The sequence below is a fragment of the Actinomadura oligospora ATCC 43269 genome (assembly GCF_000518265.1).
GTDB lineage: Bacteria > Actinomycetota > Actinomycetes > Streptosporangiales > Streptosporangiaceae > Spirillospora > Spirillospora oligospora.
The window spans coordinates 115344-228428 of sequence record NZ_KI912410.1 but is presented as its reverse complement, the minus strand read 5'-3'; the positions used below and the strand labels follow the sequence as shown (position 1 = coordinate 228428).

The 113085-nt window shown below is 72.0% G+C and carries 114 protein-coding genes (1 of these 114 cut by a window edge); 63 read left to right on the top strand and 51 right to left on the bottom strand.

What is annotated here, in order from left to right; all coding sequences use genetic code 11:
- The 3 genes from P696_RS0132750 to P696_RS0132740 form a co-directional block, all read left to right on the top strand.
- A partial coding sequence (locus P696_RS0132750) for a hypothetical protein (protein ID WP_211245911.1) occupies positions 1-325 on the top strand: 325 nt, incomplete at its 5' end.
- A 455-nt stretch (positions 326-780) separates the two neighbouring features.
- Positions 781-2085 (top strand): pentapeptide repeat-containing protein, encoded by a 1305-nt coding sequence (locus P696_RS49610; protein WP_051468445.1) that lies wholly within the window; start codon positions 781-783, stop codon positions 2083-2085.
- A gap of 357 nt (positions 2086-2442) precedes the next feature.
- Complete coding sequence (locus P696_RS0132740; protein WP_026415640.1) at positions 2443-2670, top strand: hypothetical protein; 228 nt, start codon at positions 2443-2445, stop codon at positions 2668-2670.
- A gap of 12 nt (positions 2671-2682) precedes the next feature.
- Here P696_RS0132740 and P696_RS0132735 read toward each other — a convergent pair whose 3' ends face one another.
- Both P696_RS0132735 and P696_RS0132730 read right to left on the bottom strand, forming a co-directional pair.
- On the bottom strand, positions 2683-3501 hold the full coding sequence (locus P696_RS0132735; RefSeq protein WP_034488211.1) for a protein phosphatase 2C domain-containing protein: 819 nt from the start codon (positions 3499-3501) through the stop codon (positions 2683-2685).
- Between the two features lie 2 nt (positions 3502-3503).
- A complete protein-coding gene (locus P696_RS0132730; protein WP_026415638.1) occupies positions 3504-4343 on the bottom strand; it encodes a hypothetical protein in 840 nt (279 codons plus the stop codon).
- A 342-nt stretch (positions 4344-4685) separates the two neighbouring features.
- Between P696_RS0132730 and P696_RS0132725 the strand changes: the two genes are divergently transcribed.
- The 11 genes from P696_RS0132725 (at position 4686) to P696_RS0132670 (ending at position 10079) form a co-directional block, all read left to right on the top strand.
- The gene (locus tag P696_RS0132725; RefSeq protein WP_026415637.1) at positions 4686-5180 is read left to right on the top strand and encodes a hypothetical protein; all 495 of its coding nucleotides are present in this window, start codon (positions 4686-4688) and stop codon (positions 5178-5180) included.
- A 101-nt stretch (positions 5181-5281) separates the two neighbouring features.
- The gene (locus P696_RS57100) at positions 5282-5560 is read left to right on the top strand and encodes a hypothetical protein (RefSeq protein WP_026415636.1); all 279 of its coding nucleotides are present in this window, start codon (positions 5282-5284) and stop codon (positions 5558-5560) included.
- On the top strand, positions 5560-5907 hold the full coding sequence (locus P696_RS57095; protein ID WP_051468444.1) for a WhiB family transcriptional regulator: 348 nt from the start codon (positions 5560-5562) through the stop codon (positions 5905-5907). Before P696_RS57100 ends, P696_RS57095 begins: the two co-directional genes overlap by 1 nt.
- Before the next feature lie 103 nt (positions 5908-6010).
- Positions 6011-6562 (top strand): hypothetical protein, encoded by a 552-nt coding sequence (locus P696_RS0132710; protein WP_026415635.1) that lies wholly within the window; start codon positions 6011-6013, stop codon positions 6560-6562.
- A complete protein-coding gene (locus tag P696_RS58905) occupies positions 6529-6660 on the top strand; it encodes a hypothetical protein (protein ID WP_281175014.1) in 132 nt (43 codons plus the stop codon). Before P696_RS0132710 ends, P696_RS58905 begins: the two co-directional genes overlap by 34 nt.
- The gene (locus tag P696_RS0132700; RefSeq protein WP_026415634.1) at positions 6657-6839 is read left to right on the top strand and encodes a hypothetical protein; all 183 of its coding nucleotides are present in this window, start codon (positions 6657-6659) and stop codon (positions 6837-6839) included. Before P696_RS58905 ends, P696_RS0132700 begins: the two co-directional genes overlap by 4 nt.
- 261 nt (positions 6840-7100) lie before the next feature.
- Positions 7101-7448: a hypothetical protein gene (locus P696_RS0132695; RefSeq protein WP_026415633.1), complete on the top strand. Its 348-nt coding sequence runs from the start codon at positions 7101-7103 to the stop codon at positions 7446-7448.
- Positions 7449-7553: 105 nt separating this feature from the next.
- A complete protein-coding gene (locus P696_RS0132690) occupies positions 7554-8399 on the top strand; it encodes a DUF4097 family beta strand repeat-containing protein (RefSeq protein WP_157430067.1) in 846 nt (281 codons plus the stop codon).
- Complete coding sequence (locus P696_RS0132685) at positions 8399-8629, top strand: hypothetical protein (protein ID WP_026415631.1); 231 nt, start codon at positions 8399-8401, stop codon at positions 8627-8629. Before P696_RS0132690 ends, P696_RS0132685 begins: the two co-directional genes overlap by 1 nt.
- A 144-nt stretch (positions 8630-8773) precedes the next feature.
- On the top strand, positions 8774-9373 hold the full coding sequence (locus tag P696_RS0132675) for a hypothetical protein (RefSeq protein ID WP_026415630.1): 600 nt from the start codon (positions 8774-8776) through the stop codon (positions 9371-9373).
- A 262-nt stretch (positions 9374-9635) separates the two neighbouring features.
- The gene (locus P696_RS0132670) at positions 9636-10079 is read left to right on the top strand and encodes a DUF488 domain-containing protein (protein ID WP_026415629.1); all 444 of its coding nucleotides are present in this window, start codon (positions 9636-9638) and stop codon (positions 10077-10079) included.
- Between the two features lie 39 nt (positions 10080-10118).
- Here the strand turns inward: P696_RS0132670 and P696_RS49600 are convergent, their stop codons facing one another.
- A complete protein-coding gene (locus tag P696_RS49600) occupies positions 10119-10979 on the bottom strand; it encodes a hypothetical protein (RefSeq protein WP_051468443.1) in 861 nt (286 codons plus the stop codon).
- Between the two features lie 210 nt (positions 10980-11189).
- Between P696_RS49600 and P696_RS53195 the strand changes: the two genes are divergently transcribed.
- From P696_RS53195 to P696_RS0132580, 16 genes are all read left to right on the top strand, one after another.
- The gene (locus P696_RS53195; protein ID WP_157430066.1) at positions 11190-12794 is read left to right on the top strand and encodes a hypothetical protein; all 1605 of its coding nucleotides are present in this window, start codon (positions 11190-11192) and stop codon (positions 12792-12794) included.
- A gap of 33 nt (positions 12795-12827) precedes the next feature.
- A complete protein-coding gene (locus P696_RS49590) occupies positions 12828-13181 on the top strand; it encodes a hypothetical protein (protein ID WP_157430065.1) in 354 nt (117 codons plus the stop codon).
- Positions 13182-13515: 334 nt separating this feature from the next.
- On the top strand, positions 13516-14085 hold the full coding sequence (locus P696_RS0132645) for a hypothetical protein (RefSeq protein WP_026415628.1): 570 nt from the start codon (positions 13516-13518) through the stop codon (positions 14083-14085).
- Between the two features lie 89 nt (positions 14086-14174).
- Complete coding sequence (locus P696_RS0132640; RefSeq protein WP_026415627.1) at positions 14175-14357, top strand: hypothetical protein; 183 nt, start codon at positions 14175-14177, stop codon at positions 14355-14357.
- Positions 14345-14656, top strand: coding sequence for a hypothetical protein (locus P696_RS0132635; RefSeq protein WP_157430064.1), 312 nt, complete (start codon positions 14345-14347; stop codon positions 14654-14656). The genes P696_RS0132640 and P696_RS0132635 overlap by 13 nt, the downstream gene beginning before the upstream one ends.
- Complete coding sequence (locus tag P696_RS55145; protein ID WP_084338570.1) at positions 14653-15741, top strand: hypothetical protein; 1089 nt, start codon at positions 14653-14655, stop codon at positions 15739-15741. Before P696_RS0132635 ends, P696_RS55145 begins: the two co-directional genes overlap by 4 nt.
- 42 nt (positions 15742-15783) lie before the next feature.
- Positions 15784-16140: a hypothetical protein gene (locus P696_RS0132625; protein ID WP_026415624.1), complete on the top strand. Its 357-nt coding sequence runs from the start codon at positions 15784-15786 to the stop codon at positions 16138-16140.
- 106 nt (positions 16141-16246) lie between these two features.
- Positions 16247-18529, top strand: coding sequence for a winged helix-turn-helix domain-containing protein (locus P696_RS0132620; RefSeq protein WP_026415623.1), 2283 nt, complete (start codon positions 16247-16249; stop codon positions 18527-18529).
- A gap of 257 nt (positions 18530-18786) precedes the next feature.
- Positions 18787-19119 carry a hypothetical protein gene (locus tag P696_RS53190; RefSeq protein ID WP_051468441.1) on the top strand — a complete coding sequence of 111 codons (333 nt, stop codon included), beginning with the start codon at positions 18787-18789 and terminating at the stop codon, positions 19117-19119.
- A gap of 53 nt (positions 19120-19172) precedes the next feature.
- Positions 19173-19688 carry a MazG-like family protein gene (locus tag P696_RS0132610; RefSeq protein ID WP_026415621.1) on the top strand — a complete coding sequence of 172 codons (516 nt, stop codon included), beginning with the start codon at positions 19173-19175 and terminating at the stop codon, positions 19686-19688.
- Positions 19689-19804: 116 nt separating this feature from the next.
- Positions 19805-20458 carry a hypothetical protein gene (locus P696_RS0132605; protein ID WP_026415620.1) on the top strand — a complete coding sequence of 218 codons (654 nt, stop codon included), beginning with the start codon at positions 19805-19807 and terminating at the stop codon, positions 20456-20458.
- Positions 20459-21470: 1012 nt separating this feature from the next.
- The gene (locus P696_RS49580; protein ID WP_034488203.1) at positions 21471-22367 is read left to right on the top strand and encodes a replication-relaxation family protein; all 897 of its coding nucleotides are present in this window, start codon (positions 21471-21473) and stop codon (positions 22365-22367) included.
- An 82-nt stretch (positions 22368-22449) separates the two neighbouring features.
- Positions 22450-24558, top strand: coding sequence for a DUF927 domain-containing protein (locus P696_RS58900; protein ID WP_026415619.1), 2109 nt, complete (start codon positions 22450-22452; stop codon positions 24556-24558).
- A gap of 412 nt (positions 24559-24970) precedes the next feature.
- Entirely contained in the window at positions 24971-26035 is a 1065-nt protein-coding gene (locus P696_RS49575) for a bifunctional DNA primase/polymerase (RefSeq protein ID WP_051468440.1), read from the top strand.
- Between the two features lie 103 nt (positions 26036-26138).
- Complete coding sequence (locus P696_RS0132585; RefSeq protein WP_084338564.1) at positions 26139-26393, top strand: helix-turn-helix domain-containing protein; 255 nt, start codon at positions 26139-26141, stop codon at positions 26391-26393.
- A gap of 1 nt (position 26394) precedes the next feature.
- On the top strand, positions 26395-27717 hold the full coding sequence (locus P696_RS0132580; protein WP_051468439.1) for a tyrosine-type recombinase/integrase: 1323 nt from the start codon (positions 26395-26397) through the stop codon (positions 27715-27717).
- A gap of 70 nt (positions 27718-27787) precedes the next feature.
- On the opposite strand, the gene P696_RS0132575 is transcribed toward P696_RS0132580, so the two are convergent.
- Complete coding sequence (locus P696_RS0132575) at positions 27788-28957, bottom strand: acyl-CoA dehydrogenase (protein WP_026415616.1); 1170 nt, start codon at positions 28955-28957, stop codon at positions 27788-27790.
- A 179-nt stretch (positions 28958-29136) separates the two neighbouring features.
- Between P696_RS0132575 and P696_RS0132570 the strand changes: the two genes are divergently transcribed.
- The 5 genes from P696_RS0132570 (at position 29137) to P696_RS0132550 (ending at position 33093) form a co-directional block, all read left to right on the top strand.
- Positions 29137-30411, top strand: coding sequence for a UDP-glucose dehydrogenase family protein (locus tag P696_RS0132570; protein ID WP_051468618.1), 1275 nt, complete (start codon positions 29137-29139; stop codon positions 30409-30411).
- A gap of 70 nt (positions 30412-30481) precedes the next feature.
- The gene (locus tag P696_RS0132565) at positions 30482-31126 is read left to right on the top strand and encodes a DUF2975 domain-containing protein (protein ID WP_026415614.1); all 645 of its coding nucleotides are present in this window, start codon (positions 30482-30484) and stop codon (positions 31124-31126) included.
- The gene (locus P696_RS0132560) at positions 31123-31350 is read left to right on the top strand and encodes a helix-turn-helix domain-containing protein (RefSeq protein WP_026415613.1); all 228 of its coding nucleotides are present in this window, start codon (positions 31123-31125) and stop codon (positions 31348-31350) included. The genes P696_RS0132565 and P696_RS0132560 overlap by 4 nt, the downstream gene beginning before the upstream one ends.
- A 94-nt stretch (positions 31351-31444) precedes the next feature.
- The gene (locus P696_RS0132555; protein WP_026415612.1) at positions 31445-31858 is read left to right on the top strand and encodes a CoA-binding protein; all 414 of its coding nucleotides are present in this window, start codon (positions 31445-31447) and stop codon (positions 31856-31858) included.
- Between the two features lie 95 nt (positions 31859-31953).
- Positions 31954-33093 (top strand): DUF1444 domain-containing protein, encoded by a 1140-nt coding sequence (locus P696_RS0132550; protein ID WP_026415611.1) that lies wholly within the window; start codon positions 31954-31956, stop codon positions 33091-33093.
- Between the two features lie 37 nt (positions 33094-33130).
- Here P696_RS0132550 and P696_RS49570 read toward each other — a convergent pair whose 3' ends face one another.
- Positions 33131-33487, bottom strand: coding sequence for a winged helix-turn-helix transcriptional regulator (locus P696_RS49570; protein WP_034488201.1), 357 nt, complete (start codon positions 33485-33487; stop codon positions 33131-33133).
- Between the two features lie 92 nt (positions 33488-33579).
- On the opposite strand from P696_RS49570, the gene P696_RS0132540 reads away from it, so the two are divergent.
- Positions 33580-34452, top strand: coding sequence for an NAD(P)-dependent oxidoreductase (locus P696_RS0132540; protein WP_026415610.1), 873 nt, complete (start codon positions 33580-33582; stop codon positions 34450-34452).
- A 39-nt stretch (positions 34453-34491) separates the two neighbouring features.
- On the opposite strand, the gene purE is transcribed toward P696_RS0132540, so the two are convergent.
- Complete coding sequence (gene purE, locus P696_RS0132535; protein WP_026415609.1) at positions 34492-34986, bottom strand: 5-(carboxyamino)imidazole ribonucleotide mutase; 495 nt, start codon at positions 34984-34986, stop codon at positions 34492-34494.
- The gene (locus P696_RS49565) at positions 34979-36187 is read right to left on the bottom strand and encodes a 5-(carboxyamino)imidazole ribonucleotide synthase (protein ID WP_281175012.1); all 1209 of its coding nucleotides are present in this window, start codon (positions 36185-36187) and stop codon (positions 34979-34981) included. Before P696_RS49565 ends, purE begins: the two co-directional genes overlap by 8 nt.
- A 297-nt stretch (positions 36188-36484) precedes the next feature.
- On the opposite strand from P696_RS49565, the gene P696_RS0132525 reads away from it, so the two are divergent.
- Positions 36485-37057: a GtrA family protein gene (locus P696_RS0132525; RefSeq protein ID WP_026415608.1), complete on the top strand. Its 573-nt coding sequence runs from the start codon at positions 36485-36487 to the stop codon at positions 37055-37057.
- A gap of 45 nt (positions 37058-37102) precedes the next feature.
- Here the strand turns inward: P696_RS0132525 and P696_RS0132520 are convergent, their stop codons facing one another.
- Together P696_RS0132520 and P696_RS0132515 are read right to left on the bottom strand one after the other, a co-directional pair.
- Positions 37103-38380: an ATP-binding protein gene (locus P696_RS0132520; protein ID WP_026415607.1), complete on the bottom strand. Its 1278-nt coding sequence runs from the start codon at positions 38378-38380 to the stop codon at positions 37103-37105.
- Positions 38381-39142: 762 nt separating this feature from the next.
- Positions 39143-39814 (bottom strand): response regulator transcription factor, encoded by a 672-nt coding sequence (locus P696_RS0132515; protein WP_019629095.1) that lies wholly within the window; start codon positions 39812-39814, stop codon positions 39143-39145.
- 123 nt (positions 39815-39937) lie between these two features.
- On the opposite strand from P696_RS0132515, the gene P696_RS56485 reads away from it, so the two are divergent.
- Positions 39938-40393, top strand: a complete 456-nt coding sequence (locus tag P696_RS56485; protein ID WP_157430063.1) for a hypothetical protein — start codon at positions 39938-39940, stop codon at positions 40391-40393.
- Here the strand turns inward: P696_RS56485 and treZ are convergent.
- Both treZ and treY read right to left on the bottom strand, forming a co-directional pair.
- Positions 40332-42089 (bottom strand): malto-oligosyltrehalose trehalohydrolase, encoded by a 1758-nt coding sequence (gene treZ / locus P696_RS0132510; RefSeq protein WP_026415606.1) that lies wholly within the window; start codon positions 42087-42089, stop codon positions 40332-40334. The genes P696_RS56485 and treZ overlap by 62 nt on opposite strands.
- Positions 42086-44377, bottom strand: a complete 2292-nt coding sequence (gene treY / locus P696_RS49560; RefSeq protein ID WP_051468437.1) for a malto-oligosyltrehalose synthase — start codon at positions 44375-44377, stop codon at positions 42086-42088. The genes treZ and treY overlap by 4 nt, the downstream gene beginning before the upstream one ends.
- A gap of 162 nt (positions 44378-44539) precedes the next feature.
- Between treY and P696_RS53740 the strand changes: the two genes are divergently transcribed.
- Positions 44540-45013 (top strand): (2Fe-2S)-binding protein, encoded by a 474-nt coding sequence (locus P696_RS53740; RefSeq protein WP_064744169.1) that lies wholly within the window; start codon positions 44540-44542, stop codon positions 45011-45013.
- Positions 45014-45052: 39 nt separating this feature from the next.
- Complete coding sequence (gene bfr, locus P696_RS0132495; protein ID WP_026415605.1) at positions 45053-45544, top strand: bacterioferritin; 492 nt, start codon at positions 45053-45055, stop codon at positions 45542-45544.
- A 72-nt stretch (positions 45545-45616) separates the two neighbouring features.
- Here bfr and P696_RS0132490 read toward each other — a convergent pair whose 3' ends face one another.
- A complete protein-coding gene (locus tag P696_RS0132490) occupies positions 45617-46540 on the bottom strand; it encodes an SDR family NAD(P)-dependent oxidoreductase (protein WP_245627901.1) in 924 nt (307 codons plus the stop codon).
- Between the two features lie 35 nt (positions 46541-46575).
- Between P696_RS0132490 and P696_RS53735 the strand changes: the two genes are divergently transcribed.
- The gene (locus P696_RS53735) at positions 46576-47664 is read left to right on the top strand and encodes a GNAT family N-acetyltransferase (protein ID WP_064744168.1); all 1089 of its coding nucleotides are present in this window, start codon (positions 46576-46578) and stop codon (positions 47662-47664) included.
- A 3-nt stretch (positions 47665-47667) separates the two neighbouring features.
- Here the strand turns inward: P696_RS53735 and P696_RS0132480 are convergent, their stop codons facing one another.
- Positions 47668-48516, bottom strand: a complete 849-nt coding sequence (locus tag P696_RS0132480; protein WP_034488193.1) for an NAD(P)H-binding protein — start codon at positions 48514-48516, stop codon at positions 47668-47670.
- 90 nt (positions 48517-48606) lie between these two features.
- On the opposite strand from P696_RS0132480, the gene P696_RS0132475 reads away from it, so the two are divergent.
- Complete coding sequence (locus P696_RS0132475; protein WP_026415602.1) at positions 48607-49194, top strand: TetR/AcrR family transcriptional regulator; 588 nt, start codon at positions 48607-48609, stop codon at positions 49192-49194.
- A gap of 111 nt (positions 49195-49305) precedes the next feature.
- On the opposite strand, the gene P696_RS0132470 is transcribed toward P696_RS0132475, so the two are convergent.
- The 3 genes from P696_RS0132470 to P696_RS0132460 form a co-directional block, all read right to left on the bottom strand.
- A complete protein-coding gene (locus P696_RS0132470; RefSeq protein WP_026415601.1) occupies positions 49306-50763 on the bottom strand; it encodes an oxygenase MpaB family protein in 1458 nt (485 codons plus the stop codon).
- The gene (uppS, locus tag P696_RS0132465; RefSeq protein WP_281175011.1) at positions 50760-51482 is read right to left on the bottom strand and encodes a polyprenyl diphosphate synthase; all 723 of its coding nucleotides are present in this window, start codon (positions 51480-51482) and stop codon (positions 50760-50762) included. Before uppS ends, P696_RS0132470 begins: the two co-directional genes overlap by 4 nt.
- 197 nt (positions 51483-51679) lie before the next feature.
- Entirely contained in the window at positions 51680-52354 is a 675-nt protein-coding gene (locus P696_RS0132460; protein WP_157430062.1) for a TetR/AcrR family transcriptional regulator, read from the bottom strand.
- Between the two features lie 126 nt (positions 52355-52480).
- Here P696_RS0132460 and P696_RS49545 point away from each other — a divergent pair, with 126 nt between their 5' ends.
- Together P696_RS49545 and P696_RS0132450 are read left to right on the top strand one after the other, a co-directional pair.
- Entirely contained in the window at positions 52481-53926 is a 1446-nt protein-coding gene (locus tag P696_RS49545) for an MFS transporter (RefSeq protein WP_051468435.1), read from the top strand.
- A 33-nt stretch (positions 53927-53959) separates the two neighbouring features.
- Positions 53960-54646: a maleylpyruvate isomerase family mycothiol-dependent enzyme gene (locus P696_RS0132450; protein WP_026415598.1), complete on the top strand. Its 687-nt coding sequence runs from the start codon at positions 53960-53962 to the stop codon at positions 54644-54646.
- 7 nt (positions 54647-54653) lie between these two features.
- Here P696_RS0132450 and P696_RS0132445 read toward each other — a convergent pair whose 3' ends face one another.
- The 5 genes from P696_RS0132445 to P696_RS57090 all read right to left on the bottom strand — a co-directional run bounded on the left by P696_RS0132445 (position 54654) and on the right by P696_RS57090 (position 57380).
- A complete protein-coding gene (locus P696_RS0132445; RefSeq protein ID WP_026415597.1) occupies positions 54654-55253 on the bottom strand; it encodes a hypothetical protein in 600 nt (199 codons plus the stop codon).
- Positions 55254-55359: 106 nt separating this feature from the next.
- Positions 55360-55962: an ATP-binding protein gene (locus tag P696_RS53185; protein ID WP_157430061.1), complete on the bottom strand. Its 603-nt coding sequence runs from the start codon at positions 55960-55962 to the stop codon at positions 55360-55362.
- A 230-nt stretch (positions 55963-56192) separates the two neighbouring features.
- Positions 56193-56336, bottom strand: a complete 144-nt coding sequence (locus P696_RS59450) for a DUF397 domain-containing protein (protein WP_084338552.1) — start codon at positions 56334-56336, stop codon at positions 56193-56195.
- A complete protein-coding gene (locus tag P696_RS49535; RefSeq protein ID WP_051468433.1) occupies positions 56281-56502 on the bottom strand; it encodes a DUF397 domain-containing protein in 222 nt (73 codons plus the stop codon). The genes P696_RS59450 and P696_RS49535 overlap by 56 nt, the downstream gene beginning before the upstream one ends.
- 14 nt (positions 56503-56516) lie before the next feature.
- On the bottom strand, positions 56517-57380 hold the full coding sequence (locus P696_RS57090; RefSeq protein WP_026415596.1) for a helix-turn-helix domain-containing protein: 864 nt from the start codon (positions 57378-57380) through the stop codon (positions 56517-56519).
- A gap of 211 nt (positions 57381-57591) precedes the next feature.
- On the opposite strand from P696_RS57090, the gene P696_RS57085 reads away from it, so the two are divergent.
- Positions 57592-58641, top strand: coding sequence for a hypothetical protein (locus P696_RS57085; protein ID WP_170026649.1), 1050 nt, complete (start codon positions 57592-57594; stop codon positions 58639-58641).
- Here the strand turns inward: P696_RS57085 and P696_RS0132420 are convergent.
- Both P696_RS0132420 and P696_RS0132415 read right to left on the bottom strand, forming a co-directional pair.
- On the bottom strand, positions 58638-59648 hold the full coding sequence (locus tag P696_RS0132420; protein ID WP_034488186.1) for an adenylate/guanylate cyclase domain-containing protein: 1011 nt from the start codon (positions 59646-59648) through the stop codon (positions 58638-58640). The genes P696_RS57085 and P696_RS0132420 overlap by 4 nt on opposite strands.
- Before the next feature lie 47 nt (positions 59649-59695).
- On the bottom strand, positions 59696-60553 hold the full coding sequence (locus tag P696_RS0132415; RefSeq protein WP_245627900.1) for a biotin--[acetyl-CoA-carboxylase] ligase: 858 nt from the start codon (positions 60551-60553) through the stop codon (positions 59696-59698).
- A 63-nt stretch (positions 60554-60616) separates the two neighbouring features.
- On the opposite strand from P696_RS0132415, the gene P696_RS0132410 reads away from it, so the two are divergent.
- Entirely contained in the window at positions 60617-61405 is a 789-nt protein-coding gene (locus tag P696_RS0132410; RefSeq protein ID WP_026415592.1) for an enoyl-CoA hydratase/isomerase family protein, read from the top strand.
- Between the two features lie 121 nt (positions 61406-61526).
- Here the strand turns inward: P696_RS0132410 and P696_RS0132405 are convergent, their stop codons facing one another.
- The 3 genes from P696_RS0132405 to P696_RS0132390 all read right to left on the bottom strand — a co-directional run bounded on the left by P696_RS0132405 (position 61527) and on the right by P696_RS0132390 (position 65299).
- Positions 61527-61964, bottom strand: a complete 438-nt coding sequence (locus P696_RS0132405) for a GNAT family N-acetyltransferase (RefSeq protein ID WP_026415591.1) — start codon at positions 61962-61964, stop codon at positions 61527-61529.
- Between the two features lie 12 nt (positions 61965-61976).
- The gene (locus P696_RS53180) at positions 61977-62600 is read right to left on the bottom strand and encodes a hypothetical protein (protein WP_157430059.1); all 624 of its coding nucleotides are present in this window, start codon (positions 62598-62600) and stop codon (positions 61977-61979) included.
- Positions 62601-62662: 62 nt separating this feature from the next.
- Complete coding sequence (locus tag P696_RS0132390; protein WP_026415590.1) at positions 62663-65299, bottom strand: phosphoenolpyruvate carboxylase; 2637 nt, start codon at positions 65297-65299, stop codon at positions 62663-62665.
- Between the two features lie 246 nt (positions 65300-65545).
- Between P696_RS0132390 and P696_RS0132385 the strand changes: the two genes are divergently transcribed.
- From P696_RS0132385 to P696_RS53175, 4 genes are all read left to right on the top strand, one after another.
- Positions 65546-67141, top strand: a complete 1596-nt coding sequence (locus tag P696_RS0132385) for an acyl-CoA carboxylase subunit beta (RefSeq protein WP_211245910.1) — start codon at positions 65546-65548, stop codon at positions 67139-67141.
- Positions 67142-67226: 85 nt separating this feature from the next.
- Positions 67227-67502, top strand: a complete 276-nt coding sequence (locus P696_RS0132380) for an acyl-CoA carboxylase subunit epsilon (protein WP_084338542.1) — start codon at positions 67227-67229, stop codon at positions 67500-67502.
- A gap of 177 nt (positions 67503-67679) precedes the next feature.
- Positions 67680-68756, top strand: coding sequence for an NYN domain-containing protein (locus P696_RS0132375; protein ID WP_026415587.1), 1077 nt, complete (start codon positions 67680-67682; stop codon positions 68754-68756).
- A 56-nt stretch (positions 68757-68812) separates the two neighbouring features.
- The gene (locus P696_RS53175) at positions 68813-70504 is read left to right on the top strand and encodes a hypothetical protein (protein ID WP_157430058.1); all 1692 of its coding nucleotides are present in this window, start codon (positions 68813-68815) and stop codon (positions 70502-70504) included.
- A 194-nt stretch (positions 70505-70698) separates the two neighbouring features.
- On the opposite strand, the gene P696_RS0132365 is transcribed toward P696_RS53175, so the two are convergent.
- From P696_RS0132365 to P696_RS49505, 4 genes are all read right to left on the bottom strand, one after another.
- On the bottom strand, positions 70699-71373 hold the full coding sequence (locus P696_RS0132365) for a response regulator (protein WP_026415585.1): 675 nt from the start codon (positions 71371-71373) through the stop codon (positions 70699-70701).
- Positions 71370-73190, bottom strand: coding sequence for a sensor histidine kinase (locus tag P696_RS58460; protein WP_245627952.1), 1821 nt, complete (start codon positions 73188-73190; stop codon positions 71370-71372). The genes P696_RS0132365 and P696_RS58460 overlap by 4 nt, the downstream gene beginning before the upstream one ends.
- A 22-nt stretch (positions 73191-73212) precedes the next feature.
- Positions 73213-73824 carry a hypothetical protein gene (locus P696_RS49510; RefSeq protein WP_051468430.1) on the bottom strand — a complete coding sequence of 204 codons (612 nt, stop codon included), beginning with the start codon at positions 73822-73824 and terminating at the stop codon, positions 73213-73215.
- Positions 73825-74222: 398 nt separating this feature from the next.
- A complete protein-coding gene (locus P696_RS49505) occupies positions 74223-77456 on the bottom strand; it encodes a hypothetical protein (protein ID WP_157430057.1) in 3234 nt (1077 codons plus the stop codon).
- Between the two features lie 147 nt (positions 77457-77603).
- On the opposite strand from P696_RS49505, the gene P696_RS0132345 reads away from it, so the two are divergent.
- Together P696_RS0132345 and P696_RS49500 are read left to right on the top strand one after the other, a co-directional pair.
- Entirely contained in the window at positions 77604-78200 is a 597-nt protein-coding gene (locus P696_RS0132345; protein WP_026415584.1) for a TetR/AcrR family transcriptional regulator, read from the top strand.
- Between the two features lie 111 nt (positions 78201-78311).
- Entirely contained in the window at positions 78312-79616 is a 1305-nt protein-coding gene (locus P696_RS49500; protein ID WP_342669046.1) for an MFS transporter, read from the top strand.
- 37 nt (positions 79617-79653) lie between these two features.
- Here the strand turns inward: P696_RS49500 and P696_RS0132335 are convergent, their stop codons facing one another.
- On the bottom strand, positions 79654-80850 hold the full coding sequence (locus P696_RS0132335) for an MFS transporter (protein ID WP_026415583.1): 1197 nt from the start codon (positions 80848-80850) through the stop codon (positions 79654-79656).
- 71 nt (positions 80851-80921) lie between these two features.
- On the opposite strand from P696_RS0132335, the gene P696_RS0132330 reads away from it, so the two are divergent.
- Positions 80922-81281, top strand: a complete 360-nt coding sequence (locus P696_RS0132330; RefSeq protein ID WP_034488173.1) for an ArsR/SmtB family transcription factor — start codon at positions 80922-80924, stop codon at positions 81279-81281.
- 31 nt (positions 81282-81312) lie between these two features.
- Here the strand turns inward: P696_RS0132330 and P696_RS56480 are convergent, their stop codons facing one another.
- The 11 genes from P696_RS56480 to P696_RS0132270 form a co-directional block, all read right to left on the bottom strand.
- Entirely contained in the window at positions 81313-81798 is a 486-nt protein-coding gene (locus tag P696_RS56480) for a hypothetical protein (protein WP_157430056.1), read from the bottom strand.
- 288 nt (positions 81799-82086) lie between these two features.
- Positions 82087-82521 carry a nuclear transport factor 2 family protein gene (locus P696_RS0132315; RefSeq protein ID WP_034488547.1) on the bottom strand — a complete coding sequence of 145 codons (435 nt, stop codon included), beginning with the start codon at positions 82519-82521 and terminating at the stop codon, positions 82087-82089.
- 864 nt (positions 82522-83385) lie between these two features.
- A complete protein-coding gene (locus tag P696_RS0132310; RefSeq protein ID WP_084338536.1) occupies positions 83386-83859 on the bottom strand; it encodes a TadE/TadG family type IV pilus assembly protein in 474 nt (157 codons plus the stop codon).
- Positions 83856-84296, bottom strand: coding sequence for a TadE/TadG family type IV pilus assembly protein (locus P696_RS0132305; RefSeq protein ID WP_026415577.1), 441 nt, complete (start codon positions 84294-84296; stop codon positions 83856-83858). The genes P696_RS0132310 and P696_RS0132305 overlap by 4 nt, the downstream gene beginning before the upstream one ends.
- Positions 84293-84832 carry a TadE/TadG family type IV pilus assembly protein gene (locus tag P696_RS0132300; RefSeq protein WP_245627899.1) on the bottom strand — a complete coding sequence of 180 codons (540 nt, stop codon included), beginning with the start codon at positions 84830-84832 and terminating at the stop codon, positions 84293-84295. The genes P696_RS0132305 and P696_RS0132300 overlap by 4 nt, the downstream gene beginning before the upstream one ends.
- A gap of 26 nt (positions 84833-84858) precedes the next feature.
- Positions 84859-85068 (bottom strand): hypothetical protein, encoded by a 210-nt coding sequence (locus P696_RS0132295; protein ID WP_026415575.1) that lies wholly within the window; start codon positions 85066-85068, stop codon positions 84859-84861.
- Positions 85069-85091: 23 nt separating this feature from the next.
- Entirely contained in the window at positions 85092-86006 is a 915-nt protein-coding gene (locus tag P696_RS0132290) for a type II secretion system F family protein (RefSeq protein WP_026415574.1), read from the bottom strand.
- Complete coding sequence (locus P696_RS0132285) at positions 86003-86953, bottom strand: type II secretion system F family protein (RefSeq protein ID WP_034488170.1); 951 nt, start codon at positions 86951-86953, stop codon at positions 86003-86005. Before P696_RS0132285 ends, P696_RS0132290 begins: the two co-directional genes overlap by 4 nt.
- A gap of 151 nt (positions 86954-87104) precedes the next feature.
- Positions 87105-88403 (bottom strand): TadA family conjugal transfer-associated ATPase, encoded by a 1299-nt coding sequence (locus tag P696_RS0132280; protein ID WP_026415572.1) that lies wholly within the window; start codon positions 88401-88403, stop codon positions 87105-87107.
- Entirely contained in the window at positions 88403-89281 is an 879-nt protein-coding gene (locus P696_RS0132275) for a hypothetical protein (RefSeq protein WP_026415571.1), read from the bottom strand. The genes P696_RS0132280 and P696_RS0132275 overlap by 1 nt, the downstream gene beginning before the upstream one ends.
- A gap of 2 nt (positions 89282-89283) precedes the next feature.
- Positions 89284-90198: a hypothetical protein gene (locus P696_RS0132270; RefSeq protein ID WP_026415570.1), complete on the bottom strand. Its 915-nt coding sequence runs from the start codon at positions 90196-90198 to the stop codon at positions 89284-89286.
- Positions 90199-90633: 435 nt separating this feature from the next.
- Here P696_RS0132270 and P696_RS0132265 point away from each other — a divergent pair, with 435 nt between their 5' ends.
- Both P696_RS0132265 and P696_RS0132260 read left to right on the top strand, forming a co-directional pair.
- Positions 90634-95139, top strand: a complete 4506-nt coding sequence (locus tag P696_RS0132265) for an FtsK/SpoIIIE domain-containing protein (RefSeq protein ID WP_026415569.1) — start codon at positions 90634-90636, stop codon at positions 95137-95139.
- A gap of 157 nt (positions 95140-95296) precedes the next feature.
- Entirely contained in the window at positions 95297-95647 is a 351-nt protein-coding gene (locus P696_RS0132260; RefSeq protein WP_026415568.1) for a YrdB family protein, read from the top strand.
- A gap of 61 nt (positions 95648-95708) precedes the next feature.
- Here the strand turns inward: P696_RS0132260 and P696_RS0132255 are convergent, their stop codons facing one another.
- Positions 95709-96998, bottom strand: coding sequence for an MFS transporter (locus P696_RS0132255; RefSeq protein ID WP_026415567.1), 1290 nt, complete (start codon positions 96996-96998; stop codon positions 95709-95711).
- Positions 96995-97624 (bottom strand): class I SAM-dependent methyltransferase, encoded by a 630-nt coding sequence (locus tag P696_RS0132250; protein WP_026415566.1) that lies wholly within the window; start codon positions 97622-97624, stop codon positions 96995-96997. The genes P696_RS0132255 and P696_RS0132250 overlap by 4 nt, the downstream gene beginning before the upstream one ends.
- A 202-nt stretch (positions 97625-97826) precedes the next feature.
- On the opposite strand from P696_RS0132250, the gene P696_RS0132245 reads away from it, so the two are divergent.
- The gene (locus P696_RS0132245) at positions 97827-98945 is read left to right on the top strand and encodes an NADAR family protein (protein WP_026415565.1); all 1119 of its coding nucleotides are present in this window, start codon (positions 97827-97829) and stop codon (positions 98943-98945) included.
- Here the strand turns inward: P696_RS0132245 and P696_RS0132240 are convergent.
- The 6 genes from P696_RS0132240 to P696_RS49485 all read right to left on the bottom strand — a co-directional run bounded on the left by P696_RS0132240 (position 98930) and on the right by P696_RS49485 (position 104623).
- Positions 98930-99859: a MerR family transcriptional regulator gene (locus tag P696_RS0132240; protein ID WP_026415564.1), complete on the bottom strand. Its 930-nt coding sequence runs from the start codon at positions 99857-99859 to the stop codon at positions 98930-98932. The genes P696_RS0132245 and P696_RS0132240 overlap by 16 nt on opposite strands.
- A gap of 44 nt (positions 99860-99903) precedes the next feature.
- Complete coding sequence (locus tag P696_RS0132235) at positions 99904-100095, bottom strand: PLDc N-terminal domain-containing protein (RefSeq protein ID WP_245627898.1); 192 nt, start codon at positions 100093-100095, stop codon at positions 99904-99906.
- Between the two features lie 623 nt (positions 100096-100718).
- Positions 100719-102869, bottom strand: a complete 2151-nt coding sequence (locus P696_RS53170; RefSeq protein ID WP_026415562.1) for a hypothetical protein — start codon at positions 102867-102869, stop codon at positions 100719-100721.
- Positions 102869-103108, bottom strand: a complete 240-nt coding sequence (locus tag P696_RS0132225; RefSeq protein WP_026415561.1) for a hypothetical protein — start codon at positions 103106-103108, stop codon at positions 102869-102871. The genes P696_RS53170 and P696_RS0132225 overlap by 1 nt, the downstream gene beginning before the upstream one ends.
- A gap of 176 nt (positions 103109-103284) precedes the next feature.
- The gene (locus P696_RS0132220) at positions 103285-103557 is read right to left on the bottom strand and encodes a WXG100 family type VII secretion target (RefSeq protein WP_026415560.1); all 273 of its coding nucleotides are present in this window, start codon (positions 103555-103557) and stop codon (positions 103285-103287) included.
- A gap of 295 nt (positions 103558-103852) precedes the next feature.
- Positions 103853-104623, bottom strand: a complete 771-nt coding sequence (locus tag P696_RS49485) for a hypothetical protein (protein ID WP_064744167.1) — start codon at positions 104621-104623, stop codon at positions 103853-103855.
- A gap of 202 nt (positions 104624-104825) precedes the next feature.
- Here P696_RS49485 and P696_RS0132210 point away from each other — a divergent pair, with 202 nt between their 5' ends.
- From P696_RS0132210 to P696_RS49480, 4 genes are all read left to right on the top strand, one after another.
- Complete coding sequence (locus tag P696_RS0132210; RefSeq protein ID WP_026415559.1) at positions 104826-105074, top strand: type B 50S ribosomal protein L31; 249 nt, start codon at positions 104826-104828, stop codon at positions 105072-105074.
- A 424-nt stretch (positions 105075-105498) separates the two neighbouring features.
- A complete protein-coding gene (locus P696_RS0132205) occupies positions 105499-107271 on the top strand; it encodes an acetyl/propionyl/methylcrotonyl-CoA carboxylase subunit alpha (protein ID WP_026415558.1) in 1773 nt (590 codons plus the stop codon).
- 361 nt (positions 107272-107632) lie between these two features.
- Entirely contained in the window at positions 107633-108901 is a 1269-nt protein-coding gene (locus P696_RS0132200; RefSeq protein ID WP_084338533.1) for a hypothetical protein, read from the top strand.
- Between the two features lie 142 nt (positions 108902-109043).
- On the top strand, positions 109044-109370 hold the full coding sequence (locus P696_RS49480) for a DUF5313 family protein (RefSeq protein ID WP_051468428.1): 327 nt from the start codon (positions 109044-109046) through the stop codon (positions 109368-109370).
- A gap of 324 nt (positions 109371-109694) precedes the next feature.
- Here P696_RS49480 and P696_RS0132185 read toward each other — a convergent pair whose 3' ends face one another.
- The gene (locus P696_RS0132185) at positions 109695-111080 is read right to left on the bottom strand and encodes an NAD(P)H-quinone dehydrogenase (protein WP_026415556.1); all 1386 of its coding nucleotides are present in this window, start codon (positions 111078-111080) and stop codon (positions 109695-109697) included.
- Between the two features lie 73 nt (positions 111081-111153).
- Between P696_RS0132185 and P696_RS0132180 the strand changes: the two genes are divergently transcribed.
- From P696_RS0132180 to P696_RS0132170, 3 genes are all read left to right on the top strand, one after another.
- Positions 111154-111606, top strand: coding sequence for a gamma-glutamylcyclotransferase family protein (locus tag P696_RS0132180; RefSeq protein ID WP_026415555.1), 453 nt, complete (start codon positions 111154-111156; stop codon positions 111604-111606).
- Positions 111607-111697: 91 nt separating this feature from the next.
- Positions 111698-112498, top strand: a complete 801-nt coding sequence (locus tag P696_RS0132175; RefSeq protein ID WP_026415554.1) for a purine-nucleoside phosphorylase — start codon at positions 111698-111700, stop codon at positions 112496-112498.
- Positions 112495-113085, top strand: partial view of a phospho-sugar mutase gene (locus P696_RS0132170; protein WP_157430055.1) — the start only. It continues 1041 nt past the right edge of the window; only the first 591 of its 1632 coding nucleotides appear in the window; its start codon is at positions 112495-112497; the stop codon falls past the right edge of the window. Before P696_RS0132175 ends, P696_RS0132170 begins: the two co-directional genes overlap by 4 nt.

Here is a 113085-nt window from a genome sequence, read left to right as displayed (position 1 = left end):
CAGCCTGCGGCAGGTGGGTGCAAAGGAGCAGGTTGCTGCGCTCGCTGAGCGGGCCGCCGCGAACATTCCCCTCACCCACGCGTCCGATGTGACCCGACTGATGGACAGCCTGCTGAGGACAGGGACGGGGCACATGGCCGGGCTGCTGAGCATGCTGCGGGAGGTAGGGGCAGATGAGCAGGCCACAGTACTCGCCGAACGGTTTCCAGCAGCGGGCCGGTTCGACCAGTTCCTGTGGGCTACTGACGGCAAGGAGCAGTTTCGGTTCGGGCGTGAACCCGATGGGCGTCCCGCACCCCCCTGGACTTGGGAACAGCTTGAGTAGTCGGCCTCCTTCCCCCCAAACCGCACCACCAAGCCACAAGCAGGAACCTGCCTTCGGCCCATTCATGGGGGCAGCGAGGAGAGAACGCCCCCTTGCCACCGCACGATCTTCACCTCATCCCGCTCACCCCAGAGGCGATCGGTAATGAACGGCACGCTATGTTCACTCTTCGCGCACCAATTAGCAGCGAAGGCCGTCCACGCGGAAAGGGCCGGCCTCTTCGCGTTTCCGGCCCTGGCTTGACACGCAGGCAGGCCCCAGATCGGGCTGGGCTTAGTGACTTGGGAACCAGTCTGAGCACCATGGTGCGTCTCAGAAGCGGTCACATCGAAGCGCCGCGCCCGTTCGTCGTGAGGCCGTTGAGTCGATCAGGAACGATCGAGTGCTCACTGGGCTCTAATGATCAGGCAGGCAGCCTGTCTTAATCGTGTGGCGTGCAACATGGAGGAGATGCGATGGGTGGACTGATGAAGCGCGAGACGGAGCCCATGCGGCAACCGAATCGGTTGGTGCCACTTTGGGGCGCGCTAGGCGCGACGTTCACCGCTGCGATCGCGGTGGCGTGCGTGACCCTCTGGGCAGGTTTGGACCTGTTGGAGGTGCACGGTGTCAAGCATGAGACGCAGGTGTCGTCCTCAGTGCTGTTCGACTTGGTGAAGTTGTCGTTTGCAGTGGTGGCAGGACTGGGGGGCCTGGTCGCGTTGGTTGTGGCCTACCGCAAGCAGCGCACCGAGGAGAACGCCGCGCTGCGCGAGGACACCAAGCTGCACAGCGACCGGTTCACCGCCGCCGTCGCCCAGCTCGGCGCCGCCTCACCCGCGGTGCAACTGGGCGGTGTGCACGCCTTGGCCGGCCTTGCTGACGACGCTCCGACTCACGCGCTGCGCCAGACCTGCATCGACGTGCTGTGCGCGTTCCTACGCATCCCGTACGACCCTGACCCCGGAAAGCACCCCACCCAGGGGCAGGACCCCATCAAGCATGCTGAGGCCCACAAGGCCTACCTGACCCTGCGTGAGGTGCGCCATACCGTCATCCGTACTATCGGCGACCACCTGCGCCGCGGCGCCGAAGTCTCCTGGAACGGCCACCACTTCGACTTCACTGGCGTCGTTTTCGATGGCGGTGACCTCCACGGCATCACCATCGACAACAGCGCTCTCACTTTCCGACATGCCAGATTTGCGAGCGGCGTTGTCAGCTTCCACGGAGGGCTCATGAGGAGAGGCGAAGTCAACTTCTATGGCGCGAAATTCGAGGACGGTGATGTCAGCTTCCAAGGCATGGAGTTCGAGGGCGGGGCGGTCAGCTTCCAAGAGGCAGTATTCAAGGGATGTGCGGTCAACTTCCAGGACGCACTGTTCGAAGGCGGCATAGTCAGTTTCCACAGCGCCATGTTCACGAAAGGCGCGCTCGGCTTTATGGGTGCGGCGTTCACGGGAGGCGAGGTCAATTTTCTGCAAGCGCTGTTCATGGGCGGCGTGGTCCACCTCGATGCCGCGAGATTCGAGGGCAGCAAGGTTAGATTCCAGCGTGCGAGGTTCGATGGCGCCAGAGTCAGCCTCCAGCACGCGAAATTCCTGAGCGGCGACGTCGACTTCCTGAACGTGACGTTCGCTGAGGGCGAGGTCGATTTCCAGAACGCGGAATTCTTGGGCAGCGCAGTCAGTTTCCAAGGCGCTTGCGGGTTTCGCCCGAATGGTTTGCCGACCGACCTCGCCGATCACCTGCCTACAGCGCCTTCACCTTCCATTATCTGACAGAATTTCTGCCATAGCCCGGCTTGTTTGCTGTGGGGCTGAAGACTCCGTGATTCGACCGAGACGATAAACGGATGGTGATCCGTCCACTCGGGTGGCCAGCCCTGTTATTCCAGACCATACTCCCTCAAAACCAGCACCAAGGAGTGTCTCGCAACTGGTGCGCGACAAACGGCTTGCAGGTTGCAAAGGGCCCTCTAAACTCCACGTGGACCATCGTGGGCCAGCCGCCTCGGCGGGGCCGTCATCTGGCCAGCACCCATCACTTGATCAACGAACGGGGGCGGACCTCGGTTCAAACTGGCCGCAACCGGTTCGCTAGGCGTCCTGCCTGGACCCTCGGGGCATCTCGTAGCCATGAACCGAGAGCTTGTAGACGTTGAGCTGTTTTGGAAGGGCAACCGGATCCGTCGGTTCAGCAGTGAAGTCGCCCCTGACGACCGGGGCGACCTGTACGAGCTATTCGTTGATGCGATCGGTCGCGATCCGCTCAGGCGCGGGCGCGACCAAGAGGACTACGAGATACGGATCCGGGTCCGCGGCAAGGCCCGAGTCCCGATCACCTACACGGGGAGAAGGGATTGACTCCGAGCATCGTCAAGCGTCATCTTCCAGACCGATCAGGAGCGCAGTGGCGTCGTCGTGACGCTTGGAACGTGGCCAGCGGGTTCGGTCTGGGTCGGCGTTCTCGATTTCGCGGACGCGTCGCAGCCAGGCGGCAGGGCCGCTCTGGGCGAGATTGTGGAAGCACTCGTCCCAGGTCACCGCCCCGAAGGGCTCCACGGGCCGGGCTCCACCATCGGAGAGCAGAAGGGCGTGCGTTAGGTCCGCCAGCGGCAAGCACCCCGTCATCGCATGGTCGGCAGCTTCTGGATCGCCAGCGGCGATCCAGAAGCCATCGGGGTGGTTGCGAAGACGCCGTTCCTCCGCCACCAGGGCGTTCCACAACGCTCGGTCTCGGCCATCGGCTTGCCGGAGAGCTGTCCGCTGCTTCACCGCGCTCTGCTTGAGGCGCTGGTCAGTGATGACCTCGATCTGCGAGTGCTTTCGGAGCGCGAGGAAGGAATCCCCCAGCACCAGCCAGTCCAGGTACTCGTCCCGTCGGCGAACTGCGACCACCGTCGATGACGGGGAGACCGGATGGCTCGGGTCGCAGGTGTCGGCATGCGCCAGCGCCGTTCGTTCTATCGCCCGCTTCAGCGCCTCTGCCAGCGAGATGTCGCCTGCCCGGGCTGCGTTGAGCAGCTGCTCCCCCAGCGTGCGAACGAACCATGGCAACCCATGTCGACATCCCGTTTCGGCTTCCGGTGGCACGCCAGCCCCGTCCAGCAGCACAACCATGTCCGAGGCCGCCAGGACGTAGTCCTCATTGGCGCGGCCCGGCTCCTTGGCTCGGCTGGCGAACGCGACGTCCACCCTCACTCGCCTCCGGGGTGACGAAGCGGCGCCGTCAGGGCTCGCGTTGCGAGGATCTCTTCGGCCTCAGGGTCGTACTCGGACGTGATCACCATCGAGAAGGGGGCCGTCCCAACCGCGTCATACAGCTCCGCCAGGTGATCCGTCAGGTAGCGGGACGCCCCGAGGGATCCGATCGCGTGAACGCCTGCGATGTAGAGGAACGTCCCCCGCGCGTCTGGCCGAGGAAGCCGCCCCAGGAAGGCGATGTCCTGGTGGCGTGGGTCGTCGGGGTCATCCGAAGGGGAGACGTGAGTTTCCCCGCTCCCCCGCTCGGTGATCGCCCATCGCTCATCGGGCAACTGGTGGAAGTCGAGCTGCGGGTCGCGCTGGAGGGCTTCAGCGGTGACGGGGGATGTCTTCGGACCGCAGATCACAACAAGATCGTCGCGGTTGAGGTCGATCTCGCCGGACAGAGGGATGTACTCGAGCTCGCCCGCGAGTCCGAGCGATGACGCCAGGCTCAGGACGGTCTGGCCGGTTGCGGCGTCGGCACGGGCCACGAGGCGCCGTCCGCCTGGCCGCTCCGGCACCGCCACGCTGAGACGCCCAATGCCGAGGAAGGCGCGCTCCGGGGCTGGCCCAGAATCCTTGAGCTGCGCGACGCGGGCACGGCTGACTCCCATCACCCGTGCGACATCGGCCATGGAACGGCCGTGATCGCGGAGCCATTGGATGCTCTCGCGCCGCATCCGAGCCGTCTCCTTCACAGCGTCCTGGAGCTCGTTCATCAGCTTCGCGGCCTCACGCACCCTGACCTCGTGGTCTTCGATCCGAGCAAGATCCCGAACCTCCTCGATCACGTGTCTCCCCCTCGCTGCTCTCGGCCGCCTGCCGCGGATCTCCTCACAGACTAGTGATAAGGGGGGCTTGACAACGCGAGGGACTCGATGCCACTGTCTTGCTAACCCCCCCTTAACACCAAGGGACAAGGGGAAACGCCCCTGGATGCTCAGGGACGACAACTGAAGACGCAGCCCTGTTGGGATGGCGATTCACGAGGCCCCCGCAGCGGTCACCGCGATTGATCAACTTTGAAAGTGCGGCGCTTGCGTCGTCTGGTCTGCACCAGGGCTCCTCTGCCTGGTGCGGAGCGGTGGACACGAGACCGCGCATCACACCCCGGTTTGATCACGGAGGTACTCGTGAAGCACAACGGCCGTTTCCCGATCGCCATCAGCTCCCTCCCCCTGAACCACGTGAACCTGCGCCGTCCCGAGAGCGAACGCGCCGACGGCGAGCGCACGGTGATCGTCTGCCCGGACTGCGGGACCTGGGTGTCCCTCAAGCGGCACATGGTGCTCCCGCACCGGATCAGCCGCTACACCGACAAGGAGATCCGCGACTTCGCGACCGGTCGCCGTCCGGTCCCGGCCGCGCGCTGGCACCGGCAGGAGCGATGCCCCGGATCCGCGCAGCGGGTGATAACCGACCTGGCCTATGAGACCTGGCGAGAGCAGCTGGCCGAGGGAATCGCCGACGCGTCCACCCGGCGCGGCGCCCGGACCATGGTCAAGCCGACCCCGGCGGTCCCGCCGTCCCTGACGCACATGGCCGCGGCGCGACGCGACCGCGAGCTCGCCGCCCGGGCCGCCCGCGCCGCCCTGATCGTGGCGTGCCCCCGGAGCGAAACCGTCTAGCCCCCTTCGCACTCCCTCCGCGAGCGCCCAGCCGAGCCCCGCCCCCGGGGCGCTGGGCGCTCGCTGCTTCTTCACCCCGACGTTCTTGATGGGAGATCCCCATGTTCGACCGCACCGTCTCGCGCCTGGTAGACCGCAACTTCGCTCACCAGCAGGTCCTGGACAAGCTCGCCGGACGCGAGCCCGCCCCGGCCGAGCCCGCCCGCGGTTCGTGCCGCCCGTCGCTGCCGACTTCGCCCTGCTGCGCCGCGCAGCTGTCCGGTGGGCCCGTGGTGCTGTGGTGCGTCCAGTGCGGGCACCAGATCCACGCCTCCCACCTCGACCGCGAGGTCACCGCGCCCCAGCAGACCCCGGCCGTCGTCGACGGGCGGTGGAAGTGATGAGGACCCGGACGTCCGCAGCCCCGGCCCACAGCGGCCACCTTCCCGAGCCGATCGGCTGGGAGCAGCGGCCCTGCATCGACACCGGGGACGAGCTGTGGTTCGGCCCGGGTGACGGTGCCGACCGCGAGTCCCTGAAGGAGTCGCGGCGGCGGGTCGAGCTGGCCAAGCGGACCTGCGCCGAGTGCCCTCTGGCGCTGCGCCGGTACTGCCTGGAGCAGGCGCTGCAGTTCCCGGCGGATGAGCAGTACGGCGTGTGCGGCGGCCTGGACTCCCACGAACGCCGCGCCCTCATCAACGCCGGTGTCCGGTCCATCTCCGAGATCGGACCGGCAGCGGCGGCCTGATCCCCACGTGCACCGCCGTCGCTGCCGAAGACCGCATCGCGGACCACCTCGAGCCCCGAATGCCATCCCCCTACCCCCGCCAGTGCGGGAGCAAGGAGTGCCCATGACGTCCCCCACCTACCTGCGTGACCTGGCCCCGGACGACTCCGGGGTGTTCTGGGTCAGCGAGGTCGACGACCGCGAACGTGCCAGCGACGGCAAGTCTCGGTACGGCGCCTACCTGCGGCAAAACCTGCACCTGTTCGATCCCTGGGACGAAAAGAGTGTCGGCAGTGACCCGGTGGAGTTCGTCACCGTGGCATGGCAGGTCGCCACGAGCCCGGTCATGGCGCCGCCCTACCTGCACTGCCGTTGGGACCGGCTCCTGTCGGCCAAGATCTGGCGGGCCGACACCGGTGCCGCCGTGGCGAACCTGGAGCTGGTCAGCTCCGCGCCGTCGGAGCTGGAGCGTTCGGGACTGGCGCGGAGCTGGAACTCCTGGAGCCATAGCCGGAGTTTGGGCGCCTACCTGGAGCCTTCGGAGCAGGTGATGGCCCAGCGGCCGACGCTGCTGCCGCGCGTGAACCTGCTGTGTCCGGTGCTCGCCGACCAGCTGCACCGGCCCTCTCCGGCCTGGCCGGGGTGCCTGCCGGGCAGCTGGACGAGGGACTGCTGACCCGCGAGGCCAAGCGCGCAGTCGCGACGCTGGCGTCCGCCCTGAACGGCTTCCTGGCGGACGTGGTGGATGCCTTCGAGGGCCGGGAGGCGCGATGAGCGCCCGGCTCGTAAGAATCCGCCTGTCCGGCGAACCTGCCGACCTGCAGCAGGTCATCGACACCCTCGCCGAGCACGTGGACGTCCACGAGGCGTCCGCGCCGTATCCCAACCGCCGCGACCCCGGTGTCCGCCGCTACCTGCTGGTGGAGGTCCCGCCTGCTCAGGCGGGCACGTGAGCGTCGCCGCTGCCCGATTGCCCAGATGACCGCAGGCCTGGCCGGTCCATCACCACCGGCCAGGCCCTGTCGATCTCTTCCAGAACCAACCTGGAGGACCAACATGTCCATCATCGCCCGCCTGCGCCGCATCCGCAGGCGGTCCTGCTCCGCATGCGCTGGCCGGACCCGGGTGTGGAACCCGCCGGTCGGCGCGATCTCCTGCCCGGTATGCCACCCCGGTGTCGCGCTCCCGGCCTGGGCGAACGGGGAGGAGCGACCGTGATCATCCCGCTACGTGACGCCCACGGCATCCCCGACGTGTCCCGGCTGGCCGACTGGACCGCCAGCTGCGACGCCTGCCCGGTCACCATCACGCTGGCCCACATCGGCCCCTGGTTCGTCAGCCGCGATGACGCGACGCTCTGCCCGTCCTGCTGGCACGCCGAGTCCGACCGGCTCATCCATCTGGCGCTGCGCCCTGGCGGCCCGCAGGGTGCCCTTGCCGACCTGCACTACCTGTCGGCCCGCGCCAAGCGCCTCGCCCGCCGCCTACTGACCCGCTTCCGGCACCACCTGGCCGACCGTCTCCCCGGCAAACACCCACGCCGCCTGCGGCCCGCCGCCTGACACCGCACTTTCCGGCCCGGCCATCAGGCCGGGCCACCACACCACTCATGCCAGACACAGGGCCTTTGCGCGCCCTGACAGCTCGCATGCTCCGAGAGGACGTCCATGGCCACCCGAACCCTTCCCGTCCGCACACTGACCGCACCGGGCGACGGCCCAGTGCTGCTGGGGATCTTCCTGCCCGACGGCGTCATCGAGACCCGCACCGAGCCCGGCCGCGAAGTCGCCGAGGTGACCCTCACCGCCACCAGCGCCGACCCGGCCCTGGCCGACGCGCTGGAGGCCGCCAAGCTGACCTGGAACGCCAATCGCCACGAACTGACCGTGGTTGTCCCCATCGTCTCCACCGGCGTCGCATCCCACGTCCACGTCGAAGGCACCTCGATGTTCGCCGCCGTCAACACCGGAACGACCAACGGCATCACCATCGACGGTGACAGCATCAGCGAGGTCACGAGCACCCTGCAGCTCACCGCCCGCCTGCCCGAGCGATCGGGCATCGTGGCCCGCACCCGCTCGGCCGACCTTGACGCCCACGGCACCTACAAAGGCATCAAATACGACTCCCTCTCGGGAGCGCTCACCGCGGGCAACGTCCAATGGCTGCTCGCCGAGACCATGTCCGGCGACATCAGCGCCGACATCACCGAACGCGTCCAGGCCCGGAGCACCTCCGGCGACGTCCGCATCGGCCGGACCCTCGACATCGTCGCCCGCAGCGTCTCCGGCGACCTCAGCATCGGCGACTACGCCGGGCCGACCGGCGCCCCCGCTGGTCTGAGCACCACCTCCGGCGACATCGCGCTGACCGCGACCGGGCCGGGCACGGTCACCGCCCGCTCGGCCACCGGGTCGATCGACATCTCCGCCGGGCCCCGCCTGGCCCCCGGCACCCTCACCGTCGACGCGACCAGCGACCGGGGCCGTGTCCGCACCCCCGGAGCCCACTAATGAAGACCGTCACGCTGCCCCTGATCGCGATGGCCTTCCTGGAAGACCAGCTGCGAAACAAGGAGCCGGAATTGCTCGTGCGCCTCGGCCTGATCGGCTGGATCATGCTCGCCGTATCCGCGCTGGTCAGCGACGGCCTGACGGCCCTTCCCTTCGCCGCTCTGGCATGCGCCGGAGTCGCCTTCACCCGGTACCTGCTGAACGGCATGCACAACGGGGGGCTGTGGTGACCAGCCCGTCCCCCGAACAGCAGATCGCGCAGCTGGCCGTCCGCACCCTGCAGCTGGCCGCCGTCCGGCCCTGACCATCCCCGGTTTCGCTCCGGCCCCAATCCGGGCCGGTAGCACCAGTTCTGCCCATCTTCAGGAGGTTCGATGACTCGCTCCGACCGCCACCCCACGTCCATCACCGACCAGGCCCCACCCGCCGCCGCGCCCGGCCGGGCCGCCATCTCCTCGCCGCCAGCTCAGACATCCCACGACCTCGGGCCGCTGGCGACCGCCTGGCGCGAGGCCCTGGACGTCGCCGAGCTGCAGGAGAACGAGCTCCGGATGCGCCGCGCCCGCCTCGGCATCGCCTCGGTGTTCTTCACCTCCGGCGCAGCGATCACGGTCACCGCCCTGGCCACCCTGCACCCGGTCCCGCACCTTCCGACCGTCACCATCTCCGCCGTCCCGGCCGCGATCGTCGCCGTCGCCGCGCTCGCGGGCTTGACCCGCCTGTTCCAGGACCTCGCAATCCGCTTCACCGCCTCCTACCAGGTAACTCAGAGCGGGTGGCGGTGGCAGGTGTCGCGGCGCTGGTACGCGCCGGGGTCCTACGCCCGCCTGCGTCAGGCACCACAGGAGTTCGTGGTCGTTCTGGGCTGGGCCCACGATCCCGCGTGCGCACAGCCGTGGGTGCTGATCCAGCAGGACGGCGAGAGCGCTCGCTGGGCGCCCCTGTCCTACATCCGGTCCGTCTCGGGCTGTTGACTCTGCTCATCGGTTGGTGACGTGGTCGTTGTCCGACGAGCACGTCACCAACCTCCGCTACTCGGCAGGTCATCCCGCACATTGTTGGCAACGCCAGCCCACTTCACGAGGGGCTGTGGGATGCAGATGGACTGCTGATCTCGCTGCGGCTTCACTGCCGCCAGTTGGGTAGGTCACAAACACAACGCCGACCGATGGCGGTTACGACGCAACCAGCGGGGCGCCGTTGGCTGCGGGGCCTGGTGGTGGAAAGGTAGCGGGCATGCTTGGAATCGATCAGTGCACCGGACTGACCGGGCTGGGCTATCAAGGCCACGTCCTGGACAGCTTCCTCGACCGCCTGGCCGCCGAGCACGTGACCACGGTCGTGGACGTGCGCCTGACACCGATATCCCGCAAGCGCGGCTTCTCCAAGCGGGCCTTTGCAGAAGCGCTGACCAGCTCCGGAATCGAGTACCTACACGCCCCAGCGCTGGGGAACCCCAAAACCAACCGAGCCGCTTTCGCTGGCGGCCCCGAGGAGCTGGCCGCCGGGCGTGACCGGTTTGCAGCGCTGTTGGAGGACCCGACAGCCCAGGACTGGCTGAATCAGATCGCCGTCTTGGCCGCCGAGCACAAGGTGGCGCTGGTGTGCTTCGAGGCCGACCAGCAACGCTGTCACCGGGATGTGGTCGCGGACGCGGTGCAGTCCAGGATGGTCCGCTGATAGCGGCTGCCACCCCTGGGTGATGGCAGCGCAGGCTGGTCAGCACGGAGGATAGAAGACCCCCAGAACCATGAAGGTCTGCCTGTGTTTCTGCTGGTTGCCGACATAGAAGATGGTGTCGCGGTCGGTTCCGCACATCATCTTCTCGAACTTGGTGCGCAGCTCGGCCTCGATTTCCGCGTCGCTGTGGCCGTCGCGACGTAGCCGCCACTGAAGTGCGACGAACTCCCAGTCGTAGATCCCTTGCTCGTGCCCGCGGCAATCGGGTGCTTGGCATCTGTAGCGGTACCAGCCTCTGAACGCAGGCGCCTTCAGGGCGGTACGCGGACCAGTTTCATCCAAGGTCTGCTGCTGCATGTAGGCGTCGATCTTGGCTTGCTCGTCGCGGTTCCAGCCCAGATGCGGCTTGATGACGACCTTGTCAACTTGCCGGGGGCGGATCGCTGCCAGTGACGCGACGGCGTCCTGCCTGCCGTCGCGGACGTCCTGGAGCACCTGGCACATCGACTTGTTCACCAGATCCACAACGAATCTTCGCCGCGCAGGCCACGCCTTCAGCCGCTCCTCGGTACGCACCGTGCCCAGGTCCGGGCGGAAGCTCTCTGGCCGAGGATCCTTGCTACTCGGGCGTGCTCTCAGCCGCACGACGTCGTACTTGCGGAACTGCTTGTCATCGGCCAGAGCCCGGAAGTTGATCGGGTATAGCCGCACCCAGCTCACCTGCGGCTCGTCGATGCGGATTCCGGCCACACACACCGTCTCCCCATAGGACTGCGACGGGTTCGGCGCCGCCTTAACGGTGATCAGCACCCGCATGTCGACCGGCAGCTGGCCAGGCGGCTTGCTAGGGACCGCCTCCGGGTCGAAGAACAGCGACTGCTGATCACCAGAGCCTGTCATCGCGCTCCTACCGGGTCCCCGGATCGCGCCTGCCCATCTGCACGCCTCGTGGATCGGGCCGGGGCTGCGATCTCCATCTATCCCGACATACCACCCAGCGTGTTCAGTCAAGTCCGCACGGCCACGTCCGGCCACAGCCGCTGACCAGCTCTCCTTCGCTCACCCCCGCGACTGCATGGACGTCCTCGTCCATCCACCGAGGAAGCCGCCATGAATCTTCCTACGTACATCTCCCAGAACCCTGAAACAGCCGCCGTGGGCGTCCTGGTCAGCGCGATCTGCGCAGTCCTCGCCCTCTGGTACCTGACCCGGCTCGCCCGCAAGGCGCTGAAGGGGCAGCGGCCCGAGGACGTCCTGACGATGGTCGCCGCGACGCTGGCCACCAGCCTGGCGGCCTCCGGCATGTGGGCGTTCTTCCGCGACGTCCTGCACCTGCCCGCCTGGGCGCGCGTCCTGCTGTTCTCCTTCGCCGAGGTCGCCACCATCGCCTCCGCACTGCGCGCCCGCCGCGCGGTCCGCGAGAACAAGGACCACTCGGCCGGCCTCGACGGCGCGGCGATGTGGGGGTTCACTGCCCTGTCGGCGCTGCTGTCCACCCTGGACGCCGACTCCTTCAAGGCCGCGATCTTCCGTCTGCTGGTGCCACTGGGCGCCGCATGGCTGTGGGAACGGGGCCTGGCCGCCGAGCGCCACCGCGCGACCGGCAAGTCCCGCAAGGTCCACTCCAAGTTCCACCTGGACCGGATCCTGATCCGGCTCGGCCTGGCCGAGCCGGTGGACCGCACGGCCGCCGACGTCGACGCGCACCGCCGCCTCACCCGCGTCGCGCGGGCCGCCAAGCACCTGCGCGCGCTGCGCGCGGCAGGCGACAAGGCCAAGCCCCGGCACCTGATCCGAGCCCAGAAGCGGCTGGACCGGGCGATGGAGGGCGCGGTCGAGCACGCCCGCCTGTCCACCGACCCCGACCGGCAGAACGCGCTGCTGGCGCACCTGGCCGCCCTGTACCACTCGGCCTCGCTCGCCGACCTCGCCCCGGCCGCGCCCTGGGAACTCTCCCAGGAACCGGCACGGGAGCCGCGCGCGCTGCCCGGCCCTCCGACGCCGCCGCGCACTGACGGCGAGCTGGTGGCGCTGGGCTACGACGCGGCCCGTGTGGAGGCGTTCCTCGCCGAGCGCGGCGTCCAGCTTGACCCCACCGACATCACCCGCCGCCTCCCCGCCGCGCCCCGCCTGGAGACCGCCGAGGCGTTCACGGCCACACCGGCACAGGTCCCGGACCTCCCCCAAGGCGAGACCGTTCATCAGGTCCCGGAGCCGCTGGCGGCTCCAGCCGGGACCGGGTCCCGCCCCGACACCGAATCAGGTCCCGCGTCCGCCGCGCCGAAAGCGGCTCCTGCGGAGCCGGACCCGATTCCCGGACCCGCCACGCTCACCAATGCCTCGTCGACCGGTGAGGTCGACGCGGACCGATCCGGCCCCGTCGAAGCCGCCGCCGGTGACCGCCCTTCACCGACTCCGCCCATCAACCCCGTGGAGCCGGTGGAGGGCCCGGCCGGAATGCGGCCTCGCCCAGGCGGGCGGCGCCGGACGTCCCCTTCTCGGCCCAAGGCGCGGCAGAAGGCCGAACCGAGCGACCAGGAGCTGCTGGTGCAGGCGCGCGCTGCGGATCAGGCGTATCTGGACGAGCACGGTCGACACATCCCCGCCGAGAAACTCGCCCGCGTCCTGCAGATCCGCAAGGCCCGCGCGACCCTCCTGACCAAGCAGATCCGCCGTCCCGCGCTGCACTCGGTCGCCGAGCCACCCGCCGGATGACCTGCCGACCCGCCCAGCCAAAGGAGCGCTCAGATGTCGCGCAATTCCCTCTCCACCTCCTCCAAGTCCACCACCTCCGACAACCCGCCCCGCCCTGCGGGCCGACTGGGCCGCGCCATGGGCCACCTCGGCCTGCCCGACGCGCTGATGCTGGCCGGTGCCGCCGGGGGCGGCCTGTGGCTGGCCGCCTCCAACCTGCTGAAGATGAGCGCCGGACCGGCGATCGTGCTGTCGCTCGCCGTCGGAGTCGGCGTGTTCAGCTGGGCGCTCGCACAGATCGACCGCCACCGGAGCCGCCCGCACGCGGCCCCGCCCCAACAGAACGGGTCCGAGGACTCCGCGCCGCAGGCTCCGGGCGGCCCGGTGCAGCAGGCCGGGGATGCCTGACCGGACCTGGTGCCCCTGGCGGGTCCGGCTGGTGCGCCGGACCGCTGTCGAACTGGCGGCATGTTCCGCCGTCGCGATGAGCGGTCCGGCGCTCCTGGCGCTCCGCCTCCCCAGGCCGCCGAGCGTGGCCGGGGTGGTGTCGACGACCCGGGCAGTCCTCCCCGACTGCCACCCGCCCGCTGCGCGGGACCTTCCTGGTTCCGGCTGGAGATCACCCGACCCGACTCAAGCGGGTCCACAGTCCAGGTCTCCCGGACCGCATTCACCCGGTGCCCGCTGCACGAGCCCTATCCGGCGTGCGCCCACCGCGCGCCCGCAACCGAGAGGTAGCCGCATGCCCTCCATCACCACGACCGCCTCCCGCCCGGAAGCGACCGCCGAGACCGAGATCTACGGCCGGGCCCTGAAGAGCCCGCGAGCCCAGGACGCCGCCGACCGGTACGTCGAGGCTGGTCTGATCGCCGAGTCCCTGATCGGGCAGTTCCACGGAGGACTCCCCGCCACCCGCCGCGCCCAGATCCTGTTCGACTTGGCCGTGCAGCGCGCCGTCCAGGCCGAGACCACCACCATCGCCTATGGCTACGAACGCACCACCGACCCCGACCCTCGTCCGCTGTCGTCCGCGCTGCGCGACGAGGCGGTGCTGATCTCGGCGCTGGCCGCCACCGAGCACGCGCTCGCGACCGGCCAGCCCCGGGTTCTGGCCGCCGTCCCGGCGCTGGACGCGCCGATCGCCGCCGTGCTGGACGAGCTCGCGACCGCCAGCGCCCCCGCGGACCGCTTCGACCTGATCGCCGAGCTGTACGAGCCGCTGGAGCCGCTGATCGGCGACCAGACCGCCCGCCAGATCTGCGAACTCGGCGACCGCTACGCCCTCACCACCGCCCAGGAGCGCACGGCCTGATCCACGCCAGCTCCTCCACCCCGTCCTCATTCATTCCGGCCCGGCCGCCCCGCGCGGCCGGGCCGCTCGCCTTCCCAAGGAGTTCTCCGATGACGCTGTTCCTCGTCCTGTGTGGCGTGATGGGCGTGCTGTTCTGGTTCCAGGCCACCTCACGCATCGTCATGCTCATGCTCGCCGCCTGGGGCCTGCTGGCCGCCAGCACCCCCATCGGCCGCGCGCTGCTGGGCCCGCTGCACTCGCTGTCCGGCGCGATGGACGGATGGCTGAAGTGACCACCCACATCAACAACACCCGCGCGAGCACGCCCGAGACCGGCGCGTTCCGCCAGGCCACCTCGTCCACCTGGCGGAACCGCCCCACCTGGGGAGCGTGGATGTTTCTCCTCGCAGCCCCGGGCGGTGCCCAGCTCGGCCTCGACGTGCCCTGGTGGACCGTCGCCGCCGTCCAATGGCCGCTGTACACCGTCCTGTGGGCGGTCGTAGTGGCCGTCGACCTGCGCCAGCGCCCGCCCCGCGGTCACCGCGTCCCGCCGGTGATGTCCGACCCGAACCAGCACGGAGGTGCGTCGTGATTGAGCTGCTGCTGCTGGGAGCGGGCGGGTTCGCGGGCGGCGTCCACGCCGTCCGCAAGAACCGGGCCCAAAGCGGCACCCGAGGCCAGCGCCCTCCGCGGACCGATTCGCTGCTGGTCAAGGCGTGGAACGCGTCCGGTGCGCCTGGCACTGAGGAGACGATGCTCGCCGACGCGCTCGCCGACCTGGGCGGACGGGTCGCTGGTGTCGGCGCGCGCGCCGGGTGGAAGAAGGGGAAGGCGGCCAAGCCGTGGGCCGAGGCGCGCTGGCAGCAGCGCGAGGCCAACGGAGGCACCGCGACGTTCTTCCGCCGCAAGCCCACCACCCGCTCTGGGGCCTCCGGGCCCACGCTGCAGGGCACGGTGCTGTTCCCCAACGGCGGCCCCGGACCTTCCGGCCCCTCTGGCCCGTCCGGGCCTTCCGGGCCTTCTGCGCCGTCGGGTCCGTCGGGGTCGTCGCCCAAGCCGCCCGGTAGTTCGGGTGGGAACCCGGCCGTGGGCGTGCCCGCTCCGGCCGGGCCGAACGGCGGCAGATCTGGCCCGGTCCCCCGGGCGGGTAACCCTGCGAGTAGTCCGGGCGGGGCCCGGCCGGTCCCAGCCACGCCAGGCAGAAGCCCCGCCGCAGGTCCTGCCGGGCCTCCGCCTGGTTCAGGTCCGGCGGGTGGCCCCGCTCCGGGCGGCGGAGCCAGTCGTCCGGCCACGCGACGCGAGGCGCAGCGGCTGGCCCCGACCGGGAACCGCCGCACCGGCCGCGCCCGGCGTCCCCAGCGGGCGCAGACCCGGATGCGGGTGCTGGGTCCTCTGCAGCTGGACGTCCCCGACACCGACGCCGAATTTCTCGACAGCGCCGCCGAGCTGATGCAGATCCTGCGTGGCATCGCCGTCGCTGTGGAGGACTGGACCGACCAGGTCGCGATCCGCAACCTCCCGACGATCGTCACCGGCCCGCTCTACATGGTCGCCGAGGAACTGGTGGACGCCGCGGCCCGCGCCGCGATGGCCACCGTGGCGTTCGAGGTCTGGTTCGCGGAGGCCCGCGACATCGCGGGCACCGGGATCGAGTTCACCGGCGACGACCCCGCCTGACCCTGCTTCTCACGCCCATTCGCCCTTTGGAAGGGAGCGCTGATGCCTCCGCGCCACCAACCACACCACCGGGGCTACCTGGTGGAGTTCGACGACCCCGACAGCGATGGCGAGTTCTTGGCCACCTGCCTGGGGATCGGGGACCTGATGGCCGTCGCCTCCGACCTGGTCGACGAGTGGATCGAGGGCCTGGCTGGCCGCGGCCTGCCCGCACCGATCCTCGCCCAGTTCGAACAGGCCGCCCACGATCTCGACCAAGCCGCCATCTTCGCCCGCCAGTCGGCGGTCAACTTCGCCGACCACTTCGAAGACGCCCGCACCGTCGCCGCCCGTGGCCTGCGCATCGTCGGCTCCAACGGACGTCCCAGACGCGGCCGGGGACCTCTCCCCCGCCGCTGACCCGCTCACCACTGACCCGCCCACCACGCCTCCAGGTGAATACGGCGCCGCCCCGCACGGCCGGGGCGGCGCCGTTCTGTCCGCCCTCTCGGGAAGGAGATCCCGCATGCCCGGTCGTCCGGCCCGACGCGGCCGATCCAACCAGTTCGCCTCGTTCGCCTACCTCTCCCGCACCGGCCAGTTCGGCCGGTTCGGCGCCCGCCACGGCCACCAGCGCGGCCGTGGCTCCCGATACGAGGAGTTCCCGATCCCCCAGCCCGTGGCGTCGATGATGGAGACCCGGCACGGGCCCCGCAGGCAGCCCAGTCGATCGGGCCTGGTCGCGCGCGCCGCGATGCGCGGCTACATCCGCTGGGTCGCCCAGTCTCCCGACACCCGCGGCCTCGGAACTGGCCTGGCCGCCCTGTATCCGGCTGGGCAGCTCAGCCACCAGTACCTGGCGCACGACACCTTCACGCTCGCTGCGTTCGCGCCCCCGGCCGCGCTGGCCGCCTGGGTGGCGACCTACAAGACCCACGGATCGCCGCGCTACTCCGGTGCGATCGCCGCCATCACCACCGCAGTCCCGACGTGGCTGGCCGTCGCCGCCCATACCGGCGTGACCAGCTTGCCGGTCCTGCTCTGGTACTCCCTTGCCGCCAGCGGCCTGTGGTCGGCCTACACCTGGTCCGACGTCCTCAAGCAGCGCCGCCGTACCGCCGAGGTCCAAGCCCGCTGGGAGACCATCGCCGGACTCGCCGGACTCGAAGGCTCCACGCTGCTGGCCACCAAGACCACCAAGGTGGGCGTCCGGTTCAAGGTCGATGTCGGCGTGGACGGCCCGTCCGGCGCCCGCCTGGAACGTGGAGACCTCGCTGTCCAGATCGCCCGCTGCTACGGCATCGGCGTCGACCAGGTCCAGGTCGACCAGGAGAAGAAGAACGCCCGCATCCTGTGGATCACCATCCGGATGCGTGACATGTGGACCGAGGAGGTGTCGCACCCGGCCGTGGCCGAGCTGGCCCCCGGCCAGGTCACCGCTGCCAAGGGCAGCCGCTCGATTCTGGACGGCCCGTTCGTCCTCGGCACCGACCCCGAGACCGGTGAAGACCTGGAGCTGGTCCTGTTCGACCAGGGCGGCGCCCGGCACGTCGAGATCGTCGCGTCCAACGGCGGCGGCAAGTCCAACGTGCTGAGCAACATCGTCCAGCAGGCCGCCGAATGCCATGACGTGCTGGTCGTCGCCATCGACTTGGGCAAGGGAGTCATCCCCTCCCTGTGGGGTGCCTACCTGCACGACAAGGCCGGTGTCGGCGAGGAAGCCACAGCAGTGGAGATCTTCGAGTGGATCGACGCGCTGCTGGACGAACGCGCGATCGCCTGCGCCGGTGGCACCCACAAGCCGTCCGCGACCGCCCCGATCGTGATCGTCGTCGTGGATGAGCAGGACACCGCCTCCGGCTACAACGCCGAGGTCGCCACCCAGATCAAGCCGGTCATCGCCGAGATCCACAAGCGTGGCCGGTCGGGCGGCATGGTCATGGTCACCGCCAAGCAGCGCAACGTCGCCCAGCACACCGGCGACAAGGAAGGATCCGCCAACGCTTACACCACCATCGTCGGCCGCGTCGCCAACACCAACGAGATGACCAAGGCCCTGCCCGACTGGGACAAGCGCGGCTGCCCCGACATGACCAGCTACGGCGACGGCTCCCCCGGCGTCGTCCTGCTGGCCCGCCAGGGCGGCTCCTGGCAAGCCGGACGCACCCGCGCCCTCCACGACCCCGACACCGTCAAAGCCCTCGCCGCCGCCTACGGCCCCGCCGACGCCACCCTCGAACCCCACATCGCCGCCAAACTGCCCGGCTACGCCGACCGCCACCCCGTCCCCGCCCACGCCACCGCAAACGCTGGCGGGTCAGGCGCACCCGCCGACACCATCCGTGCCGGTGCCGACTCGGCACCGGCCGACGTCCCCGTCCCCGGCGGGCCATCCGGCGAGCGTGCTCCGGCGGACGAGGACGGGTGGGGATTCGACACCACCAACCAGCAGGAGGTCGACCAGGCCGCACACGGCCTGGTGGAGAAGATCGACGACTACATCAGCTCCGCCGCCACAACACCGGACCAGCCCACCGGACTGGACGAGCTGTTCGCCGCCGAGCACGCCATCGACAACACCGCCGTTCCCGACGACGCGCGCAAGGCGATCCTGCAGTTCCTCGCCGACCGCGGCCCCGCCGGAGCCCGCCGCAGCGAGCTGGACGACCTGCTGCAGAGGCCCAACAAAACCACCGCCCGGTGGCTGGGCTCCCTCCGCAGGAACAACCTCATCGTGCTGGCCGGGCAGGGGCCTGCCGCCCGCTACTACCTCCCCGACCACGACCCCACCAAAGGTCACGGACAGTAACCATCGGCGGGTTGGAGTCGGCTCACGAATCGGCTCATCCGATCGGCTCACGAATCGGCTCACCGGCCCTCAACGCGCACGCGTGGTGGACGAGCCCCTTTCCCGGTGAGCCGATTGAGCCGATCGGGTGAGCCGATCCCGCCGCGCACACTCCGTAGCACCCGCCCGCACCCGCGAGCCCGCCCGGACGCCCCCACGCGCCCGCCGCGCGCCCCTCGCGCGCGCACCTCTATCACCCGGTCGAAAGCGAGTCCCTCATGGACATCTCCCGCGTGCCCCTGCAACTGGTCCGCCTCATCAACACCGCGCCGCCCAGCCCGGTCCCCACCACGCCGCCCGCCCTCCACCACGACGCGAACGGCGCGGGCGGCCTGCTGTTCCTGGCGCTGGTGTTCGGGCTCGTCCTGCTGGGCAGCTACCTGGTCTCGATCCGCCGCCACCCCTACCGAGCCTGCCGCGCCTGCCGCGGCACCGGGAAGAAGCGCAGCTCGCATTTCTCCAACGCCTTCCGCGCCTGCGACGCCTGCGGCGGCACGGCCCGCCAGCACCGCCCCGGCGCCACCCGCCCCTACCGCCGAAGCCGCCACTGACGTCCACACGGTGGGCGCCCGCCAGCGACACCGCCGAGCAGCAAGGGAGCAACATGCCGCACACCACGTCGTCCCGTCCCGACCCCGACCAGATGGCCCGGCTCGCCGAGGACATCACCGACCGGCTCCGCGAGCACTTCCCCCGGGAGGGCGAAGGCGTCCGCCAAGCGCTCGCGCTGGCCGAGGAGGCTGGCGAATTCCTGGCCGCCTACCGGCGCTGGAGCGGTCGGGCCCGGCGCACCGGAACCCTCAACGACGTCGCCGCCGAACTCGCCGACGTCCTCATCACCACGTACGTCACCGCGTGCGTCCTCGACATGCCCCTCGGGCGTGTCCCCGAGTTCCTGCCGGACGACAACCCCGACCTGCCCGTCATTGGGCTGTTCCGGCTCGCCGGATCGTTCCTCGACAGCTACGTCAACAACGACGGCAAGGGCGCCGAGGTCTACCTGACCTCCATCGCGATCGCCGCGCAGGACGCCGCAACCACCATCGGCATCGACCTGCGCGCGGCCGTCGACGCCAAAGTCCAGATCCTGTACACCCGCGGCTGGCGCGACCCGCGCTGACCACACCCGATCCGCATCCGCACGCCCGGACGGCCCCGTGCCGCCCGGGCTTCGCCGTCACTGGCAGAACACAGCGAACAAGACAACCCTGACAAGAACCCCAACCCAGGAGAAGCATGCCGACGACCACGCTGATGCCCGTGACCGTCACCCGACCGCCTGGCCCGTGCGCCGAACCGCAGCGACGGGCCGAGTTCGAGGAGGTGATCAAGACGATCGCCGGGATCGAACCCACGGTCCGGGAGTCCTCCCGCACCCAGTTCTCGCTGACCGTGGTGCTCACCGACGCGCGCACGGCCACCCTCGAGTTGGTCCTGGCCCGGCTGAAGGAAGCCTTCCCAGGCTGGCACGCCTGTGGGCACTGGCCCATCCGGACCGTGCTGGCGGTCACCCACGGCTACCCGGTCGAACTCGCCCCCTACCGCGACCTGCTGACCGCCATGACGCGGCAGCCGATCGACGTCGTCACCGGCGTCCGCGCGCAGCTAACGTGCCGCCCGGTGATCCTGGACCAGCACCCGCTCCTCACCGTGATCACCACGGCCCCCGCCTACTCAACGACCACCGGCGACTATCGCGAGGTCGACGAGTGGGCGTCGCGGGTAGAGCAACTGATCGGGCCGACACTGCCGGTCGCACCGCTGGCGCCGGGCCAGTGGGAGCAGCGCGGCCTCGTGGAGGAGGTCTTGGACCACGCACCGCCCACCAAGGTCTGGACCTTGGACCCCGACGACCTCCGACAGAACCCGCCCGAGTCCGAGTCCCAGTGACCGCCCCGCGCCTGGCTCGCTGAGAACCGCCCTGTAGTGCGATCCGCCGGGCCCTCAGATGTCAGGGGTCCCGGCTCCAGCTGCCAGCCCGGACGGCCTCGCGCCGTCCGGGCTTTTCTTCGCCCAGCCAGACCACACCCGTCACACGCGCCGCAGGTTCGCTGCCTCTGTGACTAGTCACAGACCCAAAACGCGCCCGCGCGTGGCCGCTTCACCACGGTCGACGAGCCCGACTTGGCACCGTCGTTGATCTTGTGCAACATTGGGTGCAGCGGCACAGGTGTGCCCAAGTAGCCCCGCCCGGCACATCGCCGACAGCGGGGCTTTGTCGTTCCTCGACACGCTCGGCAGCCCGCTCCCGCTCCCGCTCCCGCAGGGAGCGTTCCTCTCCTCGAGGAGCGCACTACAGCCCGCCGCGCTCCGCTCTACCCCCTACAGGAGCGCTCACTGGGTTGATTTCGGCGTCCGAGGCGGCATCTCAGGTTTCCGCAGGTCAAGAGGCTGCGGCAAGGGGTTGGCAAGGGTGCGTCAAGGGTCCCGCTCCCCACCGAGGCGAGATCTGCCGACGCGCTGAGGGCACAAGCGCGCGCTCCTGATCAGTGAGGAGCGCTCCTGCGACCGGCGAAGTATCGCTCCTTGGGTGGCCAGGAGCGCCCGGCGCGCACCGCCCGCTGATGTGATCCACTTCACTCCTCAACTCCCCGGTGTTCCTGTCACCTTCCGGGGTGCCCGTGGACCTGAACGGGATATGAGCAGAACACCCGGAGCCGGTCGGCTCCGCCTCGTCCACCCGTCCTCTCCTCCTCCCGAACCGCCGGACGGTGACGCCGTCGCCGGTGCCGGGGGCGATACCGCCCGCGGTACCGCTGCCGGTACCGGTCGCGGTGCCGCCCGCGTTTCCCGCGACCACGCTGTTTCCGCTGGTCAACCCGCGCGTGGCAAGGGTGGTGAGAGCGCTGAGTTCCTTCTCGATCCTGTGATCGGATCGATCAGTCGCGGGGGCGCGGGGGTGATGGCGACCCTGTACCAGTGCCGGATGGCCACCGCCGAGCAGCTCCGGCGGGTCATCAGCCCCAGCAGCACCTCCACCCGGTACGTCCGCGCCGAGCTCGGCAAGCTCGCCCGCGCCGGGCTGGTGGGCGCGGTCCGGCGGCGCGGCGCGCCCCGCACCAAGGTGTGGTTCCTGACCCGCGCCGGAGCGGTAGCGACCGAAGCGAGCCCGGAGATCCTCGCCAGGCCGTACCGGATGACGGCCGCGACCGCAGCCGGGCCACTGCAAGGCCACGCCCTGGCGGTCACCGAACTCCTGACGACCCTGGAGGCCCACGACCACGCCGCCTTGCTGGACTGCCAGGTGGAGGTCTCACACGGCCAGGGCAACGCCCAGGACCCGACCGGATCGTCCAGCCGATCGATGGTCATCACCGACGCCGTCATCCGTCTCCAGCCCAGCGCGGTCGATGGCGGGGTGCCACCGGTGCTGTTCGTCGAGCTGGACCGGGCGACTACCAGCGCGCACCGGCTGGCCGACAAGCTCCACGCCTACGACCGGTACCGGCGGCACCGCCACGCGGCGTCCCGCGCCAGCAGCCCGTCGAGCTGGCGGACCCGCTACCCCACCAGCGAACGCTGGTTCCCCCCGGTGCTGGTGGTCATCACCGGGCCTCCCCAGCGTGCGGCCCGCCGCATGGACCTGGTCTGGAACCAGCTGAAGCAGACCTATGGCAACGGCCTGAGCAGCGGAGAGGTCGCGGTGGCCGCCGTGTCGCACGCGGTCCTGCTGGACCGCCTCGCGCGCCCCGGTGGCCTGACCGCGCCGATCTGGACCCCGCTGAACCCGCACGCCCCGGCCACCCCGGTCGCCCTCCCCGACCTGCACGCAGCGGCCCGACCGCCCGAGCGCACCTGACCGCCCCGACTCACCCCGCAGGCGCGAGGAGCCTCCAGGCGCTGGGGGCTTCTCGCGACACACCCAGCACGAAGGGTCGCTTATGAGCACACGTGATCACGACGGTGACGACCGTCCCCGAGAGCAGAACGAGGACCCCAGCGACCCCAGCTCCACCGACCACCAGGACCCGTCGGCCGAGGCCAAGGGCCGAGGGCCGACCAAGCACGACCGGGCCCTAGCCCTGCTGACCGGACACCTGCAGCTGCGGCGCAGCGAGTACGGCTGGCCGTATGCGCGTACCGGGGACCGGTTGTTCCGGTTCGACCGGACGGGCCGGACCGAGCTGTACGCCGAGGCCCGGCACCTTTGGCGCATGGCCAACGAGGACACGCCGCCCGATGAGCGCATCCTCCGGCAGGTCGTGGCCGACCTGCAGCGCACCGCGCAGGACGCCACCCCGGATGACGCGGTCGCGACTGAGTGGCTGGGCGAGCACGGCGTGGAGGCTCCCCCGGACGAGTCCGACCACGAGGGCGGCTTGGCCGCCCTGCTGGAACTGCCCGGTGCCCCGGTCGACGGCGACTACGTCATCCCCGATCCCTACACCGTCGCCGCCGATGCGATCTGGCGGTGGCGGATCGATGGCCCGCCCGAACGGGTCGCCTGGGGTCCGGTCCTGGTCACCCGCGTGTTCACCGCTCCCGATGGCGAGGAGCTGGTCGAGCTGGCCTGGTGGCACCGCCACCGCTGGCGCATCGCCACCGTCCCCCGCGCGATCGCCAAGAGCGGCCGGATGCTCGTCCGCGAGCTCGGCGGGCGCGGGCTCCCGATCACCGAGGCCGACGCCAAGTCCGCCGAACGCTTCCTGGCGGCCGTGGAGACCGCCAACACCGACACCATCCAGGAGGTCACCATCGCACGCGCCCTCGGCTGGCAGGCCGACGGAGAGTTCGTCACCGCCAGCGGCCAGCCCTACCAGGTCCACGGGATCGACCACCAGCAACAGTCAGCTCTGGACGCCCACCGGGAACACGGCTCGCTGACCGGCTGGCAGAACGCCGTCCAGATCACCCGCCGCTACCCGTCCGCGGCCATGGGCGTCTACGCCGGGCTCGCCGCCTCTCTCCTGCGGATCCTCGGAGTCAGCTCCTTCACCTTCAACTGGGGCGGCACCTCCTCGCGCGGCAAGACCACCGCCGCCCAGGGCGGCCTGTCGGTCTGGGCCGACCCCGACGAGAACGGCGGCGCCATCACCAGCTGGTCGACGAGCAAGACCTTCCGCGAAGCCCGACTCGCGCTGGCCGGGAACGGCATCCCCGTCCTGTTCGACGAGACCCAGCTCGCGGGCAAACCCGAAGCCGTCTCCGAGATGCTGTACCAGGTCACCCAGAACCAGGGGAAAGGCCGCATGGGTGACTGGCGCACCTACCGGTGGCGCACCATCCTGCTGTCCACCGGCGAACGCTCCGCCCTGTCGTTCGCCACCCACCAGGGCATCTCCGCCCGCGTCCTGGACCTGGCCGGAGCCCCCTTCGGCAACAGCGAAGACTCCGGCCGCGACGCTGAGGCATTCCGCGACGGCGTCACCGCCAACTACGGCGTGGCCGGACCCGCGTTCGTCGACCGCCTCCGCGCCTACCTGGACACCCACGGCCCCGACAAGCTGACCGCCCGGCACGCCGAACTCACCGCGCTGCACCGCCAGGACGCCACCACCATCGCCCGCCGCCGCGCCCCGCTCGTCGCCACGATCCGGCTGGCCGCCGAACTCGCCCACTACTTCGAGATCGTGCCGTTCCCGTCCTTCCCCGACGCCACCTGGCGGACCCTGTTCGTCGCCGACGACCCCCGCGACAACCGCGCCCAGCTCGCCCTGGAGGTCATCAAGGAGTACATCGCCAGCTACGCCGACCGCCTGTACGACTCCGGCCGTCCCGTCGCCCCGCCGGGTGGCTGGATCGGCGTCCGCACCGAGGTCGGCGACGACAAGAACGCCGTCGCGCTCCTCCCCCAGCGCGTCCGCGAAGCCCTGGACCGCGCCGGATACGAGCTCGACGCCGTCCTGCAGGGCTGGCGCGAGGCCAAGGCCCTGCACGAGCACCCGCCCGGTTCCAAGCAGCGCCCCATCTACCAGATCGCCCGGCGCATCGGCGGGTCCAAGCCCCGCTGCTTCGTCTTCCGCGGCGAGCTGTTCAGCGACGACGAGTAGACATCCCCCACCGTTCGCCCCGTGGGGCGCGGCCGAAGCGCGTACCCCGCGTACCCACCTCTACAAGGACTCACATTTACCCAGGTCATACCTGGAATGAGGTGGGTACGCGGGCCGGGTACGCACCGGGTACGCACCGCGCACCACCCTGCCCCTGGGTACGCACCCCGATCGGCCCTGGGTACGCGCTGCGCGTACCCACCATCCCCGCAGGTCAGCCCCTGTTTTTGGGGTGGGTACGCGCCTCCCGAAAACACCCCCTCTGATGCGCGGAAAAGAGTGGGGGATGCCTCGGCTCCTCCCCGGGACGGCCCGCGCTTCCCAGATCTCTCCGGCCGACGTGTCACCTTCACCAGCCCGCAACGACCTGCTGCCTATGACCCCACCCCACAGTCCATGGAACGGAGTCTCGATGGCCGTCACCAATCCGACCGGCGCCCCGCCCGTCCAGCTCGCCCTGGACCTGGCCGCCCACGGCTGGCACGTGTTCCCGCTGTCCCCCAGCAACAAGCGCCCCCTGGCCAACTGCCTGGACTGCCAGGACAACCCGCACTGCGCGGACGACGACTACGACGCCTGCGCCTGCCTGCCCGACGGCCAGTGGTGCCACGGCGTCCGCGCCGCCACCACCGACCCCGACCGCATCACCACCTGGTGGCGACGCACACCCCACGCCGTCCCCGCCATCGCCGCCGGACCGTCCGGCCTCGTCCTGATCGACCTCGACACCCACTCCGGCCAACCACCCGCCGACCCCGCCACCCAGCTGCTGCCCGGCATCCCCCTCGCCGACGACCAGGTGCCCGGTGGTCTTGGCAGCATCCGCAACGGCATCGACGCCATGCACCTGCTGGCCCGCGTCCGCGGCGGCCCCCGCCCCTGGCCCAGCGGCCCCAAGCACCAACCGGTCAGCGTCCACACCCCGTCCGGCGGACGCCACCTCTGGTACCGCGCCCCCGACAACGACCTCCACCAGGCCCTGTCCGCCCTCGGCTGGCAGATCGACATCAAAGCCGGATGGTCCTACGGCATCGCCCCCGGCGCCACCACCGCCTCCGGCACCTACACCATCCACGGCGGGGCACCGCACACGCCCGGCCGCATGCCCGACTGGCTCCTCGAGGAAGTCCGCCGCGTCGCAGGCCCCAAGCCCGCACCAGCACCACCCACTGTCATCCCCGCGACACCCGGCCAGGGCAACGCCGTCGGCTACGTCCGCACCGTCCTCGACCGCGGCACCGCCGAAATCGCACCCCTGACCGACGGACGCAAGGCCGCCCTCTCCGCCCTGGCCTACAAGGTCGGCGGCCTCCTGACCTGGGCCGGACTCACCCCCACCGACGTCGAAGACCACCTCGTCCACGCAGGCCTCGCCAGCGGACTCCACCACCGCGACGCCCACCGGATCGTCCACCGCTCCCTGACCAACGGCCTCAACCGACCGCTCCCCGCCCCCAGCGACCGCCGCACCGCCTGAACACCCGAACAAGCAACCCACAAACCGTGGACGGCCCCGGCGACGACGCCGGCCAGCAGACCCCGCCGGGGCCGCCACCTCCCCTGAGAGAGGCATCGCCATCATGACCACGACCGTGTCGGCCGCGCAGGCCAACCCTGGCATCGCCCGGTCAGCCAATCCCGAGGTCGCTACGACGACCGTTCTGTCCACCGACCGGCTGTGGACCACCGATGAGGTCGCGACGTACCTCGGCGTTCCCAAGGACACCCTGTACGTCTGGCGAAACCGTGGGGTCGGCCCCCGTGGACGCCGAGTCGGCAAGCACCTGCGTTATGAGCCCGCCGACGTCATCGCGTGGTTCCGGGAGCAGGACTGAGGTGGGCTACACCAAGGATCTGTGGACTCGCCCGGAGAAGCAGCCTGACGGCAAGACCAAGCGGGTGCGCAACCCCAAGCGCTGGGGTAAGGGCAAGCGCTGGCTCGCCTGCTGGGTCGACCCGGACGGCAAGGAAAGCTCAAAAGCGTTCACCAACAAGGACGCCGCGACCAGATACTGGCAGGGGAAGGAGACCGACAAAGAGCGCGGCGAGTACTACGACGAAAAGGCCGGAGACGTCCTATTCGGAACGTTCGGTGAGCGCTGGCTGAGCTCCCGGATCGTCGACCCGTCGAGCTCGATCCAGTACGAGTCGAAGTATCGGCTGCATGTCCAGCCCACGTTCGGCGAGCGGAAAGTGCGGCAGATCAAGCCGTCACATATTCAGGAGTGGCTCAGCCAACTCCGTGAACGGTACGAGCCGTCCACGGCCGTGGCGGCCTTTCTGGTCCTCAAGGGCGCACTGGACCTGGCAGTGGCCGACGGAGCTCTCAAGCAGAACCCTGCCAAGAGCGACATCGTCAGGGCTCCAAGCAACCCGCCGAAGGAGATCGAGGCGTGGGCAGATGACCGCGTCGTGGCGCTGATCGGGGCGCACTCCGAGCGGTACCGCCTGGTGCCGATTCTCGGCGCAGCCTGCGGACTCCGCGAAGGAGAGATCTTCGGCCTGGCGGTCGACCCGGACAACCCAGCCAAGAGCGACATCGACTTCGAGGCCAAGCTCGTTCGGGTCCGTCGGCAGGTGAAGAAGATCGGCCGCGAATACGTCTTCGCGCTGCCAAAGAACGATCGCGAACGAATCGTCCCGCTCCCTGACTGGGCAGCAGAGGCGGTCCGCGAGCACATCGACAGGTACCCGCCCAGGCCCTACACCCTCCCCTGGGAGAAGGCGAACGGCAAGGCACACACGTGCAACCTGCTGCTCCGCTGGCATACCGACGACAAGCACATTCGCGCCCGCAACTTCAGCGAGTCGGTGTGGAAGCCCGCGCTCGTCACCGCAGGAATCATCGTTCCTCCCACCCGCGTCAAAGACGAGAAGCCGGGCAAGGACCGCAAGAAGAAGTCACGACTTCGGTACGCCACCACCCGCAAGGAGGGGACGCACCAGCTCCGGCACTTCTACGCCAGCGTCACCCTGGCGGAAGGCGTGTCGATCAAGGAGCTCGCCGAGTACCTTGGCCACCGCGACCCGGGGTTCACGCTCAGGGTGTACGCGCACATGCTGCCGTGCTCCCACGAGCGGGCGCGGGTCGCCATCGACAACCGGATGCGGCACCGCTTCCAGCCCCCTGACGGAACAGGGCCGGAACTGGCCTCCTAGAGCACACCAGGCGGCACCGAACGCGCCCCGGCTCCTCAGGGAGCTGGGGCGCGTTTTCGCATTTCAGGGCCTACTTGAGGAGCTGGCGGGCCATGACCATGCGCTGGATCTGGTTGGTGCCCTCGTAGATCTGCGTGATCTTGGCGTCGCGCATCATGCGCTCGACCGGGAACTCGCGGGTGTAGCCGTAGCCGCCGAGGAGCTGGACGGCGTCGACGGTGATGTCCATCGCGACGTCCGAGGCGAGGCACTTGCAGGCGGACGAGACGAAGGTCAGGTCCGGGATCTTCTCGCCGTGCATGGCGCGCTCGGACTTGATCGCCGCGTGGTAGGTGAGCTGGCGGGCGCCCTCGAGGCGCATCGCCATGTCGGCCAGCATGAACTGGACGCCCTGGAAGTCGCCGATCGGCTTGCCGAACTGCTTGCGCTCCTTGACGTAGCCGACGGCGTAGTCGAGCGCGCCCTGGGCGATGCCGAGGGCCTGGGCCGCGATGGTGATGCGGGTGTGGTCCAGGGTGGCCAGGGCGGTCTTGAAGCCGGTGCCCTCGCCGCCGATCATGCGGTCCGCGGGGATCCGGACGTTCTCCAGGATGACCTGGCGCGTCGGGGAGCCCTTGATGCCGAGCTTCTTCTCCTTCGGCGAGAAGGAGACGCCCTCGTCCGACTTCTCCACCACGAACGCCGAGATGCCGCGGGCGCCCTGCTCGGGGTCGGTCACCGCCATGACCGTGTAGTACTCCGACACTCCGGCGTTGGTGATCCACATCTTCGCGCCGTTGAGGACGTAGTGGTCGCCGTCACGCACCGCGCGGGTCTTCATGCCCGCCGCGTCCGAGCCCGCCTCCGCCTCCGACAGGGCGTAGGAGAACATGGCCTCGCCCTTGGCCACCGGAGTCAGATACTTTCTCTTCAGTTCTTCGGAGCCGGACAGCAGGACCGGAACCGTGCCGAGCTTGTTCACCGCCGGGATCAGCGAGGAGGAGGCACACGCGCGGGCGACCTCCTCGATGACGATCACGGTGGCCAGGGCGTCGGCCCCGGCTCCCCCGTAGCTCTCCGGGACGTGCACCGCGTGCAGTTCGTTCTGCACCAGCGCGTCCAGGGCCTCCTGGGGGAAGCGGGACTCCTCGTCGACCGCCGCGGCGAACGGGGCGATCTTGGCATCGGCGAGTTCGCGGACCGTCTGCCGGAGCATGTCATGCTCCTCCGACGGCGCGTACGCGGGAAAGTCGGCACTCATAGCGCGAATGCTACCCGCCGGTACACTGCCCGTCCGGTGCCGGGACCCCGCCGTGCGCGGCAGGCCCCGCAGGGAGGCGGCAACACCTCCGCGGGACGGACTAGACAGGAGGAAGGGCTTTGACGCACCGCCTGACCGTGATCGGGACGGGCTATCTGGGCGCGACGCACGCGGCCTGCATGGCCGACCTCGGATTCGAGGTCCTCGGCCTGGACGTCGACCGGGAGAAGATAGCCCGGCTCGCCGCCGGGGACCTGCCCTTCTACGAACCGGGGCTGGAACCGGTCCTGCGGCGCAACCTGGAGTCCGGACGGCTGCGCTTCACGACCTCGTTCGAGGAGGCCGCCGAGTTCGGCGACATCCACTTCATCTGCGTCGGCACCCCCCAGAAACAGGGCGAGTACGCGGCCGACCTTGCCTACGTGGACGCCGCCGTGGACGCGCTCGCGCCGCATCTCCACCGTCCGTGCCTGGTCGTGGGCAAGTCGACCGTCCCGGTGGGGACGGCCGCGCGGCTCTCCCGGCGGCTGGCCGACACCGCGCCCGCCGGGACCGACGCCACGCTCGCCTGGAACCCCGAGTTCCTGCGCGAGGGCTTCGCCGTCAAGGACACCCTGCACCCGGACCGGATCGTGGTCGGGCTGCCGTCCGACGCCGAGGCCGCGACGCTGGCCGAGAAGACGCTGCGCGAGGTCTACGCCTCGATGCTCGGCGACGGCACCCCGTTCATCGTCGCCGACTACCCGACGTCCGAGCTGGTCAAGGTCGCCGCGAACGCCTTCCTCGCGACGAAGATCTCGTTCATCAACGCGATGGCCGAGGTCTGCGAGGCGGCGCACGCCGACGTGACCAAGCTCTCCGAGGCGCTGTCCCACGACGACCGCATCGGCGGCAAGTTCCTCGGCCCGGGCCTCGGCTTCGGCGGCGGCTGCCTGCCCAAGGACATCCGCGCCTTCATGGCCCGCGCCGGCGAGCTGGGCGCCGACCAGGCGCTCACCTTCCTGCGCGAGGTCGACGAGATCAACATCCGCCGCCGGATCCGCATGGTGGACCTGGCGCGCGAGCTGCTCGGCGGCTCCTTCATCGGCCGCACGGTCGGCGTCCTCGGCGCGGCCTTCAAGCCGAACTCCGACGACGTCCGCGACTCCCCCGCCCTGGACGTCGCCGCGTCCATCCGCGGCCAGGGCGCGCGCGTCACCGTCTACGACCCGCAGGCCATGCCGAACGCCCGCCGCGCCCAGCCCACGCTCGACTTCGGCCCGTCCGGCCTGGACGCCGCCCGCGGCGCCCACGTCGTCCTGCTGCTCACCGAGTGGTCGGAGTTCCGCGAGATGGACCCGCACGCCCTCGGCGAGGTCGTCGCCGAGAAGAACATCGTCGACGGCCGCAACGCCCTCGACCCCGACCACTGGCGAGCCGCCGGCTGGAACTACCGAGCCCTCGGCCGCCCCTGATCCCGGGTTGACATATCGAAAGTCGTTGCTATCGAATGTCGATAGCAACGACTTTCGATATGGAGCCCCCTTGACCGCCACCTCCGTCCGGCGCCGGCCGCGCAACCCCCTCACCCCGCTCGACGTGACGCTGGACATCCTCGTCAAGGTCATGATCTCGGGCCTCCTGGCGCTCGCGCTCACGACGTTGTTCGGCTCCGGCAGCATGCTCGGCTTCGGCGAGCGCGACATCTGCGTCCAGGACGAGACCAACACGTTCGGCAGCGCCGGTGACCAGGTTCCGCCGCTGTTCAGCCCTGGAGTGGCGGTCAGCCATAGCGGGCTCAGCCTCTGCGTGAACAACGCGCCGATCGGCACGAGGGCGCTGAACGTGGCGACCCAGCTGCCGTCCTTCGTCCTCTACTTCACGGCGATCCTGCTGCTCTGGCGGCTCGTGCGGCACGCGGCCAAGGCGGGCCCGTTCCACCTGGGCAACGTCCGGCGCCTCCAGGTCCTCGGCTGGTGGCTCGCGATCGGCGGCCTCGTCGCCATGACGGTCGAGGAGGGCGCGCGGAGGTCGCTGATCGACAGCATGTACAAGAACCCCGAGGTCAATCCCCTCGGCTGGATCGACGTCCAGTTCAGCTTGATCATCACGGGTGCGGGCCTGCTGGCCGTCGCCAGGATCCTGCGGATGGGCGTGCGGATGCGCGAGGACCTTGAGGGAACGGTGTGAGCGGCGACGAGCACGCCGTCGAGGTCCATCTCGACACGTTGCTGGAGGCGCGCGGAATGACGTTGACGCAACTGTCCGAGCTGGTCGGCGTCTCGGTGGTGAATCTGTCGGTGCTCAAGAACGGTCGCGCGCGGGCGATTCGCTTCTCGACGCTGACCCGCCTCTGCGAGGTGCTGGACTGCCAGCCCGGCGACCTGCTCAGCGTCCGGGGAGGACAGCGGTGAGGTGGGCCGTTGCGGTGCGGGTTCGGAGAGCGGGTCAGGGGATGGTCGTTGGATCGGGTGGAATCGGGCGGGCGGGCGCGGGGTTGTGGGGGGCATGAGTGCGGAGTTCGCTGACCAGCAGGTGATCAAGCGGTTGTTGCACGACTCGCGGACCTGGGTGTTCGTCGGGCTCGGGGACAATCCCGAGCGGGACGCCTACAGCCAGGCGCGGTTGCTGCAGGGGCGCGGCAAGCGGATCGTGCCGGTGCATCCGGCGGCCGAGGAGGTGCTCGGCGAGCGCGGGTTCGCGTCGCTCGCCGAGGTGCCGGGAGAGATCGACGTGGTCGGGATCTACCGGCGGGCCGAGCAGGCCGGGACGGTCGTGGACGAGGCGATCGCGGCCGGGGCGAAGGCGGTGTGGATGCCGCTGGACGTGGTCGACGAGGACGCCGCGCGGCGCGCCCGGGAGGCCGGTCTGGACGTCGTCATGGACCGTTGCCCCGGCGTCGAGTGGGCGCTCCGCCGCTGAGCGTCGCGGACGGCCCCGCCTCCGCCGGGAGAAACCAGGGTGATCGGCTCGATAATGGGCGCATACTGATCATCGGCGACGGAAGGCGGGCGGGGATGGCCGAGGACGGACTGCGCGGCAGGCTCTACGGGCTCCTGCTCCCGGCGGAGGAGCTGTACGACCCGCCCGAGAGCGTCCCCGAGGTGCTGCCCGGCCTGCACATGGTCATCGCGGTGGACGGTGACGAGGGGCTGGACGAGGCGTCGCTGAACGCGCTCGGCGGGCCCGAGGAGCAGCTCGAGCTCGCGTTCCGGAACCTGCGCGCGATGCCGGTCGGCAAGCACGAGGTCGTGCACGCCGACAAGGGCGGCACGTACCACGTGATGACCGGGCCGAACGCGTTCACCGCGAGCCGCGTCCTCGTGCTGGACGACGTGGCGCGGCAGCTGACCGGCCGGCCCGTCCCGGACGACGGCGCGCTGTTCACCATTCCGGACAAGTTCCACATCCTGCTGCACCCGATCAGTGGCGGGACGGTCCTGACCGCGCTCGCCGCGATGGCCGAGGACACCGCCGCCCTGTTCGGCGCGTCCGAGACGCGGCTCAGCCCGCACGTCTACTGGTGGCGCGGCGGCGAGAGCGCGCAGCTCACCGAGATCAACGGACGGTCCCTGACGTTCGACTTCCCGGACGGGTTCCGCGCGATGCTCGGCGACATCCCCGAGCCCGTGGCCGACCCGGTGGGCTTCCGCAGGCACCACTACCACTTCGTCCACACGGTGCTGCGGCAGGTGTCGGAGGAGTACGGCCCGACGCTCCTCGACACCACCCCGGCCGGGGACGTCACGGGCATGCTGGCGAAGACCTGGCGGGACGTCGGCGACGACCTGCCCGCCGACGAGCGCCTCCCGTCCGACGGCCTGCGCGGGAACCTCATCGAGCTGAACGGCGACCGGCTGATGCTGGTCACCCTGCCCGAGCCGGTCGCGGCGGCCGAGGCGTACTTCGCGGCGATGGTCCGGCCGTCCGGGTCGGCGGCCACGCGCTTCTTCACCCTCGAGTACGCGGTCGACCCGATCACGCACGAGCCCGGCGCGATCCTCGGCGAGTGGACGCCCGAGGGCCACCACCTGCACCTGACGGACATGTCCACCGACCCGGGCGAGTTCCTGCGGGCCACCGCCGCCCTCCTGCTGGCGAGCGGCGAGGCCAAGCCGACGGCCAACAAACGGCGCGGCCTCTTCCGCCGCCGCTAACCACCGCTAACCCCGGCTGACCGCCGCTAGCAACTACTCACGTCCCGCTGGCGGCGGGCTCGGGCGCCCGGCCGAGGACGTGTTCGCTCCCCCAGGCGCCCAGCGGGGCCAGGGCCGCGTTGAGGGCGGCGCCGCGCGGGGTCAGGGAATACTCGACGCGCGGCGGCACCTCGTCCAGGACCTCGCGGTGCACGATGACGTCCTCGACGAGCTCGCGCAGCTGCGCGGCCAGCACCTTCTCGGTCACGCCCGGCAGCGCCCGGCGCAGCTCGCCGAAGCGGTGCACGCGCTCGCCCAGCGCCCACAGGATGGACACCTTCCACTTGCCGCCGACGACGTCCATCGCCGCGTCCAGCCCGCAGTGAAACGCCCCCGGCCGCCGCAGTTCCCGCATCCCGCCCCCCACCTGGTCACTAACGCAAGGGTAACCACGCACCTTGAAGTGCGTACTGTTCGCATCACGAACCAACGGCCACGCTGGATCGCATGAGCAACGACACCACGAAGATCACTCTGCTGGGCCTCGGGGCGATGGGCACGGCCGTCGCCCGCGCCTGGCTCGCAGCCGGACACGAGCTCACCGTCTGGAACCGCACCGCGAGCCGCGCCGAGCCGCTCGCCGCCGAGGGCGCGACGGTCGCGGCGTCCGCCGCCGAGGCCGTCGCCGCGAGCCCGCTCGTCGTCGCCTGCCTGCTGGACGACGCGTCCGTCGCCGAGGCCCTGGCGGACGCCGACCTCAACGGAAAGGACCTGGTCAACATCACCACCGGCACCCCCGAGCAGGCCCGGGGACGCGCCACGTGGGCCGTCGCGCGAGGCGCCCGCTACCTGGACGGCGGGATCATGGCCGTCCCGCCGATGATCGGCGTTCCGGAGTCCGGCGCGTACGTGTTCTACAGCGGCTCCGGCGCGCTGTTCGAGGAGCGGCGCGAGGCGCTGGCCGTCCCGGCGGGGACGCGGTACGTCGGCGAGGACCCCGGCTCGGCGTCCCTGCACGACGTGGCGCTGCTGAGCGCGATGACCGGCATGTTCGGCGGCATCGCGCACGCGTTCGCGCTCATGCGCGACAGCGGCGTCCCGCCGACGGAGTTCGCGGGACCGCTGGTCGAGTTCCTGACCGGCATGACCGGCTACGCGCACGGCGTCGCCGCGCAGCTCGAGAGCGGCGACTACACGCTCGGCGTGACGTCCAACCTGGCGATGATGGTCCAGGCCAACGCCACGCTGCTGCGGACGGCCGAGGACCAGGGCGTCAGCGCCGAGCTCGTCTCCCCGTTCATGGCGCTCATGGAACGCCGCCTCGCGGGCGGCCACCCCGACGAGGGCACCACCGGCGTGATCGACCTCCTGAAGCGCTGACCCCGCCCTTCCGACCGTTGAGCCGGTCCGGCCCGGTGGTCAGAGGGATGCGCGGAGGCGGGCGCCCTTGGCCTGCGCCTGGGCCTTCAGCTCCTGCTGGAACGACTCCATCCGCGCCCGCAGGTCCTCGTCGTGCGCGGCGAGGATGCGGGCGGCCAGCAGCCCGGCGTTGCGGGCCGCGCCGACGGCGACGGTCGCGACCGGGACGCCCGCGGGCATCTGGACGATCGACAGCAGCGAGTCCATGCCGTCCAGGTACTTCAGCGGGACCGGGACGCCGATCACCGGCAGCGGCGTGACCGAGGCCAGCATGCCGGGCAGGTGCGCCGCGCCGCCCGCCCCCGCGATGATCACCTTCAGGCCGCGGGACGCCGCGTCCGCGCCGTAGGCGATCATCTCGTGCGGCATCCGGTGCGCGGACACGACGTCCGCCTCGAAGGGGATGTCGAACTCGTCCAGGGCCTCGGCGGCGAGCCTCATGACGGGCCAGTCGGAGTCGCTGCCCATCACGACGCCCACGACGGGTTCACTCATTCGGCTTCTCCTCGATGCTCGTCGCGCGGTCGTCCATGGCCGGACCCCAGCGCAGGAAGTCGGCGGCGTGCCGGGCGCGTTCGCGCAGGTCGGCGAGGTCGTCGCCGAGGACGGTCACGTGCCCGATCTTGCGTCCCGGCCGGACGTGCTTGCCGTAGAAGTGGACCTTGACCCCCGGGTCGTGCGCCATCACGTGGAAGTAGCGGGAGTACAGGTCCGGGTCGTCGCCGCCGAGGACGTTCGCCATGACCGTCCAGCGGGCGTTGGGCTCGGTGGCGCCGAGCGGCAGGTCCAGGACGGCGCGCAGGTGCTGCTCGAACTGGGAGGTGCGGGCGCCGTCGATCGTCCAGTGGCCGGAGTTGTGCGGACGCATCGCCAGCTCGTTGACCAGCAGGCCGTCCTCGGTCTCGAACAGCTCGACCGCGAGCAGCCCGGTCACGCCCAGCTTGTCGGCGATGTCCAGGGCGAGGCGCTGCGCCTGCTCGGCGCGGTCGGCGGACAGGCCGGGCGCGGGCGCGATCACCTCGACGCAGATCCCGTCCTCCTGGACGGTCTCGACCACCGGGTACGCGGCGCCCTGCCCGTAGGGCGAGCGCGCGACCAGGGCGGCGATCTCGCGGCGGAAGGAGACCATCTCCTCGGCCATCAGCGGGACGTCCTGGGCCAGCAGCTCGGCGACCGCGGGGTCGTCCAGGTCCTTGACCACCCAGACGCCCTTGCCGTCGTAGCCGCCCCGGGTCGTCTTCAGGACGAGCGGCAGGCCGTGCTCCCCGGCGAACCGCTTGAGGGCCGCCTCGTCCGGGATGGCGGCGAACGCCGGGCAGGGCGCGCCGAGATCGCTCAGCCGCTCCCGCATGACCAGCTTGTCCTGCGCGTGCCGGAGCGCGTCCGCGCCCGGACGGCACGGCACCCCGGACGCCTCGACGGCCGCGATGTGCGGGCCGGGGACGTGCTCGTGGTCGAAGGTGATCACGTCGCAACCCGCGGCGAAGTCCAGCAGGTCGGCCTCGGAACGATCGTCCCCGACGGCCGTGCCGGGCGTCACCCGGGCCGCCGAGTCGTCCGCCGACCCGGCCAGGACCCGCAGCGACACGCCGAGCGCGATCGCGGCCTGCTGGGTCATCCGGGCGAGCTGCCCGCCTCCGGCCATGCCGACCACGGGGGTGCGGCCCGCGGTACCGCTCTGAGCTGCGTCTCTCACGCAGAGAAGGGTATAGGGCGCGGGCGGCGGGGACGCTCGGACCTGGACGGAAATCGACTTGTGCGAACTCTTTGGACAATCCGTACGTCCAACCCCGTGAAACCTGGCGAGTGCGGGGCATACAAGGTGATTGGGCGGGTACGGTGAAACGTTCATGTTCTGACGCCTCAGACGCCACGTGCGTCTATCCTCGATATGCCTCGACGGTTCGCGCACCGGCCGGAGTCACGGAGCCCGCGCCCAGTCGCCGCCGACCGCACCGCCTGTAGCCGAGGTCCGGAAGGACGGGTCCCCTACGTGAGCTTTGTCGCCAGTCTCTACCGACGGTTCGCGCACATCGTGCACGAGCTCGCGAAGTTCGGCAGCATCGGCGCCCTCGCGTTCGTGATCACCACGGGCGTCGGCAACCTGCTGCACGTCGGCTTCGGCGTCGGCGAGCTGACCTCCACCGGCGTCGGCACGGTGATCGCCGCGACGTTCTCCTACCTCGCCAACCGCTACTGGACCTTCCGGCACCGCGAGCAGAGCGGCATGGGCCGCGAGTACGTCACCTTCTTCGTCCTCAACGGCGTCGGCCTGCTGATCACCTGGCTCATCCAGGGCTTCACCAAGTTCGTCCTCGACCAGCGCGGCTGGATCGCCTACAACGCGTCCCTGATCATCGGCACCGCGGTCGCGACGCTGTTCCGCTACTGGGCCTACAAGAAGTGGGTCTTCCTGCCCGAGGACGCGCCGCCCGTCACCGCCGCCACGGGCCTCCCGGACGCCTCCGCCGCCCACGCCGAGGGCACCGCCGGCGACCTCACCACGCCGCTCGAGCCGTCCCGCCCGCAGCCCGAGGGCCTGGCCGAGTTCACCCGCACCCACTGACGCCCGCCCCCGTGGCGCGGGCCCGGGAGAGCAGGACGGCGGGGGTCAGACGGGGCCGATGACCACGCGTTCCTCGGCGAGGCGCGCCTCGGACGCCTGGCGCAGGAAGATGCCGAAGGTGGCCGGGCGGGGCTGGATCAGCTCGAGCCGCCCGCCGTCCACCGCCGCCAGGGAACGGGCCAGGTAGAGGCCGAGGCCGGTGCCGTGGCCGCCGCTGACGCTCCGCTCGAAGATCCGGGGCTCCAGGTCCGCCGCGATGCCCGCGCCCTGGTCGCCGATCTCGACCACGACCGAGGCGGCGCCCTGCTTGGTGTTGATCGTGACGACGCCGTCGCCGTGAACCAGGGAGTTGTCCAGCAGCGTCGCGACGATCTGGGACAGCCCCTCGGGCGTGGTCATGCCGACCAGGCCCTGCTCGCCGATGATCCGGATGTCCCGGCCGTCCCGGCGGAAGATCGGCCGCCACTCCTCGACCTGCTGCTCGATGATCTGGTCGATCGGCGCGGCGACCGCCAGGCCCGTCCGGTCGTGCCGGGCGCGGGCGAGCAGCTGCTCGACCACCGCGACCAGGCGCTCGGTCTGCGCGATGGCCGCCGCGCCCTCCTCCCGGACGACGTCGGGGTAGTCGGCGGCCTCGATCATCTCCTCCAGCCGCATGGTCAGCGCGGTCAGCGGCGTGCGCAGCTGGTGGCTGGCGTCCGAGGCGAACTCACGGCTGGCGGCGAGCAGGTCGGCGATCCGGACGGCGCTGTCGTCGAGGACCTCGGCGACCCGGTCCACCTCGGGGATGCCGTACCGGCGGCGGCGCGGCCGGGCGTTCCCGGTGCCGAGCCGGTCGGCGGTCTCGGCGAGGTCGACCAGGGGAAGGGTGAGCTTGCGGGCCTGGAACATCGCCAGGCCGACGGTCACCGCGACGCCGAGCGCGGCGAGGCTGCCGATCAGCAGCATCTGCCGGAGCGCCTCGTCCCGGACCTGCTGTGCGGGCTGTGACACCTGGACGTGCACGCCGGACACGGTCGCGGTTGCGGTGAGCTGGCCCGCCATACGGCGCGGCGGCGTGCCCGCGGCGATGGTCCGGTTGTCCGGCAGGGTGATCACGATGTACCGGCCGGGGTACTCCTGCGCGATCTTGTCGCGGGTGATGGGCTGGCGGGACTCCAGGCTGAAGCCGACGCCGCCGACGATGGACGACGCCTCGCGTTCGAGCGACTGCCGGGCCTCCTCGTAGATGAGCTTGTTCGTGGCGTAGGCGAGGGGTATGCCGAGAAGCAGAATCGCGACGATCGCCACGGCGAGCGTCGACAGGAGCAGTCGGCGCCTCATCGGGCCTCCTCGGAGAGAGGCGGTGCGCCGGAACCGCTCGGGACGGCCCGGCCCCCGTACGGGTTGGACGAGATCCACGGTGCCGGAGGGGACAGTTCCCCCGGGCGATGCGGACGGTGGTGGGAAACACGGTGGTGGGAAACACGGTGGTGGGAAGCACGGTGGTGCGCGGAGGGAGTCCGCGCACCACGCGGACGGAACTCACGTGCCCCTGAGGGCGGCGTGTCCGGCACGCGTGAGCGGGCCGCGCGGGCGGCATGCGGGCGCGCGTGACGGTCTGGCGTGACAGGGAGACCCCGTGCGCCCCAGGGGACACACGAGGACGGCGGATGCGCTCAGCGTTCCTCACGCAGCGTATGCGCTCCACCCAAATCACCTGGCTCGCACCCGCGCGGCCGGTGCGGTGGTTCATACCGTGCGCGCGGGTCGCTCGGCGGGCTTGTTCTGTTGGGATGGCTTCGTGTCGGCCCCGACCGCCCGCCTCTGGACGTGGGCCTTGGGCATGGTCTCCGGGACGTGGCCGCCGACCGGGGCCATTGGAGGTGGCGCGGTCGGAGGTGGCGCGGTCGGAGGTGGCCGGTTCGCCGTGTGCGGATCACGATGGACGCGTGTCCCGCCCGGCGTGTGCGCGGCGCTCGGTGTTCTGGGCCTGGACGGCGTTCCGAACGTGGGCGGCGCTCTGAGCGTGGTCGGTGTTCTGGGGCGTGCGGGGCGAGTCGGCCGCCGATCGGCCCGCGGTGCGCGCGCCGATCGGCGGGCCGGTCAGTCGCCGCGTTCGAACCGGAAGCCGACGCCCCGCACGGTGGTGATGTAGCGGGGGCTGCCGGCGTCGTCGCCGAGTTTGCGGCGTAGCCAGGAGATGTGCATGTCGAGGGTCTTCGTGGAACCCCACCAGTTGGTGTCCCACACCTCGCGCATGATCTGTTCGCGGGTGACGACCTTCCCGGCGTCCCGCACCAGGACGCGGAGCAGGTCGAACTCCTTGGTGGTGAGCTGGAGCTCCTGGTCGCCCATCCAGGCGCGGCGGGACTCGGCGTCGATCCGGACGCCCTGGACGATGGGCGTCTCGGTGCTGCCGCGGCGCAGCAGCGCCCGGACCCGGGCGAGCAGCTCGGCGAGCCGGAAGGGCTTGGTCACGTAGTCGTCGGCCCCGGCGTCCAGGCCGACGACGGTGTCCACCTCGTCGGCCCGGGCGGTCAGGATCAGGATCGGTACTCCGTGGCCCTCCGCGCGGACCCGGCGGGCGACCTCCAGACCGTCCAGCTCGGGCAGGCCGAGGTCCAGCACGATCAGGTCGACGCCTCCGCCGAGGGCCCGCTCCAGGGCCTGTGGGCCGTCCGGGCTGACTTCGACGGTGTACCCCTCGCGCCGCAGCGCGCGGGCGAGAGGCTCGGAGATGGACGTGTCGTCCTCGGCGAGCAGTACTGAGGTCATGAACCGATCGTATGGCCATTCATGAACGTTTCCTGGCTACCGCCGCGCTCTTGACCTGCGGTTTGCCACTCGTAGTACATCCTCGAATGCACACATTCTTCTTGTCTCCGGAGGTATACGCACGTGCCGCCCCTCGACCCGGCCGTGGCGCGGCCGGTGGGCGCGATGCTTTTCGTGCTGCTCGGCGCCGTCCAGTTTCTGCTGGTGCCCGATGGTTTCGAGCATGCGCCTTATGTTGGCGTTTGTCTGATCCTTGCCATGCTGATGTCACTCGGAGGGTCCGCCGGATTCCTTGCGGATACCCGAAGTCGAGTGTGGTGGTACGCGCTTGCCGAAGGTGTCGCCAATGTGCTCGGAGTCACCTATGCCATGACCTGGGGCATACCTCTGGTGGAGGGCGGCATCGGCGGCTGGGGGCGCTGGACGCACCTGCTGCTCGTCCTCAGCGGGCTGCTGTCGGCCCTGGCCGTCTGGACGCTCTGGTCGGAGCGCCATCGCCGCCGCGGCGGTCCGCCCGTCACCTCGGCTCTCGAACGCCACCGCCGGCCACCACCGCGACCCCGGTCCCCCGCACGCTGACCGTTCGATCGTCGACCTCCTTCCCGGACGCGAGCAGGAGTTCGGCGGGGCCGAGGTCGAGGGTGCCGTCGCCCAGGTTGGCGGCCACCCGGAAACGTCCCCTGCGCATGATCAGCCAGGTGTCGCCCGTCTCGACGTGGACGCGGGTCAGGTCCGGGTCGGTGAACTCGGGGTGCGCGCGGCGGAGGGCGATCAGCGCGCGGTACCAGTCCAGCAGGTCGCGATGGTGTCCGGTGTCCGGTTCCGTCCAGTCGAGGACGGAGCGCAGAAAAGTTTCCACAGCCTGTGGATCGGGAACCTCGCCGTCCCAGCCGTGGGCGGCGAACTCGCGGCGGCGGCCCTCGGTGACGGCGCGGGCGAGGTCCGGTTCGCGGTGGTCGGTGAAGTAGCGCCACGGTGTGGACGCGCCCCACTCCTCGCCCATGAACAGCATCGGCGTGAACGGCCCGAGGAGCAGCAGCGCCGCGCCGATCTTGAGGTGTTCGAGTGAGAGCCCGCGTCCCTCTCGGTCCGAGAGGCGGTCGCCGGTGGCGCGGTTGCCGATCTGGTCGTGGTTCTGGAGCGAGACGACGAAGCGGTGGGCCGGGGTGCGGGCCCGGTCGACCGGACGGCCGTGGCGGCGGCCACGGTGCGCCGAGTAGCAGCCGTCGTGGACGAACGCGCAGGTCAGGGCCTTGGCGAGGGTGCGGGTGGATCCGAAGTCGGCGTAGTACGCCTGGCGTTCGCCGGTGAGGAGCGCATGCAGGGCGTGGTGCACGTCGTCGTCCCACTGGGCGGTGAGCCCGTGGCCGCCCGCCTCGCGCGGGGTGATCGACCGCGGGTCGTTCAGGTCGGACTCGCCGACCAGGAACGGCCCGCGACCGAGGCGGGCGGCCAGGGCGTCCACGGCGGCCGACAGCTCCTCCAGGATGTGGACGGCCCGCTGGTCGCGGATGGCGTGGACGGCGTCCAGGCGCAGGCCGTCCAGGTGGAAGTCGCGGAGCCACATGAGGGCGTTCTCGACCACGAACGCGCGTACGCCGTCCGAGCCCGGCTGGTCGAAATTGACCGCGTCGCCCCAGGGGGTGGTGGACGCGTCGGTGAAGTACGGGCCGAATTCCCTGAGGTGGTTCCCGGACGGTCCGAGGTGGTTGTAGACGACGTCCAGGACGACGGCGAGTCCTCGTGCGTGCGCGGTGTCGACGAAGCGTTTCAGTGCGTCCGGGCCTCCGTAGGGCTCGTGGACGGCCCACAGGCACACGCCGTCGTAGCCCCAGCCGCGGTCGCCGGAGAACGCGGCGACGGGCATCAGCTCCACGACGTCCACGCCCAGGTGGACGAGGTGGTCGAGGCGCGCGGCGGCGGCGTCGAGGGTGCCCTCGGGCGTGAACGTGCCGACGTGGAGTTCGTAGAGCACCGATCCGGCGAGGGGACGGCCTCGCCATGTGCCGTCCGACCAGCGGAAACGGGTGTGGTCGTAAACGCGGCCGGGGGCGTGGACGCCGCGCGGCTGCCAGGCGGAGCGCGGGTCGGGGAGGACGTCGTCGCGCTCGTCCAGGAGGAAGCCGTAGTCGGTGCCGTGGACGGCGTGGGGGACGTCCGCCGTCCACCAGCCGTCCGCCGCGGGGGTCATGGGGACGACCTGCGGGAAACCCGGCGCCAGGACGGCGACGGAGACCTTTCGGGCGGACGGGGACCACACGGAGAAACGCGTCATGCCTGCCCCTCGGGGACGAGAAGGGCGACGGGCAGGCGGTCCAGGACGGCGGCCAGGTCGAGCAGCGGGCCGTGGTGGACGTAGCCGGTGAGGACGTCGTGCCAGGGGCCGTCGCCGCCCGCGTCCAGCAGCGTGGACGCCCAGCCGCCACGGCGTTCCAGGGTGGCGGGCAGGCGGGTGGCGACGGTCACGGCGCGTCCCCGGCGGAAGGCCACGGCATGGTCGGCGGCCGGGCCGACGGCGGTCAGCGGCTCGTGCGGGCTGGGCGGGGCGAACCAGGCCGGATGGTCGCGGCGCAGGCGGAGCGCACGGGACGTGACCAGCAGTTTCTCGTCGTCGAGACCGCCGGGGACGCCGTTGTTGTCGAGGCGTGTGAGGCGGGCGCGGCGGCGTCCGTAGTCGACCGGACGGCGGTTGTCGGGGTCGACCAGGGCGCGTCCGGCCAGCTCACAGCCCTGGTAGAGGTCGGGGACGCCGGGCATGGTCAGCTGGACGATCTTCTGGCCCAGCACGTTCACGCGGGTCCGGGGCTCCAGGCGGGCGACGAAACGGGAGATCTCGTCCGCGAGGCCGGAGTTCAGGAGGGCGTGGAGGTGGTCGAGAACCCGCTGTTCGTACGCCTCGTCCGGGGTGATCCAGTTCGTGGCGGTCTTGGCCTCGCGCATGGCCTTGACCAGGAAACCGCGCACCCGCTCCTCGGTGATCGGCCAGGCGCCGACGAGCGTCTGCCACAGGAGGTATTCGAGGTCCGGTTCCAGTGGGCATGCGGCCGTTGGGTGGCGGGTCTTCGCGCGCCAGGCCGTGACCGTGGCCTCCCAGGTGTGCGGGACCTCGGCGAGGACGGCCAGCCGCGCCCGGACGTCCTCCTGGCGCTTGGTGTCGTGCGTGGACAGGGTCGTCATGGTCAGCGGCCGGTCGGCGGCGACGCGGCGGCAGAACGCGTGGAACTCGGCGGGCGGGACGGCGACGCGCGCCGGGTCACCGCCGACCTCGTTCAGCGCGGACAGGCGCGACCAGCGGTAGAACGCGGTGTCCTCGCCGCCCTTCGCCGCCAGCGCCGCGCTGACCTGCTGGAACCGGACGACGAACTCCGCGTCGCCGTAGAGGGCCTCGCGGACGACGACCGGGACGAGCGGCGCGCGGCACCGCCTCTCCGCCTCGCCGAGCACGCGGAGCGCCTGGTCGGACGGCCCTGCGCCGGGGACGACGTACGCGCGGTAGACCTTGATCGCCACGAGCAGTTCGAGGAGCGCCTCGCGCAGGGCGTCCGGGTCGTCGGCGGGCCGCGTCCGGACCAGGACGCGGTGCAGCCGGTCGATCTCCGGACGCAGGGTGATCTCGGCCGCGTACCGGCGGGACTCCCGCTCGACCTCCGCGAAGGTCGTCGATCCGCCGGTGAAACGCGCGTGGATCTCGGTCAGGGGCGCTTCCCCGGCCGGATCCAGGAACAGGCCGCCGACCATGCCGAGCGCGTCGTAGCCGGTGGTGCCCGCGCAGACCCATCCGGCGGGCAGCTCCTCGCCGGGCGCGGTGATCTTCTCGACGAGGACCCAGCGGCGGTCGTCCCGGTCGGCGTCGAGGCGGTCGGAGAGGCGGCGGAGGTAGGCCCGGGGGTCGGCGAGCCCGTCGGGGTGGTCGACGCGGAGGCCGTCCACCAGGCCGTCCCGGACGAGCCGGACGACCAGCGCGTGCGTGGCGTCGAACACGTCCGGATCCTCCTGGCGGAGGGCGATCAGGCCGGAGATGTCGAAGAAGCGGCGGTAGTTGGGTTCGCCCTGACCGGGTGGGACGAGCCGTCCGGCGCCCGCGTCCCAGTCCACGTCGAACCAGTGCGCGTACGGGGATTTCGGGCCGTCCGCGAGGACGGACTCGACGGCCGGTCCATGGAACGCCATGTGGTTCGGGACGATGTCGAGCAGCACCCGCAGGCCCTGGGACCGGAAGCGTCCGACCATCCCGGCGAACGCGTCCTCGCCGCCGAGTTCGGCGGAGATCCGGCCGTGGTCGGCGACGTCGTAGCCGTGCGTGGAGCCGGGCGCGGCCTGGAGGACCGGCGACAGGTAGACGTGGGAGACGCCGAGGTCCTTGAGGTAGGGCGCGAGCGCCGCCGCCTCGGCGAAGCGGAAGCGCGGCGGGTGGAACTGGAGGCGGTACGTCCCGGACGGCACGTCCGGGCTCCCCTTCCGGCCCTCTTCACCGGGGCCCTGGCGACCGTCCTCGCGTGCCCGCTCGGGACCGTCCTCGCCGGGCCTCTGGAGACCGTTCCCGCCGGGCCATCCGTGCGCCACCGGCCACCCCTCCCGTCGCTGGGAGGGACCCTTTCCCGCTGAGGGTTAGATCACACCGTTCGGGACGGGACTGGCCAGACCGGGCATCCGTCGCCTACATTTAGGCTTGCCTTACCTTAATGAGGCTGCCCTTACCTGACTCCCGGAGAGGCTCCCGCCCGCATGTACGTCTGCGTCTGCAACGCCGTCACCGAGGATGACGTGCGCGGCTGCATGCTCGACGGCGGCTGCCGCGGAGTCCGCGAGGTCAAGGACGCCTGCGGCTGGAAGCCCGGCTGCGGGTCCTGCACCCGCCGACTGTACTCGCTGGTCAGCGAGGTCCAGACGGCCACCGACCTGGTCGACGCCATCACCGGCGGGCCCCTTCCGCCCGTCCTCCCGGCCGACGCCCCGGTCCCGCCCCTCGGCGTCCCCGCCGAGGCCGAGGCCGAGCGGCAGGACGCCGAGGCCGCCTCCGCCGCCGCCCAGTCCGCGTGCGTCGTGAACGCGATCACGCAGGGCGCGGCTCAGCCGCCGCGCGCCGTGGACGCGCCCGCGTGCGGGGCGACCGGGCCCGCGCCGTCCGAGGTGCTGGTTCCGGCGGAGCGGGTGCTCGCGCCGGTGCGCTCGCGCTGGCTGCGCGACACCGCCGCCTGAGGCTGTTCGATCACGGAGCGTCGTGGAACCATGGCGCCCATGGAAGGCGACAAGGACATCATCGCGCTGCTCAACGAGCAGCTCACCGCGGAGCTGACCGCGATCAACCAGTACTTCCTGCATTCGAAGATGCAGCAGGACTGGGGCTTCGACCGGATGGCCAAGAAGAGCCGGGACGAGTCGTTCGACGAGATGCGGCACGCCGAGCGGCTGACCGAGCGGATCCTCTTCCTGGAGGGCCTGCCGAACTACCAGAAGATCGGCACGCTCCGCATCGGGCAGACGATCCTCGAGCAGCTCCGCTCCGACCTGCAGATCGAGCTGGAGGCCGTCGCGCGGCTGCGTCCGGGCATCGAGCTCATGCGCTCGCGCGGGGACATCACGTCCGCGCGGCTCTTCGAGGAGATCCTCGAGGACGAGGAAGAGCACATCGACTACCTGGAGACCGAGCTCGGCCTGGTCGAGATGCTCGGCGAGCAGAACTACCTCCAGCGTCTCACCGAGGGGCCCGAGGAGACCGGCTCCGGCTGACCACCACGCCGCCGTGGCGCGTCCCGGCACGTCGGCGCCCTGATCACACCACGTGCCGGGCGCGCGGGGCCGTCAGGCGGTCAGGGCGGTGAGGCGTTCACAGAGATCCCAGACCGCGTCCTGGGCCCGCGGGTCCAGAGCGCCGTCCGGCCAGGTCGCGGGACGCGCCCTGGCGTCGACGTAGAGGCCGGTGCGTCCCTGGACCTCGGGGCTCGAGGCCAGGTAGAGGCTGGAGCGCGCCGACTTCGCGCGGTCCGACAGCAGGAGCGGGCCGACGAGCCTGATCAGGGGCGCGACCGGCCGGAACAGGTACGGGAAGGCTCGCACCGGCGTCGCCCGGTTCCCCGGCGTGTAGGCGTGGCCCGGGTAGGCGACGTTGACGGTGATCTCCTCCTGTTCCAGGCGCGCGGCGAACCGGTGGCTCATCGCCATGAGCGCCGTCTTGGCCTGGTTGTAGTGCGCGAACGTCCAGCCCAGGAACCGCTTCTCGGCCTGGAGGTTGGCGGGGTCGATCGTCCCGTCCGGGAGGCCGCCGGTCAGGTTGACGACGCGCGCCGCGTCCGCCGCCCGGAGCCGCGGCAGCAGCAGGCGGGTGAGGGCGTACGGCGCGAGGACGTTGACCGCGAAGGTGAACTCCACGCCGTCCCCGGTGAGCCGCCGTTCGGGGCTCATGCCTCCCGCGTTGTTGACCAGGACGTCCAGCCTGTCGTGCTCGTCGGCGAAGCGGGAGGCGAGGCCGCGCAGGCCGTCCAGCCGGGCGAGGTCGGCGGTCAGGGATGTGACCTCGGCGCCCGTCTCGGCGGTGAGGGCCGCCGCCGCGTCCTTCGCGCGGTCCGGGTTCCGTCCGACGATGATCACCCGCGCGCCGAGAAGGGCCAGGCCGCGCGCGGTCTCCCGGCCGATTCCCGCCGTCCCGCCGGTCACCATGACCGTTTTTCCGTGCATGTCATCCTCCTTGGGGCGGCACTGGACGCCGTACATGTCACCGAGTGTCATGTTAGCCATATGGTGACATAAAGTATCCTTGGTGCATGAGCGGAGCGGAGACGATGGGGCTGCGGGAGCGGACGCGGCGTGCGGTGCGGCGGGAACTGGCCGATCTCGCACTCGGGATGTTCGTGGAACGCGGCTACGAGGCGACGACGGTCGAGGACATCGCCGCCGCCGCCGGGCTGTCCAAGCGCAGCTTCTTCCGGTACTTCCCGTCCAAGGAGGACATCCTGTTCGGGGACGTCGAGGACCTCGCCGAACAGATCGCGGACGAGGTCCGGGCGCGTCCGGGCGACGAGGACGCCTGGGACTGCCTGCGCGCCGTCCTGGGCGAGTGGGAGCCGCACATCCACACCGCCCAGCGCGATCTGGACGCCATGCGCCTCATCGAGACGACACCGCCGCTGCGCGCCCGCCTGCATCAGAAGCGCGACGAGCTGCGCGCCCTGGTCGCCGCCGCGCTGCGCGAACGTCCGGGCGCGGGTCTCGACGCCTTCACCGCCGACCTGCTCACGGCCGCCGCGGGCGCCGCCCTCGACGCCGCGACCCGCGAATGGCTCCGGACCGACGGCGCGGCCGACCGTGCCGCGCTCATCGACCGAGCCTTCGCCGCCCTGTCCCCGTCACCGGCGAAGGCGGAGCCGCGGCGGTTCCGCCTCGACGCGCAGCTGGACGTCCTGCCCGCGCTGGAGGGCCACGGCCTTCGGAACCCGACGCCGTCGGACGTCCCCGCGCTCGGCGACCTGATGTGGCACGCCTACCGGGGGACGCCCGACCAGGACGACGCGGGCGCCGACGTCGCCGCCGCGACCAGCGAGATCGAGCTGACGTTCGGGGGCGAGCACGGCACGTTCGTGCCGACGGCGTCCTTCGTCGCCGAGGACGACGAGGGCCGTCCGGCGGCGGCCTCCCTGGTCACGCTGTGGCAGGGCGTCCCGCTGCTGGCCTACCTGTTCACCTCGCCGGACCACCTCGGACGCGGCCTCGGACGCCGCCTGGTCGCGGCGTCCATGCACGCCCTCGCCGACCAGGGCCACGAGGTGCTGTCCCTCGCCGTCACCGAGGACAACGTCCGGGCCCGCGGCCTCTACGAGTCGATGGGCTTCACCCCGCGCGTCCCGGCGGGCTGACCGTCAGCGGAAGGCGGGGGCGTTGTCCCGCGCCCAGTCCGCGTAGGCGCGCGGGGCGCGGCCGAGGACGCGCTCGACGTCCGGGCTGACGCGCAGCTCGGCCTCGTTCGGCTCCCCCAGGATGGACAGCGTCGTCTCGGCCACGGGCTCCGGCATGAACCGCAGCATGTGTTCGAGGGCCTGCTCGCGCGTCAGTTCGACGAACCGGACGGGCTCCCCCAGCGCTTCGGCGAGGGCCTCGGCCTGCTGCCTCGGCGTGACGAGGGCGGGCCCGGTCAGCTCGTAGACCTGCCCGGTGTGACCGTCCTGGCGAAGGGCGGACGCGCCGACCGCCGCGATGTCGGACGGGTCGATCGTCGGCAGCCCGACGTCGCCGAACGGCGCGGCGACGGTCCGCGACGCGCGCACGGACTCGATCCAGGCGTAGGTGTTGGAGTTGAAGCCGCCGGGGCGCAGGATCGTCCAGTCGAGGCCCGAGTCGCGGACGGCGTCCTCGATGGCCTTGGTCACGACGCCGTGCGAGGCCGAGTCCGGACGGGTCGCCACGCCGAGCGAGGACAGCAGCACCACGCGCCGGACGCCGCCCGCCTTGGCCGCGTCGAGGACGGCGTGCGGGTCGATCAGGTGGGCGCTCCCTCCGCCGTTCTGGAAGAACAGCGCGTCCGCGCCGTCCAGGACGGGACGGAGGCCGTCCGCGTCGGTGAGGTCGGAACGCACGTGCCGGACGCCGTCCGGGACGTCCGACGCGGTGATGTTCCGGGACGTCGCCGTCACCTGCGCGCCGTCCGCCGCCAGCGTCCGCACCAGGGCTCCGCCGACGTTGCCGGTCGCTCCGGTCACCACGATCCTCATGCCGTCCTCCGAAAGTTAGTTAGCTGACTGACTCACTTGCTGAGGAGGACGTTAGCACGGCCGGACCGGGGGCTGTCTATAGTCAGTCAGGTGACCAACTCACCGAGGGCTCGCGGGACCGACAAGCGGAGGCGCCTCACGGCCGCCGCCGCCGAGGTTGTCCACCGCCAGGGCGCGGAGCGCACGACGATCGCCGACATCGCCAGGGCCGCGGACGTGCCGGTCGGGAACGTCTACTACTACTTCAAGACCAAGGACGACCTGGTCGAGGCCGCCCTGTCCGAGCACGCCGGGAACCTGGCCGCCGTCACCGCCGAACTCGACGCGCTGCCCGACCCGCTCGACCGCCTGAAGGCGCTGGTCGACGGGTGGGTGGGGCAGCGCGACACCGCCGCCCGCTACGGCTGCCCGACCGGTTCCCTGGCCACCGAGCTGGGCAAACGCGAGGACGGCGGGCTCGGCGAGGAGGTCGGGCGCGTCATCCGGCTGCTGCTGACCTGGGTCGCGCGGCAGTTCCGCGAGCTCGGCCTGGACGACCCGGACGGCCTCGCCCTCACCTTCGTCGGCGCCTACCAGGGCATGTCGCTGCTGGCCAACGCCCTCCGCGACCCGGACGTCATGACCGCCCAGGGAGCCCGCCTCACCCGCTGGCTCGACGACCTCGTCGCCGCCGCCTGACCTGCGGATTCCGCTCCGCCTCCGGCCGTCCACGACGGCTCGCCACCTGAACGCGCGGACGCCGGTTCGCCCGCCTGGCGGAGGGCTGAACCGGCGTCCGGGGCGAGGGGGTCAGGCCTGGGCGAGGAGGGACTCGTAACCCGCGGAACCCTGGCGGCCGGACATGAAGTCGAGGAACTCGCGGACGAACTCGCTGCGCGAGTAGCGGGCGTCCTGGCCGGTGGTCTCCACGTCGCGGGAGAACGCGGTGCGGAAGAGGGCGCGGTGCTCGACCGCGCTGATCGACTGGTCGCCGTCGGCGTCGGTCGCGTCGAAGAGGACCTCGGCGACCCTGACCAGCGCGGGGCTCGCCATGGTGGACGCGGCGGCGGCGTACTCGGCGCGGCTGACGCGGCCGTCGCCGTCGTCGTCCAGGGCGGACGCGAGCTCGCGCCACCAGCCGGCGTACGCCTCGAACAGGCGCTCCTCGGTGTCCTCGTCCAGGTCCAGGCGGGACCCGACCTCGCGGGCCATCGCGGCGATGTCGGGCCAGGACACGTACCCGTCGCCGGTCTGGTCGAGCACCTCGGCGAAGAACCGGTCGGCCGACCGCGCCGCGCTCCCTGCCGAGGAGGACGAGGAGTCGCCGGAGATCGGGGAGAGCAGGCGGATCAGGGCGGCGGCGCGGGTCTGCTGGCGGCGCAGCGCCGACAGCAGCTGGGATCCGGAGCCGTCGTTCGACAGGCTGGGGTCGAGGAGGCCGATCATGGTGTCGGTCCGCGTCCAGGACTGCGGCAGGACGCGGGCGGCGACGCCCGTCCCCATGTAGACGCCGCGGGCCAGCGCGTGCGAGCCGGGCAACTCCCCGAGGCCCGCCCGCTGCCGGATGGACTCGGGCAGCGTCCCCTTCAGGAACTCGGAGATCACGGGCCCGGCCATGACGCGTCCGGCGGCCCAGATCGTGGGGTGGCCGCGCAGCAGCGGCGGCGCGGGCATGTGGCCGAACAGCTCGAACAGGATGATGCGCATCGCCTCGGTGTTCTCGAGGCCGCGTTCGATGACGTCCTCGAAGTAGGGCCAGAACTCCTCGACCGTCGCGGGGAGATGGTCGGCGTTGCCTTCCAGCAGGACCAGGAACGCGCGGAACTCGGCGTACAGACGCTCCATGTCCTCGGCGCTCATGGTGACGCCGCTCATGCGGCTCAGGTTCACGGTCGACTCGAAGAGGGAGGCGACCACCCAGGCGCGGGCGTCCGGGTCCATCGCGTTGTAGGGACGGCCCTTCGGGTCGACGCCCGCGATGCGCGCGTGCAGCCGGTTGAGACGCGCCGCCTCCTTGTCGCGGACGCGCGTGTCGGCGTCCAGGACGCGCTGCGTGCTGAGCAGGGTGTTGAACACCCGCCGCCACGGATGCGCGACGAAGGTGGAGTTCTCGATCAGCGCCGCGCCGATCTGCGGATGCGCCGCCTCCAGCACCGTCGCGCGGACGACCGCCAGCCCCCACCGGGCGTCCTGGCAGTACTCGCTCAGCAGCGCGTCGGGGCCCAGAATCGATATGTCGGGCTGTTCGACGGCGGTTTCAGCGCTCATCTGATCCCTTTCACCATGGGATTCGGCGACCGGACGTCACCGAACCGTCGTTCGCGGTTCCGGTAGGCGCGCAGGCATTCGTGGAAATGCTCGGCCCGGAAATCCGGCCAGAGCACCTCGGGGAAGACCCATTCGGCGTAGGCGACCTGCCAGAGCATGAAGTTGGAGATGCGCTGCTCCCCCGACGTCCGGATGACCAGGTCGACGTCCGGGGTGTCGGGATGCGGCAGGTGTTCGGCGAAGCTCTCCTCGGTGACCAGGTCGGCGGGGACCCGGTCGCGGATCAGCGCCCGCGCGGCCTCGACGATGTCGCGGCGTCCGCCGTGGTCGAACGCCACGGTCAGCGTCATCCCGCGGTTGTCCCGGGTGAGTTCCACCAGGTCGGCGATGTCGCGCGCCAGTCCCGGAGGGATGCGCGGATCCGAGACGCCGAGGAACCGGCAGCGGATGCCGCGGGCGCACATGGAGAGCGCGTGCTTGCGCAGCGTCCGCCGCACCAGGCCCATGAGGAAATCGATCTCGTCGCTCGGCCGCCGCCAGTTCTCGGTGGAGAAGGCGTACAGGCTGAGCCAGCGCACACCCGACGCCCGCGCCGCCTCGATGACGTCGATGACCGCCGCCTCCGCCGCGCGGTGCCCGGCTGTCCGCGGAAGACATCTCTGCCTGGCCCAGCGGCCATTCCCGTCCATCACACAGGCGACATGACGAGGCGCGCTCACCACGATCCCAACCCCTCGGTTTTCACCTCCCAAGCATCAGGTCCTTCCGCCGCCGGACGCTTCGCTTCGCGACTGTTTGCATCCGCACAGTGACGGATTTGTGGCCGATGCGACCACGAGAAGACGTGGCAGACGAACGGCGCGGCCGGACGGCCACCGGCACGGCCCGGCGACCAGGGGCGGAGATGGCCTGGCGGCTAGGGGGTGGGGGTGGCTTGGGCGAGCAGGCCGTCCACGAAGGCGCGTAGCGCGGCGGTGTAGGTGTCGCGGCCTGCGACGACGCCCCAGCGGCTGCTGACGGCGGCCAGGTGCGGGGTGCGGGACGCGTCGAAGTGGCGGACGAAGGTGCGGCGCTCCTCGTCCGTCACCACGCGGGCGCTGCGAGCGCGGACGAGGATCTCGCCGACCGTGTAGTACCAGAGGTTGCGGAAGAGCTCGACGCCCTGTTCGGGGCCGCATCCGCAGTCGGACGCCCCGGACAGGACGGCCTCGACCATCCACAGCGCGGATTCGTCCAGGCGGGCGATGAAGCCGTCCACGGCGAGGACCTCGGCGGCCCAGGGCCAGTCCGCCAGGACGTCGTGCATCGCGGTCGCCGCGGCGACGATGCGCTCCTTCGGGTCGTCCGGGAGCACGGGCCGTTCGCTCTGGTCGAGATGGTCGTTCAGGAGGAGGACGAGCAGGTCCTCCTTGTCCTTGATGTGGCGGTACAGGGTCGTCGGGCCGATGCCGAGCTCGGCGGCCAGCCGCCGGATGGTCAGGGTCTCCCAGCCCTCGCGGCCGATGAGCCGGTGGGCCGCCCTCAGGATCTCCGCGCGGGAGGTCAGGGGCGGGCGGCCGGTGCGGCCGGACGAGGTGGCGGGACGGGACATGGGTCCCATCATGCCGTCCCTCCGGAGGGCCGCGCGCCCCGGGGCGGTGGACGGGCCGGCGTTCCCGGTGTTATTTTGCGAACGCGTTCGGAACATGTTCGCAAAGTCGATGCGCGGGAGGTTCTCGTGAGGGACGGAAGGCCGGGGCTCACGCTCGCGGCGGTGGCCGTGGTGCAGTTCATGGTGTCGCTGGACCTGTCGGTGGTGAACGTCGGACTGCCCCGGATCGCCGCCGGGCTCGGGTTCAGCACGTCCGGGATGACCTGGGTGATCCACGCGTACGCGCTCGCCTTCGGCGGGTTGCTGCTGCTCGGCGGCAAGGCGGCCGACCGGTACGGGCGCAGGCGCGTCCTGCTGTCCGGCCTCGGGCTGTTCGGGATCGCGTCGCTCCTCGGCGGCCTCGCGCAGGACCCCGGGCAGCTCGTCGCGGCGCGCGCCGCGCAGGGTGTCGGGGCCGCCGCGCTGGCTCCGTCCGCGCTGGCGCTGCTGGCCGCGACGTTCCCTTCGGGGCGCGAACGCGTCCGGGCCTTCGGGATCTGGAGCGCGATGAACGCGTCCGGCGGCGCGCTCGGCGCGGTGGTCGGCGGGCTGCTCGCCGAGTACGCGAGCTGGCGCTGGGTGATGTTCGTGAACGTCCCGATCGTCGTGATCGCGGCGGCGCTGGCCTGGCGCGGCGTCGCGTCCGGGTCGGCGGCCTCGCCTGCCGGACGTCCGGACGCGCTGGGGGCCGTCCTCGCGACGGCGGGCATGACCCTGCTGGTGTTCGGGATCGTCCGGATCGACCGGCACCCGTGGACGTCGTCCGCCACGCTCGTCACGCTCGCCGCCGCCGTCGTCCTGCTCGCCGCGTTCGTCCTGGTCGAGCGGACGACGCGGCGCGAGCCGCTGATCCGGCTCGGCCTGTTCACCAACCGGTCGGTGGCCGGGGCCAACGTCTACAACCTGCTGGTCGGCGCGGCCATGACCTCGGCGTTCTACTTCGTCTCGCTCTACCTGCAGCGCATCCTCGGGCACGGGGCCGCGTCGACCGGGCTCATGTTCCTGCCGCTCGCCCTCTCCGTGGTCGCCGGGTCGGTGGTCGCGGTCAAGCTCGGCTACCGGCTGGCCCCGCGCACGCTGCTGGTCACGGGTGGTCTCGTGACGGCGGCGGGGTTCGGCTGGCTCGGCCTGATCAGCCCGGACGGCTCGTTCGCGGTGGACGTCCTCGGGCCCTCGATCGTCCTCGGCGTCGGGTTCGGGATCTGCCTCGGCCCGATCGTCTCGATCGCCACCACCGGGGTCGCCGCGCACGAGGCGGGGACGGCGTCCGGCCTGCTCAACAGCTCACGCCAGATCGGCGCGTCCCTCGGCCTCGCCGCCCTCGGCACCGCCGCCCAGCACCGCACGGGCCACTCCGTCTCGCCGTCCTCCCTGAACGACGGCTACGCGCTCGCCATGACCCTCGGCGGCGCCCTCGTCCTCGCGGCCGTACTCCTCGCCCTCGCCGTCCTCAGGGGCAACCGCGAGCCGGTCGCGGTGCCGGGTGGAGAGGAAACCGGCGCACCGGCAGCCCTCCATGGCGAACACGCCTGAGCCCGGCAGACCGGTGGGTTGTATCTTCGCGCCGTGGACTACCTGGTTGATCTTCGGCGTGAACTGGACGCGTTCGGCACCGCACTGGACGGTGACCTGTCGGCTCCGGTCGAGCACTGCGGCAGCTGGAAACTGGCGGACCTGGCCGTGCACATGGGAGCGGGGAACCTGTTCGCCGTCGCGGCAGCGCGAGAGGGCCGTGGCGATGGCTATGACGAGAGTGCCGCACCCCGTGACCCAGCCGGTCTCAGGGCCTGGTACGCCAAGACGGCGGACGAGCTCGTGGAGGCCCTGTCGGTCGATCCCTCGACCCACGCGTGGACGTTCTCCCCGCCGCACACGGTCGGGTTCTGGCTTCGGCGTCGCACCCAGGAGACGCTGATCCACCGGTGGGACGCCGAGCACGCCCTCGGCTCGGCGAAGCCGATGGACGTGGCGCTCGCCGCCGACGGTGTCGCCGAGGTCTTCGACACCATGGCGCTGCGCATGATCTCCAGGGGTCTCGCCACCCATCCCGAGCAGGCCGTCCGAATCACCGCCACCGACGCCGACCACTCGTGGACCTACGGCCCCGGTGAGCCGGTCGCCGAGCTCTCCGGCACCGCTGAGGACCTGCTGCTAATGCTGTGGGGCCGCAAGCCCCGGAACACCGCGTCGGTGACCTGGACCGGAGACCGCGAGGCGGCGCTGGTCGTGCTGGCCGGACCGCTGGTCCCCTGATGCGGCACTAGAAGTTGATCGCGGCCAGGGCCCAGTGGCGGTCGGCGGCTTCGCCGACCGCCTCGGCCCACTGCCGGGTGAGGGCTTCGAACTCCTCGAACGTGCCGATCCAGCGGCCGGGCTCGGCGGCGTGGGCGTCGAAGGGCGCTCGGAGTTCGTGGAGGCGTGGGGCCAGGCGCGTCCAGACGTCCGCGAGGGACTGGACGGTCTCGGGGGCGCACGCGATCAGCGTTGAGACGTGGTGGACGTCCTGGCCTGGGAAGACGTCCGGTTCGAGGTGGTCGCGGGTGTCTCCGGCCAGGAGGCGGCCGAAGAAGGCGTCGCCGTCGGCGCGTAGGGACGGGTCGACGGCGTCGCGCATGTAGCCCCAGGAGCGGCCCGTCCAGGCGTGGGGTTTGTAGGACCCGGCGGTGTTACGGAATTCGTAGAGCGCGTACCAGCCCACGTCGGGACGCTCGGGCCAGACGAGGCCGGGTGGCGGGTCGTACGCGGCGTCCTCGGGGATGAGGGCGCTGACGGTGTCTTCGAGGAATGCGTAGCGGGACTCGGGCGCGACGTTCAGGACGCGCGTCCAGTCCACGATGAGGGCAGTGAGGTCCAGGCCCATGGCGGTTCGCCCTCCCTGAGATGTGTGAACAGTGTGGAGGCGGACGCGCCGACCGACATTCGCCACCGGCGCAGGAGTTGCCGGGCGGTCGGCGCGTCCGCCGGTCCTAGCGGTTGACGGACGCCCAGCAGAGGTGTCGCCCGTCGGGGAGGTGGCGGTGGCCGTGGTCGTCGGAACAGGCGGCGACGAGCAGGAGGCCACGGCCGTGCTCGTCGGCGTCGTCGGGCTCGACGGTGTCGGTGGGGCCGTCGTCGTACACGGTGATGCGGAGGACGGCGGCGGTCAGGAGGAGTTCGACGCGGACGCGGCCACCCACGAGGCCGCTGGCCGAGTGCCAGATCGCGTTCGTGACGTACTCGCTGACGATGAGCTCGGCGTCGCTCGCGAGCCTCTGCGTGTGCGGGTCCGCGAGAAGGTTCCTGGCCCAGCGCCGGACGCACGGCACGCCCGACTCCTGCCCCGAGATCTCGACGCACGAGAAGAGGAGCTCGTCCGGGAGGACGGACGGGGTCGCGCCGTCGCCGAGGAGCAGTTCGGCCAGCGCGTCGCCCGAGTCGGCGACGAGGGTCGCGGCCCGTCCACGCTGGAGTTCGTGGTCCGAGAGGCGGCGATGTCGGGTCGCGTACCAGGCGGCGGCCACGCCGTCCGGCCCCTGCGAACGGAACACCGACCAGCCCGGAAAGGCGGCGGCAAGCTGCGCTGGCGTCATCACTCGATCACTCCTCGTCACGCACTCGGGGCAGGTGGAACCCGCTGAGCCCGGGCTCATGGCCTACCCGTCACCCAGCCGCACCAGTCGCGCATCGGCGACAGGCACGAGTATGAGTCGGTCACGAGATCCCAGCAAGGACTTTCGCAACATTGAGTGACACAGTGATCACATTGAGGCATGGAGAAGGGGCCATGGCGGTGATCGCCATGGCCCCTTGAACTGCAGGTCTACCTCGCGTTGGCCAGCTTGACGGCCCCTAAGAGATCTACCCACTCATCCCGTCCCACGATCAGGACAGGCCCCTGATGCTTACTGTCATGCCAACCGCGACACGTCCGCAGGTTGACGCAGGTCGAGTTTGACGGCCGCAAGGAACTCGGCCCAGTCGCACCGTTCCACGACCAGGACCCGTTCCGGAAGCTTGGTGTCGGCGACCCCGACGACCCCGACTCCACGCCCAGCCTCGACGCAGTCCTTGTCATCTCCGCTCAGGCTCGACTTGCGCCAGTCGGTGAACTGCTCGCGGTTGGTGGCCATCTGTGGCTCTCCCCTCAGGGTCGCAGCTTCTCGGCTGCCTTGATCAGGAACTTCTCGCTCTCCTCGACCGACAACGCCGCAGCGTTCAGCCAGCCGAAGAACCGCTCGTAGGCCTCGCTCTGCTGCTCGCTTGTCAGAATCGCGTCCTCGGTCATGCCTTCGATAGCGACGACCGTGGGATCACCATTGTCGTATGTGTAGACCTTGAAAGACGAGATCGGAACGGCGTGATTCTCGAACTGGGCGTCGATGGGAAGCACGCGCACGGTGAAGCGCTCATCCGCCTGGCAGATCGCAACGACCTCCAGCAGTTGGTCGCACATGATCTCGGACGGAACGGCCAGCCGCCGGATCGCGATCTCGTCGATGATGGCGTGGTAGGCGGTGGTGCCGCCCGTCCTTTTGATCATGCGTTGCCGGTTCGCCCGGCCGCGCAGGATGCCGTCCGTGGTGACCCCGTCGGCCATCGGACGGCCATCGGTCCCTGCTCTGAACCGCGTGTATCCCGGAGTCTGGAGCAGGCCCGGAATCAAGGCCTGCGGGTACTCACGGATCGTCGCGGCACCCGCCTCCAGGTCGGCGATGAGCGCCTGGCGTTCGCCGATCTGGCGCGAGATGCCGTCCCACCAGCCGCGCGAGGCGGCCTCGTTGGCGATGCCGACGAGGTCGGTCCACTCCGCGCCCTCGACGCCGAGCGCCTCCAGCAGGGCGAGGACCTCGTCCAAGTCGGGCGGGATGTGGCCGTTCTCGAGCTTCGAGATCATCTGGCGATGCGTCCCGGCCCGTTTGGCGAGTTCCTGGCTGGTCATCTCAGCCGCCAGGCGACGGTCACGAAGTTCACGCCCAAGCCTCAGCCTGCGCACGTACGGACTGATCACACGCCACCTCCGTTGTCGCGGAAGTCGGACTGACCCCGATGTCTGACATGGAGCGTATCCACGAGAACACCGTGCGTGGTGGGTGATCGCGCAAAGCGCGGTCGGATGCAGGACGGGCTCGCCGGTACGGCGGGTGGTTCGGGTCTGGGGTGGGTGTCGGGGGTGGGTGGGAGGCTCGCGCGGAAACGCTCCCCCACAGGAAGACTTCGACATGACTGATCTTTCCCTGCTCGACGCCGATGGACGGGCCGTTCCGATTCCGCCTGACCCCTTGAGCCCGGTGCCGGAGGAGGTCGAGATCGGGCTGGCCGCGTACCGGGCGGGGGACGTCGCGCGGGCGCGGGAGGTGCTGACCGCGCTCGCCAAGGCGGGGCGTACCAGCGTGTCCGGGCATGCGGCGATGGGGCTCGCGGGCATCGAGATCGGCGAGAACGGGCTGGACGGCGACCACCGGCCGTGGCTGAAGCAGGTCGTCGCGGGTGAGGACCCTTGGCTCGGGCCGCTGGCCGCGGTGATGCTCACGCCTGACTTCCGGGCGGGCACGTCCTCGGACGCGGGCCGGAGCCTCCTCACGAGTCTCGCCGCCCAGCTCACCGAGGACCCGGACGAAGCCCAGGACGGGTTCGAGGAGGTCTTCGAGGCCCACAAGGGCACGACAACCGGAGACGTCGCCGGGATTCTGCTCGGCAACCTCCTCATCCAGATCGGTGACGAAGCCGCTGCTCTGGAGCCGCTCAACTACTCGCGGGAGATGTGCGACGGCACCTTGGCGGGCTATGCGGCCCACCTTGAAGGGCACGTCCTCATCGCGCAGGGCGAGAAGGAGCCGGCGAGCGAGGTGCTCGCGTACGGACGTCGCGAGTCCCAGCCGGCCTGGGGCGGCGACAAGGGCCTGTTCCCCTGGGTCGCCATCCGGTTCGGCGAGCTGCTGGCGAGCGAGCCCTGGGTGGATCTCATCTGGGATCAGATGGAGAACAGCGCCGTGAGCATGGGCGAGGTGATCCGGGAGCCCTTCGAGGCCGCTCACCGTGACGGCGCCCCCGCGCTCGTCACCATCGGCGAGTTCCTGTTCCCCGCGACGTTCGAGCCCGTCCACGCGGCCCTGGAACGTCTGAAGACCTGGAGCGACGAGCGGTACGAGCGCGGTCGCAGGCTGGTCCTCACGCTCCACACGCATGTCGAGGACACTCGCGACGCTGGCCGCACCCGGGGGCTCGCGGACCTGCTGGCGAGGCTCGAACTGCCCAAGCCGAAGTACTAGGGCTTGGCGCGGCGGAGGACGTAGGGCTGGACGATGCCGAGGCCCTGGACGGGACGCCGGACCATGCTGGTGATCTTGTAGGCCTCGTGGCCGTCCAGGCTCTCGGCCAGGGACTGGTCGATGACGACCGTCCCCGGCCTGGCCAGGGACGTCAGGCGGGCGGCGAGGTTGACCGTGGTGCCGAAGACGTCGCCCATGAGGGGCAGCACCGGGCCGTGGGCGACCCCGACGCGGACGTCCGGGATCTCGGTCTCGTCCTGGATCGCCGCCGCTATGGACAGGGCGATCTCGGCGCCGACCTCGGGGGTGTCGCCCGCGAACAGGACCTCGTCGCCGAGGGTCTTGACGAGGCGTCCGCCGCAGGTGGCGATGATGTCCGCCGCCGTCTCCTCGAACCACTCGACCACGCGGGCGAGTTCGATCTCGTCCAGTTCGCGGCTCATCTGGGTGAACGAGACCATGTCGGCGAAACCGACCGTGGTGACCAGGCGTCCGGGCAGGTGGGGCTCGTCGTCGGCCTCGCGGGACGCGGCGGCGGCCATGGCCCGGGTCCCGGCGGCGGCGAGCTGGCGGCGCCAGGCGTGGACGACCAGGGGCTCGAACTCGTCGATGTGGCGTTCGGCGATGTCGACGATGGACGACACGGCCTCGGCGGACGGCTGCTCCTGGGGGTCGGTCACGAGCATCGCCGAGAGCAGGTTGACCTGCCATTCGGCGAGCCGGGTCATGGTCTGCCCGAACGCCCTGACCAGGCGGATGCCTCCGTCCTCGTCCAGGACGCCGTCGTCCAGCAGGCGGCGGATGCGGCAGAGCGCGGCGACGTCGCCCTCGGTGTAGGCGACCGCCTCCTCGGGCATGGACGGGTAGCCGAAGGCCCGCCACAGCCGCCGCGCGAACTCGGGCGAGATCCCCGACAGGCGCACGGCGTCCACGCGGGTGTACTTCAGCTCGCCGCCGAGCAGCAGTTCCTCGATCACCTTGGGGTCCGGCAGGCCCTTGTCCGACATCTCCCCCCCTTCACCGTCACGCGAAATATCGTGGCAAATCGCGCCGCTCAGCGCACATGCACCACATCACCCGCGCTCACCGGTCGCTCCCCCTCGGGGGCGTCCACGACCAGGCGTCCCTCCAGGTCGATGTCCTTGGCCTTGCCGCGCAGCTCCTCCCCGCCGGGCAGCTCGACGCGGATCTCGCGGCCGAGCGTCGTGCACAACGCCCGGTAGTCGGCGCGCAGTCCGCAGATCTCCGGATCGCCGGACGCGGCGACCCACTCGCGGTACCGGCCCTCGAACTCGCGGGCGACGGCCCGCAGCAGGGGCGCGCGATCGGTCAGCGGCGCGCCCTCGAGGGACAGGGACGTCGCGGTCGGGACGGGCAGCTCGTCCTCGTGGAGCGACACGTTCAGGCCGACGCCGACGACGATCGCGTCGTCGATCTTCTCGACCAGGATCCCGGCGAGCTTCCGGTCGCCGACGAGGACGTCGTTGGGCCACTTCAGGACGGCCTCGACCTCGGCGTCGCCGTCCGCGCCGGGGAAGAACCTGTCGCCCGCCGCGCCGAACCCGGTGATCCGCCGCACCGCCGACGCGACCGCGACGCCGGTCAGCAGCGGGGCCCAGCCCAGCCGCTCGATCGGAACCTTCGGCCGCAGCAGCATCGAGACCGCCAGCCCGGAACGGGACGGAGCGGTCCACGTCCGGCCGAGGCGTCCGCGCCCGGAGGTCTGGAGCTCGGTGGCGAGCAGCGCGCCCTCGTCCTCCCCCGCGCGCGCGAGGGCGCCGAGGTCGGCGTTGGTCGATCCGGTCTCCTCCACCACCCGGACGCTCCGCCACAGCCCACCGGGCCTGACGAGCGCGCGCGCGAGCGCCGCCTCGTGGAGCGGCGGCCGATCGAGGTCCCCATAACGAGTCACACCTCCATCCAACCCCACCCCGCCCCGTGGTCCACAGGCAGCACGCGATCTAAGGTGCACTCTGTGGACGGAGTGACGCTTAAGCGCGACAAGCAGAACGAACATGTGGCCGAGATCGTGCTCGACCGGCCGGAGGCCCTCAACGCCCTGTCGACCGCGATGGCGCGGCGCCTGGCGGCGGTGTGCGCGGAGGTCGCGGCGGACGGCTCGGTCCGCGCGGTGGTCCTGTCGGCCTCGGGCGACAAGGCGTTCTGCGTGGGCGCGGACCTCAAGGAACGCAACGCCATGACCGACGACGAGATCCTCGCCCAGCGCCCGGTGTTCCGCGCCGCGTTCGGCGGCGTCCTGAACCTGCCGCAGCCGGTGATCGCGGCCGTGCACGGCTTCGCGCTGGGCGGCGGCTGCGAGTTCGCGCTGTCCTGCGACATGATCGTCGCGGACGAGGCGGCAGTGTTCGGGCTGCCCGAGGTGACCGTCGGGCTCGTCCCGGGCGGTGGCGGCACGCAGCTCGCGGTGCGCAAGATCGGCTCCGGCCGGGCCGCCGACCTCGTCCTCACCGGACGCCGCCTGAACGCCGACGAGGCCGCCGAACTGGGCCTGGCCGACCGGCGCGTCGCCAAGGGCGAGGCCCGCGCCGAGGCGCTGTCCATTGCGTCCCAGATCGCGAAGAACTCCCCGATCGCCGTCCGGGCCGCGAAGCGCGCGATGCGCATCGGCGGCGACCTCCCGCTGGAGGCCGGGCTCGACGTGGAGGAGAACGCCTGGCGCACCGTCGCCTTCTCCCCCGACCGCCGCGAGGGCATCGCCGCCTTCGCCGAGAAGCGCAAGCCCAACTGGCCCACCCCCGCCTGACCCGCGCCGAAGCCCCCGCCTGAGCCGCGCCGATGGCCCCTGCCTGACAGCCGTCGGAGCCCCAGGCTGACGCGCGTCGAAGCGCATCGCGACGTTCACGTGTCGCGATGCGCTTCGTCCGTCAGAGCTCCTTGCGCATGTGGACGGCGTGGCGGCCCTCGACGGTCTCGCGGCCGGTCTCGCGGTAGCCGCGGCGCTCGTAGCGGGCGATGTTGCTGGTCATCTTCTCGTTGGTGATCAGGCGCAGGGCGGGAAGGCCCAGCTCGCGGGCCTGGTCCTCGGCGAAGTCGAGCAACCGACTACCGCGTCCGCCGCCCTGCGCGAACGGGTCGACGGCGACGTTGTCCACGTACAGGACGCCGTCCTCGGGGACGAGGACGATCAGGCCGGTCAGGTCGTCCAGGACGAAGACGCGGCCCGCGTCGATCAGCGCGGCGTAGTCCGAGTCCATCGGCAGGGGACGGGTCCCGATGAGCTCCGCCCACGGCGTGTAGGCGGCCTCGACGATCCGCTCCACGGCGGGACGGTCGGACGGGACGGCGGGCCTGATATCCGGCATGCGCGAGTTCTCCTAGTTGTGGCAGTCCTGGGCCTTCAGGTCCAGGGACAGCTCCCTGATCTTGTCGTTCGCCATGAGCAACGAGTACACCGCCTTCGGATTCCCCGGGACGGGCGCGGACGAGCCGTTCACGCCCGCCAGCAGGCGCGGGTAGGCGCGCTTGACCTGCGCGAGGGTGGAGCCGAGGCCGATGCCCTCGGGCGTCCGCATGCCCGGACGGGCCACGATCGACGCGACGCCGTAGCGCGGCGAGACGTAGCCGCCGACGGCGTTCGCCCCGGCGGGGTGCGCCTTCAGGTCGAACGTCCCGCAGCCCCCGCCCCGCGGGGCCCTCTTGAGGACGATCTCCCCCGTCGCCTTCGCGTTCACGCTGGTCATCCCGAGTTTCAGCGCGCCGAATCCGGACGGGCCGAGCGTCGACGCGCCGGACGCCGGTCCGCCGCCGTTCGGCGTGGGCTCGCCCGGCGCGAACCCGCCCGAGCCAGGCGCTGTGGCGGGCGGCGTGCCGGATGGGGACGAGGACGGCGGCGGCGTACTCGGATCGGCCTTGGCCTTGCCGTCCGAGCCGCCGCACGCCGAGAGCGCCACCGCCCCGGTCAGGATGATCGCCGTCGCGGCCGTCCGTCTCGCTGTCATGTCGCTCCCCGTGATCGTCCGGTCCATGGGATTTTGGACGATCTTCGGGGCCGCATGGTTCGTCAGCCGGTGTTCTGGAGGCCCGCCGCGACGCCGTTGACGGACAGGAGCAGCAGATCCTCCAGGTGGGCGCGCTCGGCCTCGTCGGTCACCGTGCCGGAGCGGAGGGCTCCGAGGGCGCGGAGCTGGAGGTGCGAGAGCGCGTCCACGTACGGGTTGCGGAGCTCGACCGCGCGGGACAGGACGTGCCGGTCCTCCAGGAGGCGTTCGTGGCCGGTCACGGCGAGGACGAGACGGCGCGTCCGGTCGTACTCCTCGAGGACCGCCGAGGTCATCTCCGGACGCTCGCCCAGCGCGAGGTAGCGTTCGGCGATCGCGCGGTCGGTCTTCGCGAGGCTCATCTCGGCGTTGTCCAGGAGGGTCTGGAAGAGCGGCCACTCGGCGTACGCCTCGCGCAGTTCGTCCAGGTCACGGCCGTCGTCGGAGACCGCGGCGAGGCCGCTGCCGAGGCCGTACCAGCCGGGCAGGTTCACGCGGGTCTGCGTCCAGGCGAACACCCACGGGATGGCGCGCAGGTCCTCCAGGCCGCGCGCGGCCTTCCGCCGGGACGGACGGGACCCGATGCGCAGCTCGGCGATCTCCTCCAGGGGGCTGACCCTCCCGAACCAGGCCGCGAACCCGTCGGTGTGGACGAGCGACTGGAACGAGCGCCGCGCGGCGTCGCTGATCCGGTCGGCGAGCGGGCGGAACCGGGCGGCGGCGTCGCGCGCGCGGTCCTGGACGGCGTCGGTGGACGCCAGCAGGATCGCGTTGGTGACCTGCTCCAGGTGCCGGTGGGCGATCTTCCGCTGGCCGTACCGGGCGAAGATCACCTCGCCCTGCTCGGTGACCTTGAAGCGGCCCGCGACCGAGCCGGGGGCCTGCGCCAGGATCGCGCGGTGCGCCGGGCCTCCACCGCGTCCGAGGGAGCCGCCCCGGCCGTGGAAGAGGGTGAGCGTGACGTCGTGCCGGACGGCGAACTCAGCGAGCGCCTCCTGCGTGTCGTACAGGCGGAGGGTCGCCGACGTCGGGCCGAGCTGCTTGGCCGAGTCGGAGTAGCCGAGCATGACCTCCATGCGGCGGCCCGTGTCGTCCAGCCGCTTGCGGACGGCCGGGATCTCCAGCATCCCCTCCAGCACGGACGGCGCGCGCTCCAGGTCCTCGCCGGTCTCGAACAGCGGGATCACGTCGAGGACGGGCGCGTCGTCGCCGAGCGAGGCGGCGAGCTCGTGGACGTTCGCGATGTCCCGCGCGGAGCGGGTGAACGAGACGACGTAGCGGCGGCAGGCGTCCACGCCGAACCGGCTCTGGATCCACCCGACGACGCGGAGCGTCTCGAGGATCTCGTCGGTCATCTCACTGCGCGGACCGCCCGCGCGGACCTCCTCGAGGGCCTTCTCGTGCAGCTCGGAATGCTGGCGGATCTCCAGCTCGGCCAAGTGGAAGCCGAACGTCTCGACCTGCCAGAGCAGGTCCTGGACGCGTCCGTACGCCTGCCGGGCCGCGCCCGCCTCCGCGAGCGAGTCGCGCAGGACGCGCAGGTCGGCGAGCATCTCATCCGGCCCGGAGTAGGCGAGGTCGGCGTCGCGCTCCAGGGTCGCGGTGACGCGGTCGGCGACGTGCAGGAGGAACTGGCGGTGCGGCTCGTCCGGGGAGCGCTTGGCGATCTCGGCGAGCGCCTCGGGGTTGGCGGTGCGGGCGGCGGCGAGCGCGGCGCGCAGCGCGGGCGAGGCGGGCGTGGTGGCCTCGCTGACGGTCAGCTCGCGGCCGACGCGGGTCGCCATCGCGGCGAGCGCGCGCAGCACGTGCCCGGCCTGGATCATCACGGCCTCCCGCGTGACCTGCGCGGTCACGTACGGGTTGCCGTCCCGGTCGCCGCCGATCCAGGACCCGAACCGCAGGAACGGCCGGACGCGCGGCGGGCGCGTCCCGCTGCGCCCGTCGTCGAGCGCGGCGTCCAGGGTCCGGTACACCTGCGGGACGACCCGGAAGATCGTCTCGTCGAAGGCGGCCATCGCGGTGCGGACCTCGTCCAGCGGGTCCATCTGGGTGTGGCGGCGCAGCGCGGTGCGCCAGAGCAGGTCGATCTCCTCGCGCATCCGCCGCTCGGTCTCGGCCTGCTCCTCGCCGTCCTCGGGCGCGTCGTCCAGCGCGAACAGCAGGTCGCTGATCCGCTGGATGGACGTGACGACCGCGCGGCGGCGGGCCTCGGTCGGGTGCGCGGTGAACACCGGGCGGAACTCCAGGCCGTCCACCATCGCCGCGAGCCGCTGCTCGCCCGCCTCGGCCCGGACGGTCTCGACCGCCGCCGCCACCGAGCCGGGCACCGTGCGTCCTCGGGCGTCCCGCTCGCGCAGGGTCCGGATCCGGTGGTGCTCCTCGGCGAGGTTGGTGAGGTGGAAGTACACGGTGAACGCGCGGGCGACCTGCCCGGCGCGCTCCAGCGACCAGCCGTCCACGATCGCGGCGGGCTCGTCCGCGCCCGCCTCGCCGCGCCGGGCGGCGATCACGGCGTGCCGCAGCCGTTCGACGTCGGAGAGCAGGTCCGGCCCGCCGTACTCGACGAGTCCGTCGCCGAGCATGGCGCCGAGCAGCCGGACGTCCCGGCGGAGCGCGTCGGGGAGGTCGTGCCGCAGCGTTTCTCGCGTGATGTCAGCCACGGGGCCCACAGTAGTGAGCGGCCTCAGAGGTCTGGACCACTGCGTCCCCCCGAACACGGCCGTGACCACGCGGTTCGCCTCGCGTCCTGGGCTGGTTCGCGATCGGTCCCCGCGACGTCCGCCACGCCGTCTCGCGCGGCGTCCGCGCAAGGTCCGCCACGCGGTCTCCCGCGGCGTCCGCGCACGGGTGGCGGAGCGGGACCCCGGCGGTCGGGCGGTGGTCAGCGGCCGGTTACGCTTCACCGCATGGCGATGGAAGCTCCTGAGCCCGCGGTGGACGACATCGACATCCACACGACGGCGGGCAAGATCGCGGACCTGGAACGGCGACGCTACGAGGCGGTGCACGCGGCGTCCGCGGCGGCGGTCGAGAAGCAGCACGCCAAGGGCAAGATGACCGCGCGGGAGCGGATCGACGCGCTGCTCGACCCCGGTTCGTTCGTCGAGTTCGACACCTACGCCCGGCACCGCTCCACCCAGTTCGGGCTGGAGGCGCGGCGGCCCTACGGCGACGGCGTGGTCACCGGCTACGGCACCGTGGACGGACGTCCGGTCGCGGTGTTCAGCCAGGACTTCACCGTCATGGGCGGCTCGCTCGGCGAGGTCTTCGGCGAGAAGATCACCAAGGTCATGGACCACGCGCTGAAGACCGGCTGCCCGGTGATCGGCATCAACGACTCCGGCGGCGCGCGGATCCAGGAGGGCGTGGTCGCGCTCGGCCTGTACGCCGAGATCTTCAAGCGGAACGTGCACGCCTCCGGCGTGATCCCGCAGATCTCGGTCGTGCTCGGCCCGTGCGCGGGCGGCGCGGTGTACTCCCCCGCGCTCACCGACTTCGTGATCATGGCGGACCAGACCTCGCACATGTTCATCACCGGCCCGGACGTCATCAAGACGGTCACGGGCGAGGAGGTGACGTTCGAGGAGCTCGGCGGCGCGCACACCCACAACACCAGGTCGGGTGTCGCGCACTACCAGGCGTCCGACGAGGGCGACGCGCTGGAGTACGTGAAGGCGCTGCTGGCGTACCTGCCGTCCAACAACCTGTCCGAGGCGCCCGCCTACGACGTCCCGGTCGACCTGGACGAGGTGGACGACGAGCTCGACACCCTCATCCCGGACTCCCCGAACCAGCCCTACGACATGCACCGCGTCATCGAGAACGTGCTGGACGACGGGGAGTTCCTCGAGGTCCAGCAGCTGTTCGCGCCGAACATGGTCGTCGGGTTCGGGCGCGTCGAGGGCCGTCCGGTCGGCGTCGTCGCCAACCAGCCGATGCAGTTCGCCGGGACGCTCGACATCGACGCCTCGGAGAAGGCCGCCCGGTTCGTCCGGACCTGCGACGCGTTCAACATCCCCGTGCTGACCTTCGTGGACGTCCCGGGCTTCCTGCCGGGCACCGACCAGGAGTGGAACGGCATCATCCGGCGCGGGGCCAAGCTGCTCTACGCCTACGCGGAGGCGACCGTCCCGCTGGTCACGGTCATCACCCGGAAGGCCTACGGCGGCGCGTACGACGTCATGGGGTCCAAGCACCTCGGCGCGGACGTGAACCTCGCCTGGCCCACCGCGCAGATCGCCGTCATGGGCGCGCAGGGCGCGGTGAACATCCTGTACCGGCGCGAACTGGCCTCCGCGGACGACCCGGACGCCCGCCGCGCCGAGCTGGTCACCGAGTACGAGGACACCCTCGCCAACCCGTACATCGCGGCCGAACGCGGCTACGTCGACGCGGTCATCAAGCCGTCCGAGACGCGCGGGCAGGTCGTCCGGGCACTGCGCTCGCTGCGCGAGAAGCGGCGCACGCTGCCGCCGAAGAAGCACGGCAACATCCCGCTCTGAGGCGTCCGCTCTTTTTGTGCGGTTTTCGGGTGTCCTGTTCGCGGGCATCCGATTCTCAGGCGTTTCGTTTCGAGGGAGTGCGGTCATGGACGACGGCCTGAACGACGGCCCGGACGGGGCCAGGGACGACGGCCCGGGCGGGGGCGGGGCGTTCCTGCGGGTCGTGCGCGGCGACCCGTCCGCCGAGGAGGTCGCCGCGCTGGTCGCGGTGCTGACGGCGCGCGCCCAGGCGATCGCGTCCGCGCGGGACGACGCGCCCGGCGGCCCGGTCTCGCACTGGGCCGACCGCTCCCGCCTCACCCGCATCCCGCCCCCGCCCCGTCCCGGCCCCGGAGCCTGGCGCGCGAGCGCCCTTCCTTAGGGCGTGTCTCAAAGCCACCTGCCCAACTACGCGGCGTCGACTTCGAGACACGCCCGAGGGCCGAGGCGGGAAGCGGCCATCTGGGGATCTTGGGCTGGTTAGGGGCGTTGTTCCGGCGCGACACGTAACCGTCGTTCACCCGCAGGAGCGGGGGGTGCACGAATAAGGTGTGTGACGATGGCCACCTCGGAGTTCGTTCCTCAGCCCGCGCGATACGCGATCTTCGTCGACGCGGGGTACCTCTACGCGGCCTCCGGGGCGCTGCTGCTCGGCTGCGGTTCGCGGCGCGAGTACCGCGTCGCCGCCGAGAAGCTGATCAAGGCCCTGACCGACCGCGCCGACGACCAGCTGGTCGGCGAGCTGCTCCGGCTGTACTGGTTCGACGCCGCGCCGAAGCGTCAGCCGACCGTCGACCAGCGGGTCATCGCCAACCTGCCGCTGGTGAAGCTACGGCTCGGCAACCTCAACGCGCAGGGCCAGCAGAAGGGCGTGGACGCGCAGCTCCGCGCCGACCTGGAGGCCCTCGCGCGGCACCGCGCGATCACCGACGCGGTGCTGCTCGCGGGCGACGAGGACATGCTGCCCGCCGTGGAGGCGGCGCAGCGTTACGGCGTCCGCGTCCACCTGTGGGGCGTGGAGCCGACGCACGGCTCCAACCAGGCCGAATGGCTGGTCTGGGAGTCCGACACGGTCGAGGTCCTGCCCGCCGACTTCCTGCGCCCGTACTTCACCAAGGCCAAGGCGCTGCCGGTCCCGGCCGTCCCGGTGGTGGACGCCACGCCCGCCCCCGGCAAGCCCGCCGTCCCGTCGCCGTCGCAGGTGTTCGCGGGGCGGGTGCCGTCGGTGCGTCCCGCGCCCGGGGCCCCGACGGGCGAGCCGTCCGCGCCCCCGGCCCCCGCCGGGCGCGCCAACCACGCCGCACCCGCTCCGACCCCGGCCACGGTCGCCGCCGCGCTGAACGCCGCCGCCGCGTCCCTGTCGGAGGGCAAGCTCGGTCCCGACCGCGCGCACATGCTGGAGATCGGCGAGCACGTCGCCCAGAAGTGGATCTTCGAGCGGGGCCGCGACAACATCCGCGACCTGCTGCCCGGCCCGATCCTTCCGCCGGTCATCGACAAGGAACTGCTGATCGAGGCGGAGAAGGAGCTCGGCGGGTCGCTGCGCCCCTACCAGGAGGCCCGCACCTGGCTGCGGGACGGCTTCTGGGAGCGCGTGTACCGCGAGTTCGGCATCGGCATCGGCACCTCTGACTGAGCTGCGTTTGGTGATTATTCGGACACCGTGCGTGCGCGCAGGGTAGTGTCCCGGCCGTGACCGTGCCGTCGCGCTCCGCGTCCCCCGCGTCCGCTCCGCCTCTTCGGAGGGCGACGGCGCTGCTGGTGGCGGTGGCGCTCCTGGGCGCGGGATGCCGGTCGCCGGTCGCGTTCTACCGTCCCGGGCACGGGCCGTCCGACGCCCCGGTCCTCGCGCTCGGCGCACCCGCCCCTTTCGTCCGGACGCCGCCGGACGCCCCTCCCGCCGATGGGCCGATGCAGGACGCGGCGGGCGTGTACGCCGGGACGACCGGTCCGTCCGCGCTGGCCGAGTCGCTGCGCCACCTGCCGCAGCGCCTGTACATCCCGGACTCGCTCACGGGCGGCGTCACCGTCCTGGACGCGGGGTCGCTGCGTCCGGTCGGGTCGCTGCGTCCGTCACCGCCCGGCCCCGTCCAGCTGACCGCGGCCCCTGACCTGCACGAACTCTGGCTGAACGACACCACGCACGGCGCGGTCGTCCCGCTGCCGCCGACGATCGGCCGCGCCGGCCGGCTCCCCACGCTGCCGACGCCCGACCCCACCGAGCCCGCGTCACCGTCACCGTCACCGAAGCCGAGGCCCAGGGAAGATGTGACGAGCGGTCCCGGGCCTGCCCCGTCCCCGTCGCTGCGCCCGCGCCCGCGCAGGGCTGGTGGCATGCATGGAACGGGCGGGCGGGACGCCGACAAGCGCGGGTCGAACCGAAGGCCGCGCGGTGTGCGTCCGAGCGTCACGCACCAGGGTGCCGACACGCGCACCCCGAACAGCGCCGACCCACGTCCACGTCCGAGCGGACGCGACCCCGGGCCAAGCGATCAGGAACCGAGCCGCGGCCGTACGGATGACGGCCTGCTCGGCGGCCTTCTGGGCGCGTCCGCCCGCGTCGGCGCGAGCCCGGTTCTGCTGGGAACGGCGGTGCGCAGGGGCCTTGTGGCGGCACCGGCGGTTCTGGGGACGGGTGTGGACGCGTCGGTTCTGGCGTTCACGCGGCGGTTGCCCGTGCCGGGGACGTTGTACTTCGCCCCGGACGACTCGCAGGCGGCGTTGGTCGTGTCCGCGCGGGGGCGGCAGGTGGACGTCAGGTCGGCGCGGACGGGCGGGTGGACGGCGATCCCGTTGCCCTGCGCCGGGAGCGCGGCGGACTTCTCGGCCGACGCGTCGATGCTGGCGGTGTCGTGCGCGGAGGCGCGGCGGATCGTCCTGCTGGATCGGCGGCGCGGACTGGTCGACGCGACACGGGTACTGCCCGAGGGGGCCCGGCCGTCCGCGGTCCGGCTGCTCCCGGACGGCTCGCGGTTCGCCGTCGCCGACGCGGGGGCGGGCGGCGTCTGGCTGCTCGATGCGCGCGACCTCCGGAACGCCCGGTTCGTCCGGACGTCGGCAGGTGCGTCCGCGCTGGTGCTGAGCCGGGACGCGCGGTCGCTGTACGTGGCCGGGACGTCCGAGGTGACCGTGCTGGACGTGGGGTCGCGGCGGGTCGCGGCGCACTGGCGGGTCTCCGGGGACGGGGCGCTCGCGGCGGGCGGGGTGTCGGTCGACGGGCGGACGCTGTGGCTGACCCGGCCGTCCACCGGGACGCTCATCGCGCTCGGCACGCGCACCGGCGTCGCCGAGCGGTCCGTGCACCTCGGCGGGCATCCGGCGGCGCCGCTCCCGTTCCCGCAGCCCGGCCGCCACTCCCTCGGCGGCCCCGGCATCTACCGCTGAACACGAGCACGACACGTGCCGGACGAGCTGGTCACCGCTGCACGACGAGGACGCTGGCACGTCCATGACGCATCAACACGAGCACGGCACATGCCAAGCGCGCTGATCACCGCTGCTCGACAAGGGCGCTGGCACGTCCATGGCGCGCGTCCGCGACCGCCTACTGCGAGCAGGGGTCACGTCGTGGGCGACAGCTAGGGCGAGGGCTGGGAGGCGTCGCCGGGGACGGCGAGGCCGGTCTCGTAGGCGGCGATCACGGCCTGGACGCGGTCGCGCAGGCCGAGCTTGCTCAGCACGCTGCTGACGTGGGTCTTCACCGTGTGCTCGCTGACCACGAGGGCCGCCGCGATCTCCGGGTTGGACAGGCCGCGGCCGAGCAGCCGCAGTGTCTCGCGCTCGCGTGCCGTCAGCACGGCCAGCCGTTCGTCCGACGGCGCGCGGACGACCGAGCCGGAGGTGAACTCCGAGATCAGCCGCCGGGTCACCGACGGCGCGAGCAGCGACTCCCCCGCCGCGACCACCCGGACGGCGTGCACGAGGTCGTCGCGGCGGACGTCCTTGAGCAGGAACCCGCTCGCCCCGGCGCGCAGCGCGGCGAACACGTAGTCGTCCTGGTCGAACGTGGTGAGCATGACGACGCGGCAGTCCGACTCGGCGCACACCGTGCGGGCCGCCTCGATGCCGTCCATGCCGGGCATCCGGATGTCGAGCAGCGCCACGTCCGGGGCGTGCTCGCGGACGGCCGCGACCGCCTGGAACCCGTCCCCCGCCTCGGCGACCACCTCGATGTCGGGCTGCGTCGAGAGGATCAGCGCGAACCCCGCCCGGACGAGTTCCTGGTCATCGGCGACCACCACGCGCAGCGTCATGCGGAGATCTTCGCGGACGCCCCCGCCACCCCGCCCGCCGGGGCCACCACGTCCACCAGGGCCGCCCCGTCCACCGGGGTCGCCACCTCCACCGGGGGCGGCACGACCGCCGCGGTCGGCATCTCCGCCGGGGCCACCACGCACGCCTCCGTCGCCACGTCCGCCGGGGCCACCACCTCCGCCGGAGTCGCCACGTCCACCGGAGTCACCACCTCCGACGCGGTCGGCACGTCCGCCGCAGTCGGCACCTCCGCCTCCGTCGCCGCCTCTGCCTCCGCCAGGGGCGCTACGTCCGCCAGGGGCGGCACGTCCACCGGAGTCGGCACGTCCACCGGGGTCGGCTCCGCCGCCAGGGTCGGCACGTCCGCCTCCGTCCGCGCGTGCGCCGGGGGCGGGACATTCGCCGGGGCCGCCACCTCCGCCAGGATCGGCACGTCCACCGAAGTCGCCACATCCACCGGGGTCGGGACGGGAGGGGCGGGGAGGACGGCGTGGACGGTGAAGCCGGGACGGCCGTCGTCGCGGGGGCCTGCCTCGGCCGTTCCGCCGCAGGCTGCGGCGCGTTCTCGGATGCCGATCAGGCCGTTGCCGCCGGACGGCGGCGTCGCGGCACCGGTCCGCCCGGCGGTGCCCTGTCCGTCGTCGCGGACGGTCAGTTCGAGGGTGTCGGCATGCCAGCGCAGGGTCAGTTCGACGTGCTCGGCTCCGGCGTGCTTGACGGTGTTGGTGAGGGCCTCCTGCGCGATCCGGTAGGCGGCGAGTTCGGCGTCCGGGGGCAGCGGGCGCGGCTCGCCGACCACGCGGTGCTCGACGGCGAGCCCGGCTCCGGCGACGCGTCCGGCCAGGCCGGGGAGGTCGGCGAGGGTCGGCTGCGGGGTGCGGGTCCCGTCCTCGCCGTCCTTGAGCAGGGCGAGGACGCGCCGGAGCTGCCTCATCGCGTCCCGTCCGGTCTCGGCGACCGTGTCGAACGCCGCCGCCGCGCGCGCCGGGTCGGAGGTCACGAGCAGCGGCCCCGCCTCGGCCTGGACGATCATGAGGCTGACCGCGTGCGCCAGGATGTCGTGCATGTCGCGCGCGATCCGCGCCCGCTCCGCAGCCGCCGCCCGCTCCGCCTCCGCGGTCGCCCGCTCCGCCTCGGCCGTCGCGCGTCTCGACTCGGCCGCCGCCCGCTCGGCCTCCGCCGTCGCGCGTTTCGACTCGGCTTCGGCTCGCTCGGCCTCCGCGGTCGCGCGCTTGGACTCGGCTTCGGCGCGTTCGGCCTCGGCGGTCGCGCGTTCGGTTTCGGCCTCGGCTCGGGCGGCTTCGAGGCGGCGTTCGTTCTCGGCGCGGGCCGCGCGGTCCGCCAGGGCCGCCGACCGGGCGCGTCCGAGGGCCACGGCCCGTCCGACGGCGTAGGCGGTCACGCCCAGGACGACGCCCCGGAACATCGAGTCGGCCGAGGGACGGACCACCGCCGTCAGGACGAACTGGAGCGTGATGACGCCGAACCGCGCCGCCCGGCCGGACCGGGACGCCAGCGTGTAGAAGCCGAGGATCGGGCCGTACCAGACGGGCTGCCCGGCCAGCGGCGACACCAGGTCGTAGGCCGAGCCGAACCCCGCCGAGAGGAGCAGCACGGGCAGCGGCGCGCGACGGCGGAACGCCAGCGGGAGCGCCGAGCCGGTGACGGCGGCGTACCCCCACCAGGACCAGTGCCCGCCGCCCTCGCGCTGGACGGTCAGCAGCGGCCAGACCTGGGCGAGCAGGACGGCCGCGGCGAGGACCGCGTCCGAGACCCAGGTCCCGGACCAGCGGCGGAGCCGCACAACAACCGGCATTTCGGACACAGCGCGCATCCTGTCATGCCCGGCCGCGCGCCGGGAGCGCCGCCGCGTCCGTCCGGACGTTCGCGCGCCACAGCGGCAGCAGCGGGACGAGCACGAGCGCGCCGGTCAGCGGCAGGAGGTCCAGGGACACGAGCGAGGCGACGATGCCGACCAGCGCCACCGCGGGCGTCCACGCCGGGATCGCGCGGACGGCCGCGCAGCCGATCAGCAGCGCCAGCAGGCCGAGGTAGAACAGCGCGGGGCCGGGTCCGTACACGATCGCTTCGACGCCCGGCACCGACTTGACGTCGTCGAACATCCGCGCCATCTCGTCACGGTCGGCGGCTGCCGAACCCACCCAGACGTCAATGCCGATCTGCGCCGCCGCGGCAGCGGCACCCGCCAATCCGACGACGGTCGCGATCGTGGCGATGGCCCGGCTTCCGGCACCGCGCCCGCTCGCGGCGCGCCGCAGCATCAGCATGACCGGGACGAACAAGGCGATCGAGACGAGGAAGGCGAGGTGCCCGAGCACCCAGAGCGCGCCGGGGCCGTGCTGCCCGTCCAGACCGTCCAGCAGCCGGACGAGGCCGTAGACCGAGATCAGCAGGGGTGCGGCGAGAAGCGCGGAGCGCGTGTTCTTCATGACGTCGATGCTCGTCCGGGCACCCCCTCCGGCACATCGCCGACGTCGGCGATCTCCCACCTCCCCCACACGGCGGAGACTCCCGCCGACCGCCTCGTCCCCGTCCCCGTCCCCCGCCCGCGACCGACACGACGCCCGAACCGTCCCACCTCCCGAACAGTCGAGACGTCGGGCCGGTCGTGACACCCAGCCGTTCGAGACGCCCGCACGGCCGAGACGCCCGGACGGCGCCCGGACGGTCAAGGCGCCCGGACGGTCGCAACATCCAGACGGTTGAAACTCCCGGACAGCCGAGACACCCGAGCGTCGAGGCGCCCGAACGATCGAAACGTCCGGACGGTCGAGGCAATCGGACGGTTGAGGCGCCCGGAGGGTCGAGGCGTTCGGGCGTTCGGGCGTTAGCGGGTGGGGACGGGGCGCCAGTGGGGGACGAGTTCTTCCAGGAGGGCTTCGGTCTCGGGTTGGAGGGGGTCGTAGCCCGCGTACGCGCGGAGTTCGTCCGCGACGGAGCGGACGGCGTCGTCGTCGCCGGAGGCGCGGGTCGCGCGGAGGAGGTCGCGCCACAGGCCCTCGTCGCGGGGCGCGTAGCGGAGGCCCGCGCGGGACGCGCTGAGGGCTCCCCGGACGTCCCCGCCGTCCAGGCGCAGGACGGTCAGGCGGTGCGCGACGTCCACGATGCGGGCTCCGGCCTCGTACTCGAGGGGCTCGGTGGCGAGCCAGCCGTACCGGCCGCGCGGACGGTCGGAGAGGAGCGGGCCGCGGACGAGGTCGAGCGCGTACGACATGTAGGCGGTCTCGGACGACGGCTCGGCGGCGGAACGCCAGATCAGCCAGCGGAACACCGACCAGTCGACGCGGACCTCCGAGCCGAGCCGGATCCGGCCGCGGTCGTCGTGGTACAGGTTCGGACGGCCGCGCGCGTCGCGTCCGACCCAGTCGGAGACGCGGGCGATGCAGGCGTCCCGCACGGCCTGGCTCACCCCGCGCGGCCACACCGCGCCGCCGAGGACGGTCGGGTGGACGCCGTTCGGGTGCGTCGCGAGGTAGACGAGGACCTCGGTGCACAGGTCGCGGCGCGCGTCGTCCATCGGGCCCGGCGCGTCCACCTCGATGCGGCCGAGCAGCCGGATGTCGACCGACGAGCGGCCCTCGAGCGGCGGTTCGGCGGTGTCCTCGGCCGACGGCTCGGCCATCGGGACCGACCGCAGCTCCGAGGCCGTGCGGAACAGCTCGAACACGCCCCGGTACTGCTCCTCGGGGACCAGCTGCGCGTCCACCTCGAAGCCGAGGACCCCGGCCTGGAGGCGTCCGGCCTCGTCCACGTCCCAGGTCCAGGTCGCGCCCTGGACGTCCCCGGCGACGAGGTATCCGGCGGCCATCCGGGTGCCGGTGCGGGCGAGCGCGACCAGGCGGTCGGCCTCCTGCTCGGTGGGGGCGTCGGACATGATCAGGTAGTGCGGCATCCACGCCTCGCCGAACACGCCCTTCGCGCGTCCGGTGAGCACCGAGCCGACGCCGGACGCGGCGAGCGCCTGCCGCACCTCCGCGCTGCGCGCCTCCAGCTCGGGCAGCGCCTCCACCAGCGTCGGGACGGCCCGGACCCGGTCGGGCGCGACGTCGGCGAGGCCCTCGGCGAGTTCCTGCCCGAACCCGACCAGCGTGATCCGCATGTGGTCGGACCAGCGGTTGGTGGCCAGTTCCAGCGCCAGCGCGGCGAGCACCGCGCGCCGGTTCTCCTCGTCGCCGCGGATCGCGACCAGGCCGTGCGCGGCCTCCAGGTCGACGAGGATGCGGCCGGTCTCGTTCGTGCCGAGCGACACCAGGCCGGGATACGGCGCGAGAACGTCCGCGAGGCCCTCGTCCGAGACGTCCGCGGCGCGCAACCGCCACACCTGGCCGCCGTCGTAGGCGTGCCATGGCGCGGGCGGCTCCGGATCGGCGGGCGCGATCCACAGGTCCATGCTCTCGGAGCCGAGGTGGACGGCGTAGACGGTCGGCAGCGCGCGTCCGTCCGCGGCGAGCGCCCGGGACAGCATCCGCAGGCCGAGGTCGAGGAGCCGCGCGCCCCGGTCGTCCGCGCCGACGCGGAGCGCCTGCTCGGCGACCGCCGCCTCGCCCTCCGGCCGGACGATCATCTGCCCGAACGCGCGGTGCCACATCTGCGTCCGGCGGCGGCGGCCGAGCGCGCTGAGCAGCCCCGCGGCCAGCAGCGACGCGGCGGCGATGCCCTGCGGCCAGGACATGTCCCGTCCGACCGGCGCTCCGGGCCCGTGCCGTCCCTCGTCCTGGACGCTCGCCCCTGCCCTCGGGGTGTGGTCGCCGTCGGCCGTTGCGCCGCCGCTCGGCGACAGCTTCCCGGGCGACTCGGACGGCGCCTGCTGATGCGAGGACGGCGTCTGCTGATGCGCGGGCGGCGGCACCTTCGCCGGAGCCGACTCGCTCGGCGCGGGAGCGGGAGAGGTCTGGTGGCTCGGCAGCTGGTGGCCGGGCGCGGGAGCGGGCTGGCTCGGCGTCCGATGGCTCGGCGCGGGAGCGGGCTTGGACGGCGCGGGCGCGGGGGCCGGTTGACTCGGAGCCGGGGCCGGTTGGCTCGGCGTCTGGCTCGGGGCGGGAGCCGGTTGGCTGGGTGCGGGCTGGCTGGGCGCGGGGGCGGGCTGGCTCGGCGTCTGGTGGCTCGGCGCGGGGGCGGGCTTGGTCGGGGGCGGCGGGGTCTTGGCAGGGGCCTTCGGGACGTCCGGCTTGGGCGTCTCGTGCGGGACGGGGTGGCCGTGCCGGAAGTAGTCCTGGAGCTGGTGGACGGGGACGACCTGCGCGCCCTTGGCGTCGGCGGGCATCTCGAGGACCCAGCCGGGACGGATCAGTCCGGCGGTGTGCAGGCGGCTGCCGTCCGGCTGGACGTGGCCCTTGTTCAGCTCGAAGATCTCGTTGTAGCGGCGGCCCTCGCCGAGGCACTTCTCGGCGATCTCCCAGAGGCTCTCGTGGTGCCGTCCCTCGGGCGGGTTCACCCGGTAGATCTTGGTGGTGGCGGACTTCTCGACGGGGTTCCCGGCGAGCGCCTCGGCGAGCTCGGCGTCGGGGGCCGCCGCCGTGGCGGCGGGCGCGGCCGGACGGTCCGGGACGGCGGTGACGGGCAGCCGGTGGTACTGCTCGGTCTGCGTCGTCGTCACCGGCGGCTTGACCGCGAGCTCCCGTCCGCTGAACGCGGGCATGATCGCGCTGGTCGCGGTGAACAGCAGCAGCGCCGCGACGACGAGACGGTGGACGAGCGACTGCGTCCCCCCGGCGAGCGGGACGCGCGCGGGCACGCCGACGCCGCGGACGCCCGCGTACACCTCGACCACCACGCAGGCGGCGAGCTGCAGCCAGGCGAGCCAGACCAGGGCCACCAGGATGGTGATGAGCCCGGACGGCCCGATCCGCTGGGTGAGGTCGGACATCGCGGGGACGTGGTCCGGGACGGGCGAGCCGAACAGCGTCAGCAGCGCGTACGGGACGCCGATGAGCAGCGCCGCGAGCGCCAGCAGCGCCCCGACGCCGGTGAACACGTCGCCGACGCCGCGCCGGTGCCGCGGTGGCGTCGGCCGCCGCTGCCCCTGGCCGAGGCCCGGCCCGCCAGCCTGTCTCGTCGCCATGGCGCCCCTCGAAGTCGGGAAGTCTGCGGGTCCTGAGGTCGCATGGCCATCGTAGACAGGCGCGCCGAACTGGCAATCCCGCACTGACAACGATCTCGCGACGACGGTATTGCACCAGTCGATGCAGAACGGCTAGGGTCACGTCCCATGGCGAGACCGCGCACCTTCGACGAGGACCGGGCCCTGGACGTCGCGATGCGGCTGTTCTGGGAGAACGGCTACGAGGCGACGTCCACCCGGGACCTGTGCACGGCGCTCGGCCTCGACCGCAGCAGCGTCTACAACGCGTTCACCAGCAAGCACGAACTCTTCCGGCGCGCGCTGGTCCGGTACACCGGCCTGATGACCGAGCAGCAGCTGGAGGTCCTCGACGCGCCGGACGTCCCGGCGCTCGACCGGATCCGCCGCCTGCTGGACCTGATCGTCGAGCAGGAGCGGACCACCTTCCGGGACGGCCGGGGCGTCGGCTGCCTGACCGTGAACACGACCGTCGAACTGGCCGGACGCGACCCCGAGATCGCCGCGCACCTGGCCCGCGACACCGAGCGCCGCCTCGCGTCCCTGCGCGCCGTGATCGAGGCCGGACGGCGCGACGCGTCGATCACGTCCCCTCGCCACCCGGCCGACCTGGCCCGCTACCTGAACGCCGTCGTCGCCGGGATCAGGGTCTCCGGCCAGGGCGGCGCGCCGCTCGACGCCCTCACCGCGATCGCCGACACCGCCCTGGACGCCCTCACCCCCTGACCCCCGGCCCCCGCCCCCACTCTCGACCACGGCCCGCCCCTGCCCGGGGGCCGTGGGCGGCTTTCGCGTGACCACGTTTTACACCGATCGATGCAGAATGGAGCCCCTCCCATGCCACAGGCAGCCATGCCACGTGCCGTCCCCGTCCTGGCGTTCGGCATCTTCGCCATGGTGACCAGCGAGTTCGTCGTCGCGGGGCTGATGCCCCAGATGGCGGACGGGCTGCACACCACCGTCCCGAAGATCGGCTACCTCATCACCGCGTTCGCCGCCGCGATGGCGCTCGGCGGTCCCCCTGCGGTCCTCGCGGCCGGACGGCTGCGCCCCCGCACCGCGCTGCAGGCGCTCTTCGCGGTGTTCCTCGCCGGGAACGTGCTGGCCGCGCTCGCGCCGTCCTACCCGGTCATGGTCGCCGCGCGGATCATCACCGGCGTCGCGTCGCAGGCGTTCTTCGGGCTGGCGATCACGACGGCCGTCCGGCTGGTCCCGGCCGAGCGGCGCGGACGGGCCGTCGGCGTCGTCCTGAACGGGCTGATGATCGGGACGCTGCTCGGCATGCCGCTGTCCACGCTGGTCGGCGAGCGGTTCGGCTGGCGCGCCGCGTTCTGGACGATCAGCGCGCTCACCCTGCTCGCCGCCGCCGTCACCCGCGTGGGCCTCCCCGACCTGGACCGCGCGGACGGCGGCGGGAGCGACGACGACCGCTCGGCGTTCACCCGTCCTCGCCTGTGGCTCGCGCTGTCCACCAGCACGCTCATCATCGGCGCGACGTTCGCCGCGTTCTCCTACTTCAACCCGATCCTGACCGAGGTCGCCGGGTTCTCCACCGGGACCGTCCCGCTGCTGCTCATCGCCTACGGCGCGGCGACCGTCGTCGGCAACACGATCGTCGGGCGGCTCGCCGACCGGCACTCGCTGAGCGTCCAGACGGCCGGGCTCCTGCTGAACATCGGCTTCCTGTCGGGCTTCGCCCTGCTCGCGGACGTCCCGGTCGCGGCCGTCGTGTTCATGCTCGGCATCGGGCTGGTCGGCGTCACCATGAACCCGGCGATGGTGACGCGCGTCCAGCGGGCGGGGAACGCGGGGCCGCTGGTCAACACCGTCCACTCGTCGTTCATCACGGGCGGCGTCATCGTCGGGTCGTCGGTCGGCGGCGCGCTCATCGGCGGCCACGGACTGCGCGCGCCCCTCTGGGCCGGCGCGGCCCTCGCCGTGGCCGGGCTGCTCACGCTGCTCCCGGACGTCCTGCGAAAGCGCCCCGCCCCCGCCGAGACCACCACGTCCGCCGCGTCCACCGCGTCAGCCGCGACCGTCGGGCCAGCCGCGTCCGGCGAGACCACCACGTCCAGCACGTCCGGCGCGTCCGGCGCGTCCGGCGCGTCCGTTGAGGTCGGGGGGTTGGCGGACGGTCGGTGACGCCGACGAATCGCCGAGTTCGTCAGGCCGTCCCGCGTCAGCGGGGTCCCGTGTTGATCGCGACGGTCGCCGCGCCCAGGGCGGCGAGCGTCGCGAGGACGGCGGCGAACACGGTGCTCCCCGTCGCGAGGCCCAGCGGGTCGCTGAGGTAGCCGGCGGCGACGGGGAGCGTCCCGGCGAGCAGGTAGCCGCCGACGTTCAGCGCCGCGTTGGCCTCGGCCAGACGCCGCGCCGGGACGTTCGCGTTCAGCAGCGACAGCCCGCCGAGCTGCCCGAGCCCCTGCCCGGCCCCCGCGAGGACGGCCGCCGCGACCAGCGGCACGATCTCCCTGGCCTGGACGGCCATGACGAGCGCCCCCATGCCCGCGAGCGTGCTCACGGCCCCGAGCAGCAGGACCTTCGTCCGCGCGAGGCCGCGCACGGCGAACTGCACGCCGGTCGCGGCGGAGAACATCACGAAGGCGGTCGCGCCGGCGACGATCCGGTTGTCGGTGCCGAGCATCCCGGAGAGCAGGGACGGCCCGAGCGACAGCACGAACGAGGTCGCCGTGATGCCGGGCGCGAACACCGCGACGCCCATCGCGAGGTCCCGCCGGTTCGGTCGCGGGACTCCCGGAATCCGCACCCAGCGCGTCCCCCGTCCTTCGCCCGCCGGACGCTGGACGGGCAGCCGCGTGACGACCGCGATCGCGGTGACCAGGAGGAACGCTTCGACGGCGAAGACCGTCCACGCGGGGCCGACCTCGGACAGGACGCCCGAGAGCAGCGGTCCGAGGCCCGCGCCGAACACCATCGCGGTCGAGGCGAGCAACGCGGCGAGGCGCTTGCGGTCGGGGCCCGCGACGTCGGTGACGGCGGCCATCCCGGCGGACACCGCCGCGCCGACCCCGATGCCGGTGAGCAGGCGCGCCGCCATCAGCGCGGCCACGGACGAGGCGGTCGCGAACAGTCCGCACGCGACGAGCGCGGCGGCGAGCGCGGGCAGCAGGACGGGCTTGCGGCCGAGCCGGTCGGACGCGATGCCCGCCACCGGCAGCGTCCCGAGCAGCCCGACGATGTAACAGGCGAAGACCACGGTGAGCGTGCCGCGCGAGAACCCGATCCGGTGCTGCCAGAGCACGTAGAGCGGGGTCGCGGCGTTCGACAGCACGAACACGGCCGTGACCGGCCAGGCGGCCAGCCAGATCCGGCGTGTGGACACGGACGTGGCGGGCGTCGCCGGAGCCAGGAGCATGAGGGGTCCCCCTTGTACGAGTTTTCTCGAACTTAGCATGCAGTACGATCAAACTCGTACAAGGAGGTGCGATGCCCGAGATCCGCGAGATCCCCGTACCGGACGGCGCGCCCGCGCCGCTGCCCGAACCGGACGTGGACGACCTGCGCCTGGAGACCGTCCTCGGCGCGCTCAGCGATCCGCTGCGGCTGGAGATCGTCCAGCGGCTGCTGCTGGAGCGCGAGGACTTCGACCACACCTGCGGCTGGTTCGGCTTCGACCGTCCGAAGTCGTCCCTGACCCACCACTTCCGCGCGCTGCGCGAGGCCGGGGTCATCCGGCAGCGGCAGTACGGCCTGGAGCGGCGCAGCCACGTCCGCACGGGCGACCTCGACGCCCGCTTCCCCGGCCTCGTGGCCCTCGTCGCCGCCTGGACGCCCCCGACCGACTGACCCAGCGTCAGGGACTGGTGATCGTCACCGGCTACGGGTACGGGTAGAGCCCGTTGGCGCTGACGGTGTCCCCGGGGCTGTACCAGTACGGGTCACAGTTGGAGTTCGCCGTTCCCACGACGAGATTGCCCCCGGAGAAGGTGACCTGCCCCGCTGATGAGCGGGCCCAGTTGAGGGACCCGGTCGTCGCACCCGGGCCTTCGACCACGAGGATGCATCCGTCCCACATGCTGAGGACGAACCGAAGGCCGGTGAGCGTTCCGGACGAGCCCGTGGTCGAGTTGAAGGTGTACGGCAGTCCCGACGCCACGACCGCCGTTACGCCGGCGGGAGGCGCCTGTGTGCACGTCCCGGCGGGCAGGTTGGAGTCATGGAAGGTCCACGCGGACATCTGCCCGAGGCCCGTGGAGCTTGCGGACGAGCTCGTGAAGACCGAGTCGAGGCACCTCGCCATGAACATCCCGGAAGTCGTGTCACGGAAGTTCGAATAACCGTGCAAGGTGACCGTCGTCGTCACGCCTGTGACTGTCCGCGCGCCGGCCGTGGCGGGCGCGAGCCCGACCGCGCACCCGGCCGCGACAAGGCAGGCCGATATCCGGCGCGCCAAAAGAATTCCCCGCACCAGGACACTTCCTTTCTTCACCGGCGAAGGGCGAACCACCTCACCGCGCGTCGTTGATTCACGTCGCCATCGGCCACCCCGACATTCTTGACAAGAGGGCAGGTCAGCCCCTTGCTGGCCACAGCACGCCACCACTCACATAGTGAGCGACGACGTTTGTCATAAACTGATGAACCGACTATTTCACGGAGTGCACGCCTCGCTGATCGCGGCCGGATTCCAGTAGAACGGACGGCATTCGAGCATCCGCCCGTCCCGCACCTTGATCAGCTGCACGATCCGCGTCTCGACCTCCCGGCCCGTCCCCTTGGCCCGGAACCGGACGCGGTTGCCCACCACGACCGTGTCGGCGTCCCCCCAGTGCTCCTGTTCCAGGAACTCCATCGATTCCCAGGCGTCACTGAAGGCCGCCATGAACCTTTCCATCCCCGCATGCCCCCGCCACTCACCAGTACCACTGAAAGGCATCCCGGGAGCCTGGTACAACACCACGTCCGGATCCAGATAGGCGGCAACCCCCGAAAAGTCGCCCCGGCCATACCCGCCCGCCGCCACATAAGCGGCCTCAGCCGCGTAGAACTCCTGCATCACAGCCCACGCACCCGTTTCGTTCACCATGATCCGAGCATGGAGCACCGGCGATCAACAACGCTGGCGGAAATCCGACGCTTGCCTCACCATCCCCAAGCGCCACGGGTGGCCACACCGGCATGTTGACTCTCGTGATCACCAGCTGCAAACGTACGATTCCGCTCCCCTGGAACACGAGATCGCGTAAGGACGGCTCACATGCCTCGTAGCTGCGGTCGCACGTTCACCTGGGCACCGGCGTGCGCGGGTCTCGCGCTGGGAGGGGCCGCCCTTCCGGCATCGGCGGCTGATGCTCAGCGGCCTGCCAAGAGCGGGTGCTGCGAGGCGTACCTGATGTGGATCGGCATCAACCAGGAGGTGCTCACGCTTCCGAGCCGCGCCTCGCTCTGGCGTACGACGCCCGCCGGATGGTCGGCGCTCGACCCCGACCCGCACTACTACCTGCCTCCGGGGAAGAAGCTGCGCTTCAGCGCCGTGATCGGTGTGGATGCCACCAGCCACCCCAGCAAGGCCCGCTACCGGTGGGAGGTGTCCTGCCTGTATCCGACCTCGTTCCGCCAGTACTCGCCCTGGACCTGGACGAAGGTTCCGGGCGGGCTGAACCACTCTCCGAGCAGCCCTTGTCGCCCCCGCTCTGCAGGTCACGGGCACGATGACCCCGAAGAAGTGCACCAAGGGGTACATGTGGGTTCAGTACGACCAGGGGAACCCGAGTTACGGCTATGCCCTGGCCGCTTCGTTCGACGTCGGAAAGCCCCACCCGATTCCGAAGACGATGACCGTGTGGAAGTGGGTCCCGAAGGGCACGGCGGACACCGTTCGGGGCGTTCTTCCGAAAGAAGCTCTCGCAGCCCAAGGCCACTTTCAGAGTCGTGAAGTGAGGTGGCCGGGTCACTGCGGGGTGTCGGCGGTGACCGGGTGGGCGGACGCGTCGGAGGTCATGTGGAACGAGCCCATGCCGGGGATGATGCCGAGCAGCTGCGGATGGACGGTGATCCGCACCGAGACGCGGACCTCGTCCTGCGTCGGATCGCAGCTGCGGGCGTCCACCTGCTGGCCGTAGTCGTCGAGGAGGGAGTAGGCGCTCGCGCACGCGGTCTGGGTGTCGATCTGGACCTTGCCGTTCTCGCGGAGCGCGTTGGTGTCGATCTGGTTGGCTCCGGCGCGGGCGGCCTGCTCGGCCATGTCGGCGGCCCGCTGCCGGGCGTGGATGGCGCGTCCGCCGTCCAGGAGGAGGCCCGCGAGGACGAACACGGCGGGCGTGAACAGGACGATGTAGAGCGTGATGGTGCCGCGGTCGCGTTCGGCCGGGTCTCGGAGCAGCGCGAACCGGGCGCGGACGCGTGATCGTGTCGGGGACGTCATGGGGTGCCACCGCCGCGATAGGTGTAGGTGTCGATGGGGGCGACGGCCTTGCCGGTGAGGGTGCGGCTGCCGGGGAAGCCGGGCAGGGCCAGATCGGAGAAGTCGACGCGGCAGGTCACGGTGACGGTGACGCGTCCGCCGGCGCCCCACGCGGTCGTGTCGGGGCTGATCTGGGGGCCGCCCTCGCACCAGTCGTGACCGGCCAGGTCGCCGGTGGCGGCCTGCTGCGCGAGGTCGCGGGCCGCGCCCTCGGCGCGTGCCGTGGACGCGGCGCGGGCGGCGTCCCGGGCGGCGCCGTCCACCTGGCTCTGCGCGTCCACGACCCGTCCGGAGATGACGAGCAGGCCGAGCAGCAGCAGGATGATCGGGGTCGCGAAGACCATCTCCAGCGTCATCGTGCCCTCGTCGTCCACCGGCCGGGCGGCGCGTCGGATCATGGGGCCCCGCCGCCCTGGCAGGCCGTGCCGGAGCCGACGTCCGGTCGGAAGCACTCGATGGGGCCACGGGACCGCTGCGAGACATGGAAGTCCACGAACGGGATGACCTTGACGACCTTGCCGCTGACCTCGACCCAGCGCTGGTCGCCGTCCTGACCGGACTGGACCTGGACGCCGCCGTCCAGCATGCCCTTGCCGACCTTGGACGCGGAGTCGCGCGCGGACTGGTCGGCCGCGCCCTGCCAGTCGCCGCCCGGGGTCGTCCGGGCGACGCGCGCACCGGACTGGGCGGCGGCGAGGGTGACCTCGCGCGCGTAGTAGTAGAACGCGAACTGGAACACCGCCAGGAGTGTGAGGATCAGGATCGGCGCGAGGATCGCGAACTCGACCGCGGACACACCCCGGTCACGCTCCTCCTCCACGTCCCGGGCGCGTCGTTCCTCCGGGCCCCGGCCGCGTCCGTCATCCATGCCACGGTCGCGTCGCTCCTGGACGTCCCGGGCGGGCCTGTCCGTCCGGGGGGCTGTGCGCGGCATGACGGTTCCTCCTGAAGGGCGGGCGGCTACTTGATGTTCGCGACCTCCTTGTCGATACGTCCCTTGACGACGGCGCCGATGGCGACGGCGATGCCGACGAGGATCGCGGTGATGATGGCCCACTCGATCGCGGACGCGCCGGCCGACTGCTCCTCGCCGTCCGAGCGCAGGCGGTGCACACGGTCGGAGAGCAGGGCGCGCAGGTAGACGATCAGCGGATCGTTCAGCGGGTTCATCGGTACTCCTTCTTCGCGGCGTCTCACGAGGTCGTGAGGCGCATCAGAGCGGGGTAGGCGAGGAAGATCAGGAAGGCGGCGCAGAAGAGCAGCTGGGCGACCAGCATGGACTGTGACCGCTCGTTCGCGCGACCGACCAGGTCGGACAGCTCGCGGCTGCGCATGGACGCGGCGCGCGCGGCGAGGGACTTGCGGATCTGCGCGCCGTCGTCGGCGACCAGGGACAGCGCGCCCGCGAGGTCCCTCAGCTCCTCGACGTTCAGCTCGTCGCCGAGGCCGCCGAGCGACTGCCAGGGCGTCCGGCCGGAGATCCGCGCGTTGGACAGGGCCTCGCGGATCCGCAGCATCGCCCAGCCGTCGCCGACGCTGGACGCGGCGAGCAGCGCCTCGGGAACGCCCCGTCCGCCCGCGAGGTTCATCGCGACGAGGTCCAGGAAGGCGCCGACGACGTGCCGGAAGTCCTGGCGGCGTCCGCGGGCCTCGTGCCGGAGCTGCATGTCGGGCATGAAGAAGAACATGACCGCGAACGCGCCGCACAGCCACAGCGGCGCCTCGAGGCTCACGCCGAGGCCGAGCAGGGCGAAGTAGCCCGTGACGACCGGGATGAACAGCAGCGCGGACGCGGCGAGCAGGAACTTCGTCCCGAGGAGCGCCTCCAGCGAACGGTCGGTGATGGCGAGGTCGGCGCGGATCGACCGGAGCTGCCAGCCGCGCGCCTCGCAATAGCGGACGGCCGCTCCGCCGACGCGGGCTCGCAGCCCGCCGACCTTCTCCAGCGTCGGGGACGACCGGGCTGGGCGCCTGGCCAGCTCCCGGTCCCGGGCCGCGTCGAAGCTCGCGAGCCGTGTCGCCAGCCCGGGACGAGGCGGGAACAGGGCACGCGAGAGCAGGTAGAGGCCGAGGCCGACGATGGCCCCGGCGACGATCGCGCCGGTCATGAGCCGCCTCCCGCGTCCATGGTGTGCCGTCCGCGCAGGGTCGAGCCCGACCGCCATCCCGCGACCGTGCTCGGGACCTCTCCCGGGACGCCCGGCGACGGTTTCGGTTCGATGAGGAAGCGTCCGGGCAGCTCGTACTTGGACAACTGGCGCAGCCACACGAATCCGCCCGCGTACAGGGCGATGACCAGGATCAGGACGAGCTGCCCGAGGAAATCGTCGTACGGCCTGACGTAGCCGTGGTTGAAGACCGCGAGGACGAGCGCGGTGCCGACCGAGACGGCGACGACGATGCGGACGCTGCGGCGGGTGGAGCGGCGGTCGGCTTCGACGCGGCGGCGCATGTCGAGTTCGGCGCGGGCGGAGGCGGAGAGGGCGCCGAGCATGTCGCGGAGGCCGGGGCCGCGGAGTTTGGCGTTCAGGATGAGGGCGGCGACGACGAGGTCGGCGGACGGGTCGTCCAGGTCGTCGGCGAAGCGGCGGAGGGCCTCGGGCATCGGGACGCGGGTGTGCAGGCGGTCCACGAGGACGCGGAGCGGCTGCTGCAGGGCGGGGGCGGCGGCGCGCAGCGACGCGGGGATGGCCTGTTCGAGGCCGACGGCTCCCGCGATGGTGTCGCGGAGGGACTCGGTCCAGGCGGCGAGGGCCTCGAGGCGGGCCATGGCGCGGCGTTCCTCGGCGGCGCCGCCCGCCAGGCCGTTCCAGGCGAGGACGAGGGCGGCGGTTCCGGCGGCGGCGACGGCCCAGCGGGTGACGACCAGGACGGCGAGCGCGCTCATCACGGCGACGCCCGTCCGGGTGGTGAGGGTGCGGAGCAGGTCCTCGCGGCCCCGTTTCGGCTGGCCGGGACGGGCGGGGAGGCCGCGCAGCGCGACGCCGAGCAGCAGCAGACCGCCTCCGGCGATGGCGCCGGTGACGATGGCCAGCAGGACGTCCGGGGCGAACATCACCGGCCTCCGGGCACGAACGCGCCGAGCGGGCGGGGCACGCCGAGCAGGCGGGGCGCGGCAGTCAGGCGAGACGCGGCGGGTGGGCGAGGCGCGGCAGTCGGGCGGGGTGCGGCGGGTGGGCGGGGTGCGGCGGGTGGGCGGGGCATGGTCACCAGCCTCCGGCGGTGGGGTCGTAGCCGTGCTCGGCGAGTTCGGCGGCGCAGGCGATGGGGGCGGCGGGGTGGGCCTGGCCGTCCGGGGCGAGGGCGAAGACCTCCGACGACAGGACGCGGCCGTCGACGCCCGTGACTTCGCGGATGGACGCGACGTACCGGCGCAGCCGTCCGCCGGTGGCGTAGTCGTTGCGCTTCTCGATGAAGACGACGAAGTCGATGGCGCCCGCGATGAGCATGTGGGTGGCCTCGACCGGGAGGCGCTCCTCGGACTGGATCGCGTACGTCGCGACGCGGTTGAAGACCTCCATGGAGGAGTTGGCGTGGATGGTCGACAGGGAGCCGTCGTTGCCCTGCGTCATCGCGTTCAGCATGGTGACGATCTCGTCGCCGAGGACCTCGCCGACGATCACGCGGGACGGGTTCATGCGCAGCGAGCGGCGGACGAGCTCGGCCATGGAGATCGCGCCCTGGCCCTCGGAGTTCGGCAGGCGCTGCTCGAACGCGACCACGTTCGGGTGGAGTTCGGGGAAGGCGTCCAGGCCGAGTTCGAGGGCGCGCTCGACGGTGATGAGGCGCTCGTGCGTCGGGATCTCGTTGGCGATGGCGCGCAGCAGGGTCGTCTTCCCGGCGTTGGTCGCCCCGGCGATCATGATGTTCTTGCGGGCCAGGACGGCCGCGCGCAGGAACAGTCCGACCTCGGGGGTGAGCGTCCCGTTGCCGATGAGGTCGGACAGGAACACCTTGCCGAGCCGGGCGCGGCGGATCGACAGCGCGGGGCGGACGGTCACGTCCATCACGGCGGAGAGGCGCGAGCCGTCCGGCAGGCGCAGGTCGAGCTGGGGGTTGGCGGTGTCGAACGGACGCGACGACAGGCCGGAGTAGGCGGCGAGGATCTGGATGAGCTCGACGAGTTCCTCGTCGCTCTCGGCGACCGGCTCGCCCATGACCTCGCGTCCGTCGGCGTAGCCGATGAAGACGCGGTCGCAGCCGTTGAGGTCGATGTTCTCGATCTCGGGGTCCTCGAGCAGCGGCTGGAGGCGGCCGACGCCGAACAGCGCCGCGTGGACGCCCGCCGCGAGCGCCTCCTCCTCCTCGGCGTTCGGCGGACGGCGTCCGGAGGTGATCTCGCCGCGCGCGAACTCCTCCAGGACCTGCGAGATCAGCGCGCGGGCGAACTGCCGCTCGTCCTCGCCGGACATCGGCGGCAGGCCGTTGGCGGCGTCCAGGCGGCGCTGCTGCGCGAGCCGGTCGCCGACCTCCTGGCGCAGCCGCTTGACCAGTGCGTGGTCCATCAGCGCCTCCCCCCGGCGGGCATCGGCTCGGCGCCCGCCGGTCCGCTGCTCACCCTGGTCAGCAGGGTGGACGCGACCTCGCGGGCGGAGCGGACGAGCAGGGTGCGGTCGAGCCGTCCGCCCCACTGGCCGGACAGCAGTTCGGCGCCCTTCGGGTCGAGCGCGAGCCCGCCGAGGACCGAGACCGGCGCGGACGGGACGCCGCCGCGCGCCTCGAGGCGCTGCCGGGTGCCGGTGAGGACGCGGTCGACCTCGGCGACGGACGCGCGGAAGTCGCGCGGGTCGGCGAGGACGACGACGCCGACCGGCGGTCCGCCGCGCAGCTCGCCGGTCAGGGCCGTGACGCGTTCTCGCAGGTGGGCGACCTGTTCGAGGGTGGCGCGGGTCAGCAGGACGACCATGTCGGCCTCGCGCAGCAGGTCGTTCAGCGGGCTGCCCGCGCCGAGCCGTCCGCAGTCGGCGAGGACGTCGACGTCGCCGAGGCCGCGGAAGGCGCGGGCGAGCGGGCTCCACAGCCAGGTCATGCCCTGCGCCTGCTCGGCGCTGGTGATGCCGACCAGGACGTCCAGACCGCCGACGAGCCGCTGGCAGTGCTCGGCGATCTGGTCGGGGCGCAGGCCGCGGCGGGCGGTCGCGGCGAGGCTGAGCAGGCCGCGCGACGGGTTGAGCATGGTGGACCCGCCGGACCGTCCCGCACCGCCGGACGCTCCGGGTTCGCCGGACGTCGCGGGGTCGGCGGGCAGCCGGTACACCAGGTCGCCGCCCGCCTGGTCGCACTCGGCCACCAGCACCGGGCGCGGCCAGACCGCGCCGAGCGCCACCGCGGCAGTCGTGACGCCCGGGGCCCCCTTGTCGGCGGCGAGCGCGATGAGGGCCACGGTCAGCCCCCGCCCGTGCCGGGCGACCGCTTGGTGTGGTCCGACGGACGTCCCGACGGCGCGTTCCCCGAGGGCGCGTTCCCGGTGGGCGTGTCGTTGTTGCCGGACGGGGTGTTCCCGTTCGGCGACGGCGGGACATCGGAGCCCCCGCCGCCCGGTGTCTGGCCGCCGCCCTGCGCCTGCGTGCCGTCCGGGATGAGCGCGACCGCGACGAGCCCGCCCGAGGCGGCCTGCGTGACCGCGCCGACCTGGCCCGGCGCGACGGCGACGTCCAGGCTGAGGCCGTCGCTGCCGAGCCGTCCGCTGCCGCCGGACGAGACGCCGATGACGATCGCGTCCGGGGCGAGGACCGTGCCCGCGCGCGCGGCCCCGCCGCCGTTCCCGCCGCTCACCGCGTACAGGCTGACGTGCTTGCCGGACTCCAGGCCCTTCGCCGGGAACTGGCCGGGCTTCAGCGACAGGCCGACGATCATGCGTCCCTGCGCGGCGCCGTTCGTCCGGCTGACCATGGAGTTGGTGAGGAGGGCGCCGCGCACGAGCGGCACCGCCGCGTACGTCTGGGCGACCTTGGCGCGCTCGGACCAGGCGATGTACTCGATGCCGGTGTCGCCGACCTGGACCTCCTGGAGCGCCGACAGCGGGATCCGCTGCCCGGCCGCGACCGGCTGCGCGATCCGGACCGCCGAGACGCGCTGCCCGCTCGCCATCACCAGGTACGCGCTGGCCAGCGCGCCGCCCAGGACGAGCAGCACGGCCAGCGCCGCGAGCGCCGGTCTGCGCTCGCGCGGCGCGCTCGGCAGCCGCTGACCGCCCGCCGTGCCGAGCCCGGTGGACCCGAGCCCGCCAGCCGCCGGGCCCGTCGTGAGCCCGCCCCGTCCGCTCGTCGCCCGCTGGTCGCTCTTCATGGGGGCAGCCACGTGCTCCTTTCGCGCCCGCCGGAATCTCGGATGTGGAGATCTCCGAATCGTCGGGCGATCCATGCTTGCGGGACGGACGCGCCCTCGTCAACGGATTCGGCCGGACGTACCCGGGACGTGACCAAAGGAGCACGGGTGACCAGCCGTTTCGCCGACCACTTCACGGTTAACGCTGGGTCACACCGGTCACTGACACCACCGAATCGGACACCCGATAAGGGCGATATGTTCGAATTTGACGGAGTGTGTGGAACGGCGCGTCCGGATCAACGGCGGGCGCCGTCCGGATCCCGTCGATATCCCTTTTCCGGAAGGGCGACCGCCGCGCCCGCCCGGTCCGCGTCGTCCCTTCTCGTTAAAGTGAGCCCCGGTCGACGCGCGCGCGATGTGCGCGTGTGTGCGGCGCGTGCAATGGCGCAGGACAGAGGGGCTGGGATGCGGATCTCGTTCACGGCGCTGACCCAGGAGGGGCCCCGGGACGTCGTGGCGGACGTCGACGACCGCGCCACCGTCGGCGGGGTCGCGCGGGCGCTCACGGCGCGGGGCGACGGGCTCTGGGCGGACGGCCGGATGCTCGATCCGCAGGCCCCGGCGGCCCGCGAGCTGCGGGACGGCGCGGTCGTCGCCGTCGAGCGCAGGACGGCGGCGGCGACCGACCTCGCCGAGCCGTCCGGGCTGGTCGAGGTGCGGGTGGTCGGCGGGCCGTCGGCGGGCCCGGTGCACCGGCTCGGGTTCGGGACGGTCACGGTCGGGTCCGGCGGGCGCGCCGACCTCACGCTGGACGACCCGACGGTCCCCGAGGTGTCGCTGCGGGTCACGGTCGGGCGGGACGGCGCCGAGGTCGAGCCGTCCGCGCACACGATCGGGCAGGCCGTCCTGGACGGGGCCGCGCTGGACGGGAAGCGGGCGTGGCCGGTCGGGAGCGTGCTGGCCGTGGGGTCGAGCGTCCTGATGCTGACGGCGAGCGCGCAGCCGGACACGCACCTGGAGCCGCTGGCCGAGGGCGGCCTGGCGTTCAACCGCCCGCCACGGCTGAAGCCCGCGGTGCGCAAGCGGCGGATCGACGTCCCGAAGCGTCCGGAACGTGACCCGAAGGAGCGGCTGCGGCTGTTCGGCGCGCTGCTGTTCTCGGCGTTCGGCCTGGTCATGGCGTTCGGCATGGGCCAGTGGTGGTGGGCGCTGTTCGCGCTCGCGTGGCCGGTGATGGCGGTCGGCGAGTGGATCGGCGACCGGATGTACGGGCGCAAGTCCTTCAAGAAGGCGCTGCGCGACTACGAGGCGCAGAGCGCAGCGTTCGGGGCGCGCCTGGCCGAGCTGCGCCGCGAGGACGAGCGCGAGCGCCGCGACGCCGAACCCGACCCGGCCGAGATCCTGCTGACCGCGACCGGCCCGCGCCGCCGCCTCTGGGAGCGGCGGATGACCGACCCGGACGCGCTGCGCCTGCGCGTCGGCCTCGCCGACCTGCCCTCGCTCATCGAGATCCGCAGCGACGGGCCGCACCCGGGACGGCCGTCGTCCAGCCTCAGCGGCGGCCTGGCGTCCAGCGCGAACCCGAAGGCGAGCGGCGCGGGACGCGTCCTCGCGCCGGACGCGGGCGGCGCGCTCGGCGCGGACGGCGACGGGACGCCGGAGACGCCGATGTCCCGGCTCGTCCCGGTCGCGCTGCCGCTCCCCGACATCGGCGTGCTCGGCATCACCGGGCCCCGGACGGCCTCGCGCGGCCTCGCGCGCTGGCTGGTGGCGCAGGCCGCGGCCCTGCACAGCCCGCGTGACCTGGCGATCGTCGTCCTCACGGCGGACGCCGAGGCGGGCGAGGAGTGGAACTGGGTGCGGTGGATCCCGCACACGCGCCCGCGCGAGGGCGAGGAGTGCACGGCCCTGGTCGGGTCGGATCCGGAATCGCTCGCTCACCGTATTACCGAGCTCGCGATCCGGGTGAGCGAGCGGCGTCGCGCCGCGCAGGCCGCGCAGAGCTTCTTCGGCCAGGGCAAGCCGCCCGAGGCGATCCCGTACAACATCCTCGTCGTCCTGGACGGCGCGCGGGCGCTGCGCCGCCAGCCGGGCATGCCGATGCTGCTCGCGCGCGGCGCGGAGTACGGCATCCACGCGATCTGCGTGGACGACGAGGAGCGGCTGCTCCCCGAGGAGTGCAACGTCGTGGCGGCGTTCGAGGAGGAGGGCGGCCCGGCCGTCCGGCTGCGCGGGCACGGGCTCGACGCGATCGGCCCGGTGCTGGCCGACCGGGTGCCGGTGGCGTGGGCCGAGCGGGTCGGACGCGCGATCGCGCCCGTCCGGGACGTGTCCCGTCAGGACTCCGACGACGCCCTCCCCGCGAGCGCGCGCCTGCTCGACCTGCTCGCGATGCCCGAGCCGGACGCGGGCGCCGTCCTGCGGTCCTGGCAGCGGACCGACGGCCGCGCCACCCGCGTCCCGATCGGGCTGAGCGCGGACGGCCCGTTCTCCGTGGACCTGCGGTACGACGGCCCGCACGGGCTCGTCGCCGGGACGACCGGCGCGGGCAAGTCCGAGCTGCTCCAGACGCTGATCGCGTCGCTCGCGGTCGCGAACCGCCCGGACGAGATGACGTTCGTCCTGATCGACTACAAGGGCGGCGCGGCGTTCGCCGACTGCGCGCGCCTCCCGCACACCGTCGGGATGGTCACCGACCTGGACGGGCACGCGACCGAACGCGCCCTCGAGTCCCTGTCGGCGGAGCTGCGGCGGCGCGAGGAGATCCTCCTCCAGGCGGGCGCGAAGGACATCGACGACTACCAGGCGGGCGGCGGCGGCGGGCTGCCGCGCCTCGTCCTGGTCATCGACGAGTTCGCCGCGATGGTCGCCGAGCTGCCCGAGTTCGTCGCCGGGCTCGTGGACATCGGACGGCGCGGACGGTCCCTCGGCGTCCACCTGATCCTCGCGACGCAGCGTCCGGCCGGGGTGGTGACGGCGGACATCCGCGCGAACACCAACCTGCGGATCGCGCTGCGCGTCACCGACCCGGACGAGTCCACCGACGTGATCGACGTCCCCGAGGCCGCGCGGATCGGCAAGGCGACGCCCGGCCGCTGCTACGTGCGGTCCGGCGTGGACGAGCCGAGGCTGGTGCAGACCGCGCGGGTCGGCGGACGGCGTCCCGCGCCGGGCGCCCCCGCCGGACGCGCCGACGTGCACACCGTGGGCTGGCAGGGCCTCGGCCGTCCGCTGCCCGGCCCGCGCGAGCCGCTGGACGACGCGTCCGGCGAATCGGTCACCGACCTGGCCGTCCTCGTCCGGGCGATCGAGGACGCGGCGCGCCGCGCCGGGATCGAACGGCAGCCGTCGCCGTGGCTGACCCCGCTGCCCGAGCGGGTGCGGCTGGAGCCGCGCACGGCCGCCGGGGGCTCGGTCGTGGACGTCCCGGCGATCCCGTTCGGGGTGACCGACCTGCCGTCCGTCCAGTCGCGCGAGCCGCTGGTCGCCGACCTGGTGAAGGGCGGCCACCTGTACCTCGCGGGGACGGCCCGGTCCGGGCGGTCGACGGCGCTGCGCACGTTCGCCGGGTCGCTCGCCGCCGCCTGCTCCCCGTTCGACGCGCACCTCTACGCGATCGACTGCGGCGCGGGCGCGCTGCTGCCGCTGGTGTCGCTGCCGCACTGCGGCGCGGTCGTCGGCCGCGACCAGCTCGACCGCACCGAACGGCTGCTGGCCGCGCTCGGCGCGGAGGTGTCGCGGCGGCAGCAGCTGCTCGCCGAGGCGGGCTTCGCGTCCCTGTCCGAGCAGCGCGCGGCCGTCGCCGCCGCCGACCGGCTGCCCTGGATGGTCCTGCTGCTCGACCGCTGGGAGGGATTCGTCGGCGCGTTCGACGCCTACGACTACGGCCGCCTCATCGACGTGACGCTGCGGCTCCTGCGCGAGGGCGCGGCGGTCGGCCTGCGCGCCGTCTTCACCGGCGACCGGACGGGCCTGACCGGCCAGGTCTCCACGGTCTTCGACCGGCGGCTGGTGCTGCGCATGGCCGACCCCAACGACTACGGCTACGCCGGGCTCCAGGACCGCCAGATCCCCGCGTCCATGCCGCCGGGACGCGTGCTGGAGGTCGTCGCGCCGGGCGTCCCGCCGCGCGAGTCGCAGATCGGGCTGCTCGCGGACGACCCGTCCGGCACGGCCCAGGTCACCGCCCTCCAGGAGATCGCGCGCGCCGCGTCCACCCGGTACGGACGCCTGCCGCGCGGGCGGCGTCCGCTGCACGTGGACGAGCTTCCGGCGCGCGTGACCTACCGCGAGGCGTTGGACCTCGACCCGGACCTCCTGCCGCCGTCCGCGCTCTGGTCGCTGGTCGGCGTCGGCGGCGACACCCTCGCCCCGGCCGGTGTCGACCTGCTGAACGAGGGCCCGGCCTTCGTCGTCGCCGGACCGGCCCGCTCGGGCCGCTCCACCACGCTGCGCACGATCGTCGAGTCGCTGCTCGACCCGGCCGTCGCGGGCGGGCTCGTCCCGGTCGTCCTGGTGACGCCGCGACGCTCCCCGCTGCGCATGCTCGCCGGACGCCAGGGCGTCCTCGGCCTGCTCACCGCCGACTCCACGATCGACGACCTGGAGGAGGTGATCGGCTCCGAGCACCGCTACGCCGTGGTCGTGGACGACGCCGAACTCCTCGACGAGCACGACCTGGACGACGGGCTGCGCGACGTCCTGCGGACCGCCCGCGACGGCGAGCACGCCCTCGTCCTCGGCGGCACCACCGAGGACCTCGGGCGCGGCTACCGGGGCTTCCTCGCCGAGGCCCGGCGCTCCCGCTCCGGCGTCCTGCTCTCCGTCGACTCGCCGGACGACGGCGACCTGTTCGGCCTCCGCCTGCCGCGCAACGCCTCGCTGTCCGGACCCGCCGGTCGCGGCCTCCTCGTCCGCTCGGCCGTGACCACCCGGATCCAGGTGGCCCTGCCGCCGCCCCTGAACGGCTGATCCTTTCCTTCGCCTGCGGCGCCGACGTGCTGTTTCGTACGTCGGCGCCGCTTTTTCGCGCCGAATGGAGAGCACTGCTCTTGACTGTGAGCGTCGTTCGCGAGAGCATTGCTCTCGCAGGGACGAAACGCACATCCTGGACGTCGGAGGTCCGCACATGCTCGCCATCGCCAAGGGCGCCAACATGGCCGTGATGTTCTTCCTGGAGCTCGGCGTGCTGGCCTCCGTCGGCTACTGGGGCTTCACGCTCGACTCGAACTGGGCCGTCCGGATCCTCGCCGGACTCGGCGCGCCGATCGCGATGGGGACGCTGTGGGGGCTGTTCGCGGCGGGCGGCGGCGAGAACGCCACCTTCGCCCTGCACGGCATCGCCCGCGCCGCCTTCGAGATCGCCTGGTTCGGCACCGCCGCGCTCGCCCTCTACGCGTCCGCCGCCCTGACCCCGGCCCTGATCTTCGCGGCCGTCTACGCCGTCAACGCCGTCCTGCGCCTCACCTGGAAGCAGTGACCCCTGCGGCGGAACGGCCCGGCCCCCTCGGCGGCCGGGCCGTTTCTGTGTCTCCAGGACATCAGAACGGTGGTGGCGGGAGGCGGCGCAGGACGGTCGCCCAGCCGATCAGGATCGTCCCGGCTGCGAGGGTTCCGGCCGCGACGAACACGGGACGCGGATCGTCCCCGGACGCCCGGCTCGCCACGCCCGCCAGCGCCGCGCCGATCGGCGTCACCGCAATGACCATCGAGCGGATCGTCGTCGTGACCCGTCCCATCAGCGGACGCGGGATCCACGCCTGCCGCGCGCTCCGGTTCACCACGCTCGCCAGCGTCACCGCCGCCCCCTGGACGGCGTTCGCCGCGATCAGGGCCCACGCGTCCGAGACCGTCCCCATCACCGCCAGGGACGTCCCGACCCCGACAACGCCCGCGGTCACCGCGCCCATCGCGCCGAGCCGCCGCGCGACCGCGCCCGCTACCATCGCCCCAGCGACGCCGCCCACCCCCTCGGCCGCCACCAGCGCCGCGACCGCGTGCGTGGGCAGACCCAGCGTCACCCGTCCCAGATAGACGATCAGAGTGTCCACAGCGAGGCACAGGTTCACCCCCACCTGCACCACCGTCACCGCCAACAACGGACGGCACCCCCGCAGAAACCGCACCCCCTCCACAAAGTCCCGGAACATCCCCCGCCGTTCCTTCCGAGCACGCACGCGTTCGCTCGGAACCTGCACGCGCTCGCTCCGGACGCGCACGCATTTGGTCCAGGCGCGCACGTGCCCGGGCCGGGCGCGCGCGCGTTCGGGTCGCGTGCGGGAGACGGTCAGGAGGGACGCGCAGGAGAGGGTGAAGGTCGCGGCGTTGGCCAGGAGGGCCGTCCCGAGGCCCGCGGTCGCCGCGAGGAACGCGACCGCGGCGGGGCCGACGACCGCCGCGAGCTGCGCGGACGTCTCCATGACCGCGTTCGCGCGCAGCAGCCCGTCGTTCGCGAAGAGGTCCTTGAGGGACGCGCCGAGCGCCGCGTCGAAGAACACCGTCGCGATCCCGGCGACGACGGCCAGGCCGAGGACGACGGGCAGCGGCGCCACGTCCGCCCAGGTCATCACCGGCAGCGCGACGAACACCCCGGCGCGCGCGACGTCCGCCGCGACCAGGACCGTCCACGCGTCCCACCGGTCGGCGAGCGCGCCCGCCGGGACGCCGACGAGCAGGTACCCGATCCCGCGCGGCGCCGCCGCCAGCCCCGCGAGCAGCGGATCGCGCGTCAGCCGCAGCACCAGCAGCGGCACGGCCAGCACCGCCAGCCCGTCCCCCAGCAGCGACACCGCCTGCCCACCCAGGAACACCCGCCGGGCGGCGGCGTTCATTCGGGACGGACGGCCAGGATCCGGAAACTCACCCCCAGTCGTCCGCGCGCGACGTCCTCGATCCGGAACCCCGCGCGGCTCAGCATCGGCCGGGGGTCGCGGGTCAGGTGGTCCGCCGAGAGCCGCAGGATCAGGGGCTCCACCAGCCGCATCAGCGTCCGGACGGCGAGGTTGGACGACGGCCCGTGCTCGGCGAGGACGAACCGTCCGCCCGGCCTGAGCAGGCGGAACGCCTCCCGGACGGCGGCGTCCGCGTCCGGGATCGAGCAGAGCGTGAACGTGGAGACGACCGTGTCGGCGCAGCCGTCCGGGAGGTGGAGGCGCTGCGCGTCGTCCCGCCGCAGCTCGACGCGGTCACCGAGCTTCTCGTCCTCGACCCGCTTGCGGGCGACGTCGAGCATCGCCTCCGACAGGTCGATCCCGACGACCGAGCGGGCGGCCTCCGGGTAGAGCGGCAGGTTGAGGCCCGTCCCGACGGCGATCTCGACGACCCGTCCGGCCGCGCGGCCGGTCACCCACGCGCGGCTGCCCGGGAACAGCCACCGCTCGCAGGTCGCCATCTGCCGGTCATAACGGTCGGCGATGGCGTCGAACACCTCGAGCACGCGTTCGTTGGTGGTCCGCACCCGTCCTCACCTCCGTGCCCGGCGGTCGCGGGCTCCGTCCCGATCGTCCACCCGGATCCGCGCCCGCGCACCACCGAACCTTCGGGCGGACGCGTCCGCGCAGGCAGTCCGGGGCGTGCCGAAACCGGCCACTAGGGCGTGTCTCAAGGTCGGCGTCGCGCGGTAGGGCAGGTGACCTTGAGACACGCCCTAGAGTGCCGGAATGATCTGGAAAGGTCCGATGCGCCGGGTCGTGGGCGGGGAGACGGTCGTCGGCGTCTGGTGCCACGTGTGGGTGACGCACCACTCCTCTCCACGCCCGTTCGTCGAAGACCTGTTCGTCTTCGCCGACGGCCACATCGAATGCGGCGGCGGCATGGACCTGGACGGCCTGCGCCGCCGCCTCGCCGACGGACGCGTCCGCCTCCGCGACCCCGACCTCCCCGCGCCGTCCGGCCCACCGGAGCGTCCGCGCTGGTCGGCGCGCTATCCCGAGCCGCTGACGGACGACGGCTTCGTCGCCGAGATCCTGGACGAGGTCGAGAGGCTGAACGGCCGCCCGACCTCGTCCGACCGCTGCTGGGACGCGATCCGCCGCTGGCAGGACGACCCGACCGAGGCCAACCGGCGGCTCGTCCGGGACGCCTACCTCGCGATTCCCGGGCACAACCGCGTCTACGTCCTCGGCGACATGGACCGCCAGGACATCCCCCTGCGGCAACTCGCCACCGACCCCGGCGAGCCCGTCTGCGGCGACGGCCCGATCGCCGACGAAGCGCTGTATCTCCAGGTCAAGGAGTACTTCGACGCCGGTTCCCGGAGCGAGGACGCCTTCCGCGCGAAGATCGCCCTCCGCCACGCGGACGACGCCGCCCCCACCCCCGCGATCGTGTTGCACGAACGTGGGAACGTCTCCGGCGACGTGCTCGACGACGCCGTGTTGCGCAACGAGTTCCCGTCCCCGATCACCTACCGCGGCCAGACCTACCGGACGGTCCTGCACGCCTACTGGGCCCAGGCCGTGGCCGCCCCCACGGACCACGACCGGATCCGCGACACGGCGTCCGTCCGGGACGCACAGGAACTCGGCGGCTCATGCCCGCTGCGCCCGGACTGGTCCGTCCGCCGCGTCGCGGTCATGACCGAGATCCTGCGCGCCAAGTTCACCCAGCACCCCCCGATGGCCGAGATCCTGCTGGCCACCGGGGACGCCGTCCTCATCTACACCGGGTACTCCGAATCCCCGTTCTGGACCGACCGGGGACCCCGCGAAGGCCGCAACTGGATGGGCCGCCTGCTCGAACTCGTCCGCTCCGAACTGGCGGCTCAGCCGTCCAGCTGAGCCCGCAACGCGGCGAGGAACCACTCGCTCACCGGCGTCAGATCGGGCTGCGCGGGCCACCCGTTGATCTTCCCCAGCAGCGCCCAGTACCGCGCCGCGCGAGGGTCGTTCGCCGTCTCCAGCCGCCGCAGGACGTCCCGCCGGTACTCCGGCGAGTCCGCCTTGCCGAACGTCTCCGCGTACCGCGCGATCAGGCCGTCCACCACGGGCCCGGCCTCCGCGGACGCGGGCGCGATCCCCGCCTCCAGCGCCGCGCCGGCCTTCTCGAGGACCGCCTGCGTCAGCTCGTGATGCAGCTCCGCCTCGTCGGCCTGTTCCGCCTGGTGCTCGGCCATCCGCCGCACGGACGCCCGGAAGTCCTCGTCCCGCACCAGGTCGCCCAGCTCGATCCACGCCTCGACCTGCTCGGGCTCCGGATCGTCCGGCAGCTCCGGCATCGCCGACCGCATCATCGCCACGAACGCCGGATTCGCGTCCAGCCCACCGAACGTCGCGTCGATGAACTCGTGGATGATCGCGTTCCGCTCCTCCGCGGACAACCGCGCCAGCTCATGCATGATCTTCAACTCCTCAGGGTCGGATCCGCGCCTGGCCACCGCCCGCAACACCGCACGCCGCAACCGCAACGTCCGGATCTGCGCGTCCAGCGCCTCCGCGTGCACCGCCGCGATCTCGGGCAACGTGACACCCCGCTCCAGCAACCGCCGGACGGTCGCCAGGTCCACGTCGAGATCCCGCAGCGTCCGCACCAGCTCCAGCCGAGCCAGCGCGCGCACGTCGTACAGCCGGTGACCGGCGTCGGTACGTCCGGCGGGCGGAACCAGCCCCTCGTCCGAGTAGAACCGCACGGTCTTCACCGACACCCCGGCACGCCGCGCCAACTCCCCGATCGAGAACACCAGTCCGTCCGCCATGCACCCAACCCTGCGACCTCCAGTAACTGGAGACGCAAGTCCTTTCAGCCGACCTTCTTCCGCCCGAACAGAAAGTAGGCCACCGGCCCCGCGAAGTTGACGAACGCCGCCACCCGCCACACCCGTTTCGGCCCCCGGACCCCCTCGGCCGGCCGCCGCCACAGATCCACCAGCGCCGCGACGGCCAGCACCCACTGCACCACCACCGCCCCCACGATCACCCGCCGCTGCCGCACCCCAAGCTCCCCCCACGACCGCCTCTCCACCACCACAACCCCACCCCTTTCACTCCGGACGCGGCGTACACCCATGAATCTCCCCAAACCGCCTCTCCGCAATCCGCATGAACCCCACCATGTCCCGAACCGCATCCCGCCCCCCCACAACCCCCACAAAATCAATACGCACGAACGGTCGATGCCGACCACAAGAAAAGGCAGCAATAACATAATTTGGACGCTCGGGCGTGAAACCTCCGGGGACTGTTGAGGCAATCCCATTCCCAAGCTCCGGCGCAAGCCGCTGCACGCCAGCCCCATTTCGCTGACTCCGCTGCTTCTCGACCGTCGCGTCGCCATCAGCGAAGGACCAGTCGACGCCAAGCGGATATCTGCCGTCGGCACCAGCCAGGCAAACATGTTTGCTCGCCTGTGGAGCGCTGACCCACCGAGCCGTGATGTCTCCAGATATACCGACAGCGTCCTTAAATTCCGCCGCGGGAACAACATCACACAGATAGGGCGCACGTTCTGTCACCCGCCTGGACGACACCTTCACAGGTTCACCCTCTCCTCTATCCGTGCAGGACGCAGCCAGGATTGCGGCGCAACCCAACGCAATAATCCCTCTGTTCAAGCGATCACCTGCTAACGCTTGGCGGTAGATTGTCGCCAGCATCGTCGCGATAGTGGCCCGAGGTGTCCACCTTTCCATGCTCCAGTGCACCAGAGATATCGTCACTCACATTGGCCAAGTTCGCTGATTCGTTCGCCCAGGAAAGCAGAGCATTCAGCTCATCGGCGTTCATCGAGGCGACTGGTTTTATCTTGCCCGGGTGCGCCGGGTCGGCGAACGGCTGGCCGCTGGCGTCCGCGGCCGAGTACTTGCCGTGGTCCACGAGACTGGAGGTCACCATCTGGGTGAAGAGACGCTCAATGGCCTCGGCGTTGTCCTTGGGGGCGAGGACGGTCGGGTCGGGCTCCTCCGCGAGGTGTTGGACGACGTGTGCCTTCATCGCTGCCATGACCTCGCCGGTAAGCCATGTCGCCGCCTGTTCCCCTCCGGGGACCTTCGCCGACTGCTGAGCGTAGATTCCGGCGACGGGGATGAGCCCCGTCAAGCCGTCCACTTCGGCGGTCAACCTGGCCAGGTCCTCCGCGAGCCGCGCCTTCTCTCCACCGACCGCCCGATTGCGGGCCTCGATCAGATGGCCGAACACCCGGCCTTCGCCCTTCAGCGCGTTCGACAGGTTCTTGCCTTCGGCGATCGCCCGGTCGATCTGGACGCGGGCGTGAGCGGTCTGGGCTCTGAGCAAGGTCTCGTAGGCATCGGCATCGCGACAGATGTCGAGAAGCGCGTAGTCGAGATCGCCGTTGCGCAGGGGTGTCGCGCCTTCCACTCGCGTCGTGCTCTGGAAATAGCGGTAGACGTCCTGGACCTGGTGGATGTGCCGGGCGAGTATCTCGGCCATTGCAGGACGCATCGCCGCCAGGTCGTCCGCGCCATCCCGGACCGTGATCTTGTTGCCCGCCACATCGACGCCGAAGTGGGTGCGGGCGTCGTCGCCCAGATACTTGGCGGCTTGGAGGGTGAGGGTGGTTGAGGTTTCGTCGGGGGTTGTGGTGGCGGTTCGGAGGGCGTTGCCTAGGGCCTTGCCGTGGTCTGTTCTGGACCAGTCCTGGCGGAGGTCGTGGATGAGGTAGTGGAGGTCGGAGTCGTTCTTGGGGGATTGGGGGGTGAAGGGGCCGTGCCAGCCGGTCAGGAGGGTTTGGGCGGCGTCGCGGCCTGAGTGGGCGGCGGTTTCCAGGAGTGGGGAGAGGATCTCGCGTTGGGGGTGGACGTCGTGGCGGCCGAGGAGGCCGCCGGATTCGCGGACGACCTTGGTGGTGTTCGCGTCCAGGGCGTTGCCCAGGTGGAAATGGCCGCTCAGGTCGGTGACGACGTCGGGGGACTTCTCTCGCTGGTCGCGGTCGTAGGCGATCAGGTCGTGGCCGACGACGCGGAAGAAGGCCGGGGAGAATCTGGCTCCGGCGTCGGCGCCCAAGAGGGTGGACAGGGATTGGTAGCCGTCCACGTGGCCACGGAATCGGGTGCGGCCGGCTTCGGTGAGGCGGGTCAGGAATTGGTCGCCCATGTAGCCCTTGCCCCGCGGGTCCGTTGTGGACGCGAGGCAGCGGGTGAGGAGGGACAGGGCGCTGCGGGCCTGGGCGGCGTCGGCGTCGATGCGGGCGTCGCCGACGACGTGGAGGGTTCCGTCGGCCGGTTCGAGGTTCATGTCGGCGGCGAGGCGTGCGGCGAGGTCGGCGGGGATGGTGAGGAGGGTGTCGGGGCCGAGGGACGTCATCAGGGCCTTCGCGAAGGCCGGGGTGACGTCCTCCGGGCGGATGCGGTTCAGTTCCCTCCAGGCTGAGCGGTCGCCGGCGGCGGCCCGGCGGAGGGCGTCGGCCAGGCGGGTGCCCTCGAAGTGGGAGACCTGGTCGGTGAAGCGGTCGGGGAGGGTCAGGTAGGTGCCGTCCGGGGCGCAGAGCTTCGGGGCGGTCGTCCGGCGGTCCATGTCGTGCGCCAGGAGGTTGCGGCGGCGCAGGTCGGACGCGGCGTCGGCGGCCCAGGCGGCGAGGCGGCGGATCTCCAGGGCGGGGGCGGTGGAGACGCCGGCGGCGTTCAGGGTCTGCCAGAGCTGGTCGGCCAGGGTGGCGAGGGCGGGCGCGGCGCGGGTCATCTGGCGGGTCATCCGCTCGAACTCGGCGAGCTTCACGCCGCAGGTGTCGGGGGCGAGCCAGGCGTCGGCCATCAGAGGGCCGGGAGGTTCGACTTGTCGCGGAGCAGCTGGAGGGCCCGGGCGAGCTGGGTCTGGAGGCGGCGCTCGGCGTCCTCGAGGCGGGACGCGAAGCCGGTGGCGGACGGGCCGCCCACCCAGGCGCGGTCGTCCATGGCCCGGCGTGGTCCGGACAGCAGCCGCCAGTGCTCGTCCGAGAGGTTCTGCGCCCGGCCGAGGAGCATCCGGAGCTCCAGCGCGTCAGGTCCGCTCATCGTCACCCTCCGTCGTCACGGGGATGACTGTCGCACGCGCGGCCGTGCGCGCGACGGCCCGTTCCTGGATCGTGACTCCGTGTCGCGACGGATGTCCCGACATGTCACGCGGAGGCGGCGGCGCGGGTCCCGGCCTCGGGGGGATGGGCCGGGACCCGCGGTCCAGGGGGCCGCGCTCAGCGGGTGGCGGCCTCGATGTTCTGCTGCGACCGCTTGATGTCCTGGCTGCCCTCTTCGAGGGCGAGGGCCATCTTGTCGAAGGCGGCCTTGGCCTCGGCCCACGCGCCGCGGAACCGGTCCGCGCCCGGGCCCCACCACACCTCGGTGCTGCCGACGGTGCGGCCGTTCAGGTCCTTGATGAGGGCGTCGAGGTTCCGGGAGTGCTTGCTGAACATCCGGGACATGTCTTCGAGTGCCCCGATGCTGGCGCCGCGCTTGTCACCGCTCATGCTCCGACCCTTTCGTCGCTGGTTGCGATCGCTGGACCACGCCGGGCGGTCGCCGCCTCGCCGTGGCGCGTTCTCCGGGCCCCGAAGAATATGCCCGCCAGCCTACGCCCCACCGATCACAGGAGGCCAGGCGCGCCACGGCCCTCGCGCGACGTTTGGGCCCCATTCCCACCGGCTTGCTCTGGCCGGATCCGGTCAGGACATCATTTTCCGGCCGTCCGGCCACCGCATTCTGACCCGGCTTTTGACGGACGACGGGGGCGCGGGCAAGGACAATTCCCCGCGTCCCGGACGGTCAGAAGGACGGCGGCCTCAGCGTGATCGGCGGGATGACCGGGACCGGCGTCCGGAACGTCGGCTCCGGGGTCGGCGGCGTCACCGGGCCGGACGGCACGGACGGCGTCGCGGTCGGGCTCGACGGCGACGGGCTCGGCGTGGTCGGCGACGGCGACGGGTCGGGCGTCACCGGGCTGGACGGAACCGACGGCTCCGGCGGTTCCGGCTCGGGACTCGGCTGGGTGGGCGCGGACGGCTCGTCCGTCGGGTCCGGGTCGTTCACGGGGTGCGCGCCCGGGTCGGTGACCCGCTCCCCCACCAGGACGAGCTGCTCGCCCCGCAGGACGAACTCGAACCGGCGCCGGACGGACTGCTCGATCCGCCCGTCCCCGTAGCTGAGGTCGGTGTGCTCGGTGACGTCCAGCGTGATGTGGTCGCCGCGCCGGACGGCCCGGTCGGCGGACAGGCGGGTCTTCGCGGCGACGAAGGCGGGTCCGCCCGGGACGGGCGCGCGGTTGCGGTTGGCCAGCTCCCGGACGGCGCGTTCCTGGTTCTCGGCGAGGTCGGGCGCGATCTTGACGCCGAGCACCTCGGTCGGCGGACGCCGGTCCTGGCGGCGGCGCTCGACGAGCGCCTGGGAACGGAACTCGAGCAGGGCGCCCGCGGCGACGGTCAGCTGCCGAGTGGTGTCGGCGTCCACGGACGGACGGCTCGGGCGCGCCGAGGACGGCACCACGACGAGCAGGGCCAGCGCGACCAGCAACACCGCCCGCGATCCGTGCCGAACCATGCGTCTCCCTGCGAATCTCCGCGGATCCCCGCAGAAGATACACCGGTTGATCAGGCCACCGGGAGACCCGTTTCGGAAGGCTGGAATGAAAACCATTGCCACCCGGTTGTACGGGCCGTCCGCGATGCGGGCGGTGCGGACCACCCGGACCCACCGGCCGCGGGCGCGGACCACCGTCCATCCGTCCACCCTGGAGGCGATCATGAAGCAGAGCATTCACCCCGAGTACCGGCCGGTCGTGTTCCGCGACCGTGGCGCCGACTTCGCGTTCCTCACGCGCTCCACGGTCCGGCCGTCCCAGACCGTGACCTGGGAGGACGGCAACACCTACCCGGTCGTGGACGTCGACGTCTCGGCGGCGAGCCACCCGTTCTACACGGGCCGCAGCCGCCTGGTCGACTCGACCGGAGCCGTCGAGAAGTTCAACCGGCGCTACAGCCGCAAGGGCTGACGACCACACGCCCCGTCGCCCTGAGAGCCCCCGGCCCCGTCCCTCGACGGGGCCGGGGCTTCCTCATGCCCGCGTGGCACCGAGCACATCCGCGTTCAGCATTCCCCGTCAGGCACGCCCACGGGATCCGGCCCGCGATGTGTGATCTTGAGCGCCCCGGCCACCCGCCGCACGACCATCCGAACGCGACGGGAGCCCGACCCTCGGGACACCCCGGGACGAGTGCACGCTTAACCACGTTTGCCCAGCGTGCAGCCGGTAAGTAAGGGCCCATCCACCCGAGCTGGACGGTCGTCCAAGCATGCCTCGGAAGAGGCCTCACCCTCCCCAACCGAGGACGGCCGGATCATAAGGAGGGCCTTACCGTCGGCGGTCTCCGGGCACTTATCTAGACTGCGCGTGCGAGTCGAGTGAGGAGACCCACGTGCGCAAGGTCCTGATCGCCAACCGCGGGGAGATCGCGGTCCGCATTGCCCGCGCTTGCCGCGACGCCGGGTTGACCAGTGTCGCGGTGTACGCCGAGCCGGACCTGGACGCCCTGCACGTTCGGGTGGCGGACGAGGCGTACTCCCTGCACGGGACGACGGCCGCCGAGTCCTACCTGGACATCGGGAAGCTGCTGAAGATCGCCGCCGACTGCGGCGCGGACGCCGTCCACCCCGGATACGGCTTCCTGGCCGAGAACGCCGACTTCGCCGCGGCGGTGGAGAACGCCGGGCTGACCTGGATCGGGCCGCCCCCGGCGGCGATCACGGCGCTCGGCGACAAGGTGCAGGCCCGGCACATCGCCCAGAAGGTCGGCGCGCCGCTGGTCGCGGGCACCAAGGACCCGGTGTCCGGCGCGGACGAGGTCGTCGCGTTCGCCGAGGAGCACGGCCTGCCGATCGCGATCAAGGCCGCGTTCGGCGGCGGCGGGCGCGGCCTGAAGGTGGCCCGCGAGTTGGGCGAGGTCGCCGAGCTGTACGAGTCGGCCGTCCGCGAGGCGATCGGCGCGTTCGGACGCGGCGAGTGCTTCGTCGAGCGCTACCTCGACAAGCCCCGGCACGTCGAGACGCAGTGCCTCGCCGACAGGCACGGCAACGTGGTCGTCGTGTCGACGCGCGACTGCTCGCTGCAGCGCCGCCACCAGAAGCTCGTGGAGGAGGCCCCGGCCCCCTACCTGAGCGACGCGCAGATGGAGCTGCTCTACAACTCGTCCAAGGCGATCCTGCGCGAGGCGGGGTACGTGGGCGCGGGCACCTGCGAGTTCCTGGTCGGCCAGGACGGCACGATCTCGTTCCTGGAGGTCAACACGCGTCTCCAGGTCGAGCACCCCGTCACCGAGGAGGTCGCCGGGATCGACCTGGTCCGCGAGATGTTCCGCATCGCGGACGGCGAGGAGCTCGGCTACGGCGACCCCGACCTGCGCGGTCACTCCATCGAGTTCCGGATCAACGCCGAGGACGCGGGCCGCGGCTTCCTGCCCGCCGTCGGGACGCTGACCGACTGGCAGCCGCCGTCCGGTCCGGGCCTCCGGCTCGACTCCGGGTACGTGAAGGGGCAGACCGTCCCGCAGCAGTTCGACTCGCTGGTCGCCAAGCTGATCGTGACGGGCGCGACGCGCCGCCAGGCCGTGGAGCGGGCGCGCCGCGCGCTGGACGAGTTCGTCGTGGACGGCATGCCGACCGTCCTGCCGTTCCACCGGCGGGTGCTGGACGACCCGGCGTTCGTCCCGGCGGACGACGCGTCCGCGTTCACCGTCCACACCCGGTGGATCGAGACCGAGTTCGACAACGACATCGAGCCGTTCGCGACCCCGGCCCCCGGCGAGGAGGACGAGGCCGCCGGAGCCCGCGAGACCGTCACCGTCGAGGTGGGCGGCAAGCGGATCGAGGTCACCCTGCCGTCCTCGCTGGGCGTCTCCGCCGCTCCCGCCGGCAAGGCCGCCCCGGCGCGCCGCCGCGGCGGCCGGAAGGGCGGAGCCGCGGCCCAGGCGTCCGGCGACGCCCTGGTCTCCCCCATGCAGGGCACGATCGTCAAGATCGTCGCGGAGGACGGCGCGACCGTCGCCGCGGGCGACACGATCGTGGTACTCGAGGCCATGAAAATGGAACAGCCCCTCACCGCCCACAAGGCCGGGACGATCACCGGGCTGTCCGCCGCCGTCGGCCAGACGGTCTCCAGCGGCGCCGCCATCTGCGAGATCAAGGACTCCTGATCCCGGGGGCGGGAACCGCCCGAACGTCCACGGAACCCGTGTCGGCTGCGGTCGGCGCGGGTTTCGCGCGTTCCCGGACGGGGCCGGTTCCGTGCCGTGTGCTCCGGGTTGGGGATGGCGAGGGCGGGTCGCCCGCGTTGAGGGGAATGTGGGGCTTGTTCGGGGCCGGAATCGCGACAGTGTGACGAAGGTCTCATCGAATCGCGGGGAGCCGGGAGCGTGGGCGGAACGTCCACGCGGCTGAACTCGTCTTATTCACCGAGGAGGCAGACTGAGAATCATGAGATCCGATAACAGACCACGGCGTACGGCCAGGCGTGGTGTATTCGCGGCGGGGGTCGCCGTACTGACCGTCCTGCTGGTGAGTCTGTGGGGGACGGGCGCCCGCGCGGACGACTCGGCGAGTCAGATCGCCAAGGGCCTGACGAGTTCGCGCGTCTACGTGGACAGCAGCGTCGCCTCTCAGGTCCCGTCGTCCGACGTGGCCGAGATGAACGCGGCTCTCAACAAGAACTCCAAGGCCGACATCCGGGTCGTCGTCACCGACGGCGACAACTCGCAGTCGGCGACCGTGGCGACCCTGAAGGCCGTCGCCACGCGGGTCGACAAGGGCAAGGTCTACGTCGCCATCGCGTCCGACGGCAAGCACATGCTGGCCCTCACCAAGAAGGGCTCCTACCTCTCGGCCAAGGACGCCAACAAGCTGGTGTCGCAGGTGTCCGGCGAGCCGCTGAAGCAGCGCGTGATCGACTTCTCCGACAAGGCCGAGAAGAAGGCCGCCGACAAGGAGAAGGCCGGAACCGTCGGCGCGTTCGTGCTGCTGGGCGTGCTCGTCCTGCTGGTCGCGGGCGGCATCGCGGCGTTCCTGGTGGTGCGCAAGCGCCGCCGGACGCGCAAGGAGCGGCAGATGGCCGACCTCAAGCGCGGCGTCGAGGAGGACGTGACCAAGCTCGGCGAGGACATCGCGGCCCTCGACCTCAACGTCATGGACCCGGCCCTCAACGCCGAGGCGAGGTCCGACTACGAGCAGGCGATGAACTCCTACGACGCGGCGAAGTCGGCCACCGACAACGCCCGGCGCCCGGAGGACATGCAGGCCGTCACGACCGCCCTGGAGGACGGCCGGTACTACATGACCGCCTGCCGCGCCCGGCTGAACGGCGAGCCCGTGCCCGAGCGGCGCGCGCCCTGCTTCTTCAACCCGCAGCACGGCCCGTCCGTCCAGGACGTCATGTGGGCCCCGGCGGGCGGCGCCCCGCGCTCCGTCCCGGCCTGCGCGGCCGACTCCCAGGCCGTGCTGAGCGGCGGGCAGCCCGACGTCCGCATGGTGCCCTACGGCGACGGACGCCGTCCGTACTGGGACGCGGGCCCCGCCTACGCGCCCTACGCGGGCGGCTACTACCAGTCGTACGGCGGCATGGACCTGCTGTCCGGCATGATGATCGGCACCATGCTCGGCTCGATGATGGGCGGCGGCTGGGGCGGTCACCACGACATGATCAACGCCGGTGGCGGCGACGGAGGGTTCGGCGGCTTCGGCGGCGACTCCGGTGACGCCGGCGGCGGCTGGGACTTCGGCTCCGGCGACTTCGGCGGAGGCGGAGACTGGGGCGGCGGAGGCGACTGGTAACCCCTCCCTTCCCGACCCGAACGACCCACGGCCCGGCCCGTGTCCTCACCCGAGGACACGGGCCGGCCCCGTTCCCGCCCCCGCCTGGTGCGGGGGCGGGTGGAGCGGGCATACAGCTTGTGTCGGGACAGATGGGACGATCATGAAACGTCTGCCGGGTGATCCCGGCCCGCTGCGGCGCGTGCGGTACACGCTGGGGTTCCGGCTGCCCCCGGAGAACCTCCAGTGGGTGCGTCACGACCTCACGGACGCGGGCTGGCGGACGCGGCTGGTCGTCCGGCACATCGTGCTGATGATCCCGATCTCCCTGGCGCTCACCCTGCTCCCCGGGCCGTGGTGGCTGCGCCTCATGGTGGCGCTGCTGGCGTTCCTGGGCGGTTCCCTCACCGCCGCCGTCAGCGCGGACGACCTCCGCCGCTCCCGCCTCCACCGCCACGGCCTCGAAGTCCCGCCAGGCCAGCGCCGCTGACCTCCCACACCCCGCCCGAACGCGGCCCTGCCCGCACGCCCCTGCCCGAACGCGGCGCTGCCCATACGACGCGCCGCCCGGACGCGGCGCTGCCCGAACGGCGCACGGCCCGTCTGCCACGTCATCCGCCCGCGGCGCTGCCCGCCTGCCGCGTCGTCCGCCTGCAGCAACGGGTTCGCGTCCGCCTGCCGCGTTGGCCACCCGTAGGGCTCGCGTCCGTCTGCTGCGGTGTGCGGGTGCTTGGTGGGCTGGCTGCGTGCGGGGGCTCGGAAGTGCGAGAACGGCTCGTCCGGGAGGGGCGAGCCGTTCTTGGTGGAGGGTGGGTCAGAAGGCGTGTTCGGACATCAGGCGGCGGGACGCCTCGGTGATCGATCCCGACAGGGACGGGTAGACGGCGAAGGTGTGGGCGACCTGGTCGACCGTGAGGTGCTGCTGGACGGCCAGGGAGACGCCCAGGATCAGCTCGGAGGCGCGCGGGGCCACGATGACGCCGCCGAGGACGATGCCCGTGGACGGGCGGCAGAACAGCTTGACGAAGCCGTCCTCGAAGCCCTGCATCTTGGCGCGCGCGTTGGTGAACAGGGGCAGCATGACCGTGCGGGCGTTGACCTCGCCGGAGTCGACCATGTGCTGGGTGACGCCGACGGAGGAGACCTCGGGGTCGGTGAAGATGTTGGACGAGACCCAGCCGAGCTTCAGCGGCTGGACGGCCTCGCCGAGGGCGTGCCACATGGCGATGCGGCCCTGCATGCCCGCCACCGAGGCGAGCATGAGCACGCCGGTGCAGTCGCCCGAGGCGTAGATGTGCGGGACCGACGTCCGGGAGACCTTGTCGACCACGACGAAGCCGCGGCTGTCGAGGGCGACGCCGACGTCCTCCAGGCCGATCCCGGACGTGTTGGGGATCATGCCGACGGTCATCAGGCAGTGCGAGCCCTCGATCTTGGTGCCGTCCTCGAGGGTGACGGTGACGCCGTCGCCGGTGCGCTCGGCCCCGGCCGCGCGGGAGCGGGACATGACCTTCATGCCGCGGCGGAGGAAGACCTCCTGCAGCACGGACGCGGCGTCGGCGTCCTCGGTCGGCAGGATGCGGTCGCGCGAGGAGACCAGGGTGACCTTGGAGCCGAGCGACAGGTAGGCCCCGGCGAGCTCCGCGCCGGTCACGCCGGACCCGACCACGATCAGGTGCTCGGGGAGTTCCGGCAGGTCGTAGAGCTGCCGCCAGGTGAGGATGCGCTCGCCGTCCGGCTCGGCGCTGGGCAGCACCCGCGGGGTCGCGCCGGTCGCGAGCAGGATGATGTCGGCCCGGATGCGGCGGTCGCCGACCGCGACGACGTGCGGCTCGACCAGCCGCGCCTCGCCCCGGACGATCTTGACCTCCTCGTAGGCGAGCCGCTCGGCGACGTCGAACGACTGCGCGCGGGCGAGGTCCTTGACGCGCTTGTTCACGGTGGGGAGGTCGACCTCGAGCCCGCCGACGATGCCGTCCGGCCCGCCGCTGAACCGCAGGCCCAGCACCGACGACTCGCCCATCACCGCCATGCGGGTGGACGTCGCGATCAGCGTCTTGGACGGGACGCAGTCGGTCAGCACGCACGCGCCGCCCGGCCCGTCGCGCTCCACCACGGTCACGTCCGCGCCGAGCTGCGCGGCGACGAGGGCGGCCTCGTAGCCGCCTGGGCCTCCTCCGATGATCACAATGCGCGTCACGCCTCCCATTGTTCTCCACCCGGTCCGATGCTCGGACCCCGACCGGGTATGGAGGCGCGTACCCTTGGCGGACGTGGCACTGTACGCGGCGTACGCCTCCAACATGGATCATGAGCAGATGGCGGCCCGGGCCCCCCACTCGCCGATGCGCGGGACGGGCTGGCTCTCCGGCTGGCGGCTCACCTTCGGCGGTCAGGACAAGGGCTGGGACGGTGCCCTCGCCACCGTCGTCGAGGACCGCTCCGACCAGGTGTTCGTCGTCCTGTACGACGTCCCCGCCTGGGACGAGCAGGAGCTGGACGCGTGGGAGGGCGCGGCGCTCGGGGTCTACCGCAAGATCCGCATCCGGGTGCACACGCTGGACGGCGACGTGCTCGCGTGGATCTACGTCCTGGACGACTACGAGGGCGGCCTGCCGTCCGCGCGCTACGTCGGCATCCTCGCCGACGCCGCGGAGAAGGCGGGCGCGCCCGACGACTACGTCAAGGCCCTGCGCGAACGGCCCTGCAAGTCCCTCGGCGACTGACGGCCGGACCGGCCGGGCCCCGGCCGTGGCCCGGTCGGCACTGGTCAGGGCGTCCGTCCGGCGGGGTGATCTCGGCCGGTAATGTCGGATCGTGAGCAACGACGCTTTTGAGGTGGCCGAGGCCGCCGCACGTGAGATCCGGCGGAAGAGCGGCTTCGACGCGTTCGACGTGGCCCTGGTGATGGGGTCGGGCTGGGTCCCGGCGGCGGACGAGCTGGGCGAGCCGGTCGCGGAGATCCCGGTGACCGAGCTGCCCGGGTTCACCGCGCCCGGGGTGGCCGGGCACGCGGGCCGGATCCGGATCGTCGAGGTCGGCGGACGGCGCTGCCTGGTGTTCCTCGGCCGCACCCACCTGTACGAGGGCCGCGGCGTCGAGCCGGTCGTGCACGGCGTCCGGACGGCCCTCGCCGCCGGGGTGAAGACGGTCGTGCTGACGAACGCGGCGGGCGGGCTGCGGCCCGAGACGCAGTCGGTCGGCGACCCGGTGCTGATCTCCGACCACCTCAACCTGACCGGCGCGAACCCGCTGACCGGCGCGACGTTCCTCGACCTGACCGAGGCGTACTCCAAGCGCCTGCGCGACCTGGCGAAGGCCGCCGACCCGACGCTCGCCGAGGGCGTGTACGCGGCGTTCCGCGGCCCGACCTACGAGACCCCGGCCGAGATCCGGATGCTGCGCACGATGGGCGCGGACATGATCGGCATGTCGACCGTCCTGGAGACGGTCGCGGCGCGCCAGGGCGGCGCGGAGGTGCTGGGCATCTCCCTGGTCACCAACATCGCGGCCGGGCTGAGCGACAAGCTCCTCGACCACCAGGAGGTCCTGGAGGCGGGGCAGGCCGCCGCGTCCCGCATGGGCCGCCTGCTCGCCGACGTCCTGGCCAAGGCATGACCGCTTCCGACGTGACCGGGCTGCGGGAGCTCGCCGAGCTGTGGCTGGCACAGGACCCGGACCCGGTGACGCGGGACGAGCTGTCCGCCCTGCTGGACGACGAGGCGGAGCTGCGCGACCGGTTCGGGACGCGGCTGGCGTTCGGGACGGCCGGGCTGCGCGGCGAGCTGGGCGCGGGGCCGAACCGGATGAACCGGGTGACGGTGATGCGCGCCGCGGCCGGGCTGGCGGCGCGGCTGCCCGCCGGGTCCGGCGTGGTGATCGGGTTCGACGCGCGGCACAACTCGCGCCGGTTCGCCGAGGACACGGCGGCCGTCGTGACCGGCGCGGGGCTGCGCGCCTGGCTGATGCCGGAGCCGCTGCCGACGCCGGTGCTGGCGTTCGCCGTCCGGCACCTGGGCGCGGCGGCGGGGGTCATGGTCACGGCCAGCCACAACCCGCCGCGCGACAACGGCTACAAGGTCTACTGGTCGGACGGCGCGCAGATCGTCCCGCCGGTGGACCGGGAGATCGCGGACGCGATCGACGCGGTCGGGCGGGTCGACGAGCTGCCCCTCGGCGAGGGCTGGACGGTGCTCGGCGACGAG

What these genes read in the sequence shown, in the direction of transcription:
- P696_RS0132470 (WP_026415601.1), bottom strand. Translation starts at nt 50,763, where the DNA reads ATGAGCGCTGAAACCGCCGTCGAACAGCCCGACATATCGATTCTGGGC.
- P696_RS49580 (WP_034488203.1), top strand. Translation starts at nt 21,471, where the DNA reads ATGGCGACCCTGTACCAGTGCCGGATGGCCACCGCCGAGCAGCTCCGG.
- P696_RS53185 (WP_157430061.1), bottom strand. Translation starts at nt 55,962, where the DNA reads ATGACGCCAGCGCAGCTTGCCGCCGCCTTTCCGGGCTGGTCGGTGTTC.
- P696_RS0132570 (WP_051468618.1), top strand. Translation starts at nt 29,137, where the DNA reads ATGGCCGACCTCGGATTCGAGGTCCTCGGCCTGGACGTCGACCGGGAG.
- P696_RS0132285 (WP_034488170.1), bottom strand. Translation starts at nt 86,953, where the DNA reads ATGTTCGCCCCGGACGTCCTGCTGGCCATCGTCACCGGCGCCATCGCC.
- P696_RS0132700 (WP_026415634.1), top strand. Translation starts at nt 6,657, where the DNA reads ATGAGCGCCCGGCTCGTAAGAATCCGCCTGTCCGGCGAACCTGCCGAC.
- P696_RS0132380 (WP_084338542.1), top strand. Translation starts at nt 67,227, where the DNA reads ATGGACGACGGCCTGAACGACGGCCCGGACGGGGCCAGGGACGACGGC.
- P696_RS0132405 (WP_026415591.1), bottom strand. Translation starts at nt 61,964, where the DNA reads ATGCCGGATATCAGGCCCGCCGTCCCGTCCGACCGTCCCGCCGTGGAG.
- P696_RS49590 (WP_157430065.1), top strand. Translation starts at nt 12,828, where the DNA reads ATGTCGCGCAATTCCCTCTCCACCTCCTCCAAGTCCACCACCTCCGAC.
- P696_RS0132305 (WP_026415577.1), bottom strand. Translation starts at nt 84,296, where the DNA reads ATGATCCGACGCGCCGCCCGGCCGGTGGACGACGAGGGCACGATGACG.
- P696_RS57100 (WP_026415636.1), top strand. Translation starts at nt 5,282, where the DNA reads ATGTTCGACCGCACCGTCTCGCGCCTGGTAGACCGCAACTTCGCTCAC.
- P696_RS49575 (WP_051468440.1), top strand. Translation starts at nt 24,971, where the DNA reads ATGGCCGTCACCAATCCGACCGGCGCCCCGCCCGTCCAGCTCGCCCTG.
- P696_RS0132245 (WP_026415565.1), top strand. Translation starts at nt 97,827, where the DNA reads ATGATCTGGAAAGGTCCGATGCGCCGGGTCGTGGGCGGGGAGACGGTC.
- P696_RS0132330 (WP_034488173.1), top strand. Translation starts at nt 80,922, where the DNA reads ATGCCCGAGATCCGCGAGATCCCCGTACCGGACGGCGCGCCCGCGCCG.
- P696_RS49485 (WP_064744167.1), bottom strand. Translation starts at nt 104,623, where the DNA reads ATGGTTCGGCACGGATCGCGGGCGGTGTTGCTGGTCGCGCTGGCCCTG.
- P696_RS0132690 (WP_157430067.1), top strand. Translation starts at nt 7,554, where the DNA reads ATGGCCACCCGAACCCTTCCCGTCCGCACACTGACCGCACCGGGCGAC.
- P696_RS0132265 (WP_026415569.1), top strand. Translation starts at nt 90,634, where the DNA reads ATGCGGATCTCGTTCACGGCGCTGACCCAGGAGGGGCCCCGGGACGTC.
- P696_RS49480 (WP_051468428.1), top strand. Translation starts at nt 109,044, where the DNA reads ATGAAACGTCTGCCGGGTGATCCCGGCCCGCTGCGGCGCGTGCGGTAC.
- P696_RS0132635 (WP_157430064.1), top strand. Translation starts at nt 14,345, where the DNA reads ATGGCTGAAGTGACCACCCACATCAACAACACCCGCGCGAGCACGCCC.
- P696_RS0132480 (WP_034488193.1), bottom strand. Translation starts at nt 48,516, where the DNA reads ATGAGGATCGTGGTGACCGGAGCGACCGGCAACGTCGGCGGAGCCCTG.
- P696_RS0132675 (WP_026415630.1), top strand. Translation starts at nt 8,774, where the DNA reads ATGACTCGCTCCGACCGCCACCCCACGTCCATCACCGACCAGGCCCCA.
- P696_RS0132575 (WP_026415616.1), bottom strand. Translation starts at nt 28,957, where the DNA reads ATGAGTGCCGACTTTCCCGCGTACGCGCCGTCGGAGGAGCATGACATG.
- P696_RS0132220 (WP_026415560.1), bottom strand. Translation starts at nt 103,557, where the DNA reads ATGAGCGGTGACAAGCGCGGCGCCAGCATCGGGGCACTCGAAGACATG.
- P696_RS0132300 (WP_245627899.1), bottom strand. Translation starts at nt 84,832, where the DNA reads ATGCCGCGCACAGCCCCCCGGACGGACAGGCCCGCCCGGGACGTCCAG.
- P696_RS53735 (WP_064744168.1), top strand. Translation starts at nt 46,576, where the DNA reads ATGAGCGGAGCGGAGACGATGGGGCTGCGGGAGCGGACGCGGCGTGCG.
- P696_RS49610 (WP_051468445.1), top strand. Translation starts at nt 781, where the DNA reads ATGGGTGGACTGATGAAGCGCGAGACGGAGCCCATGCGGCAACCGAAT.
- P696_RS0132515 (WP_019629095.1), bottom strand. Translation starts at nt 39,814, where the DNA reads ATGACCTCAGTACTGCTCGCCGAGGACGACACGTCCATCTCCGAGCCT.
- P696_RS0132260 (WP_026415568.1), top strand. Translation starts at nt 95,297, where the DNA reads ATGCTCGCCATCGCCAAGGGCGCCAACATGGCCGTGATGTTCTTCCTG.
- P696_RS0132540 (WP_026415610.1), top strand. Translation starts at nt 33,580, where the DNA reads ATGAGCAACGACACCACGAAGATCACTCTGCTGGGCCTCGGGGCGATG.
- P696_RS0132210 (WP_026415559.1), top strand. Translation starts at nt 104,826, where the DNA reads ATGAAGCAGAGCATTCACCCCGAGTACCGGCCGGTCGTGTTCCGCGAC.
- P696_RS0132310 (WP_084338536.1), bottom strand. Translation starts at nt 83,859, where the DNA reads ATGACGTCCCCGACACGATCACGCGTCCGCGCCCGGTTCGCGCTGCTC.
- P696_RS0132315 (WP_034488547.1), bottom strand. Translation starts at nt 82,521, where the DNA reads ATGGTGAACGAAACGGGTGCGTGGGCTGTGATGCAGGAGTTCTACGCG.
- P696_RS0132240 (WP_026415564.1), bottom strand. Translation starts at nt 99,859, where the DNA reads ATGGCGGACGGACTGGTGTTCTCGATCGGGGAGTTGGCGCGGCGTGCC.
- P696_RS0132445 (WP_026415597.1), bottom strand. Translation starts at nt 55,253, where the DNA reads ATGGGCCTGGACCTCACTGCCCTCATCGTGGACTGGACGCGCGTCCTG.
- P696_RS0132610 (WP_026415621.1), top strand. Translation starts at nt 19,173, where the DNA reads ATGCCGCACACCACGTCGTCCCGTCCCGACCCCGACCAGATGGCCCGG.
- P696_RS0132490 (WP_245627901.1), bottom strand. Translation starts at nt 46,540, where the DNA reads ATGACACTCGGTGACATGTACGGCGTCCAGTGCCGCCCCAAGGAGGAT.
- P696_RS0132550 (WP_026415611.1), top strand. Translation starts at nt 31,954, where the DNA reads ATGGCCGAGGACGGACTGCGCGGCAGGCTCTACGGGCTCCTGCTCCCG.
- P696_RS0132585 (WP_084338564.1), top strand. Translation starts at nt 26,139, where the DNA reads ATGACCACGACCGTGTCGGCCGCGCAGGCCAACCCTGGCATCGCCCGG.
- purE (WP_026415609.1), bottom strand. Translation starts at nt 34,986, where the DNA reads ATGAGTGAACCCGTCGTGGGCGTCGTGATGGGCAGCGACTCCGACTGG.
- P696_RS0132420 (WP_034488186.1), bottom strand. Translation starts at nt 59,648, where the DNA reads ATGTCGGACAAGGGCCTGCCGGACCCCAAGGTGATCGAGGAACTGCTG.
- P696_RS0132385 (WP_211245910.1), top strand. Translation starts at nt 65,546, where the DNA reads ATGGCGATGGAAGCTCCTGAGCCCGCGGTGGACGACATCGACATCCAC.
- treZ (WP_026415606.1), bottom strand. Translation starts at nt 42,089, where the DNA reads ATGACGCGTTTCTCCGTGTGGTCCCCGTCCGCCCGAAAGGTCTCCGTC.
- P696_RS0132740 (WP_026415640.1), top strand. Translation starts at nt 2,443, where the DNA reads ATGAACCGAGAGCTTGTAGACGTTGAGCTGTTTTGGAAGGGCAACCGG.
- P696_RS53180 (WP_157430059.1), bottom strand. Translation starts at nt 62,600, where the DNA reads ATGACAGCGAGACGGACGGCCGCGACGGCGATCATCCTGACCGGGGCG.
- P696_RS0132685 (WP_026415631.1), top strand. Translation starts at nt 8,399, where the DNA reads ATGAAGACCGTCACGCTGCCCCTGATCGCGATGGCCTTCCTGGAAGAC.
- P696_RS58900 (WP_026415619.1), top strand. Translation starts at nt 22,450, where the DNA reads ATGAGCACACGTGATCACGACGGTGACGACCGTCCCCGAGAGCAGAAC.
- P696_RS0132335 (WP_026415583.1), bottom strand. Translation starts at nt 80,850, where the DNA reads ATGCTCCTGGCTCCGGCGACGCCCGCCACGTCCGTGTCCACACGCCGG.
- P696_RS0132640 (WP_026415627.1), top strand. Translation starts at nt 14,175, where the DNA reads ATGACGCTGTTCCTCGTCCTGTGTGGCGTGATGGGCGTGCTGTTCTGG.
- P696_RS53190 (WP_051468441.1), top strand. Translation starts at nt 18,787, where the DNA reads ATGGACATCTCCCGCGTGCCCCTGCAACTGGTCCGCCTCATCAACACC.
- P696_RS49500 (WP_342669046.1), top strand. Translation starts at nt 78,312, where the DNA reads ATGCCACAGGCAGCCATGCCACGTGCCGTCCCCGTCCTGGCGTTCGGC.
- P696_RS49600 (WP_051468443.1), bottom strand. Translation starts at nt 10,979, where the DNA reads ATGACAGGCTCTGGTGATCAGCAGTCGCTGTTCTTCGACCCGGAGGCG.
- P696_RS0132460 (WP_157430062.1), bottom strand. Translation starts at nt 52,354, where the DNA reads ATGTCCCGTCCCGCCACCTCGTCCGGCCGCACCGGCCGCCCGCCCCTG.
- P696_RS0132620 (WP_026415623.1), top strand. Translation starts at nt 16,247, where the DNA reads ATGCCCGGTCGTCCGGCCCGACGCGGCCGATCCAACCAGTTCGCCTCG.
- bfr (WP_026415605.1), top strand. Translation starts at nt 45,053, where the DNA reads ATGGAAGGCGACAAGGACATCATCGCGCTGCTCAACGAGCAGCTCACC.
- P696_RS0132520 (WP_026415607.1), bottom strand. Translation starts at nt 38,380, where the DNA reads ATGAGGCGCCGACTGCTCCTGTCGACGCTCGCCGTGGCGATCGTCGCG.
- P696_RS53170 (WP_026415562.1), bottom strand. Translation starts at nt 102,869, where the DNA reads ATGGCCGACGCCTGGCTCGCCCCCGACACCTGCGGCGTGAAGCTCGCC.
- P696_RS53195 (WP_157430066.1), top strand. Translation starts at nt 11,190, where the DNA reads ATGAATCTTCCTACGTACATCTCCCAGAACCCTGAAACAGCCGCCGTG.
- P696_RS0132290 (WP_026415574.1), bottom strand. Translation starts at nt 86,006, where the DNA reads ATGACCGGCGCGATCGTCGCCGGGGCCATCGTCGGCCTCGGCCTCTAC.
- P696_RS0132345 (WP_026415584.1), top strand. Translation starts at nt 77,604, where the DNA reads ATGGCGAGACCGCGCACCTTCGACGAGGACCGGGCCCTGGACGTCGCG.
- P696_RS58460 (WP_245627952.1), bottom strand. Translation starts at nt 73,190, where the DNA reads ATGCCGGTTGTTGTGCGGCTCCGCCGCTGGTCCGGGACCTGGGTCTCG.
- P696_RS49535 (WP_051468433.1), bottom strand. Translation starts at nt 56,502, where the DNA reads ATGGCCACCAACCGCGAGCAGTTCACCGACTGGCGCAAGTCGAGCCTG.
- P696_RS0132295 (WP_026415575.1), bottom strand. Translation starts at nt 85,068, where the DNA reads ATGAACCCGCTGAACGATCCGCTGATCGTCTACCTGCGCGCCCTGCTC.
- P696_RS0132365 (WP_026415585.1), bottom strand. Translation starts at nt 71,373, where the DNA reads ATGACGCTGCGCGTGGTGGTCGCCGATGACCAGGAACTCGTCCGGGCG.
- P696_RS53740 (WP_064744169.1), top strand. Translation starts at nt 44,540, where the DNA reads ATGTACGTCTGCGTCTGCAACGCCGTCACCGAGGATGACGTGCGCGGC.
- P696_RS57085 (WP_170026649.1), top strand. Translation starts at nt 57,592, where the DNA reads ATGACTGATCTTTCCCTGCTCGACGCCGATGGACGGGCCGTTCCGATT.
- P696_RS0132280 (WP_026415572.1), bottom strand. Translation starts at nt 88,403, where the DNA reads ATGGACCACGCACTGGTCAAGCGGCTGCGCCAGGAGGTCGGCGACCGG.
- P696_RS0132710 (WP_026415635.1), top strand. Translation starts at nt 6,011, where the DNA reads ATGACGTCCCCCACCTACCTGCGTGACCTGGCCCCGGACGACTCCGGG.
- P696_RS0132605 (WP_026415620.1), top strand. Translation starts at nt 19,805, where the DNA reads ATGCCGACGACCACGCTGATGCCCGTGACCGTCACCCGACCGCCTGGC.
- P696_RS0132375 (WP_026415587.1), top strand. Translation starts at nt 67,680, where the DNA reads ATGGCCACCTCGGAGTTCGTTCCTCAGCCCGCGCGATACGCGATCTTC.
- P696_RS49505 (WP_157430057.1), bottom strand. Translation starts at nt 77,456, where the DNA reads ATGGCGACGAGACAGGCTGGCGGGCCGGGCCTCGGCCAGGGGCAGCGG.
- P696_RS0132255 (WP_026415567.1), bottom strand. Translation starts at nt 96,998, where the DNA reads ATGAACGCCGCCGCCCGGCGGGTGTTCCTGGGTGGGCAGGCGGTGTCG.
- P696_RS0132225 (WP_026415561.1), bottom strand. Translation starts at nt 103,108, where the DNA reads ATGAGCGGACCTGACGCGCTGGAGCTCCGGATGCTCCTCGGCCGGGCG.
- P696_RS0132625 (WP_026415624.1), top strand. Translation starts at nt 15,784, where the DNA reads ATGCCTCCGCGCCACCAACCACACCACCGGGGCTACCTGGTGGAGTTC.
- P696_RS57095 (WP_051468444.1), top strand. Translation starts at nt 5,560, where the DNA reads ATGAGGACCCGGACGTCCGCAGCCCCGGCCCACAGCGGCCACCTTCCC.
- P696_RS0132670 (WP_026415629.1), top strand. Translation starts at nt 9,636, where the DNA reads ATGCTTGGAATCGATCAGTGCACCGGACTGACCGGGCTGGGCTATCAA.
- P696_RS0132555 (WP_026415612.1), top strand. Translation starts at nt 31,445, where the DNA reads ATGAGTGCGGAGTTCGCTGACCAGCAGGTGATCAAGCGGTTGTTGCAC.
- P696_RS49570 (WP_034488201.1), bottom strand. Translation starts at nt 33,487, where the DNA reads ATGCGGGAACTGCGGCGGCCGGGGGCGTTTCACTGCGGGCTGGACGCG.
- P696_RS49510 (WP_051468430.1), bottom strand. Translation starts at nt 73,824, where the DNA reads ATGAAGAACACGCGCTCCGCGCTTCTCGCCGCACCCCTGCTGATCTCG.
- P696_RS0132645 (WP_026415628.1), top strand. Translation starts at nt 13,516, where the DNA reads ATGCCCTCCATCACCACGACCGCCTCCCGCCCGGAAGCGACCGCCGAG.